The organism is Synechococcus sp. KORDI-49 (assembly GCF_000737575.1).
Taxonomy (GTDB): Bacteria; Cyanobacteriota; Cyanobacteriia; order PCC-6307; family Cyanobiaceae; genus Parasynechococcus.
This window is the reverse complement of record NZ_CP006270.1, coordinates 1381239-1494128: the sequence shown is the minus strand read 5'-3', so window position 1 is coordinate 1494128 and position 112890 is coordinate 1381239. Positions and strand designations below refer to the sequence as shown.

General features: G+C 62.9%; 112 protein-coding genes and 1 tRNA gene (2 of these 113 running past the window's edge). 63 read left to right on the top strand and 50 right to left on the bottom strand.

What is annotated here, in order from left to right; translation table 11 throughout:
* Positions 1-304, bottom strand: the start of a protein-coding gene (aspS, locus tag KR49_RS07675) for an aspartate--tRNA ligase (RefSeq protein WP_043693691.1). 1526 nt of this gene lie to the left of the window's left edge; only the first 304 of its 1830 coding nucleotides appear in the window; its start codon is at positions 302-304; its stop codon lies beyond the left edge, outside the window.
* Positions 305-353: 49 nt separating this feature from the next.
* Complete coding sequence (gcvT, locus tag KR49_RS07670; protein WP_043693688.1) at positions 354-1457, bottom strand: glycine cleavage system aminomethyltransferase GcvT; 1104 nt, start codon at positions 1455-1457, stop codon at positions 354-356.
* Positions 1458-1594: 137 nt separating this feature from the next.
* Between gcvT and KR49_RS13325 the strand changes: the two genes are divergently transcribed.
* Both KR49_RS13325 and KR49_RS07660 read left to right on the top strand, forming a co-directional pair.
* The gene (locus tag KR49_RS13325) at positions 1595-1810 is read left to right on the top strand and encodes a hypothetical protein (RefSeq protein ID WP_253912865.1); all 216 of its coding nucleotides are present in this window, start codon (positions 1595-1597) and stop codon (positions 1808-1810) included.
* A 99-nt stretch (positions 1811-1909) separates the two neighbouring features.
* On the top strand, positions 1910-2308 hold the full coding sequence (locus tag KR49_RS07660) for a cyclic nucleotide-binding domain-containing protein (RefSeq protein ID WP_043693681.1): 399 nt from the start codon (positions 1910-1912) through the stop codon (positions 2306-2308).
* Here KR49_RS07660 and speB read toward each other — a convergent pair.
* Positions 2302-3180 carry an agmatinase gene (gene speB / locus KR49_RS07655; RefSeq protein ID WP_043693678.1) on the bottom strand — a complete coding sequence of 293 codons (879 nt, stop codon included), beginning with the start codon at positions 3178-3180 and terminating at the stop codon, positions 2302-2304. The genes KR49_RS07660 and speB overlap by 7 nt on opposite strands.
* A complete protein-coding gene (speE, locus tag KR49_RS07650; protein WP_043693676.1) occupies positions 3173-4018 on the bottom strand; it encodes a polyamine aminopropyltransferase in 846 nt (281 codons plus the stop codon). Before speE ends, speB begins: the two co-directional genes overlap by 8 nt.
* Before the next feature lie 65 nt (positions 4019-4083).
* On the opposite strand from speE, the gene arfB reads away from it, so the two are divergent.
* Together arfB and KR49_RS07640 are read left to right on the top strand one after the other, a co-directional pair.
* Positions 4084-4518, top strand: a complete 435-nt coding sequence (gene arfB / locus KR49_RS07645; RefSeq protein ID WP_043693672.1) for an alternative ribosome rescue aminoacyl-tRNA hydrolase ArfB — start codon at positions 4084-4086, stop codon at positions 4516-4518.
* A gap of 13 nt (positions 4519-4531) precedes the next feature.
* Entirely contained in the window at positions 4532-5272 is a 741-nt protein-coding gene (locus KR49_RS07640; protein ID WP_043693669.1) for a dienelactone hydrolase family protein, read from the top strand.
* Here the strand turns inward: KR49_RS07640 and mazG are convergent.
* Together mazG and KR49_RS07630 are read right to left on the bottom strand one after the other, a co-directional pair.
* The gene (gene mazG, locus KR49_RS07635) at positions 5232-6044 is read right to left on the bottom strand and encodes a nucleoside triphosphate pyrophosphohydrolase (protein WP_043693666.1); all 813 of its coding nucleotides are present in this window, start codon (positions 6042-6044) and stop codon (positions 5232-5234) included. The two genes, KR49_RS07640 and mazG, sit on opposite strands and share 41 nt — an antisense overlap.
* 30 nt (positions 6045-6074) lie before the next feature.
* Positions 6075-6557: a metal-binding protein gene (locus KR49_RS07630; RefSeq protein ID WP_043693664.1), complete on the bottom strand. Its 483-nt coding sequence runs from the start codon at positions 6555-6557 to the stop codon at positions 6075-6077.
* Between the two features lie 58 nt (positions 6558-6615).
* Between KR49_RS07630 and KR49_RS07625 the strand changes: the two genes are divergently transcribed.
* Together KR49_RS07625 and KR49_RS07620 are read left to right on the top strand one after the other, a co-directional pair.
* Positions 6616-6687 (top strand) — tRNA-Val (locus tag KR49_RS07625).
* A gap of 525 nt (positions 6688-7212) precedes the next feature.
* A complete protein-coding gene (locus KR49_RS07620) occupies positions 7213-7515 on the top strand; it encodes a hypothetical protein (RefSeq protein ID WP_156957158.1) in 303 nt (100 codons plus the stop codon).
* A 413-nt stretch (positions 7516-7928) separates the two neighbouring features.
* On the opposite strand, the gene KR49_RS07615 is transcribed toward KR49_RS07620, so the two are convergent.
* From KR49_RS07615 to KR49_RS07585, 7 genes are all read right to left on the bottom strand, one after another.
* On the bottom strand, positions 7929-8270 hold the full coding sequence (locus KR49_RS07615) for a hypothetical protein (RefSeq protein WP_156957157.1): 342 nt from the start codon (positions 8268-8270) through the stop codon (positions 7929-7931).
* Between the two features lie 214 nt (positions 8271-8484).
* Positions 8485-8721: a chlorophyll a/b-binding protein gene (locus KR49_RS07610; RefSeq protein ID WP_043693656.1), complete on the bottom strand. Its 237-nt coding sequence runs from the start codon at positions 8719-8721 to the stop codon at positions 8485-8487.
* Between the two features lie 67 nt (positions 8722-8788).
* Entirely contained in the window at positions 8789-9523 is a 735-nt protein-coding gene (locus KR49_RS07605; RefSeq protein WP_043693652.1) for an MBL fold metallo-hydrolase, read from the bottom strand.
* Positions 9520-9927: a transcriptional repressor gene (locus tag KR49_RS07600; protein ID WP_043693650.1), complete on the bottom strand. Its 408-nt coding sequence runs from the start codon at positions 9925-9927 to the stop codon at positions 9520-9522. Before KR49_RS07600 ends, KR49_RS07605 begins: the two co-directional genes overlap by 4 nt.
* Before the next feature lie 4 nt (positions 9928-9931).
* Complete coding sequence (locus KR49_RS07595) at positions 9932-11926, bottom strand: 4Fe-4S binding protein (RefSeq protein WP_043693648.1); 1995 nt, start codon at positions 11924-11926, stop codon at positions 9932-9934.
* Positions 11916-12821, bottom strand: a complete 906-nt coding sequence (locus tag KR49_RS07590; RefSeq protein WP_043693645.1) for an oxidoreductase — start codon at positions 12819-12821, stop codon at positions 11916-11918. Before KR49_RS07590 ends, KR49_RS07595 begins: the two co-directional genes overlap by 11 nt.
* A gap of 6 nt (positions 12822-12827) precedes the next feature.
* Positions 12828-13085: a hypothetical protein gene (locus KR49_RS07585; protein WP_043693643.1), complete on the bottom strand. Its 258-nt coding sequence runs from the start codon at positions 13083-13085 to the stop codon at positions 12828-12830.
* 54 nt (positions 13086-13139) lie between these two features.
* Between KR49_RS07585 and KR49_RS07580 the strand changes: the two genes are divergently transcribed.
* Positions 13140-13592 carry a hypothetical protein gene (locus tag KR49_RS07580; RefSeq protein WP_043693641.1) on the top strand — a complete coding sequence of 151 codons (453 nt, stop codon included), beginning with the start codon at positions 13140-13142 and terminating at the stop codon, positions 13590-13592.
* Entirely contained in the window at positions 13589-14215 is a 627-nt protein-coding gene (locus KR49_RS07575; protein WP_043693638.1) for a 2OG-Fe(II) oxygenase, read from the top strand. Before KR49_RS07580 ends, KR49_RS07575 begins: the two co-directional genes overlap by 4 nt.
* A 16-nt stretch (positions 14216-14231) precedes the next feature.
* On the opposite strand, the gene KR49_RS14420 is transcribed toward KR49_RS07575, so the two are convergent.
* Positions 14232-14801, bottom strand: a complete 570-nt coding sequence (locus tag KR49_RS14420; RefSeq protein WP_371257668.1) for a mechanosensitive ion channel family protein — start codon at positions 14799-14801, stop codon at positions 14232-14234.
* Between KR49_RS14420 and KR49_RS14565 the strand changes: the two genes are divergently transcribed.
* The gene (locus KR49_RS14565; protein ID WP_371257672.1) at positions 14682-15512 is read left to right on the top strand and encodes a hypothetical protein; all 831 of its coding nucleotides are present in this window, start codon (positions 14682-14684) and stop codon (positions 15510-15512) included. The genes KR49_RS14420 and KR49_RS14565 overlap by 120 nt on opposite strands.
* Positions 15513-15553: 41 nt before the next feature.
* On the opposite strand, the gene KR49_RS07565 is transcribed toward KR49_RS14565, so the two are convergent.
* Positions 15554-16819, bottom strand: coding sequence for an ABC transporter substrate-binding protein (locus KR49_RS07565; RefSeq protein ID WP_156957156.1), 1266 nt, complete (start codon positions 16817-16819; stop codon positions 15554-15556).
* A gap of 88 nt (positions 16820-16907) precedes the next feature.
* Between KR49_RS07565 and KR49_RS07560 the strand changes: the two genes are divergently transcribed.
* Genes KR49_RS07560 through KR49_RS07540 form a run of 5 tightly spaced genes read left to right on the top strand, consistent with a single transcriptional unit; the run spans position 16908 to position 22875 of the window.
* Positions 16908-19652: a valine--tRNA ligase gene (locus KR49_RS07560; protein ID WP_043693629.1), complete on the top strand. Its 2745-nt coding sequence runs from the start codon at positions 16908-16910 to the stop codon at positions 19650-19652.
* Between the two features lie 4 nt (positions 19653-19656).
* Complete coding sequence (locus KR49_RS07555; RefSeq protein WP_043693626.1) at positions 19657-20631, top strand: ATP-binding cassette domain-containing protein; 975 nt, start codon at positions 19657-19659, stop codon at positions 20629-20631.
* Positions 20631-21428 carry an ABC-2 family transporter protein gene (locus KR49_RS07550; protein ID WP_043693624.1) on the top strand — a complete coding sequence of 266 codons (798 nt, stop codon included), beginning with the start codon at positions 20631-20633 and terminating at the stop codon, positions 21426-21428. Before KR49_RS07555 ends, KR49_RS07550 begins: the two co-directional genes overlap by 1 nt.
* The gene (locus tag KR49_RS07545; RefSeq protein ID WP_043693621.1) at positions 21428-22216 is read left to right on the top strand and encodes an ABC transporter permease; all 789 of its coding nucleotides are present in this window, start codon (positions 21428-21430) and stop codon (positions 22214-22216) included. The genes KR49_RS07550 and KR49_RS07545 overlap by 1 nt, the downstream gene beginning before the upstream one ends.
* A gap of 38 nt (positions 22217-22254) precedes the next feature.
* Complete coding sequence (locus KR49_RS07540; protein WP_253912863.1) at positions 22255-22875, top strand: TVP38/TMEM64 family protein; 621 nt, start codon at positions 22255-22257, stop codon at positions 22873-22875.
* Here KR49_RS07540 and KR49_RS07535 read toward each other — a convergent pair.
* Positions 22851-23042 carry a hypothetical protein gene (locus tag KR49_RS07535; protein ID WP_043693619.1) on the bottom strand — a complete coding sequence of 64 codons (192 nt, stop codon included), beginning with the start codon at positions 23040-23042 and terminating at the stop codon, positions 22851-22853. The genes KR49_RS07540 and KR49_RS07535 overlap by 25 nt on opposite strands.
* A 170-nt stretch (positions 23043-23212) precedes the next feature.
* Between KR49_RS07535 and KR49_RS07530 the strand changes: the two genes are divergently transcribed.
* Positions 23213-24865, top strand: a complete 1653-nt coding sequence (locus KR49_RS07530; RefSeq protein WP_156957155.1) for a hypothetical protein — start codon at positions 23213-23215, stop codon at positions 24863-24865.
* Positions 24866-24885: 20 nt separating this feature from the next.
* On the opposite strand, the gene ligA is transcribed toward KR49_RS07530, so the two are convergent.
* Entirely contained in the window at positions 24886-26952 is a 2067-nt protein-coding gene (gene ligA / locus KR49_RS07525; RefSeq protein ID WP_043693612.1) for an NAD-dependent DNA ligase LigA, read from the bottom strand.
* A complete protein-coding gene (locus KR49_RS07520; RefSeq protein WP_043693608.1) occupies positions 26945-27364 on the bottom strand; it encodes a hypothetical protein in 420 nt (139 codons plus the stop codon). Before KR49_RS07520 ends, ligA begins: the two co-directional genes overlap by 8 nt.
* A gap of 72 nt (positions 27365-27436) precedes the next feature.
* On the opposite strand from KR49_RS07520, the gene KR49_RS07515 reads away from it, so the two are divergent.
* From KR49_RS07515 to KR49_RS07505, 3 genes are all read left to right on the top strand, one after another.
* Complete coding sequence (locus KR49_RS07515; RefSeq protein ID WP_043693605.1) at positions 27437-27982, top strand: SprT family zinc-dependent metalloprotease; 546 nt, start codon at positions 27437-27439, stop codon at positions 27980-27982.
* Between the two features lie 106 nt (positions 27983-28088).
* A complete protein-coding gene (locus KR49_RS07510; protein WP_043693602.1) occupies positions 28089-28508 on the top strand; it encodes a hypothetical protein in 420 nt (139 codons plus the stop codon).
* A 48-nt stretch (positions 28509-28556) separates the two neighbouring features.
* Entirely contained in the window at positions 28557-29078 is a 522-nt protein-coding gene (locus KR49_RS07505; protein WP_043693597.1) for a DUF1269 domain-containing protein, read from the top strand.
* Here the strand turns inward: KR49_RS07505 and KR49_RS07500 are convergent.
* The 8 genes from KR49_RS07500 to KR49_RS07465 form a co-directional block, all read right to left on the bottom strand.
* The gene (locus KR49_RS07500; RefSeq protein WP_043697093.1) at positions 29048-29500 is read right to left on the bottom strand and encodes a hypothetical protein; all 453 of its coding nucleotides are present in this window, start codon (positions 29498-29500) and stop codon (positions 29048-29050) included. The two genes, KR49_RS07505 and KR49_RS07500, sit on opposite strands and share 31 nt — an antisense overlap.
* A 90-nt stretch (positions 29501-29590) precedes the next feature.
* Complete coding sequence (locus tag KR49_RS07495; RefSeq protein ID WP_256381040.1) at positions 29591-30151, bottom strand: chorismate lyase; 561 nt, start codon at positions 30149-30151, stop codon at positions 29591-29593.
* 35 nt (positions 30152-30186) lie between these two features.
* The gene (locus KR49_RS07490) at positions 30187-30870 is read right to left on the bottom strand and encodes a hypothetical protein (RefSeq protein WP_043693589.1); all 684 of its coding nucleotides are present in this window, start codon (positions 30868-30870) and stop codon (positions 30187-30189) included.
* A gap of 24 nt (positions 30871-30894) precedes the next feature.
* On the bottom strand, positions 30895-32826 hold the full coding sequence (gene mnmG / locus KR49_RS07485; protein WP_043693585.1) for a tRNA uridine-5-carboxymethylaminomethyl(34) synthesis enzyme MnmG: 1932 nt from the start codon (positions 32824-32826) through the stop codon (positions 30895-30897).
* Positions 32827-32843: 17 nt separating this feature from the next.
* Positions 32844-33827: a helix-turn-helix transcriptional regulator gene (locus KR49_RS07480; RefSeq protein WP_043693581.1), complete on the bottom strand. Its 984-nt coding sequence runs from the start codon at positions 33825-33827 to the stop codon at positions 32844-32846.
* Positions 33828-33913: 86 nt separating this feature from the next.
* Positions 33914-35329 (bottom strand): replicative DNA helicase, encoded by a 1416-nt coding sequence (gene dnaB / locus KR49_RS07475; protein WP_043693578.1) that lies wholly within the window; start codon positions 35327-35329, stop codon positions 33914-33916.
* Positions 35330-35390: 61 nt separating this feature from the next.
* A complete protein-coding gene (gene rplI / locus KR49_RS07470; RefSeq protein WP_043697090.1) occupies positions 35391-35849 on the bottom strand; it encodes a 50S ribosomal protein L9 in 459 nt (152 codons plus the stop codon).
* A 67-nt stretch (positions 35850-35916) separates the two neighbouring features.
* Positions 35917-36774: an acyl-CoA desaturase gene (locus KR49_RS07465; RefSeq protein WP_371257667.1), complete on the bottom strand. Its 858-nt coding sequence runs from the start codon at positions 36772-36774 to the stop codon at positions 35917-35919.
* A 219-nt stretch (positions 36775-36993) separates the two neighbouring features.
* Here KR49_RS07465 and KR49_RS07460 point away from each other — a divergent pair, with 219 nt between their 5' ends.
* The 4 genes from KR49_RS07460 (at position 36994) to KR49_RS07445 (ending at position 42031) form a co-directional block, all read left to right on the top strand.
* A complete protein-coding gene (locus tag KR49_RS07460) occupies positions 36994-38295 on the top strand; it encodes a methionine gamma-lyase family protein (RefSeq protein WP_043697084.1) in 1302 nt (433 codons plus the stop codon).
* Positions 38296-38306: 11 nt separating this feature from the next.
* Entirely contained in the window at positions 38307-38696 is a 390-nt protein-coding gene (gene gcvH, locus KR49_RS07455) for a glycine cleavage system protein GcvH (RefSeq protein ID WP_043693574.1), read from the top strand.
* Positions 38697-38752: 56 nt separating this feature from the next.
* Positions 38753-41635 (top strand): aminomethyl-transferring glycine dehydrogenase, encoded by a 2883-nt coding sequence (gene gcvP, locus KR49_RS07450; protein ID WP_043693571.1) that lies wholly within the window; start codon positions 38753-38755, stop codon positions 41633-41635.
* 138 nt (positions 41636-41773) lie between these two features.
* Complete coding sequence (locus KR49_RS07445; RefSeq protein WP_043693568.1) at positions 41774-42031, top strand: hypothetical protein; 258 nt, start codon at positions 41774-41776, stop codon at positions 42029-42031.
* 7 nt (positions 42032-42038) lie between these two features.
* On the opposite strand, the gene KR49_RS07440 is transcribed toward KR49_RS07445, so the two are convergent.
* The 6 genes from KR49_RS07440 to KR49_RS07415 form a co-directional block, all read right to left on the bottom strand.
* The gene (locus tag KR49_RS07440) at positions 42039-42245 is read right to left on the bottom strand and encodes a hypothetical protein (protein WP_043693566.1); all 207 of its coding nucleotides are present in this window, start codon (positions 42243-42245) and stop codon (positions 42039-42041) included.
* A gap of 233 nt (positions 42246-42478) precedes the next feature.
* A complete protein-coding gene (locus KR49_RS07435; protein ID WP_043693559.1) occupies positions 42479-43219 on the bottom strand; it encodes a pirin-like bicupin family protein in 741 nt (246 codons plus the stop codon).
* A 39-nt stretch (positions 43220-43258) separates the two neighbouring features.
* The gene (locus KR49_RS07430; RefSeq protein WP_043693556.1) at positions 43259-43786 is read right to left on the bottom strand and encodes an NADPH-dependent FMN reductase; all 528 of its coding nucleotides are present in this window, start codon (positions 43784-43786) and stop codon (positions 43259-43261) included.
* A 65-nt stretch (positions 43787-43851) separates the two neighbouring features.
* The gene (locus tag KR49_RS14530) at positions 43852-44565 is read right to left on the bottom strand and encodes a rubrerythrin family protein (protein ID WP_043693553.1); all 714 of its coding nucleotides are present in this window, start codon (positions 44563-44565) and stop codon (positions 43852-43854) included.
* Positions 44566-44644: 79 nt separating this feature from the next.
* Entirely contained in the window at positions 44645-46438 is a 1794-nt protein-coding gene (locus KR49_RS07420) for a diflavin flavoprotein (protein ID WP_043693550.1), read from the bottom strand.
* The gene (locus KR49_RS07415) at positions 46438-48189 is read right to left on the bottom strand and encodes a diflavin flavoprotein (protein ID WP_043693547.1); all 1752 of its coding nucleotides are present in this window, start codon (positions 48187-48189) and stop codon (positions 46438-46440) included. The genes KR49_RS07420 and KR49_RS07415 overlap by 1 nt, the downstream gene beginning before the upstream one ends.
* An 83-nt stretch (positions 48190-48272) precedes the next feature.
* Here KR49_RS07415 and KR49_RS07410 point away from each other — a divergent pair, with 83 nt between their 5' ends.
* Positions 48273-49586 carry an NRAMP family divalent metal transporter gene (locus KR49_RS07410; protein WP_043693544.1) on the top strand — a complete coding sequence of 438 codons (1314 nt, stop codon included), beginning with the start codon at positions 48273-48275 and terminating at the stop codon, positions 49584-49586.
* A gap of 76 nt (positions 49587-49662) precedes the next feature.
* Here KR49_RS07410 and KR49_RS07405 read toward each other — a convergent pair whose 3' ends face one another.
* The 5 genes from KR49_RS07405 to KR49_RS07385 all read right to left on the bottom strand — a co-directional run bounded on the left by KR49_RS07405 (position 49663) and on the right by KR49_RS07385 (position 55204).
* Positions 49663-50058, bottom strand: a complete 396-nt coding sequence (locus KR49_RS07405) for an Hsp20/alpha crystallin family protein (RefSeq protein WP_043693541.1) — start codon at positions 50056-50058, stop codon at positions 49663-49665.
* 176 nt (positions 50059-50234) lie between these two features.
* Positions 50235-50711: an MEKHLA domain-containing protein gene (locus KR49_RS07400; protein WP_043693538.1), complete on the bottom strand. Its 477-nt coding sequence runs from the start codon at positions 50709-50711 to the stop codon at positions 50235-50237.
* 7 nt (positions 50712-50718) lie between these two features.
* Complete coding sequence (locus KR49_RS07395) at positions 50719-51591, bottom strand: SWIM zinc finger family protein (protein WP_043693535.1); 873 nt, start codon at positions 51589-51591, stop codon at positions 50719-50721.
* Positions 51592-51596: 5 nt separating this feature from the next.
* Positions 51597-54791: a DEAD/DEAH box helicase gene (locus KR49_RS07390; RefSeq protein ID WP_043693532.1), complete on the bottom strand. Its 3195-nt coding sequence runs from the start codon at positions 54789-54791 to the stop codon at positions 51597-51599.
* Complete coding sequence (locus tag KR49_RS07385; protein ID WP_043697081.1) at positions 54788-55204, bottom strand: hypothetical protein; 417 nt, start codon at positions 55202-55204, stop codon at positions 54788-54790. The genes KR49_RS07390 and KR49_RS07385 overlap by 4 nt, the downstream gene beginning before the upstream one ends.
* Before the next feature lie 25 nt (positions 55205-55229).
* Between KR49_RS07385 and alaS the strand changes: the two genes are divergently transcribed.
* Positions 55230-57896 carry an alanine--tRNA ligase gene (alaS, locus tag KR49_RS07380; protein ID WP_043693530.1) on the top strand — a complete coding sequence of 889 codons (2667 nt, stop codon included), beginning with the start codon at positions 55230-55232 and terminating at the stop codon, positions 57894-57896.
* Here alaS and speA read toward each other — a convergent pair.
* Complete coding sequence (speA, locus tag KR49_RS07375; protein ID WP_043693528.1) at positions 57887-59815, bottom strand: biosynthetic arginine decarboxylase; 1929 nt, start codon at positions 59813-59815, stop codon at positions 57887-57889. The two genes, alaS and speA, sit on opposite strands and share 10 nt — an antisense overlap.
* Positions 59816-59937: 122 nt before the next feature.
* Between speA and ndk the strand changes: the two genes are divergently transcribed.
* Positions 59938-60393 (top strand): nucleoside-diphosphate kinase, encoded by a 456-nt coding sequence (ndk, locus tag KR49_RS07370; RefSeq protein ID WP_043693526.1) that lies wholly within the window; start codon positions 59938-59940, stop codon positions 60391-60393.
* Here ndk and KR49_RS07365 read toward each other — a convergent pair.
* A complete protein-coding gene (locus KR49_RS07365) occupies positions 60369-61460 on the bottom strand; it encodes an FAD-binding oxidoreductase (protein ID WP_052378319.1) in 1092 nt (363 codons plus the stop codon). The genes ndk and KR49_RS07365 overlap by 25 nt on opposite strands.
* 144 nt (positions 61461-61604) lie before the next feature.
* On the opposite strand from KR49_RS07365, the gene gatB reads away from it, so the two are divergent.
* Entirely contained in the window at positions 61605-63083 is a 1479-nt protein-coding gene (gene gatB / locus KR49_RS07360; RefSeq protein ID WP_043693520.1) for an Asp-tRNA(Asn)/Glu-tRNA(Gln) amidotransferase subunit GatB, read from the top strand.
* Complete coding sequence (locus tag KR49_RS07355) at positions 63080-63910, top strand: 2OG-Fe(II) oxygenase (protein WP_043693517.1); 831 nt, start codon at positions 63080-63082, stop codon at positions 63908-63910. Before gatB ends, KR49_RS07355 begins: the two co-directional genes overlap by 4 nt.
* Here KR49_RS07355 and coaE read toward each other — a convergent pair.
* A complete protein-coding gene (coaE, locus tag KR49_RS07350; RefSeq protein WP_043693513.1) occupies positions 63882-64469 on the bottom strand; it encodes a dephospho-CoA kinase in 588 nt (195 codons plus the stop codon). The genes KR49_RS07355 and coaE overlap by 29 nt on opposite strands.
* A gap of 39 nt (positions 64470-64508) precedes the next feature.
* On the opposite strand from coaE, the gene argJ reads away from it, so the two are divergent.
* From argJ to KR49_RS07335, 3 genes are all read left to right on the top strand, one after another.
* Complete coding sequence (gene argJ / locus KR49_RS07345) at positions 64509-65738, top strand: bifunctional glutamate N-acetyltransferase/amino-acid acetyltransferase ArgJ (protein ID WP_043693511.1); 1230 nt, start codon at positions 64509-64511, stop codon at positions 65736-65738.
* A 165-nt stretch (positions 65739-65903) separates the two neighbouring features.
* Positions 65904-66917 carry a helix-turn-helix domain-containing protein gene (locus tag KR49_RS07340; protein WP_071839712.1) on the top strand — a complete coding sequence of 338 codons (1014 nt, stop codon included), beginning with the start codon at positions 65904-65906 and terminating at the stop codon, positions 66915-66917.
* A gap of 242 nt (positions 66918-67159) precedes the next feature.
* The gene (locus tag KR49_RS07335) at positions 67160-69400 is read left to right on the top strand and encodes an arylsulfatase (protein WP_253912729.1); all 2241 of its coding nucleotides are present in this window, start codon (positions 67160-67162) and stop codon (positions 69398-69400) included.
* Between the two features lie 89 nt (positions 69401-69489).
* Here KR49_RS07335 and KR49_RS07330 read toward each other — a convergent pair whose 3' ends face one another.
* A complete protein-coding gene (locus tag KR49_RS07330; RefSeq protein ID WP_043693504.1) occupies positions 69490-69849 on the bottom strand; it encodes a DUF1622 domain-containing protein in 360 nt (119 codons plus the stop codon).
* A gap of 164 nt (positions 69850-70013) precedes the next feature.
* On the opposite strand from KR49_RS07330, the gene KR49_RS07325 reads away from it, so the two are divergent.
* The 7 genes from KR49_RS07325 (at position 70014) to KR49_RS07295 (ending at position 75700) form a co-directional block, all read left to right on the top strand.
* Entirely contained in the window at positions 70014-70394 is a 381-nt protein-coding gene (locus KR49_RS07325) for a YidH family protein (protein ID WP_043693501.1), read from the top strand.
* Positions 70395-70439: 45 nt separating this feature from the next.
* The gene (locus tag KR49_RS07320) at positions 70440-71312 is read left to right on the top strand and encodes a bile acid:sodium symporter family protein (RefSeq protein WP_043693498.1); all 873 of its coding nucleotides are present in this window, start codon (positions 70440-70442) and stop codon (positions 71310-71312) included.
* 9 nt (positions 71313-71321) lie between these two features.
* Positions 71322-71930: a hypothetical protein gene (locus KR49_RS07315; RefSeq protein ID WP_156957154.1), complete on the top strand. Its 609-nt coding sequence runs from the start codon at positions 71322-71324 to the stop codon at positions 71928-71930.
* A gap of 278 nt (positions 71931-72208) precedes the next feature.
* Complete coding sequence (locus KR49_RS13010) at positions 72209-72748, top strand: hypothetical protein (RefSeq protein WP_156957153.1); 540 nt, start codon at positions 72209-72211, stop codon at positions 72746-72748.
* Positions 72749-72793: 45 nt separating this feature from the next.
* The gene (locus KR49_RS07305) at positions 72794-73102 is read left to right on the top strand and encodes a hypothetical protein (RefSeq protein ID WP_043693490.1); all 309 of its coding nucleotides are present in this window, start codon (positions 72794-72796) and stop codon (positions 73100-73102) included.
* Positions 73102-74784: an AarF/ABC1/UbiB kinase family protein gene (locus KR49_RS07300; protein ID WP_043693487.1), complete on the top strand. Its 1683-nt coding sequence runs from the start codon at positions 73102-73104 to the stop codon at positions 74782-74784. Before KR49_RS07305 ends, KR49_RS07300 begins: the two co-directional genes overlap by 1 nt.
* Before the next feature lie 130 nt (positions 74785-74914).
* Positions 74915-75700: a hypothetical protein gene (locus KR49_RS07295; protein WP_156957152.1), complete on the top strand. Its 786-nt coding sequence runs from the start codon at positions 74915-74917 to the stop codon at positions 75698-75700.
* 9 nt (positions 75701-75709) lie between these two features.
* On the opposite strand, the gene eno is transcribed toward KR49_RS07295, so the two are convergent.
* A complete protein-coding gene (eno, locus tag KR49_RS07290; RefSeq protein ID WP_043693480.1) occupies positions 75710-77002 on the bottom strand; it encodes a phosphopyruvate hydratase in 1293 nt (430 codons plus the stop codon).
* A 111-nt stretch (positions 77003-77113) separates the two neighbouring features.
* On the opposite strand from eno, the gene gloA reads away from it, so the two are divergent.
* From gloA to rplL, 8 genes are all read left to right on the top strand, one after another.
* Positions 77114-77512, top strand: coding sequence for a lactoylglutathione lyase (gene gloA / locus KR49_RS07285; protein ID WP_043697074.1), 399 nt, complete (start codon positions 77114-77116; stop codon positions 77510-77512).
* Entirely contained in the window at positions 77484-80261 is a 2778-nt protein-coding gene (locus KR49_RS07280) for an ATP-dependent Clp protease ATP-binding subunit (RefSeq protein WP_253912728.1), read from the top strand. The genes gloA and KR49_RS07280 overlap by 29 nt, the downstream gene beginning before the upstream one ends.
* Positions 80262-80310: 49 nt before the next feature.
* A complete protein-coding gene (gene secE, locus KR49_RS07275) occupies positions 80311-80550 on the top strand; it encodes a preprotein translocase subunit SecE (RefSeq protein ID WP_071839710.1) in 240 nt (79 codons plus the stop codon).
* Between the two features lie 20 nt (positions 80551-80570).
* Complete coding sequence (nusG, locus tag KR49_RS07270) at positions 80571-81239, top strand: transcription termination/antitermination protein NusG (protein ID WP_043693474.1); 669 nt, start codon at positions 80571-80573, stop codon at positions 81237-81239.
* A gap of 109 nt (positions 81240-81348) precedes the next feature.
* Positions 81349-81774, top strand: a complete 426-nt coding sequence (rplK, locus tag KR49_RS07265) for a 50S ribosomal protein L11 (protein WP_043693471.1) — start codon at positions 81349-81351, stop codon at positions 81772-81774.
* A 69-nt stretch (positions 81775-81843) separates the two neighbouring features.
* Positions 81844-82551: a 50S ribosomal protein L1 gene (rplA, locus tag KR49_RS07260; RefSeq protein ID WP_043693468.1), complete on the top strand. Its 708-nt coding sequence runs from the start codon at positions 81844-81846 to the stop codon at positions 82549-82551.
* Positions 82552-82792: 241 nt separating this feature from the next.
* Complete coding sequence (gene rplJ / locus KR49_RS07255; RefSeq protein ID WP_043693464.1) at positions 82793-83320, top strand: 50S ribosomal protein L10; 528 nt, start codon at positions 82793-82795, stop codon at positions 83318-83320.
* Between the two features lie 56 nt (positions 83321-83376).
* The gene (gene rplL / locus KR49_RS07250) at positions 83377-83772 is read left to right on the top strand and encodes a 50S ribosomal protein L7/L12 (protein ID WP_043693461.1); all 396 of its coding nucleotides are present in this window, start codon (positions 83377-83379) and stop codon (positions 83770-83772) included.
* Positions 83773-84026: 254 nt separating this feature from the next.
* On the opposite strand, the gene KR49_RS07245 is transcribed toward rplL, so the two are convergent.
* Positions 84027-84731 carry a DUF3747 domain-containing protein gene (locus KR49_RS07245; RefSeq protein WP_043693456.1) on the bottom strand — a complete coding sequence of 235 codons (705 nt, stop codon included), beginning with the start codon at positions 84729-84731 and terminating at the stop codon, positions 84027-84029.
* A 51-nt stretch (positions 84732-84782) separates the two neighbouring features.
* Here KR49_RS07245 and KR49_RS07240 point away from each other — a divergent pair, with 51 nt between their 5' ends.
* The 6 genes from KR49_RS07240 to KR49_RS07215 all read left to right on the top strand — a co-directional run bounded on the left by KR49_RS07240 (position 84783) and on the right by KR49_RS07215 (position 91407).
* Positions 84783-85505: a ribonuclease H gene (locus tag KR49_RS07240; RefSeq protein ID WP_043693453.1), complete on the top strand. Its 723-nt coding sequence runs from the start codon at positions 84783-84785 to the stop codon at positions 85503-85505.
* Positions 85506-85513: 8 nt separating this feature from the next.
* Complete coding sequence (locus KR49_RS07235; protein WP_043693450.1) at positions 85514-86716, top strand: quinone-dependent dihydroorotate dehydrogenase; 1203 nt, start codon at positions 85514-85516, stop codon at positions 86714-86716.
* Positions 86717-86769: 53 nt separating this feature from the next.
* Positions 86770-87702 carry a hypothetical protein gene (locus KR49_RS07230; RefSeq protein WP_043693446.1) on the top strand — a complete coding sequence of 311 codons (933 nt, stop codon included), beginning with the start codon at positions 86770-86772 and terminating at the stop codon, positions 87700-87702.
* Positions 87702-88382: a PilN domain-containing protein gene (locus KR49_RS07225; RefSeq protein ID WP_043693443.1), complete on the top strand. Its 681-nt coding sequence runs from the start codon at positions 87702-87704 to the stop codon at positions 88380-88382. Before KR49_RS07230 ends, KR49_RS07225 begins: the two co-directional genes overlap by 1 nt.
* Positions 88379-89077, top strand: coding sequence for a hypothetical protein (locus KR49_RS07220; protein ID WP_043693439.1), 699 nt, complete (start codon positions 88379-88381; stop codon positions 89075-89077). Before KR49_RS07225 ends, KR49_RS07220 begins: the two co-directional genes overlap by 4 nt.
* A 110-nt stretch (positions 89078-89187) precedes the next feature.
* Entirely contained in the window at positions 89188-91407 is a 2220-nt protein-coding gene (locus tag KR49_RS07215; protein ID WP_071839708.1) for a type II and III secretion system protein, read from the top strand.
* A gap of 6 nt (positions 91408-91413) precedes the next feature.
* Here the strand turns inward: KR49_RS07215 and KR49_RS07210 are convergent, their stop codons facing one another.
* Complete coding sequence (locus tag KR49_RS07210; RefSeq protein ID WP_043693433.1) at positions 91414-92208, bottom strand: pentapeptide repeat-containing protein; 795 nt, start codon at positions 92206-92208, stop codon at positions 91414-91416.
* A 50-nt stretch (positions 92209-92258) separates the two neighbouring features.
* On the opposite strand from KR49_RS07210, the gene KR49_RS07205 reads away from it, so the two are divergent.
* Positions 92259-93350: a threonine-phosphate decarboxylase gene (locus KR49_RS07205; RefSeq protein WP_052378206.1), complete on the top strand. Its 1092-nt coding sequence runs from the start codon at positions 92259-92261 to the stop codon at positions 93348-93350.
* Here KR49_RS07205 and murG read toward each other — a convergent pair.
* Positions 93311-94366, bottom strand: a complete 1056-nt coding sequence (murG, locus tag KR49_RS07200; protein WP_043693429.1) for an undecaprenyldiphospho-muramoylpentapeptide beta-N-acetylglucosaminyltransferase — start codon at positions 94364-94366, stop codon at positions 93311-93313. The genes KR49_RS07205 and murG overlap by 40 nt on opposite strands.
* 58 nt (positions 94367-94424) lie before the next feature.
* On the opposite strand from murG, the gene KR49_RS07195 reads away from it, so the two are divergent.
* Positions 94425-95162, top strand: coding sequence for a hypothetical protein (locus KR49_RS07195; RefSeq protein ID WP_043693426.1), 738 nt, complete (start codon positions 94425-94427; stop codon positions 95160-95162).
* A 24-nt stretch (positions 95163-95186) separates the two neighbouring features.
* Here KR49_RS07195 and KR49_RS07190 read toward each other — a convergent pair whose 3' ends face one another.
* Entirely contained in the window at positions 95187-96068 is an 882-nt protein-coding gene (locus tag KR49_RS07190; protein ID WP_043693423.1) for an NAD(P)-dependent oxidoreductase, read from the bottom strand.
* 74 nt (positions 96069-96142) lie between these two features.
* Here KR49_RS07190 and KR49_RS13005 point away from each other — a divergent pair, with 74 nt between their 5' ends.
* Positions 96143-96523: a hypothetical protein gene (locus KR49_RS13005; protein WP_156957151.1), complete on the top strand. Its 381-nt coding sequence runs from the start codon at positions 96143-96145 to the stop codon at positions 96521-96523.
* 17 nt (positions 96524-96540) lie between these two features.
* Here KR49_RS13005 and KR49_RS07180 read toward each other — a convergent pair whose 3' ends face one another.
* On the bottom strand, positions 96541-98655 hold the full coding sequence (locus KR49_RS07180; protein WP_043693418.1) for a hypothetical protein: 2115 nt from the start codon (positions 98653-98655) through the stop codon (positions 96541-96543).
* A gap of 252 nt (positions 98656-98907) precedes the next feature.
* Here KR49_RS07180 and KR49_RS07175 point away from each other — a divergent pair, with 252 nt between their 5' ends.
* Positions 98908-100821: a DUF3604 domain-containing protein gene (locus KR49_RS07175; RefSeq protein WP_043697064.1), complete on the top strand. Its 1914-nt coding sequence runs from the start codon at positions 98908-98910 to the stop codon at positions 100819-100821.
* A gap of 75 nt (positions 100822-100896) precedes the next feature.
* Here KR49_RS07175 and pgk read toward each other — a convergent pair whose 3' ends face one another.
* Complete coding sequence (gene pgk, locus KR49_RS07170) at positions 100897-102102, bottom strand: phosphoglycerate kinase (RefSeq protein WP_043693415.1); 1206 nt, start codon at positions 102100-102102, stop codon at positions 100897-100899.
* Between the two features lie 67 nt (positions 102103-102169).
* Between pgk and KR49_RS07165 the strand changes: the two genes are divergently transcribed.
* The 4 genes from KR49_RS07165 (at position 102170) to KR49_RS14505 (ending at position 104616) form a co-directional block, all read left to right on the top strand.
* Positions 102170-102553 carry a universal stress protein gene (locus KR49_RS07165; RefSeq protein ID WP_043697061.1) on the top strand — a complete coding sequence of 128 codons (384 nt, stop codon included), beginning with the start codon at positions 102170-102172 and terminating at the stop codon, positions 102551-102553.
* Entirely contained in the window at positions 102550-103416 is an 867-nt protein-coding gene (gene ylqF, locus KR49_RS07160) for a ribosome biogenesis GTPase YlqF (RefSeq protein ID WP_043697059.1), read from the top strand. The genes KR49_RS07165 and ylqF overlap by 4 nt, the downstream gene beginning before the upstream one ends.
* Positions 103413-104408: an RluA family pseudouridine synthase gene (locus KR49_RS07155; RefSeq protein ID WP_043693408.1), complete on the top strand. Its 996-nt coding sequence runs from the start codon at positions 103413-103415 to the stop codon at positions 104406-104408. Before ylqF ends, KR49_RS07155 begins: the two co-directional genes overlap by 4 nt.
* An 82-nt stretch (positions 104409-104490) precedes the next feature.
* Positions 104491-104616, top strand: coding sequence for a hypothetical protein (locus KR49_RS14505; RefSeq protein ID WP_256381013.1), 126 nt, complete (start codon positions 104491-104493; stop codon positions 104614-104616).
* Between the two features lie 8 nt (positions 104617-104624).
* Here KR49_RS14505 and KR49_RS07150 read toward each other — a convergent pair whose 3' ends face one another.
* Complete coding sequence (locus tag KR49_RS07150) at positions 104625-106268, bottom strand: ABC transporter ATP-binding protein (RefSeq protein WP_043693405.1); 1644 nt, start codon at positions 106266-106268, stop codon at positions 104625-104627.
* Positions 106269-106288: 20 nt separating this feature from the next.
* Between KR49_RS07150 and KR49_RS07145 the strand changes: the two genes are divergently transcribed.
* The gene (locus tag KR49_RS07145) at positions 106289-108628 is read left to right on the top strand and encodes a bifunctional (p)ppGpp synthetase/guanosine-3',5'-bis(diphosphate) 3'-pyrophosphohydrolase (protein WP_043693400.1); all 2340 of its coding nucleotides are present in this window, start codon (positions 106289-106291) and stop codon (positions 108626-108628) included.
* A gap of 22 nt (positions 108629-108650) precedes the next feature.
* Here the strand turns inward: KR49_RS07145 and KR49_RS07140 are convergent, their stop codons facing one another.
* Positions 108651-109118, bottom strand: a complete 468-nt coding sequence (locus tag KR49_RS07140; RefSeq protein WP_043693397.1) for a DUF2062 domain-containing protein — start codon at positions 109116-109118, stop codon at positions 108651-108653.
* 68 nt (positions 109119-109186) lie between these two features.
* Here KR49_RS07140 and mnmE point away from each other — a divergent pair, with 68 nt between their 5' ends.
* The 3 genes in view from mnmE to argS are tightly spaced (at most 34 nt apart) and all read left to right on the top strand, a layout consistent with a single transcriptional unit that may run on beyond the window.
* Positions 109187-110542, top strand: coding sequence for a tRNA uridine-5-carboxymethylaminomethyl(34) synthesis GTPase MnmE (mnmE, locus tag KR49_RS07135; protein ID WP_156957251.1), 1356 nt, complete (start codon positions 109187-109189; stop codon positions 110540-110542).
* A gap of 25 nt (positions 110543-110567) precedes the next feature.
* On the top strand, positions 110568-111407 hold the full coding sequence (gene nadC, locus KR49_RS07130) for a carboxylating nicotinate-nucleotide diphosphorylase (protein ID WP_043693389.1): 840 nt from the start codon (positions 110568-110570) through the stop codon (positions 111405-111407).
* 34 nt (positions 111408-111441) lie between these two features.
* Positions 111442-112890 carry the 5' portion of an arginine--tRNA ligase gene (gene argS, locus KR49_RS07125; RefSeq protein WP_043693386.1) on the top strand. 324 nt of this gene lie beyond the right edge of the window, so 1449 of the gene's 1773 nt are visible here — the first part of the coding sequence; it begins with the start codon at positions 111442-111444; its stop codon lies off the right edge, out of view.

Here is a 112890-nt window from a genome sequence, read left to right as displayed (position 1 = left end):
CGGTGATGCCGCTGGCCAGCACCTCCACGGCACCGGTGGCCAGCTTGTCGTTCAGGGATTCCGCTGGTCGGGCCCGCACCTTGCCGTTCACTTGCAGCACGGTTTCGCTGCGCAGGTGTTCCGCAACGGCAAAAGCCTCGGCCCCGAGGTCAGGGTCCACTGTGATCTGGACGGTGCCGCTGCGATCGCGCAGATCGATGAAGATCACCCCGCCGTGGTCTCGACGCCGGTCCACCCAGCCGCAGAGCTGCACAGCGTCGTCGATGTTCTGCTCGCGCAGGTCGCCGCAACCGTTGCTGCGCATGGGGTGTCTCAGATGGTGACAGGCGAGTTTCCCATAGCTCAGGCCCGCCTCAGGCCCGTCGATAGAAGGGCCGTTTGACAACGGTGGCGGGTTGGGCCTTGCCGCGGATCTCAACGCTCAGTTCGGTGCCGACTTTGGCCAGCGCCGGTGGCACCGAGGCCAGGGCGATGGGCTCCTCAAGGGTCGGAGACCAGGTTCCGCTGGTGACGATGCCGATGTGTTCGCCGTTGTGCAGCACTGGGTAGTCATGGCGGGCGATGGCGCGTCCCTGCAGTTTCAGCCCCACCAGTCGTCGGGACGGGCCGACTTCGGCAGCCCGTTCCAGCGCCTGCCGGCCCACGAAGTCCGCAGGCATTTCGAGGTGCACCAGCCATCCCAGCCCTGCTTCGAAGGGGGTGGTGTCAGCGTCCATGTCCTGCCCGTAGAGATGCATGGCTGCTTCGAGGCGCAAGGTGTCCCGTGCTCCCAGTCCGCAGGGAGTGACGCCCTCCTCCAGCAGCTGTTTCCAGAACTTCGGCCCGTCGGCGGCGCTGAGCAGCAGCTCCGCGCCGTCCTCACCGGTGTACCCCGTCCGGGCCGTGAACACCGGTTGACTCAGCCCTTCAAGGGTTAGGTCTCGGTGCCCGAAGCGGGGAAGCCCACTCAGATCGCTGCCACTGAGACGTTCCAGCAGGGGGATGGCCTGCGGACCCTGGAGGGCCAGCAGCACACCGTCAGCCTTGCTGTCGGTGACCGTCAGTCCAGCCGGTTCCATCCGTTCACGGATCCAGGCGGTGTCGTTGTCGGCGCAGGCCGCGTTGATCACCAGAACAAGTGAGCCGCGATCAGCATCCAGGGCACCGCGGTCGTAGACGATCAGATCGTCGCGGATGCCTCCGCGGTCGTTGAGCAGCACCGTGTAGCAGGCTTCACCCGGGCCGATGCGGTGAAGGTCGGTTGGGACGAGCTGTTGCAGAGCATCCTTGGGCTTCGGGCCCTCCAGTCGCAGGACGCCCATGTGGGAGATGTCGAACATCCCCATCCGTTCACGGACAGCTTTGTGTTCCTGAATCAATCCGCTGAACTGCACCGGCATCTCCCATCCGGCAAAGGGGACCATGCGGCCACCGCCCTCGCGGCAGAGGTCGTGGAGCGGGGTACGCAGGAGTGCCATGGCCCATCAGTGGCGACGCGCAATCTTATGGACCGCTTCAGCAGTTGGAAGTGAAACCGGAAATTCGTGTGCTGACTTCGTCCATTTTCTGAACCGTCCTTACCCTGAGCTTTCATTCAGGGGATCTCCCCGTGTCCATGCGGCTCTGTTGCCGAACCTGTCAGCACTGCTCCGGTGGAGGAGCGGCTGCTGCCGGTTGGTGCCGCTTGCGCCGTCTGGAGGTTCACGCTGAGGTGGCTGATCTGGTGGTCTGTCACCACTGGACGCCAAGGTCGCCGGAGCTGCCCAGGATCGGCGCCGCCGTTGTCCAGGAGATGGACCATCAGCTGGAACTTGACCGGGCCTTGGCTTGAGGCCGACTCAAGAAACCGAACCAATTTGCACATGTGTGCTCCTGCTCACCTTGTAAAAGCAGAGATGATCAGAAGATGATTGTTTGGATTTGATTGGACTTGAGTGCTTCCGGCACCAAAGCGACGCCGCTCGAGCTGATGGAGGAGCACCCTGAGGGGGACCGCCTCACCCTTCCGACCGGTGCGTTGGTGTTTCGGAGGGGAGAGCCGGTTCAGGCGATCCACGTCGTTCAGAGAGGCCTCGTGGAGCTCAGCAGTGGCCCTCGCAATCGCATGCGTTACGGGCCTGGTGAACTCTTCTTCTACGAAGATCTCGTTGCGGCCACCGAATATCACAGTCGTGATGCAAGGGCACTGACTCCGCTGGCGCTGATCCGATTGAATCGGACCGGTTTTCTGACCTTGATTCATCGGCATCCCACCCTCGTGCTCGATCTGCTGCTGAAGCAGCACCAGCGGCTGCGGCAGCAGCGCAGCCAGGCGCGGCACTTCTATTGACGGTTTCCGAGCAGCAGCAGCAGGCTGCGGGTGACCTTGGCGGCCAAGACAGCGCTGATCCCACTGGTGTCGAGCTGCGGAGCGAGTTCCACCACATCGGCCGCCACCAGCTGATGGTGTTGCAGGATCTCGATCACGGCGGCGAAGTCCCGCCAGTGGAAGCCTCCGGGTTCCGGTGTGCCTGTGCCGGGTAGGACCGCTGGATCAAACCAGTCCAGATCCACCGTGAGATAGATCGGTTTCCCTTGCAGTGGTGTCAGGGCTTGCCGCAACGCTTCTGCATCCGTGATCCGACGACCGCTGGCCTTCAGTTCCTGGAACTCTTCTCGGGTGCCGCTGCGGATCGCCAGTTGCAACAGCTGTCCGCTGGGCAGCACGTCCAGACAGCGACGCATGGCACAGGCATGGCTGTGCCGTGTCCCCAGCCAGCTGTCGCGCAGGTCAGCGTGGGCGTCGAGCTGCACCAGCACCAGATCGGGGTGCCGTTCCGCCACGGCGGCCACAGCGCCGGAGCTGATCGAGTGTTCTCCACCGAGCATCAAGGGCCGTAGTCCCTGGGTCAGAACCGTGGCTGTGGCCTGACGAACCAGCTCCAGCACCGGCTCGGGGGCTCCGAAGGGGATCTCCACGGCTCCCAGATCGGCGAAGCTCAGATCCTCCAGGTCCCGATCCAGCTGGGGGCAGTAGGTCTCCAGTCCCTGGCTCACCTCACGGATGGCTGCTGGTCCGAAGCGGGTTCCAGGACGGAAGGAGGTGGTGCCGTCATAGGGCACCCCGAAGAGCCCAACCTGGCAGCCGGAGGGATCGCGTTTCGCTGCCATGAAAATGGTGCCGCTCCTGTCGAACAAGGGCGGCTTGTCCGGATCAGCCATGGTTGATCTCCCGATCGATGAATGCGGGGACGGCCTGGAAGGCCCCTTGCTGCCAGCGGGGACTCCAGATCTCGCAGTCGGAGGTCACGACGGCTGCCCGCTGGCTGTCGCTGTGGAGATACCGGGGGCCATCCTTGGCTGCGAAGGTCCAGCTCCACCATCCGCTGGGGTACATCGGCACCCAGCCGTACATCGGATCCGCGTGGCCGAACACCTCCCGGATCAGTTGCACCATGGCGACATGCACCTCTCGGAAGGCTTCCGGTGATTCACTCTGGGTGCCGAACACGCCGCCAGGTCTGAGAATGCGTCGGCACTGCTCGAAGAAGCCCCGGTTGAACAGGCCTTCTGCCGGGCCGGCGGGGTCGGATCCATCCACCAGCACAACGTCATAACTGCTGTCCGGGGCGTCTGCAGCCCACGCAATGCCATCCCCCACGGTGAGATGCAGGCGGGGGTCGCTCCAGGCGGATCCGCCAAGCGATGGCAGATGGGTCCGGCACAGATTCACAACTTCGCCGTCGATCTCCACCATGTCCAGATGCTGCACGCCCTGATGGCGCAGACACTCCCGGGCGGTGCCGCCATCTCCGCCGCCGATCACCAGCACGCGCTCGATCGCCTCGGCGCCGCAGAGGGCCGGATGGACCAGAGCTTCGTGATAGTGACGTTCCTGCCTCTCGGCCGTCATCCAGCAGCCATCCAGCAGCAATGCATTGCCGTAGCGCTCACTGCGGATCAGGGTGATCCGTTGGAACGGACTGGTTTTCTCCACCAGCACCTCACCGGCGAGTCCGTAACGGACCTGCCGATGTTCCTCATCAACCCAAACGGGCATGGTGATCCGACCTCCGACTGTTTCCAGCTAACTCCGCAGCCGGGGGAAGATGCCAGCGTGAATGCATGGTGCAGGATCTCGTCGTCAACAAGCGCCTGGTGATCCCTGCCGGGGAGTTGCAATGGCGTTTCTCAAGGGCTTCAGGGCCCGGCGGACAGGGCGTGAACACCACGGATTCCAGGGTGGAGCTGCTCCTTGATCTGGAGGCCTGCTCGGTGCTCGGTCCCATCCGTCGGGCACGGTTGCTGGAGAGGCTGGGGTCAAGGCTGTCCGATGGTTGTCTGCGTGTCGTGGCCGCTGAGGAGCGGTCCCAGTGGCAGAACCGCCAAGCCGCCATGGCTCGGCTGTCGCATCTCCTGCGGGAGGGCCTCAAGCCCCCTCCTCCGTCGCGGAAGGCCACGCGTCCAGGTCGGGGTGCTGTGAAGCGGCGTCTGGAGGCCAAGAAAAAGCGCGGTGATCTCAAGCGGCAACGTCGCAACAAGCCAACACTTGAGGAGTGATCCACCGCCATCCATGCGGATCGAGCAGCAGACCATCGGGTTGACCGTTGATGACAGCCTGATGAGGATCCACGTGGCCCGGCCCGTGGCGCCTGGACCCTGGCCCGGCATTCTCTTCTATTCGGACATCTATCAGCTCGGGGACCCGATCCTGCGGCTGGCCAACCGGTTGGCGGGGTATGGCTTCGTGGTGGCTGCACCGGAGATTTTTCACCGGGTTGAGCCTGTGGGCACCGTGATTGAACCCGATGCAGTCGGGCGTCTGCGTGGCAATGACGCCGCACGCCGCACGGAGGTCAGCGCTTACGACACCGATGCCCATGCTGTTTTGCAATGGTTGGAGCTGGATGAGGCCGTGGATGCCGCTCGCCTTGGGGCAATCGGTTTCTGCATCGGCGGTCATCTTGCGTTCCGGGCGGCTCTACGCCCGCAGATCAAGGCCACGGCCTGCATCTATCCGACAGGCCTTCAGAACGGTGGGCTCGGCCGTGGCGTCGCCGATTCACTGCAGCGGGTCGGGGAGATTCAGGGAGCGCTTCTGACGGTGTTCGGGTCCGAAGATCCTCACGTTCCCGGAGAAGCTCGTGAGCAGATCCTCAGTGCTCTGGTTGAACTCCGGCACGAGACGGTGCTGTTTGACGCCAATCACACGTTTCTCAGGGATGACGGTTGGCGCTGGGATCCGCCACTGGCGGATCAGGCCTGGGCAACAGTCACGGCGTTTCTGCAGCGGGAGCTGACTGCTCAGCTTTGATCTGGGCCTTGGCCTGTTGCCAGAGAGTTTCCAGCTCAACGATGCTGCGGCCCTGAAGATCGCCGTCCAGGGCGGCTTCAACCCGGGAAAAGCGATCCAGGAAGCGCCGGTTGGTGCCGGCCAGCCCTTCCTCCGGTTCGATGCCACACCATCGGGCCACATTCACCAGGGTGAACAGCAGGTCACCGAGTTCCTCCTGGGCATGGCCCCGATCGCCGCTCGCCACCGCTTCCTTGAGCTCATCGAGCTCCTCGTGCACCTTCTCCCAGACCCCGTCGATGCTGTCCCATTCGAAGCCCGCCTTGGCGGCCTGCTTCGAAATGGTCATGCTCGCGGCGAGAGCGGGCAGTGCGCGCACTTTCCCGGCGAGACGATCGCTCAGGGGGCTGTTGGAGCATCCGTGGATGTCCGCCTGTTCAGCCGCCTTGATCTCCTCCCAGCTGCGGAGGTCGCCACCGAAGACGTGCGGATGACGGCGGATCAGCTTGTCGGTGATGCCCCGAGCCACCGTGTCGAGGTTGAAGCGCTTCTCCTCACTGGCGATGCGGGCGTGAAGCACCACCTGCAGCAGCAGGTCACCGAGCTCTTCATTGATGTGGTCGTCATCGCCGTGGCGGATGGCGTCCGCCACCTCATGGGCCTCTTCCAGCAGGTATGGCACCAGGGATGCATGGGTCTGGGCCAGATCCCATGGACAGCCGCTGACGGGATCCCGCAGCCTGGCCACCACATCGATCAGCTCCTGCAGGGCCTCGGAGCGGGTGGCAGCCATGGTGCTGGGTTCGCTTGCGCGCCCACCCTCTCACCGGCGGTGCTGCCCGCGCCATTCCGATGGCCAGGGGTCACCGTCGAGGAGCAGATGCAGCCAGACGCTCGCCTCCAGGCTCAGCAGCAAGGCCAGAGCTGGTGCGGGATGACGACGGATTCCCTGCAACAGCGCCTGGGGCAGTTCGGCGATGGATCGGCCGGGCAGCAGCGCTATCACCAGTCCTGCCCAGCCAAGCAACACCAGCAGGCGCAGCAGCGTGCCGATCACCGGACCGTGGGACCAGAACGACCGATGAGGCAAGAGGGTGCGGTAGGGCCACCAAAGCCACTGCAGGGCTCCCCAGCGACGAAGCGCCAGTGATCGGGTGTCAAGGTCCGGTGAAAGCCAAAGCCCCCCGATCAGAAAGGAGGCTGCCGCGATCAGTCCCGCCTGCCAGCCCAGAACCAGTGCGACCACGAGGCCCCATGGCAGGCTCCAGAGAGCTGTGGCGCGATCGTGATTCCGGCCTGAGGCCATCACGGGGTTCAGGCAGTGCTGGGATCAGCGTGCCGTGTTCAGGCAGAATCAGCAGCGAGGGCGATTAGCTCAGCGGTAGAGCACCTGCCTTACAAGCAGATTGTCACTGGTTCGATCCCGGTATCGCCCATTGGTCCATTCAGGTACGTCACTCCGGTTGATCTCCGTGTGTTCATGCCACAGGTGGAACGCAAGAGGTTGTGTCGGGAGATCGATCAGCACAATCAAACTGCCCTGCCTTTCCCTTTCGGGTTTTGTATAGCTTTCAGCCTGCCATTGTTCTTGGGGAGGCATCAGGCTTCCCGACAAATACTCAGATGGTGATGGCTGAGGTCATCTCCATCGTTTGAAGCACTGGGTGTTGAAACGGTTCTGGGAAACTGAAGTCATCGGATGAATCGTGATTGTGAGGCTGAGTATTGTTCGAATCCACTTTTGCAGGAACCACAAGCAATTCACTCCCCCAGTCGAGCTAAAGATGCTGAGAATTGTCTGAAAGTTTTTGCCTGAATCGTTACTTATATCGGGCATCACGATCACTTTGGCCAAGGAGTCACCGGCTGTCACTCACTGCCTTTCCCCGTTGTGCTCGCCGCGAGCTTGCTCGGTTTGGGCGGGATGGCTATAAGAAATTGTCCCGCCTGGCTTGCGCTTCGTGAAAATCTCGCAATCCATTGGAATTCAGTTGCAAAAACGGAAGGAACTGCTCTACAACCTCGGCGCGATTTCCTCCTATACGTCGATGCTGATATTTCTTTGGCATGGCATCGTCATCCTGTCGTCCAAACAGCAGCCAAAGCACACACTTGTTTTGTATGCCGCGTCTACATTATTTTCAATTCTTGTGATGGCTCCCTACAAGTGGGATAAAAAGTGGATGCGCATTAAAACGTCGATTGGCATGGCTGTGTTCGGCCTTTCGTTGCTGATCTATTTGTTCTGTTTCTGGGCGTACTGATTTTTTCTGCCACGGGAATCTTCGCGATGATCGATTGGCATCATTTCGGATTCAATAACGGAAGCTCGGCCGTGTCGTTCTGTAAGCATGGCCAAAAGTTGCCTGATTCCACCCTTGATCGGCTCGAACATGTCCGTGTCCTGATGCGGCGGATGGCATGAAGGTTCCGAAGTTCCCGGTGCTGCTGTGCCGATAGTTGTAGCCACCGCCGTAATGAGGCGTCGAAAAATAACTGTGATTCTGAGCGACGGCGGGAGTTGCGCTCAGAAGGGAAGCAACGACACAGGAGGCCAATGCGCGAATCATGGATTTCCATTCAGTCTGGTTCACTTCACTGTGATCAACTCTTTTCACCCATGGGTGAGCATTGCCTGAGAGGTATTTTGGAATTGCCTGGTTAGAAGATGATGGTTTCAGCGAATGCTGATGTTGTATTGCGTCATGTTGCTGATTAAATTCTTGAGTTGATGGCGGGTGATGGAGGTCTGTCTGATCATGTGCTCACGATTTTCGATGGGTGCCATACCCTCAAGTTTTTCAAGAATTTTGCTCATCACCATGCAGCTCTGAATCACGTCTCGCTGGGCTTTGTTGAAATCTATTGTTCCGTTTTGGCTTAACTCTTCACGCAGTGATTGTCTGGCCGACTCGATCAATTCGCTGGTATGGCGTTGTCGATGGAGCGATCTCAGCTGTTGAGGTGAAGCGGATGTAGGAATGGAACTGGTGCCCTGAGATCCTTCAGGAATTTGCATGTTGACTGCTTCTCTTTCCATTCAGCCTTCCATGGCCGCGATCTCTGGAAAGAAGCAGCAGCTCAGTGCTGCATGAGAATTTGATGAAGCCCAACGCTCGTTGACTGTTCAAAGTCACACGGTCAGATCCTCTGAAGTTGAGTCACCGCTGTCGCAGCCTGTGAAAAGGCGCTGCAGCGATGACTTGCCTCTGTTCGCTAGAGGCTCGAAAGGATCAGAAGCAGAAGGGAAGGAACTGGGTACGGCAGGCTGCATAGCCGTCAATCAGAGCGCCGAGGCCGATCTGGTGAGCGATCCCGGCGCCGGTGAGACCTTCGGTGAGGATTCCGATCACGATTCCGAGCATGGCCGCGCGTCCGTTGAAGAGCTCAGCACGCTTGAGCTGTTCAAGATGAATGTCGCGGGCAGCAGTGGACTGAAACCACGTCTCGTTGGCTTGGTTGGACTGCATGACCGTTACGCGATTGATACAAAATGTAACGCGTTTGTTTCGATTTGTCTCCTGCCCGCTTCTCCGCTCAGCGAAGCTGATACCTCTCGCCAGGGCTGGAATTCAGCCAGCGGGTCTCGGCGGGCAGGCATGTCGCTGTTTCTGCAGCCGATCCGGCCATCTGCAGCAGGCCGCTGAGCGCTCCTTCGAAGCGAACATCGCCTCCTGATGTGCTGGCGAGGACGGTTCGAGGCTGGAAGCGTTTCACCAGCTCCGGCACGACGGTGCAGCCTTTGACGAAGGCCCCTGCCAGCGGCAGTCCGAGATCCACCATCGGTGTGATCACGGCATCCAGGGGTTGCGGCGGAAGATTGGGATCCAGGAAGCCGTGTGGCTCCAGATACAGCTGGCCATCGGGATGGTGCAGGAGATAGCCGTTCTCCACCTGCGGGACAGGCGCGCCGGCAGTGGCGCGAATGGTCAGCTGTTGATGTTGGCTGCTTTCGCCAGGCTTGAGCTCCGTCACCGCGTGGAAGCCGAGTGACTTCACCACACGGGCAGCAGCAGCCGAGCCGACCACCGGCAGATCTCTGGGCAGCAGGCGCAGCGTTGCTGGGTGGGCATGATCGGCCAGTCCCTGGGTGAGCAGCAGCAGATCGAGGTCACCAGGAATCGGCTGTTCTGTTCCGAGTTCCCCCCGGAGAAACCAAGGCCCTGGCGGGAAGCTCAGCATGCCCCGCAGCCATGGATCCACCAGGATCCGCAGCGAGCCCACCTCGAGCAGCCAGCCGTTCGCTCCCAGATAGGTGGCAGCGAGGGTCATGACGGCAGCTGCTGCCGATCCCGGCAGCGTTGACAGAGGCCGAAGAATTCAAGCGTGTGAAACAGCAGTTCAAAATCCTTCTGTGTGTCCTGGGGCACGCTCAGGCCATGGATCGGGCAGTGATCAAGCGGTCGTGTTTCTCCGCAGTCCACGCAGGTGAGGTGGTGCCGGTCCTGTTCCACCGGGGCATACAGCGCCTCGCCGGTCGGCAGATGGCGACAGCGCACCATCCCCTTCTGCTGCAGCTGTCTCAGGTTGCGGTACACCGTGGCCAGACCCATGGCTGAGGGGCCACCAGCCAGGCTGCGGTGCAGCTGCTGCCCGCTCATTTCGTCACCGCAGTCCCTGAGGGCGGCGAGCAAGGCTCTCTGACGGGTGCTTGGGGCGGGCAGGGTGTCCGTCATCCGATCAATGCGCCACCAGCCAGCGTCCGCCGACGCTAATCAAGAGAAGCCCAGCCATGCCGATCCGCCAGTTCCGGTCGAAGGATCGCATCAGCCGCTGCGACAGCGCCACTGCTCCGGCCCATCCGATCACCACCACAAGGGTCTGTGCAAATCCGATCACATGCGGGTCCGCCTGCCATTGCGGCCAGCCTTCAGGCAGCAGCGTGCCGCCTTCACCCATGCCGAGGGGCAGATGGCGCGCCAGCAGCAGCGACCAGAGCAATGGCAGGCCGGCGTACAGCCAGCGGCGGTCGAGCCAGAGTCCCGCCATGGCGGGCAGGGCGAGCGCCAGCACAGCGATGCTCAGCCGTGGAAGCAGAGCTCCCTCCTGAAGTGAGTCAGGAGTCAAGGGCAGCCAGCCGAGCAGTCGCTGCCAGTGATGCAGGCAGATGCCGCCGGCCAGCACGAGGATCAGACCTCGCTCCCCATCAGGGGGCTGCATGCGCGGCTGAAGGTCCGCGGCAGGTGGTCGCAGCCGCAGCTGCACGGAACGGTTCGGGCAAGCCTGTGCGCAGGTCAGACACAGCACGCAGTTGCGGTTGTCACTGAGGTGAGCCGGGTGCGTGCCCAGAGGACAGCCCTGGCTGGCCAGCCCTTCGCCGTCCGCAGGCCCCCCCTTGAAACAGGCGTAGCTGCTGCAGCTGCCTCCGCAGGTGCCCGCTTCAGCCCGCAGTTCCAGGATCGAGAGTTTGGCGAACAGGCCGTTCATGCCGCCCACGGGGCAGAGATGCCGGCACCAGAAGCGCTTTTCAAACACCAGGGAACCCAGCACGGCACCGGCGGTGATCAGCAGCAGCAGACAACTACTCAGCCAGGCCGTGTCCTCCAGATTCCACACCTCCTCCCACACCAGGATCGCGGCGAATCCCGCCGCCAGCAGCGGAGCGGCCCAGCGATCACTGTCGCCATGGGGCCAGACCCGCTTGCGCCAGGGAGTCAGGCGCTGAGCGATCTCACCCCAGACCATGAAGGGGCAGACGGCACACCAGAGACGACCCACCAGCGGGTAGGTCAGCAGGATCAGCGGCCACCACCAGGCCCAGAACAGGATCAGAACCGGATTCTCAGCGCGGTTCTGGGGGCCGAGCCAGAGCGCCAGATTGGCCGCCACGAACAACCAGCTCACCAGGCCGAACAACAGACCGTTCCAAAGAGAGGGGGAACGCATCCATTCGCGCAGTTGCGGTTTCCAGCGCCAGAGGTCAAAACGAAGCCTCCGTTCCCGCTGGTTCGTCCAGAACACGGCTTCCGGCAACACCGTCGGCGGTGCTGCGGCGCTGGTCTGCCCCACCTGACTGTCCTGATGGGCCTGGCGCAGGGCCCGATCCACCAGATGTTCCAGTTCGCGGATGTTGTTTGGAAAGTCGTGGTTCTGCAGGCGACGCACGATCGAGTCCGGCAGCTGCGGTGCTCGGCTCCAGCCGCGATTCGTGCTCTGCAGCCGCAGCTGGTACCGCAGCCAGTCCCCCAGGTCGGAGCGGCGCACCCGCAGAGGAGGCACCCTGATGGGGATCACGATGGCATCGAGGCATGGGACGGGGCTCTCACTGGTGAACATCACCCGCCCTTGAAATCCCGGCTCCTGACCGCGGGCCAGGGCCACCAGCCGCTGCTGCAGAGATGGTTCCATCCGATCGATGCCACTCACCAGAAGGCTGTTCTCACCCAGATGGTCGAGAAGCTGGCGACCACTTCCCTGCAGATCCGCCGTGTCCAGGCGCAGCAGCAGCCGACGGCGCTCCCCGGAGCCGAAATGGATGAGAGCTGCGAGATTGTCCTTCTCGAGACCAGGTTCACCACTGATCAGCACGGGCCGGCGATCAGCGTCACGGGCAGCCTCCAGCACGGCGGTGCGCAGACGCTGGGCATAGCGACTGGATCCCACCACCCCTCGGCGCGCCCGCCCCAGTACGTAGGGAGCGAGCCGTTGGAAGTCCGTGCCGGAGTCAGGCACCAATCAGCTGTTCGCTCAGGTTCCAGAGGCGTTCGCGTTCCACTGGATTGTTGGCGGTCGGGGCGACGCGACAGCGGCTGGGGTGGCCTCGAAGGCCACCGAGCTGGTTCGGTCCGTAGTGCTCTCCGCCCTGGGCCGAAGGGGCAGTGGCGGCATGCAGCTGGGGCAGGGCTCCCATGGCAGCGCTCTGGAACAGGGGATCCATCAGTCGGTAGACCAGGGCTTCGGCTCCGTTGCCGCCACTGGCGATGGCGGTGGGTTGCAGCTGGGTCCGAGCCAAACCGGGGTGGGCAGCCAGGGAGCGGATGGTGCTGCTGCGCTGACGCAAGCGGGAGTCCAGCTCCAGAGCGAACATCACGTTGGCCAGTTTGCTCTGGCCATAGGCGCCATAGCGCTCATAGCGTTGTTCCCAGTTCGGATCATCCCAGTGGATCCGTCCGAAGTACTGGGCCCCCGACGTGACGGTCACCACGCGGGCATCCGGACGGTTCTCCATCAGGGGCAGCAGCGCTTGGGTGAGGGCCTGGTGCCCCAGGTGATTCACGCCGAACTGAAGTTCATGACCTTGAACGGTGGTGCGGCGAGGGGGCGCCATCACCCCGGCATTGTTGATGAGCAGATCGAGATGGCCGTAGCGATCGCGAACGCTTTCGGCAGCGCGTTGCACGCTGCTCAGGTCGGCCAGGTCAAGCTCCAGCAGCTCCAGTCGGCTGAGCCCCTGATCCTGCAGCTGTTGCTGTGCTGCTTCGGCTTTCCTGCTTGAGCGACAGGCCAGAATCACGGTTGCCTGACGGGCGGCGAGTGCCTGGATGGTTGCCAACCCGAGGCCACTGTTCGCGCCGGTGACCAGGGCAAGGCGACCCTCCTGCGAGGGGATGTCCTCAGCGGTCCATGCCACGGGAGATCAATCTTCCGGGAAGAGCAGTTCGGCCAGTTCGTCAGCATCCACGTCGTAGACACGGGCGAGACTGGTCTCGATGGCGCTGGTGACCTCGCCGGGCAGGAAACGCATCGAATTGAGTGCGTCCTCGGCGATGTCGTCCGTGAGGAGTTTCTCCTCACCATCGAGCTTCTCGTCGTTGATCACCGCCATCACCCAGCTCTGATAGGCGTAGACCAGGTCGGCGAACTCAAGTTCGGGATCGTTCAGGTCCAGGGCCATCGGGGGTCCAGCCGTTCCTTCCAGTCTGACCTTTCGCCGGAGAGGATGTAGCCCATGGATTCCGCTGATGTCACTGGCCTCCAGGCCACCCTCTTCGATTTCGCGATCACAGAGCTGGTGCGTCAGCACCGTCAGAGCTTCCAGCCGCTCTGGACCCGTGACAGCTGGGTCAAGCTGTTGATCTGGCTGTCTCTCAACTGCGGTTCCCCTGGAGATGAGGAAGGGATGAAACAGTTCGTCGAGGCCCTCGGACCTGTGGTCACATCAAGGATGCGTCGTGTGTTCTTTGAGCGGGAACTGGATGATCTCGATCTGCAGGTGATGGGTGATCCTGCGGAGCAGCATGTGCTGGTGATGCCGATGGCTCCAGGTGTGCCGCTCGATCTGGAACGGGCCACCGCTGCCGTTCAGCGGGTCGGTCTGCAGGAGCTCGTGGTGGCCGATCAAAACCGCTGGCAACAGCTGGATGCGGTGGTGGCGATTCCAAGGCTGGAGGTGGCGACATGACGTTGATCGGCCGTTACCGGAATGGTGGTTTCGAGGCCGTTGCCGATGCCGTGATCGAGTTTTTCGGCCGTCGGGAGGATCTGCAAAGACCGGGGGTGGCTTTCGGGCCTGCCGCAGACCGGGAGCCGGCCAAGCAGAGCACCGATATCAGCCTGGTGGCCATCGACCGCAGCGATGCAGAAGCCTTTGCCTTGTCCCAGTTGATCCTGCGGGGTGTGAATGCTGGCCTTGAGCGATATCTGCAGGAGCGGCCGCTGTTCCGCGAGTGCTGTCCGGATCAGGAGTTGTTCGTAGTACCGATCTTCAATCTTCAGCACTACGCACCCGGAGAAGGCTTCAAGCGTTGGCACTGCGACTGGACCATCGGCGAGGAGGCCACTGAGCCGGTCCATCGGGTGCTGGCCTGGATTCTTTACTGCAACTCGGTTGATGAGGCAGGAACGGAGTTTCACTGGCAGGACCATCACGAACCGGCGGAGCGGGGCAAGCTCGTGATTTTTCCAGCCGGCCCGTCTCACATTCACAGGGGTCGTGTCAACGATCAGAAGAACAAGCTGATTGCCACCGGTTGGATCAATGCAGGATCAAGGGATGCTTATCTCACGCGCTTGGCAGCGGAGTGACGTCCATTGTTCAACGTCATTCCTTCTGCTGATCGTTGATCGGTGGCTCTGCTTCCTGCTGCTCGGGAAGCAGGCTCCGGTCGTCTTGATGTCTGATCTCGAGTGTCTGCTGTTTGGAAGGTGGCCACTCCATTGGATAAACCTGCCGTTGCGGAAAGGGAATTCCGATTTCGTTTTCTTCGAAGCGGCTCCAGATCACCTGGCGAAGATCGCTTTCAACCTGAAATGCTTCCAGGGGATTCCTGACCCAGAAAAGAACTTTGTAATTGATGGAAGAATCCGCAAAACCGGTTGTGAAGGCTGCTGGAGCTGGGTACGGCAGAACCTTTTCATGTTCTTTGGCGAGTTCGACAAGAATGTCGATTACGCGGCCCGGTTCATGGTGATAGGCAGCTCCAACATCCACGGCACCGCGACGTGACGTCTCTTGAGCCGTGAACGATTCCGCTTCCTGGGTGAAGAACGTTTGGTTGGGGATCAGCAATTCTGCGCCATCCCGTCCGCGTTTGAGTTGTGTGGCTCTCAGCCCCAGCTTTCGAACGGTGCAGGGGTCACCATTGATCATCAGGATTTCACCAGGTCTCACGGTTCCTTCAAACAACATCCAGATGCTGCTGATGAAGTTGGAGATGATTTCCTTCAAGCCGAAGCCGATACCGACAGACAGTCCTCCAGCGATCGTCACCATGGCGGCTCCGTTGATGCCGAGATAATTGGCGACAACAACGATTCCCACCCCGATCAGGCTGTATTGGAGGATGACTTCCAAGGCGGTTCTGCTCTGCTTGCTGAGCCCGAAGAACTGGGTGAAGAAACCGGAGAGCAGTCCTGCCGGCTGTCTGGACAACGTGACAATGGCGTAACCCAACATCAAGGCTGTGAGCAATTTGCCGATGGTGAGCACAACGCCGAACACGGTTCCGATCGGGAGCATCGCCAAAGCTTCCCGGCTGCCCAGCATCTGAAAAAACGTCAGGATGATGACCACGAGAACGACGGGTCTCAGGATCGTCTGATCGATCTCGTCAACTGGCCATCTTGGATGTCTTTCCTTGACCAGGTTTTTGATCGGAACCAGCGCACGCCAGAGCAGCCAAAGACCTCCCAGAAAGCTAAGGAAATGTCCGGGCAGCCCCAGGGCTCCCAGGAGGAATCCGCTCAGGAAGGCAAGGCCTGGTGTGACGATTCGGCGCACACCAATCGTCTGAATTCTGTGCAGTTGTTTGACGATCTGGTTTTCCAGAACCAGAAGGCTGACGATCAGAATGATCTGCAGAATAACTTCGCCGCGTTGTAGATAACCCAGCCAGCCAATGGCTTCAACAAAAATACCTTGAATCATGATTTTTCCTCCATCATGGTTTCGATGATGAGATCTGTTGTTTCTTCCGGAGTTTTAATGTCGTAAATCGTTCGTTGCAGTGCTGTGGTGATCACCTTGTATCGAGCGGGATCTCTGAAAACCACCGAGTTGGTGAAGCTTCTCCGAAGTTCGTCGCTGCCGTTTCGAAGTTCAAATTGAGCTAAGGCTTGTTCTCCTCCCACGATTTTTGAAGCGACAATCTTGGCGGCATTCTTATTTACAGGAAAGCTATTTCGGTTTTCCATTACATAGGTTTTCTGGGCCCAGGGCTTCGTGATGAAATCCATCAGCCCGAGAGCTTTCTCTCGTTGAGCTTTGCTGGAATTAAGGCCCAGTGACCAGACTTGGAGCTTTGTGATGGATTGGAATTTGTCCTTGTTGATATTTTTTGGCAAAGGTGAAACGCCAAGCTTGTCTTTCAGCTTTCTGCGAAGTTCTGGAAGGCTTGAGCTCCAGCATGTGATCCAGTCGAGATTGCCTTCCAGAAAAGAGGAGCGCAGAGATTGTTGACTATTCATAAATCGTACATTCTGTTGATAGCTCATGTGTTCAAGCCAGTGAAGCCAATCAGTTATCTTCTTCTTGGACTTTGCGTCGGGTGCTGTTCCGCGCATCGCTGAAGCCATAGGTTGTTCGGCTCCGTACAATTCAGTCGTCCAGAAAATGTCTTTCAGGTTAAGTGACATCCCGAACGTTGTGTCTTTATGAATATCGTTGCCGAACTCCTGCTTGGTTTTTGGCGGGTTTTTTATTTTCTCCTTGTTGTAACAGGCGACTTGGATGTACTGGGCCACGGGCCTGCCTAACAGTTTTCCCTGGCGATTGGTGACCAGTTGGAAAAGGTGATCTGGAGTGCCCTCTCGCTGTGGTGTTGTGAGTTCAACGGTATCAATTAATCCTTTTTCGTGAAGAGCGTGAGTTGTGTTGCTGTCCGTAATGATGATGTCTGGTCCGAATCCGGCCCAGGTTTGGTTGCTGATCTGATGGACGAAATTTTCGTTGTCGTAGAGGGCTAGTTTGATTCTGATGCTTGAGTCGTAATCACGAAATTCCCGGATCACGCTTTGAATTTTTGATTGGAGCTCGTCGTAGTCCTCGGCGTTGACAATTTCTTCAATGCCGACTGTTTTTGCCACTCTCAGAACCACCGGAATGCCGGCGTTGCTGGTGCCGCATCCGTTCATGCTGAGACCGATGCCTGCAAAGGCGGCCAACATTGCCCAATGGCTGCGTCTGAGCACGGATCCACCAATCGTCCGACCCAATTTATGTGGATTTCCCGGTTGAGGCCCCCTTTTGCGACCATGACCCACGCACTGCTCCGCATCCGTGCCTGATCTGGCCAAGACCTACGACCCGGTTGGTACGGAAGCTCGTTGGCAACAGGCCTGGGAGGACCAGGGGGCGTTTCATCCCGATCCCAAAGCGCCTGGTGAACCGTTTTCGGTGGTGATCCCGCCGCCGAACGTGACCGGCAGCCTGCACATGGGCCATGCCTTCAACACAGCCCTGATCGACACGATCGTGCGCTACCAGCGCCTGGCCGGAAAGAACGTGCTCTGCCTGCCCGGCACCGATCACGCCTCGATCGCGGTGCAGACGATCCTCGAGAAGCAGCTCAAGGAGGAGGGCAAAACCCGCCACGATCTGGGCCGGGATGCCTTTCTGGAGCGGGCCTGGCAGTGGAAGGCCGAAAGCGGTGGCCGCATCGTGGGCCAGCTGCGGCGGTTGGGTTACTCGGTGGATTGGAAGCGCCAGCGCTTCACCCTTGATGAGGGCCTGAGTGAGGCGGTGAAGGAGGCCTTCGTGCGGCTGCACGAGCAGGGGCTGATCTACCGCGGTGAGTACCTCGTGAATTGGTGCCCCGCCTCGGGCTCGGCGGTGAGCGATCTGGAGGTTGAGATGAAGGAGGTGGACGGCCACCTCTGGCATTTCCGCTATCCGCTCAGCAGCGGCGATGGCCATCTGGAGGTGGCCACCACCCGGCCCGAAACGATGCTGGGCGACACAGCGGTGGCGGTGAATCCCACCGACGAGCGCTACGCCCACCTGGTGGGCCAGACCCTCACGCTGCCGTTTGTGGGTCGCGAGATCCCGATCGTGGCCGACGACCACGTGGAGAAGGACTTCGGCACCGGTTGCGTCAAGGTGACGCCGGCCCACGACCCCAACGATTTCGCCATCGGCCAGCGCCACGGTCTGCCCCAGATCACGGTGATGCGCAAGAACGGCACGATGAATAAAGAGGCGGGCCAGTTCGAGGGGCTGGATCGCTTCGAGGCCCGCAAGGCCGTGGTGGCCGGCCTCGACGACCTGGGGCTGCTGGTGAAGGTGGAGGACTACCGCCACAGCGTCCCCTATTCCGACCGCGGCAAGGTGCCGGTGGAGCCGCTGCTCTCCACCCAGTGGTTTGTCAAAACCGAGCCTCTGGCCGCTCGCTGCCGCGAAGCTCTTGAGAAGCAGGATCCCCGCTTCATCCCAGAGCGTTGGGAGAAGGTCTATCGCGATTGGCTCACCGACATCCGCGACTGGTGCATCAGCCGCCAGCTCTGGTGGGGCCATCGCATCCCCGCCTGGTTCGTGATCAGCGAAACCGGCGGCAAGTACACCGACACCACCCCTTATGTGGTGGCCCGCAACGAAGCCGAAGCCCTGGAGAAGGCCAAGGCGGAGTACGGCGCCGCGGCGGAGATCGAGCAGGACGAAGACGTGCTCGACACCTGGTTCTCCAGTGGTTTGTGGCCCTTCTCCACCCTGGGTTGGCCCGATGCCGATAGCGCTGATCTGCAGCGCTGGTACCCCACCAGCACCCTGGTGACGGGCTTCGACATCATCTTTTTCTGGGTGGCCCGGATGACGATGATGGCCGGCGCTTTCACCGGCGAGATGCCGTTCCAGGACGTGTACATCCACGGCCTGGTGCGGGATGAGCAGAACCGCAAGATGAGCAAGAGCGCCGGCAACGGCATCGATCCGCTGCTGCTGATCGAGCGTTACGGCACCGATGCCTTGCGCTTCGCCCTGGTGCGGGAGGTGGCCGGGGCGGGGCAGGACATCCGCCTGGACTACGACCGCAAGACAGACACTTCCGCCACGGTGGAGGCCTCGCGCAACTTCGCCAACAAGCTCTGGAACGCCACTCGCTTCGCCCTGATGAACCTGGGCGGCGAAACGCCGGCCCAACTCGGTGACCCGGACCCCGCGGCCCTGCAGCTGGCAGACCGTTGGATCCTCTCGCGCCTGGCCCGGGTGAACCGGGAAACGGCCGAGCGCTACAGCAGCTATGGCCTGGGTGAAGCGGCCAAGGGCCTCTACGAGTTCGCCTGGAACGACGTCTGCGACTGGTATCTGGAGCTGAGTAAGCGCCGGCTCAACCCCGGTGAGAACCCCTCAGCCGAGGCCCTGGCTGATCAGCGGGTGGCCAAGCAGGTGCTGGCCAAGGTGATCAGTCAGATGCACCTGATGCTGCACCCGCTGATGCCCCACCTCACCGAGGAGCTCTGGCACAGCGTCACCGGTGAGCTGGAGACCACCTTCCTGGCCCTGCAGCCCTGGCCAGCGCTGGATGCAAGCGCTCTGGATGATGGGTTGGAAGCGTCCTTCGCTGAGCTGATCGGCGCCATCCGTGTGGTGCGCAACCTGCGTGCTGTTGCTGGCCTGAAGCCCTCCCAGTCGGTGCCGGTGCGTTTCGTCACCGGCCGCGGCGAGCTGGCGGCTGTGCTGAGCAAGGGCACGGCCGACATCACGGCCCTAACCCGGGCGGAGTCGGTGGCGGTGATGGCGCCGGCGGAGGCTGATGCGGCTCCGGTAGCCAAGGCTCTGGCGGGGGTGAGCGGTGAGCTGCAGGTGCTGCTGCCGATCGAAGGCCTCGTCGATCTCGATGCGCTCAAGGGCCGCCTCGAAAAAGACATCGCCAAGGCCGAGAAGGAGATCAAAGGCCTGGCAGGGCGGCTCGGGAACCCGAACTTCGCCGACAAGGCACCGCCGGAGGTGGTGGCCGAATGCCAGGCCAACCTGGATGAGAAGCAGGCTCAGGCGGATCTGGCCCGCAAGCGGCTGGCGGATCTGAGCTGATTCGGTGATTCAGGTTGAGGGGCTGAGCAAGATCTACCGGGTTGCCGAGAAGCAGCCCGGGTTGGCCGGCACCCTGCGCCATTTCATCCGCCGCCGCACCCGGGACGTGTCGGCGGTGCAGGACGTGTCGTTCGCGATCGAGCCCGGCGAGATGGTGGGCTTTCTCGGTGCCAACGGCGCCGGCAAAACCACCACCTTGAAGATGCTCTGCGGCTTGATCCACCCCAGCGCCGGGGAGGTGCAGGTGGCGGGGTACCGGCCCCAGCGTCGCCAGGCGGAGTTCCTGCGCCGGATCACCCTGGTGATGGGGCAGAAGCAGCAGCTGCTCTGGGACCTGCCGCCGATGGATTCCCTGCGGGTGAATGCGGCGGTCTACGGCATCCCCGATGGGGTGGCCCGGCGGCGGATCAGCGAGCTGGCCGATCTGCTGGAGCTGGGGGAGGAGCTCACCCGGCCGGTGCGCAAGCTTTCTCTGGGCCAGCGAATGAAAGCTGAACTCTTGGCGGCGTTGCTGCACGAGCCGGAGGTGCTGTTCCTCGATGAACCGACTCTGGGGCTGGATGTGAATGCCCAGGCCCGGGTGCGGCAGTTTCTGGCGGACTACAACCGCCGCACGGGCGCGACGGTGCTGCTTACCAGCCACTACATGGCCGACATCACGGCGCTGTGTCCCCGGGTGCTGCTGATCCACCAGGGGCGGTTGTTCCACGATGGTCCCCTGGAGGCGTTGGCCGATCAATTGGCGCCGGAGCGGGAGGTGCGGCTGGAGCTGGAATCCCCCACGACCCCAGAGGCCCTGGCCGGTTTGGGGCGTCTCGAGCAGTTGGAGGGTTGTGATGTGCGGCTGCTGGTGCCCCGCGATCAGCTCACCGCCGTGGTGGCGCAGCTGCTGGACCGCTTTCCCGTGCGCGATCTGGATGTGACCGATCCACCGATCGAAGAACTGATCGGTGGGCTGTTCCGGCAGGGGCGCGTCTGATGCGGATCTTCGGGTTGAACCGACGGATCATCCGGGTGCTGCTGGGCTCCCAGTACGCCCACATGCTCGAGTACCGCGCTGAGATCGCCCTCTGGGCTCTCTCCGGGGTGCTTCCGTTCATCATGCTCAGCGTCTGGAGCGGCAGCGACGCGCGCTCGGGGCTGGGGCTGGATGGTGTGGCCCTGGATCGCTATTTCCTCAGCGCTTTTCTGGTGCGCCAGTTCTCGGTGGTGTGGGTGGTCTATGCCTTCGAGGAAGACGCCCTGCTGGGCCGCTTGTCGCCCTACCTGCTGCAGCCCCTGCATCCGCTCTGGCGTTATGTGGCGGCCCACCTCGGTGAGCAGCTCACGCGTCTGCCCTTCGCGGCCCTGATCGCAGCCGTGTTCTTCACGGTGCAGCCCCAGGCCTTCTGGTTGCCGTCGTTGGGGGGCTTTCTGCTGGCCTGGCTGGCCATCTGGATGGCCTTTGCCATCGCCTTCCTGTTCCAGAGCCTGATTGCGGCCCTGTGCTTCTGGAGTGAGAAGGCCAGTGCCCTGGAGCGGCTCCAATTCATTCCCTTCCTGTTCCTTTCCGGCCTGCTGGCGCCGCTCACGGCTTTTCCGCCGGCGGTGCGGGCCTTGGCCCAGTGGACGCCCTTCCCGTATCTGATCGACTTTCCCGCCCGGGTGCTGGCAGGCCAGCCGGTGGACCTGCTGGCGGGCTTCGGGGCGCAACTGGCCTGGATTGCCCTGCTGTTGCCGCTGGTGCTGCTGCTGTGGCGGGCCGGCGTGCGGCGCTACAGCGCCATGGGGGCCTGATGGGGCGGTACTGGCGAACCCTGCGTCGCTTCTGGGGCACGGCCGTGGCGGTGCAGCTGGAGTATCAGGCCAATGTGCTGATCGAGCTGCTGGCGGTGGCGATGAGCCTCAGCGGCAGCCTGTTTCTGCTCTCGCTGTTCTATGGCCCCGATCAGACGTTGGGGGGCTGGAGCTGGGCTCAGGCCCTGATGGTGCAGGGGCTCTACACGGTGTTCGACGGCATGGCCACCACCTGGCTGCGCCCCAACCTCGGGGCGATCGTCACCCATGTGCGCGAGGGCACCCTGGATTTCGTGCTGCTCAAACCGATCGACAGCCAGTTCTGGCTGTCGCTGCGCACGCTGTCGCCGGCGGGCCTGCCGGAAATTGGCCTGGGGCTGGGGCTCCTGGCCTGGGGCAGCCATCAGGCCGGTGTGGTGCTCACGCTGCCCTCCTTTTTCACCGTGGTGGTGATGCTGCTGGCCGGTGGCTTGATCCTTTATTCGCTCTGGTTTCTGATCGCCGCCACCAGCATCTGGTTCGTCAAAACCTGGAATGCCACCGAGGTGTTGCGAGCTCTGCTGGCTTCGGGGCGTTATCCACTCACTGCCTATCCACCGGCCTTGCGCCTGCTGTTCACCCTGGTGCTGCCGGTGGCCTTTCTCACCACAGTTCCCGCCCAAGTGCTGCTGGGTGAAGCCGCCGCTCCGATGTTGCTGGCGGGTCTTGCGCTGGCTGTCCTGTTTTTCGCTGCTGCCCGCGCGTTCTGGCTGTATGCCCTGCGGTTTTACACCTCGGCGTCCAGTTGAGTGCAATGCTCCGCACCGTCGGTGCGACGGTCTGTCTGATGTCAACGCTTCAGCAATGGCTCCCTGATCTGTTGGAGGTTCTGCGCTCACCGCTGGGGGCGGTGGCGTTCATTCCCCTCTATGCGCTCTGGGTCACGCTGCTGCTGCCTGGCGTGTGGGCATCGATGGTGGCGGGGGCGCTCTACGGCACCTGGATCGGCAGTGGACTCGTGTTCCTGGGAGCCTGCCTTGGAGCGGAAGTTGTGTTTCTGCTGGGTCGCAGCTGGCTGCGGGAGTGGGCGAGAAGGCGGTTGCAGCAGGTGCCGAAGCTGCAGGCGGTGGAACAGGCCGTGAGTCGGGAGGGCTTGAAACTGGTGCTGCTCACCCGGCTGTCGCCGGCGTTTCCGTTCTCCCTGCTCAACCTGGCCTACGGCCTCAGCGAGGTGTCACTCCGGGACTACAGCATTGGTTTGATCGGCATCATCCCCGGCACGGTGCTGTTCTGCGGCCTCGGAGCTCTGGCGGGCGATGTGGCTCGCTTCCGGGAGGTGCTGGCCGGGGAGGCAGATCCACTGACCTGGGCACTGCGGGTGGCCGGTGTGCTGGCGACGGTTGGGGTGGTGGTGCTTGTCAGCAGGACTGCGCGGCGCGCACTTCATGACGTGGAGTCGTCGCTCTGATCCGGGTCGGGCAGGGGCCAGTCGCGGATGGCGGCAAGGGCCACAAACCAGGTCAGACGCAACCGTGCCATTGGTCCTCGCCGTTGCTCCAACTCGGCCAGCTTGGCTCGGCCGCAGTCGGTCTTGATCCAGCGGTGAAGGGGAGGGTCTGCAGAGGCGGGCACCATCTGATCAAGCCATGGGATTTGATTGTCCACCTTTGATCTGAGCAGGTGCTCTGATCCGTCAGGAGTTGGCCGAAGTCCTCTTAACCACTTTTTAGTCAAGTCTTAAATCGTTGGCACCTTTTTCGCGTGAATTCGCGCCATAGGTTGAGATTTCAAAAGTTAAGTTCGAGATGGCTTCTTTTGCTGATCTGAGTCCGGTGATTTCCAGCACTCCCACAAGCAGCATTGCAATTGATGGTGCTGAAATTATCGATTGGTCGCGCCGTGGGCGCTTTGCGGCTGTGACAGGCGGTGATGAATTTCTGCGCATTCTGGGTTTTTCCTCCGATCTTGATTCTCCTGAAGTTCTGTTGAATCACGATCTTGGTGGTGATGCACAGTCTGTCGCCGTGAAAGGTCGTTGGATGGCTGTCGCTGTGTCCGACGACAAGACTGAGCGTGGAGAGGTGCAGTTGTATCGCTATAATAAAAAAGGAAGGCTCAAGCTTAAGGACACTCAGGAAGTCGGCTTCCTCCCTGACTCCATCGCCTGGAGTGGTAATTCCATCGTGATTGCCAATGAGGGTGAACCAAATGACTTTTATGGCACGGAGGATGGTGTTGACCCGATCGGTACTGTCTCAATACTTGGCTTTGAGGATGGCGAGGTCATCAGCAACGATGAGCTTAAATTCAATAAAAGTGGTTTTACGCGATCTGTACTTCTGGCTAACGACGTGCGGCTTCATGGTCTGAGTGGCTCTGCCAAGCGAGAACTTGAGCCTGAGTTTGTCGCCATCGATCCTGCGGGTGAGTTTGCTTATGTGACACTCCAGGAGAATAACGCGATCGCTCGTATTGATCTTGGTGCCAAGTCCATTGAATCTGTGACAGGCTTGGGTGAGAAATACTGGAACCAGTCCGGGTGGATTGTCGATACCTCTAATGAGGACGGCCCTGATGGGGATGAGCTCTACAACCCTGGTGTCAGAGATTTCTATGGGTTTTATATGCCTGATGGCATGGATGTTTTCACTGACGGCAATGGAGACACATATGTGGTGATGGCGAATGAAGGTGATGCCAGAATCAGGCCTGATGATGTTAATTTTGAGGCTGGTTCTGATGGAACATTCAGTTTTTCGAAGAACAACAAGGGCAACGCTATCGCTGAGGTAGAGGATGGCTTGACTGGCGCAATGCTCTATGTTTATGAGGGCAAGGCTGGTAAGAAGCGCACCATCTTCGAGGCAGAAGAGGGTGATGAGTTCTTCCTAACCATGAAATATGGCGCTGTCGCCGATGACGATTTCTACGCCGATGAGGATCGTGCGGATGATGCCGCTGATCACGGCTTTGCTGGGTCCAATGACATCGTCAGCGGTGCTGGTGAGGGTCGCCTCAAGCTTGTGGTTGATCAGATCACCAGCGATACCATCACTGGCTTCGGCGCACGTTCCTTCAGCATCCGCAACACTGCGGGTGATCTGGTCTGGGATTCAGGTGATCAACTGGATCGCATCGCAGCGATGGCAGGAACGTATGACGATGGACGCAGCGACGACAAAGGGATTGAGCCAGAGCATGTCGAGATTGCTGAACTGGCTGGTCGTCACTTCGCCTTCATCACCTTTGAACGATCCACAGGTGGTTCACTGATCCCTGTTTATGAGATCACGGATGTCACGAATCCGCAGCACGTTCACACCCTGTTGGCCCCTGATTCTGATGAGCCGGAGAGCAGTGTGTTTGTGAAGACCTCAGCGACCGGTGGGGTTCTGATGGTGGCGAGTGAGGACAGCGGAACGGTTGATACCTTTGCTTTCGGTCTGGACATGCTTTGAGTTCGAATGACTCTTCTGGATCATTTCAACCCCTCGGAATTTCCGGGGGTTTTTTGTTGGAAAAGAATGCGTTGCAGCTCGGCTTCATCAAGCACCTTCACGCCAAGGCTTTCGGCTTTGGCGAGTTTGCTGCCAGCTTCTTCACCTGCCACCAGATAGTCGGTCTTCTTGCTGACGCTGCCGGTCACCTTGCCGCCGGCGGCCTCGATCAAGGCTTTGGCGTCACTTCGGCTGAGGGTCGGCAGGGTTCCTGTGAGCACCAGGATCCTTCCGGCGAGGGCTTGATCAGCATCTGAGCCGGAGCTTGACCGGTCGTCCGGTTCCGCCTTCAGGTTCAGTCCCACACCCCTGAGCTCCTCCAGCAGCTGATGGTTGGCCGGGTTGGCAAACCACTGGCTGAGGCTGCGGCTGATCTCCGGTCCGATGCCATGCAGGGCCGCGATGCTGTCCGGCTGTTGACGGGCTGCTTCCGCCAGGTCATCCACGTTTGGGAAGGCGGCGGCCAGGGCCTTGGCATTCACCTCACCGATGTGGCGGATGCCAAGCCCATAGAGCTGTCGTGGCCAGGGTTTCCCGGTGGATGCCTCCAACGCACGCACCAGGTTGGCGGCGGACTTCTCCCCCATCCGCTCCAGACTTGCCAGCAGGGCGGCATCCAACCGGTAGAGATCGGCGATGGAACGCACCAGCCCGCGTTCCACCAGCTGCTCGATCAGCTTGCCCCCAAGACCATCCACATCCAGGGCACCCTTGCTGACCCAATGGCGCAGGGCCCCGCGCAGGATCGCCGGGCAGCTGCTGTTGATGCAGCGGGTGGCCGCCTCCTGCTCCTCCCTCACCAGGGTGGAACCACATTCCGGACAGACTGTGGGGAGGCTGACGGGTTTGGCATCAGCAGGCCGCAGCTCCGCCAGAACCCGCACCACCTCCGGGATGATCTCGCCGGCCTTGCGCACCACCACGGTGTCGCCTTCATGCAGGGCCAGTTCTGTGATGCGGTCGGCATTGTGCAGCGTCGCCCGGCTGACGCTGGTGCCGGCCAGAGCCACCGGTTCGAACTCGGCCACGGGGGTGACGGCTCCGGTCCGTCCCACCTGAACCACCACGCGAAGCAGCCGGCTGGGGGCTTCTTCAGCCGGGAACTTCAAGGCGATGGCCCAGCGGGGCGCCTTCTGCGTGAACCCGGCTTCATCCTGGAGACGCAGATCATTCAGCTTCACCACCACGCCATCGGTGGCGTATGGCAGTGCCTTCCGTTGCTGTTCCCAGCGATCGCAGAAGCCACGGATGGCCGCCAGATCCGGGCACAGCTCGCGGTTGGGATTGACGCGGAATCCGGCCTCGATCAGCCACTGCAGCGCTTCCCATTGGGACGTGCCCTCCGCTTCAGGTGGCCGATGCAGGGTGTAAGCGAAGAAATCGAGGCGGCGCGCCGCCACCACCTTGGGGTCCAGTTGCCGCAGGGTGCCCGCGCAGGCGTTGCGCGGATTGGCGAACAGGGTCTCCCCCCGCCCCTCTCGCTCGGTGTTGATCGCAGCGAAGGTGTCGTCGGGGATGAAGGCTTCACCACGCACTTCCACCCATTCGGGCGGGTCTTCGACCTGAAGCCGCAAGGGGATCGAACTGATCGTCCGCACATTGGCGGTGATCTCTTCACCGCTGGCACCGTCGCCTCGGGTGGCTGCCCGTTCCAGCACCCCATGGCGGTAGCTGAGGGCAAGGGCGTTGCCATCGATCTTCAGTTCACCCACCAGTGGCAGTTGCGTGTCAGCTGGACGATCCAGCACCTTCAGCAACCGTTCATGCCAGGCGGTCAGTTCGTCCTGATTGAAGGCATTGTCGAGGCTGAGCAGAGGGATGCGGTGGGCAACGCTGACGAAGCCCTCCGCCGGAGAACCGCCGACGCGTTGGCTGGGGCTGTCGGTGCTGACCAGGCGTGGGTCGGCCTGCTCGAGATCAACCAGTTCCCGGTAGAGGCGGTCATAGACCGCGTCCTCCAGCAGGGGGGCATCCAGCACGTAGTAGGCATGGGCTGCCCGGTTGAGCAGAGCCCGCAGTTCCGCTGCCCTGGCCTGCCCCTCAGGCATTGACCCGGTTGATGCGCGCGATGCGCCAGTTGTCCTCCACCTTGGTGAAGGTGAAGTCAAGAGGCAGCTCGTCGTCGTTGTCTGCCTTCAGTTTCACGGTGAGGATCACGTCGCTCTCCTGCATCCGGGGCCGCCCGGACTTGAGATTGCGATAGCGGTTGAGTTTGAGGCCGGCGAGGAAACGCATGAACTGCTGACGGTTCACATGCTGCCGGTAGCCCTTGGTGGTGAGCAGGTAGGCCGCATCGATACGACCGGCAGCCACCTGGGTGAAGAACTGCTTGATCAGTGGATTGATGCCGCGGGCGCTGAGCACCAGGCGAACCGCGGTGTATGTCCAGAACAGGAGCAGAGCCCCACCACCGGCCAGCAGGGCCTTGATCCCCACCTCGCGTACAAGACCCAGTTCCATCGCCTGCCTTCAAAGCAGCGACGAGTCTGACTGACCAAGGCAGGATGACGCTCAACCGCAGCCTGTTCTCCGTTGCCGTTGCTGCCGTTGTTGCCGCTGTTCCACCGGCTCAACCGTGAACATTTCGAAGGTTCCCTGGTGAGTAGGAGCGCCGATCTCCCTCTGGTGGCCCTGCGCTGGAGCGATGGCCGCATGAGCCGCACGGCTGGCTGCTACCGGCGTGGCCCAGGCGTCGCAGGGGATCGCGGCTGTGAAATCGTTCTGTCCCGACCGGTGCTGGAGCCACTGCCCCGGGCTGCCACGGAAAGCACGCTCTGTCACGAGATGATCCACGCCTGGGTGGATCTGGTGCAGAAGGTGCGTGAAAGCCATGGGCCGCGATTCCGGGAGCGGATGGCGGCCATCAATGCCTCTCAGGACAGCTTCCAGGTGCAGGTGCGTCATTGCTATCCCGTTCCGGCTCGTGCACCGCGTTGGTGGGCGGTCTGTCCGATCTGTGGGCAGCGCTCTCCCTACAGGCGGCGACTGCGCAATGCAGCCTGCCGCCGCTGTTGCGATCGGTTGCATGGGGGGCGATGGGATGCCAGTTGCCTGCTGCGGTTCGAGCCTGCCGACTGAGATGGAGACCTTTCTGATGACCCTGCAGCTCGGCGGGATGACGATCGCGTTGATCGGCCTGCGACGGGAACGCTGGCTTCGGCGCCGGCGTCGGTAACGTCGAAGCATGGAGCAACGCATGGAACGCCGGTTGGACACCTGGCTGGAAACCGGTCGCCAGCTGGTGGATGGGGTGTCAGGTCGGCGTCCCGGTCAGCGTCGGACGTCTCTGGATCTGGATTCGATGGGGCGCTGGGTCGGCGAGAAGGTCGATTGGCTGTTGGACGACGATGACGACTGGCGTGAGCCATGGCAGGAACAGACGTCACCGGAGGCATCCAGTCGAGGCGGCAAGCGGCCGCTCCAGGCGGTGTCCCGCCGCCGGCCACCGGCTGCCGACGACAGCTGGCCGGAGGATGACAGTTTCCGTGTGCAGCGCTGGCAGAGAACCGCCGGGCTTGATGGGCAGCTCGATGAGCAGCCTGTCCGGCAACCGATGCGTTCTCCACGTCGCGTGCTGCCACGCTCAAGTCGTCGCCGAGACTGACAGCAACGGGTCCTCTGGATACGTTTCAACCAGAGTTATGGCTCCCAAATGAGTGACCTGATCGTGGTTGGCTTTCCGAAAGCCGAGGAAGCTGAGCAGGTGCGTCTCGAGTTGGCCAGCATTCAGCAGGAGCATCTGATCTCCCTTGAAGATGCTGTGGTGCTGGAGCATGGCGAGGACGGTCACGTCCATCTGCGCCAGGCCATCAACATGGCGGCGGCCGGCGCTGTCAGTGGCAGCTTCTGGGGCATGCTCGTCGGACTGCTGTTCCTCAGCCCACTGCTGGGTGCGGCTGTCGGCGCCGGTGCTGGTGCTGCCTCAGGAGCACTCACCGACATCGGCATCAATGATCAGTTCCTGCGGGAGCTGGCCGAAACCCTGCCCAAGGGCAGCGCTGCTCTGGCTCTGCTGGTGCGGGACGGCACGCCTGATCGCGTGATCGAGCGCCTGCGCAGCCATGCCCCCAACGCCCGCCTGGTGAAAACCAACCTCAGTCATACCGATGAGGACAAGCTGCGTGATCTGCTGAAAGCAGCTGCTCAGCAGGCCGAAGCACTGCGTCTTTCCTGACGCGCACGCCCTGACACCCGGTAGGTGCAGCCCCTGGCAGCGAGCTGGTCGTTGACTTCCTCGACCAGCTCCCGGGGCATGTCCTCGGCCATCTGATCGGCCGTGGCGTTGATGGAAGGGGATCCCAGCTCAAGAGCTTCCAGCAGTCGGGTCCACTGATCCACAAGCAGACTGCGGCTCATGGGTTCGTAGCCCTGGGATTCCAGATGCGTCCCGCAGACCGTCCGGTTCCAGAGCACGGAGCGTCCCTGGCCGTGAGGACCGGCATTCATTGCGGCACCGGCTTCCAGGGCGGCAGGGGTCGGACGGCCGCGGCGATCACGCCAGCCCTGCTGTTCCAGGCTGCGCCCGCAGTGAATGGCCGAAATGCCGTAGATCCGACCGAGGTCGGTGAGGCTGAGCCAGAGAGGTGTAACAGCCATGACACGGAGAACCTGTGTGCTCACATGTTCCTCGGAGCACATGTATTGGCAAGTTGTCAAGAGCAAATCCCAACAAATTCGGGCATTTGTTCATGAATTCCTTTGAAGCTCCTGGCGCAATGTTGGGCCCAGCCAGGTTTCCAGCTGTGGGCTAAACACTTCCCGGATCACAGTCAGGGCCTTGCCTCCGCGGAAGAAGCGGTAGTGGCGACTCCAGAACGGTCCGCGCAGTCCGAAGGTCAGCTCAAGCCAGTCGGCATTGACCAGGGCGAGGCCATCCACTTCTCGGAACAGTTCGGAACGGCCTTCCGTGAGACTCCGCCAGATGGGCTGGTTGCGATCGCGCAGGTGCAGATCCGCTTCCGTCTGGTTCCACCAGCTCTCTGCCCAGGCCAGAGGGAGACCGTCGCAATGAAGCCAGACCTGACGCCGCAGCAGCGGGGGGGTCAGCTCCTTCACTTCTGGGGGTGCATCAGGATGATCGAGCGGCTCCGGCGTCATGCCGATCAGATCAACGGCGACAGGCTGTCCGGTGAGCAGCCTGAGATGACGGGTCGGGCTGCCGTCACCCAGCAGCATCAAGCGCCACGGGCCCGGCAGCTGACGCGGGCCCTCCCCGGTCAGCACGGCCGCGGTGGGGGCCTGCCACAGATGCTGCGGAGAGGGCAGAAGTGAGCCAGCAGATGTCAGTGGATCCCTCCCACCGCCAGGCTGCGGCGCTGGCCGTCGCGGCTGATCACGGCCCCGCTTTCGCTGACGGACTCCAGCACCCAGCCGCTCGACCCGATGGCGGTTCCAATCCCGCTGGAGAGGGAGTTGCTGCCCAGCTGAAAAATCGCCGAGCTGCTGTTGCCGGGTCCCTGCACCACACCGGTGAGCTGAGGCAGCTCGTCCTGAATCACTGGCGCGGTGACGGGGGGTTGGGGTTGGGGTGTCCGGAGAGGCAGAGTCAGCGGTTCCAGCGCGACTGTGGGTGCTGGTGAGAGCTTGGGTGCCGGCGTTGTCACGGCTGGAGGTTCCGGTTTCGGCTCTGCAGTGCTGATGGGTGGTTGCGGACGCAATCGCTCGATGAGCAGCAGCTGGCGTTCCTGCTCGAGGCGTGCACTGGTGGTCTGCCAGTTGCCGGTCAGCCAGGCCATGGAGACAACTGATGCTGCCGTGACGGCGGTCAGTAGTGGAATCTGCCAGCTGTCAGCCCCGCGTGGCGGGTTGTCCGCAGGGGGCAGCGGCTGTGGTTCGTGTACAGCAACATCAACCGGCACCAGATGGTTGGCATCCCTCCGAAGTGCCGGGTCGGCGAACACCCTGTCCATCACCTGCTCGGCGCGCAGGTTCCAGTAAGCACGCGACGTGGGAAGGCGTGATGCCAAGGCTGATGGCCGATGGTCCCAACGCTATCGAGCCTGACCGGCAGCGGCGAGGTCCTTCTGCTGCCGTTGACGCAGCTCCAGCCACATCAGCAGGGCTGTGATGTCCGCCTGGCTGACACCGGGAATGCGGCTGGCCTGCCCCAGGGTGGCAGGACGGATCTCACTCAGTTTTTCGCGAGCCTCGCGCGACAGGGTGCCGATGCCGGCGTACTCCACATCGGAGGGCAGCTTGCGCTGGCTCTGACGTTTCACCTGATCGATCTGCTGCTGCTGCCGTTGCAGATAGCCGCTGTACTTGATGTCGATTTCGGCGCCTTCCCGCACCGGCAGAGGCAGGTCGGCATCGGCGAGGCCGTGCTCCACCAGATCGGCGGCGTGCATGCCAGGTCGGCGCAGCAGGTCCGCCAGGGTGATCGAGCCCTTGATTGCCGCACCGGTCTGCTGCTCAACCGCCGCTGCAGAGGGATCGCTCGCTTTCAGCCGCACCGTTTCCAGCCGACGCTTCTCGGCCTCCATCGCCTGAAGTTTGTCTTCGAAGATCCGCCAGCGCCGGTCGTCGATCAGGCCGAGTTCGCGGCCGAGAGGAGTGAGGCGCCGGTCGGCGTTGTCGCCCCGCAGGATCAGCCGGTATTCGCTGCGGCTGGTGAGCACTCTGTAGGGCTCGCGAAGGTCCTTGCTCACCAGGTCGTCGATCATCGTGCCGATGTAGCTGCCCTCACGGGGGAAGTGCACCGGCTCCTGGCCTCCGATGAGCCGAGCGGCATTGATGCCGGCCACCAGGCCCTGAGCTGCGGCCTCCTCGTAGCCGGTGGTGCCGTTGAGCTGACCGGCGCTGAACAGGCCCTGGACCCGTTTGGTTTCCAGGGAGGGTTTGAGCTGCGTGGCGGGCAGGTAGTCGTAATCCACCGCATAGGCGGGTCGCAGCATCAGGCATTGCTCCAGGCCGGGCAGGGTGCGCAGCAGCTGCAGTTGGATCGATTCCGGCAGCCCTGTGGAGAAGCCCTGCACGTAGATCTCCGGGGTGTCCCGTCCTTCCGGCTCCAGGAAGATCTGGTGGCTGTCCTTATCGGCGAAACGAACGATCTTGTCTTCGATCGAAGGGCAGTAGCGGGGACCTTTGCTGTCGATCACACCTCCGTAGATGGCGGTCTGCTCGAGGTTGTCGCGGATGAGTTGATGGGTGGCGGCGGTGGTGCGGGTGATGTGGCAGCTCATCTGCTCACCGCTCGTCCAGGCTGCCGGATCAAAGGAGAAGAAGCGATCGGCTGCATCGCTGGGCTGTTCCTCCAGCTGATCGAGGGCGATGCTGCGCCGGTCCACCCGCGCGGGGGTGCCCGTCTTGAGTCGGTCAGTGTGGAAGCCGAGTTGCTGGAGGGCTTCCGTGAGGCCTTCGGCGGCCTGCTCGCCGGCGCGGCCTGCTGCCATCGATTGATGCCCCACCCAGATGCGGCCTCCCAGAAAGGTGCCGGCGGTGAGGATCACGGCTGCGGCGCTGTAGGTGCTGCCGAAATAGGTGCGGATACCGGTGATGCGTTGCTGAGCGCCGTCGCCACTCACCTCAAGGCCAGTGACCATCGCTTCGCGCAGGGCCAGGTTGGGGGTGTGCTGCAGCAGCTGCAGCATCTGGCGGGAGTAGAGGCGTTTGTCGGTCTGGGCGCGTAGGGCCCAGACAGCGGGTCCGCGGCTGGCGTTGAGGATGCGTTTCTGGATCGCTGTGGCATCGGCCAGGCGACCGATCACGCCACCGAGGGCATCGACTTCGTGGACCAGTTGGCTCTTGGCCGGTCCGCCCACGGCGGGATTGCACGGTTGCCAGGCGATTCGGTCGAGATTGAGGGTGAACAGGGCCGTGTTCAGCCCCAGCCGTGCAGCGGTGATCGCGGCCTCACAGCCGGCGTGACCACCTCCCACGACGATCACGTCGAAGACTTCGCTCGGGGTCGTGGTGAAGCTCATGGATTCATTATCCGCAGCTACGGAAGCGGATCTGATCCGCCGGGGGTCTTGCTTCGCTGCAGCGTCTCCTGAGGCAGCTCCCCGTACTGCTTTCTGTAGCGGCGAGCGAAGTGGCTGCGACTGGTGAAGCCCAGATGAGCCGCGATCGCTCCAACTCCTTGCAGGTGGATGCCATCACAGCGGTTGGGATCCAGCAGCAGCTGCCGCACCAGATCGAGGCGGATCGATCGCTGAAGCTTCTGCGGGGTTTGACCGAAATGCTCCTGACAGCCCTTGAACAGGGAGGTGCGCGACTGATACAAGACCGCACTCAGCTCATCCATGGTGAGGTTCTGGTCGGAATGACACGAAAACCAGTGCAGCAGCTCGATGGCCGCTTCATGGCGAGCTTCTCTTTGACCGAACGTCATGGAATCCACCTCGACATCCTCGAAAGCGCGTAGCAGGCATCCGATCAGCTCGTCCACCTCTCTCGGATCGGTGGCCTGATCGTGTTGCTCAATCAGGTGTCTCAACCGGGCTCGCAGTTCCGAGCGCAGAGGTTCCCGCAGTTCCAGCTGATTGGTGTCTTTCCAGCGATCCAAGGTCAGCTGTCCTGCCCTGTGCTGGCTGTGTCGCTCCAGCAGGTGATCTCTGGAGATGGTCACCGTGGCCAGGGTGGTGCCTGCCGGCAAACGCAGATCGCAATCGTTCAGATGGTCGTTGTAACCCATCATTCCGGGCCAGGGCATGCAGACCCCCTGGGCCCGGATGGGATCAGTCGCTGGTGGGTCACTCAGCGGAATGGCGATCGTGCAGGGCCTCGGGCGTCGGGTGCCGCTGAGGAACAGCGTCTGGTTGATCTCCAACTGGTTGAGACGGAAGAAACCGCAACTGATGATCCGCAGACGTCCCACCAGAGGGCCTTCGCTGAGTTGGAGTGCGCTCAGGTTTGGAGAGACAGGCTGGGACAGGCTCTGGAGATCGGCGCAGCTCTGAAAGCGGGCGTCCAAAACCTTCACCGTTAGGGGCCCACCAGAACGCTCCGCAATTCTCAGCTGGTGGCTTCCCTTCCGGAGAACTCAACAACCGGAAGGTCACCGGATTCTCACGCCGCTAGGTTGCGGAAGCGGGTGAACTGGGGCTCGAACAGCAGCTTCACCGTGCCCACCGGTCCGTTGCGGTGCTTGGTCACGATCACTTCGGTGATGCCTCGATCCGGAGTTTCCGGGTTGTAGTACTCGTCGCGGTAGATCATCAGCACCAGATCGGCATCCTGTTCGATTGAGCCTGATTCCCGCAGGTCGCTCAGCATCGGCCGTTTGTTGGTGCGCGATTCCACGCCACGGCTCAGCTGGGAGAGGGCGATCACCGGCACGTTCAGTTCCCGGGCCATGCCTTTCAGGGCACGGGTGATCCGGGAGATTTCCTGCACCCTGTTGTCCGGGCTGGAGCCTTCCATCAGCTGCAGGTAGTCGATCACCACCAGTCCCAGCTCTTTGCCTTGTTCCGCCATCAGCCTCCGGCAGAGGGAACGCATTTCCAGCACGCCGGAGTTGGGTTTGTCGTCGATGTAGATCGGCAGCTGGCCGAGGCTGTTGATGCCCTGCCCCAACAGTGGCCATTCCTCCTGCTGCAACCGGCCTGTACGCAGCCGGCCAGCTTCAATGCCCACCTCCATCGACAGCAGCCTGTAGGTGAGCTGCTCCTTGCTCATCTCCAGAGAGAACACGCAGACCGGCAGGTCGTGCAGCTGGGCCACGTTCTTGGCCAGGTTGAGCACGATCGAGGTTTTACCCATGGCTGGACGACCGGCCACGATGATCAGATCACTCCTCTGGAGACCCTGGGTCATGGCATCCAGGTCGTAGAAGTTCACCGGGATCCCGGCTACCGAGGTGCCCAGAGAGCGACTTTCAATTTCTTCAAAGGTCTGGGTGAGGATCTCGGCGGTGGGAGTGAGTCCCTTCGAGGGCTTTTCCTGGCTGATGGCAAAGATCGTCTGCTCCGCCTGATCCAGCACCTGATCCATGGGCAGGCTCTGATCGAAGCCCAGCTTGATGACCTCGTTGCCGGAGCGGATCAGCTGACGGCGGAGAAATTTGTCCATCACCAGTCGCGCCACCTGCTCGATCGAGGCCGTGGAGCTCACCCGCTCCACCAGTTCGATCAGACGGCCGTTGCCACCCACCTTCTCCAGGGAACCGGTGTCCGCCAGCCAGGCGGTCATCGCCGTCAGGTCTGTGGGTTTGCCCTGACCGTGCAGCATCAGGGCGGTTCGAAAGATTTCGCGGTGGGCATTCAGATAGAACGCCTCCGGTTGCAGAACATCGGCGACACGACCGATGGCGTCAGGGTCCAGCAGGATGCCTCCCAGAACCGCTTCCTCCGCCTCGAGGTTCTGGGGCGGAACGGAATCGGGCAGGGCCTCGAAGCTGGGCTCTTGATCACGACGCCCACGGGCGAAGCCGCGGCGTCCCCCTTCGGCTGACTCGCCTTGATCACCAAGGGGAACACTCACCATGGCGGCCGGTCGACGCAATCAGGTTTCACACTCTGGCCCGGCTGCGCCGTTTGGCCAGGGGTCAATAGCTGACCACCTCGAGATTGATCTCAGCTGTGACCTCGGTGTGCAGCTTCACGGTCACGGTGTACTTGCCCGTGCGATGAATCTCCGGAACCACGATGTCGCGGCGGTCGATCTCCTTCTTGGTGGCGTCTTCGATGGCTTCGGCCACGTCACCGTTGGTCACGGTTCCGAACAGGACGTTGTCTTCACCGGTCTGCTTCTTGACCGTGAAGCGGCCGATGGTGTCAAGGGCGGTTCGGAAGTCGAGAGCCTGCTGCTTGAGGGCGGCCTGGCGCTCTGCTTCCTTGGCACGTCGATGCTCCACCTGCTTCATCACCGCGGGGGTGAGAGGAACGGCCTTGCCGAAAGGCAACAGGAAGTTTCGTGCGTAACCGGGAGCGACTTCCACCAGATCCCCGTCCTTTCCGAGACTGAGGACGTCCTCGTTCAGGACGACTTGAACACGCTTGGGCATGGGACCGGGACGGACGACGGTTTCGGTGCGATCGACCACGTTACGACGTGGCCGATCGGGATTGGATTCAGGAGGCGCCGCCTACGTAGCGGGCGGTGCGAACCCGACTGGCGAGGCCGAAGCGTTTCAGCAACCGGATGTGCTGCCAGGTGAGGTCGAATTCGAACCAGCGCAGACCATGCCGGGCGCTGGCGGGATGGGCATGGTGGTTGTTGTGCCAGCCCTCGCCGAACGAGAGCAGTGCCACCCACCAGCAGTTCCTGGAAAGATCCGGACAGTCGAAATTCCTGTAACCGAAGGCATGGGTGGCGGAATTCACCAGCCAGGTGACGTGATACACCACCACGAGGCGCAGTGGAATCGCCCAGAGAACCAGTCCAAGTCCACCACCGTGGATCTGAGCCGCTTCGCCGATCCAGTAAAGGCTGAGTCCGAGAGGAATCTGCAGCAGCAGGAACCAGCGATCCAACCAGCGATAGAAGGGATCGCATTGGAGATCGCCTGCGTATCGGTCCAGCTCTTTCAGAGCGGGAATCTCGTGCAGCATCCACTCGCTGTGGCTCCACCAGAGTCCGCGACCGGCATCGTGATGATCGGTGACCTGATCGGAGAAACGGTGGTGGTGGCGATGCAGTCCCACCCATTCAATCGGACCGCTCTGGCAGGCCAGGGTTCCCATGAGCACCAGCATGCGCTCAACCCACACCGGGACGACGAGGCTGCGGTGGGCGACCAGGCGATGCAGTCCGAGCGTGACCCCCAGCACGGTCATCCAGTACAGAACCCCGAAGGCCACAAAGCCCTGCCAGCTCCAGAACCGTGGCAGCAGGGCGACCGTTGCAAGGACATGCATCACCAGCATGAAGCTGGTGGTTCCCCACTTGATGCGTCGCTGCCGCGCCGACAATGGACCGCGGGGGGCCATCACCGCCGCCCGCTGCCGAAGCTCGCGGGTGTCAGCTGTTTGGGTGGATACCAACAGGAAACTCCAGGGTTTGGCAGAACCGCTCGTGCGCAAACACGGTGAGTGGTTTTTGCCTGTATTGACGGAAATCTAAAGGAATTGACGCTGCAACCAGTGGTGAAACCCCTACGGGAGAGACGCAGCATGGAGGCACGCAGCAGGCCTGGAGCCGGGAGTGACATGGTGAAGACTGGTGAAGTAACAGCCTCAATGCGGGCGCGGGCCCGTTCTCTTGTCGCGGATGTGGCCCTGTCGCAGGCATCGTCAGCGGCACAACGCACGGCAGCGGTTGAACCGCGACTTCAGCGGGTGTTGGCCGCGATGGCCGAGGAGCGTGTCGGCACGCAGCATTTCGCCTCTCTGACCGGATACGGACACGGGGACCAGGGACGCGATGTGGTGGATCGGGTGTTTGCGCGCGTGCTCGGCGCTGAGGCTGCGGCCGTGCGGCTTCAGTTCGTCAGCGGTACCCATGCGATCGCTTCGGCACTGTTCGGTGTGCTTCGCCCCGGGGATCGTCTGCTGTCGATCACAGGCCGGCCCTACGACACCCTGGAGGAGGTGATCGGTCTGCGGGAGCAGGGGCAGGGATCCCTGGCTGAATTCGGTGTCCGCTACGACGAACTGGAGCTGACACCGGACGGTGGGATCAACACAGCTGCACTGGATCAGGCTCTGGAGGTCCCGACCCGGATGGTGCTGATTCAGCGCAGCTGCGGCTACAGCTGGCGCCCGTCGATTTCCGTTGCGGAGATCGGACGCTGCTGCGAACGCATCCACGCGTCTCAGCCCGATTGCGTCTGCTTCGTTGACAACTGCTATGGCGAATTGGTGGAAGAACAGGAACCACCGCATGTCGGAGCGGATCTGATCGCCGGTTCCCTGATCAAGAATCTCGGTGGCACCATCGCTCCGGCCGGGGGCTACGTAGCGGGTCGGTCTGATCTGGTGGAGCAGGCCTGCTGCCGTCTCACGGCTCCGGGAATCGGCCGGGAGGGTGGAACCGGTTTTGATCTCCAGCGTCTTGTGCTTCAGGGTTTGTTCCTGGCGCCGCAGATGGTCGCGGAGGCCCTGATCGGAGCGGATCTGGTGGCGGGGGTGTTTCAACGGCTCGGGTGTGCCGTTCAGCCTGCGCCGGGAGCGTTCCGCAGTGATCTGATCCAGGCGGTTCGCCTCGGTTCACCGGAGGCACTCAAGGTGGTGTGCCGTGCATTCCAGAGCATGTCCCCGGTCGGTTCCTACCTGGATCCTGTGCCCGCTTCGATGCCTGGTTACGCCAGCGATCTGGTGATGGCGGGCGGAACCTTCATCGATGGTTCGACCAGCGAGTTCTCCGCGGATGCTCCGTTGCGGGAACCGTTCAATCTTTTCGTGCAGGGCGGAACCCACCGGGCCCATCTCAGCCTCGCGCTCCAGGAGGCACTGGCGGCTCTTGATGCTGCGGAGCTGCGCGATCTCCCGCAGACTGGTGCGAGCTGCTGATCCGCCAGACGATGGCGTTTGCGTTTCCCGAATCCTTCCGCTTCGCCGACAGCCACGAATACGCGAATGCCGACGGCGAGCTGGTGCGAGTCGGCATCAGCGCTTTTGCAGTGGATCAGCTGGGGGACATCGTCTTCGTTGATCTTCCTGATGTCGGCGCCAGTCTCAGCAAAGGCGACAGCTTCGGTTCGGTGGAATCCGTCAAGGCCGTGGAGGACATGTACGCCCCGATCGACGGCGAGGTGGTGCAACGCAACGAGGCTGTGCTCGCGAGCCCAGAGGAACTTCAGAACGATCCACACGGGGAAGGCTGGCTGCTGGTGATACGGCCCGGCAACGCATCCCAAATGGAGTCCCTGCTTGATGCGGCGGCCTACAGCGCCAAGGTGAACGCCAGCTGACATCGGCCGCCGGTCTCCCTTCTTTACGATCGGCGGGATTTTCGCTGCCGCTCCCCTTGGTCTCCCCCTTCCTCGAGCGGCATCTCGGCCCGGGCAACGCCGAGCAGCGGTCCATGCTGAAGACCCTCGGCTACAGCGACATGGCGGCCTTCATCGCCGATGTCGTGCCATCGGACATCCTCGATGAGCACCCTCCTTCGGAGGCCATGCCGGAGGGCTGCAGCGAATCGGAGGCCCTGGAAGATCTGCGCCGCATCGTTGCCGACAACACGGTTCGCCGCTCCCTGATCGGCCTGGGTTACCACGGCACAGCAACGCCGGCACTGATCCAGCGTCACGTCTTTGAAAATCCCGCCTGGTACACCGCTTACACGCCCTATCAGGCTGAGATCGCCCAGGGTCGCCTGGAAGCGCTTCTCAACTTCCAGACCCTGATCAGCGAGCTGACCGGTCTTCCGATCGCCAATGCATCTCTTCTGGACGAGGCCACGGCAGCTGCTGAGGCGATGGGGCTGAGTCATGCCGTCTGTCGTCGTGCTGAGGCCCGTCGCTTCCTGGTGGATGCCGCCGTCCTGCCACAGACCTGGGCTGTGCTGCAGACCCGCGCCGAGCCTTTGAACATCGAGCTGGAGCGGTTGGATCCCGGCGATTTCGTGCTCGATGCCACGGTGTTCGGCGTACTGCTGCAGCTGCCCGGCAAGGAGGGCCAGGTCTGGGACCCCACTGCTCTGATCGAGCGGGCTCATGAAGCCGGGGCTCTGGTGACCGTGGCCATCGATCCCCTGGCTCAGACCCTGATCGCGCCGGTGGCCTCCTTCGGTGCTGACATTGCCGTCGGCAGCGCCCAGCGCTTCGGCGTGCCGATGGGTTTCGGCGGACCTCACGCCGCTTTCTTCGCCACCAGGGATGCCTACAAGCGCCAGATTCCCGGCCGACTGGTGGGCCAGTCCAGGGATGCCCAGGGCCAGCCAGCTCTGCGCCTGGCTCTTCAGACCCGTGAGCAGCACATCCGACGCGACAAGGCCACCAGCAACATCTGCACGGCGCAGGTGCTGCTGGCAGTGATGGCTTCCTTCTATGCGGTTCACCATGGGCCGGACGGATTGACCGCCATCGCACAGCGGATCGTGCGCCTGCGACGTCGACTGGAGGCTGCTCTGGTGGCCCTGGGTTACCCGGTTGCTCCTGGAGAGCGGTTCGACACCGTGGTGATCCGTTGCAGCGATGCCGCTGCCGTGCATCGAGCGGCAGCCGAGGCGGAGATCAACCTGCGGGTGGTGCCTGAGGGGGCTGCGCCTGATCAGGCGGAAGGCTTCGGCATCACCTTGGATGAACTCAGCAACGAGTCGGAACTGAAGCGGCTGGTGCTGCTCCTGGCTGCTGCTGCTCAGCGACAGACGCCTCCGATCACCGAAGTTGTCTCCGGTTCCCTCGACGGCGTGCCCGGTCGCGAGGAGCCCTGGCTGACGCAAGCGGTGTTCCATTGCCATCGCAGTGAAACCGAGTTGCTGCGGTACATCCAGCGCCTGGTGAGCCGCGATCTCTCCCTGGTGCACGGCATGATCCCGTTGGGCAGCTGCACGATGAAGCTCAATGCCGCCGCCGAGCTGCTGCCGGTGAGCTGGCCTGCCTTCGCGTCGCTGCATCCCTTCGCCCCTGAGGATCAGGCCCGTGGCTACCGCCACATGGCGGATGATCTGGAGCGCTGGCTTGCTGCTCTCACAGGTTTCTCAGCGGTCTCCCTTCAGCCCAATGCCGGCTCGCAGGGGGAGTACGCCGGCTTGCTGGTGATCCGGGCCTGGCATCACTCGCGGGGGGACAGCCATCGGGACATCTGTCTGATCCCCACCAGTGCCCATGGCACCAACCCAGCCAGCGCCGTGATGGCGGGCCTGAAGGTGGTGCCTGTGGCCTGCGATGACGAGGGGAACGTCGATCTGGATGATCTGGCGGCCCGGGCTGAGGAGTTCAGCGACCGTCTCGCCGCTCTCATGGTGACCTACCCCTCCACGCACGGTGTCTTCGAGCCAGGGATCCGTCAGATCTGTTCGGTGGTGCATCGCCACGGCGGGCAGGTCTACCTCGATGGAGCCAATCTCAATGCCCAGGTCGGTCTCTGTCGGCCGGGAGCTTTCGGGGCTGACGTCTGCCACCTCAATCTGCACAAGACCTTCTGCATACCCCATGGCGGTGGTGGTCCGGGTGTCGGCCCCATCGGAGTGGCGGAGCATCTGGCCCCGTTCCTGCCCGGTCATCCTCTCCAGTCAGACCAGCCCACCGCGATCGGGCCGGTGTCAGCTGCCCCTCTCGGTAGCGCCAGCATCCTGCCGATCAGTTGGATGTACCTGCGCATGATGGGGGCGGAGGCTCTGCGCCAGGCCAGTGCGGTCGCGCTGCTGTCAGCGAACTATCTCGCTCATCGGCTGGACCCCCACTACCCGGTGTTGTTCCGGGGGACCACCGGCTGCGTCGCTCACGAATGCATTCTCGACCTGCGACCGCTCAAGCGGGATGCGGGTGTTGATGTCGATGACATCGCCAAGCGCTTGATGGACTACGGCTTTCATGCGCCGACGGTGAGCTGGCCTGTGGCGGGCACCGTGATGGTGGAACCCACCGAGAGCGAGAGTCTTGAAGAACTGGACCGCTTCGCTGACGCGTTGATCGCGATCCGTGAGGAGGTTCGGGACATCGAATCCGGTCGGATGGATCCGGTGAACAATCCCCTGAAGCGGGCTCCCCACACCATGGCCGTGGTCACAGCTGATGTCTGGGATCGTCCCTACAGCCGCGCCACCGCCGCTTTCCCTTTGGCTGATCAGCCGATGAACAAGCTGTGGCCTGCGGTCGGACGCATCGACAACGCCTTCGGTGATCGGAATCTCATCTGCACCTGCCCGTCGGTGGAGGACCTGGCTGAGCAACCCGTTGCCGCCTGAAACGCCGGATCATCTGGTGTTGCCTTGCTCAGGCGTGTAAATTTTCACTGAAAACCGAAAACTTGATTTGGTTCGATTAGGACCACCATCGACCAGCTGCAAACTATTCGACAACTGATTCGTCTGTCGGGGGACACCATGGATCGGAAGACCATCTTCAAAAGCGATCAATCATCGGACCGAGTTGAACCGGTCCTGCCCGCATTGCCTGAGGGTCTGGAATCCGCTCTGCAGCGGGGCCACACCCTTCCGATCGAAGGAACGAATGTCGTGAGGGTTCCCTTCGGCGTGCGTCGCTCCCGCCGTGTGCGGGCGGAACGGCCTGATCATTGGGCCACTCTGGTGATCCCGTTGCAGCCCATCGGTGATCCCACGCCTCCGCCAGCCGCTGCCTGAACAGGGTCTAGGCAGCGTGAATCTCCGACGTCTGTTCTGACAGTCGCCAGTCCAACAGTGCTTTCACATCGGCCAGAGAGCAGGACGGTGTCCGAAACGGGAGCAGACGCATCGGACTGCGTTCCGGTCTCACCAGCCAGCTCTGGTTGGTCTGAGGCAGCAAGAGAAAGCCGCGATAACGCACCACGGCCTGTTGGCTCATCAGGAATCCCATCGCTCAGGGGATCATCGGTTTGTGTCTCCGTCATTTGAGGCCACAACATCTGGTGTGCTCGTCATCAACGGAATCTTTTTGGGATCACGGTGCCTGGTCTGAAGAATCTCCATGCATCCCGGAAAAAACCTGTCACTCAAAGGCCTTGCAGCGCAATCGATGTGATTCAAGCGACAGTTTTCAGTTATTTTGGATACAACGTGATCAAGCCAACACCGTCCAGATCTGGTGTGTCATGGCAGAGCGAACAGCAGGATGTCAGCTTCCGCATCGGCGGCGCTCAGATCATCGATGACAGCATCCATTCGGTGGAAGCCCAGCCCATCGCCTTGCTGCAAGCGCTCCGGAACAGCGTCGCTGCCGTTGAGATTCACCGTGCCACTGATGACCTGAAGCCAGAGCAGCGGCCCGCCGGTCGAGGGGAGCGTCAGTTGGCTCGTCTGTGCCGGTCTGGCACGCCAGAGATGCACGCTTCGGGCAATCCGCATGGCACCGTTGTTGCTCTGAGGAGAGATCAGCGGTGTCCATTGGGTATCGATCGGGAAGGATTTCTGCTCGTAGTCGGTGGGAATGCCACGCTCCTCAGGTTCGATCCAGATCTGAAGAAGCCGGCAGGATTCCGTGCTGTTGTTCATCTCGCTGTGGGTGATGCCGGTGCCGGCCGACATCCTCTGCACCTCTCCGGCATGGATCACGGCGCTGTGCCCCATGGAGTCCTTGTGGCTGAGTTCACCGTCCACCATCACCGTGATGATCTCCATGTCCCGATGCGGGTGCATGCCGAAGCCTCTGCCTGCCGCGATGGTGTCGTCATTGATCACCCGGAGGGGGCCGAAACCCATCCAGTCGGGGTCGACATGGCCGGCGAATGAAAAACTGTGCCGGGAGTCGAGCCAATCCAATCGGCTGTGAAAACGCTGAGCTGCCGGGCGGAAGATGACGGTTGGAGCTTGCGTTGTCTCAGCCGGTTGCATGGTGGTTCCGGGGTGGGATGGACAAAAGGATGTTCTGATTCAGAGCACTAGTGGGCTCATCTGCAGTAGCCGCTGCAGCAGGTCGTTGATGGTGTCGTCCTTGGCGGGTCTGGCGTTATTGCTCAGCAGTTGACGTCCAACCACCTGAGCGCCGAGGTGGGTGAGCTGGATGCGTAAGGACAGGAGCAGTTCCATGCCGCCACCTCCGGAGAAGGTGGCCATGGCGATGGGCCGGCCATTGAAAAGCGCTCGGAAGTCCTCCCCGGTCACCGACAGCCAGGCGATGGCATTGGAGAGTGATGGTGGGATCGAGCCGTTGTATTCCGGAGCGCAGATCACCCAGCGAGTGGCTGTCATCAGCTGCTGCTGAACCGGTTCCACCGCTCGCGGCATTCCCTGGGCCTGGGAGCGGGGGGTGAACAGCGGCAGATCGATCTCCGTTAAGTCGAGCACCTCAGCGGTCTGACCAAGGGCTCGGGCCTGCTGGGCAAATCGCTCAGCCAGTTTCAGGTTTTCCCCATTGCTGGCGGAGATCACCAGCAGATCCGTGCGTGCTGTGTTTTTCATACCCAGAGCATTGACCAAGGTGTTTCAGGAACCTGCTGGAGATGGCCGCCAAGCGGGGGAGAGCGTCAGGCTGCTTTCAGTTCGGCTTCGCGGTAAGGCACGAAGCTGGCTTTGCGTGCTCCACAGATCGGGCACTGCCAGTCGTCGGGAATCGCTTCGAAGGGCGTTCCCGGGGCAAGACCGGAATCGGGATCGCCTTCCGCCGGGTCGTAGATCATCGAGCAGACCTTGCAGATCCACTTGCCGGCGACAGGGTTCTCGCTTTCTCCGGCGGCACCGTTGCCCTGAAGTGCTTGCAGGGCCACGCCGTAGCGTTCGGCATGGTGCTGCTCGATCGGGGCCAGCAGACCGAAGTTCTTGGCGGCGGTGCGGAAGATGCCGGCGTGCTCTTTGGATTCATCGATCTGCTCGTTGAATTCCGCTTCGGCACCCCCATCCCTGTCGCTGCGAGCCTGGGCCGCGAACTCCGGATACATGGTGGTGAATTCGTAGGTTTCCCCTTCGATGGCCAGCTCGAGGCAGCGGCTGAGGATCGCCTGTTTCTCGCTTTCGTTGAGGCCTGCCGGGTCCTTCACCGCCAGCTCCGGGTGCAGAAGGCGGAAATGGGCGAAGGCATGCTCGGTTTCCTGCGCAGCGGTCTCCCGGAACAATTTCGCCAGCTCGTTGTGGCCGAGTTGTTTGGCGACGTCCGCAAAGAAAAGGTATTTGCGGTTGGCCATGCTTTCTCCGCCGAAGGCGGCATCGAGATTGGCCTGGGTGGAGGGTTTGGTGAGATCCATAAGCCGGGAGGAGCGATCCTCAGTGTAGGGCTAACTCATAGCCAGTATGAGTTAGCGGGGGCACATCCGGCTCTCGAGCTCAGTAATTCGCTCCGCTGCGCCGTTGATGCACCGCCGTGGATCCCTGGGTATCAAACAGGCCTCCATGATTCACCTGGGCATAAACAAGCCAGTGATCACCGCATTCCATGCGTTGTTTCACCTCCCCCTCGAGCCAGGCGAGTGCGTCCGGGAGCAGGGGCTGTTCGCTTGGGCTGTGGTTCAGCTCCAGTCCGGCGAAGCGGTCGGCGCCCGGTGCAAAGGGCTGGAGAAACTGCTTCATCAGTCCGTTTTCACGGCCTTCAGCCAGCACGTTCAGCGCGAAGCGATCACCCTTGTGCAGCAGTGCTTCCACGGCACGGTCCTTGGCGACCGCCACAGTGATTCCCGGTGGCGTGAAGCTGGCCTGACTCACCCAGCTGGCCACCATCGCTCCGCTCAGGTCTCCCTTGCGCGTGGTGAGCACGCACAACGAGCCGAGCACCCGTCCGAGGGCCACCACAGCAGGATCGCTGCGACTCTCGCTCAGCCCGCCGGCGCTGCGGCGCTGTGCACGCTTCTGCGTCTGCAGCAGTTGGCGGCCGAAACGGGTGCCTGTTTCCTCCAACTGCTTCACGCGAGCCGCGTCGGGGCTGAATTTCACCCGGATCGGCTCGAAACCGAAGCTGAAGCCGCCATCGCGCAGTTTGTTCTCCAGCAGATCAACGGCTTCTCCGCTCCAGCCGAAGCTGCCGAACACACCCACCGGTTTGCTGCGATCCCCTTCTGCCAGCAATGTGCCGAGAGCCGACACAATCGGTGTTGGCGCATGGCCCCCCAGTGTGGGCGAGCCGATCAGGATCGCGTCAGCCTGCTGAATCGCCTTCACCAGTTCATCCGCGGGGGTGAACTCACAGTTGAGGCTGTTCACACGGATGCCGGTGCGGCTCACACCCTGCGCCAGGGCATCGGCGATCGCGGCCGTGTTGCCGTAAGCGCTCGCAAACAGGAGCAGCACGGTCAGGCTGGCGTGTTGATGACGCTCCCCCCAGCGGCGGTAGTCACTGAGCAGGCTTCGCCAGCTGACTTCGATCGCCGGACCGTGGCCGGGCGCAATGGTGCGGATCTCCAGGTCTTCCAGCCGTTCCACCAGGGCATCCACCTGACGGGCCATGGGCGCCATGAGGCAGTCATAGAAATGGCGGCGTTCCTCTTCGGTGCTGCTGCGGTTGCTTTCCGCCCATACCGCCGTGCAGAGGTGGGCGCTGAAGAACTTGTCGCTCATCAGCAGACCCCGGCTCGTTTCAAACGCCAGCAGACCTCCCGGCCAGCGTGGCGTGGGGGCTGGGAGCAGTTGCAGGCTGCGGCCGAAGCCCAATGGCAGATCCTGCTCATGACGGATCACGCGAATCGCCGGCAGATCGGGTAGTGGCGGTTGTGCGTTCTCCTGGCCCGCAGGCGCGGGCTTGCGCAGGCTCCACAGCTCCTGCAACAGCTTGGCGCCGGCGTTGGAGGCGATCAGTTCAAGCCTGGAATAAGCCTCCGCCAGCATGCGCAGCAGAGCCACCCGGTTCGGGTTCACGTGACCGACCACCACCAGGAGTGGTTGATCACCGCCAGGAACCAGAGCGGCCAAGGCGGGCAGAAACACGTCGCCGTAAGCCGCCCCCGGGGGATGAACCAGAACGGCGGGCTGGTCGTCAGCGGCTTCGAACAGCACGCTGTTGGCCGTGCTCCCCCGCTCCAGGGCGTATTCCAGCTCGAACCGGCTGCGTTCAGGACTCAGGCCACGCAGTCCGACCACACCGTGATCAATCGGCAGCTGGATGGTCTGCCGTGTTGCGGTCGCGCTCATCAGTAGTGATTACCCACTTTGCGGTGATGCACAGCAGTGCTGGCATCGGCATCCGCCACATTGCCCTGTTCCACCACCGCATAGATCACCCAATGGTCGGGGCCTTCCATGCGCTGCTCCACCCGGCAGCCGAGATAGGCCAGGGCGTCTCCAAGAACCGGGCCCCCATCCGCGACACCGTCGAGCACGTTCACACCGGCGAATCGATCGGCACCGGGCGGGAAACGCTTCAGGAAATGTCTGAGCAGTTGCTGGTGGTTGTCCTGTCGCAGCACGTTGAGCACGAAGCGATCGCCAACCTGCATCAAGGCCTCGATCGCCCGGTCCTTGGCCACAGCCACGGTGAGCCCGGGAGGCGTGAAGCTGGCCTGACTCACCCAGCTCGCCACCATGGCACTGCGACGCCGCTCATCCCCTTCACCCTGGCTGGCGGTCACCACGTACAGCCCACCACTGATCCGACCCAGGGCTCTGTCCAGCTCGCCATCCAGGCTCTTCATCGCGGCAATGGCCTTGTCCTTGGTCAGAAGCTGGCCAAGGTCGGTCCCGGCTTCTTCGCAGCGCTGGTAATCGCTTCCCTGTGGAAGCTGGCGGATGCGCAGCGGCGCAAAGGCTTGCTTCTGTCCCTGACTGCGCAGCTGATCGGCCACGGCATCGATGGGTTCATCGTTGCCACCGAACGCGTCGAAGACTGCGACGAGCTGCTTGGGATGAAGCGCTGCCAGTAGTGTGCCGATCGATGTCTGCAGGTCGGCGTCAGGTTCTGCCGGCCAGGTGGGAACCACCACTGCCTTGGCATCCCCGATCAGGGCGGTCAGTTCCTGAGGGTCCGTGGCGCGAAGGTCGACCAGCTGCACCTGGGCGTCGGCCTTGCCGACCCCATGGGCGATTGCCTGGCTGATCCGATCTGAGAATCCGTACTGGCTCAGGTAGCAAACCGCGGCGTAACTCTCGCCCTTGCTGCGCTGGCTGCTCCAATCGCGGTAGTCGCCCACCCAGTGACTGAGATGGTGGTGCAGGAGAGGTCCATGACCGACGGCGATGGTCTTGATCTCCGGCAGGCTGTCCATGCGTTTGAGGGCCTGCAGCACGCTGCGGGCATTGGGCCCCATCAGGCAGTCGTAATAGAAGCGGAAATCCGGTGCAATCGCGCCGGGATCCTGATCGAAGACATCGTCCGAGCAGTAGTGCAGCCCGAAGGCGTCACAGGTGTAGAGGATGCCAGTGCCGTGGTCGAAGGAAAAAATCGTGTCCGGCCAGTGCAGGTTGGGTGCACTGAGGAATTCGAAGCGGTGCTGAACACCGCTGTCGGGATTGGTGCCGAGATCCAGTTCTTCCCCGGATTTCACGGCACGGGACTGGAAGGGCCGGTGCACCTGGTCCTGCAGGAACTGGAGCGCCACCTTCGATCCCACGATCTCGATCTCTGGGTTGAGGTCGATCAGGTCGCCGATCAGGCCGGAGTGGTCGGGTTCCGTGTGGCTGACGATCAGCACGTCGATCGTCGTGGGATCGATCTGCTGCTTCAGGAGTGGTATCCAGGTGTCGCGGAATTTGGCGTGGCTGGTGTCGATCAGGGCCGTTCGCTCGCCCCTGACCAGAAAGGCGTTGTAGGTGGTGCCGTTGCGCAGGCCGAACTCGATGTCGAAGCGGCTGCGGTCCCAGTCGAGGGAGCGGATTGTGGTGGTGTCCGCCGCGATGGCTTCGCACTGGAGGCCCAGACGGGGTGCAACGGGAGGGGCGACGACCATGGATCCAGCCTCGTGAAGGTTGATCGTACGAAGGCTTTCCCCTGCACCGCCCCCTGCAGAGTGGGCGGATGCAAGGAGATGGCATGGCACCGACGACTGCGGGTGTGAGTTCGCTGCGCAAGAGCATCGGCCCTGGGGTTCTGTTCGCCGCGGCCTGCATCGGTGGATCGCATCTGATGTCCTCCACCACTGCGGGTGCCCGTTTCGGGTTTGCCCTGGTGGGCCTGATCGTGATCACCAACCTCGTGAAGTACCCCTTCCTGAGGGTCGGCAGCCGTTTCACCGCAGCGACGGGTCTCTCGCTGCTGGAGGGTTTCCAACGGCGCCATCCGGCCTATCTGCCGCTCTACCTGCTGGTGACCCTGGCCACGGGCACGATGACGATCGCGGCGGTGAGTTTCGTGGCCGGTCTGCTGCTCACCAACGTGCCACCGCTCGCTGGGCAGGACCCCTATGGGCTCTCCATTGTGGTGCTGGTGGTGAGCGCTCTTGTGCTCGTTCTCGGTCACTACCGCGCCCTTGATCGTCTCTCGAAGCTGCTGGTGGTGCTGCTCACCCTGCTCACCGGCGTGGCAGCGATTTCGCTGCTGTTCCGGGGTTCCGTCGGAGACGTGGCCGGCAGCTGGGTGTCCACGGATCCCAGTCCCTGGACGCTGGCCAACCTCGGTTTTCTGATCCCCCTGATGGGCTGGATGCCGGGACCGGTGGAGATGTGCGTCTGGCCTTCGCTCTGGATGTTTTCCCGCGCTCGCGACACAGAGCACACGGCTTCGCCCCAGGAGGCGGATCTCGATTTCAATCTGGGCTACGGCGTTTCCCTGATCACGGCGTTCTTCTTCGTGACACTCGGGGCTTACACGATGTACGGCAGTGGCGACGGGATGCTCAGCGGTTCAACGCTGTCCTTCGCGCAGAAACTGATCCGGCTGTACACCGAAGCCATGGGAGGCTGGGCGGCCTGGGTGATCATTCCGGCGGCCTTCGCGGCCATGTTCAGCACCACGATCACCTGTCTCGACGCCTATCCCCGCAGCATCGCCGCCATCCAGGGACTCTGGAGTGGGCATGACAGCGGTGATGCCAGCCCGGGTCCCCAGCGGCGGCGTTTCAGTCTCTGGGTGGTCCTTCATCTGCTGGTGGCCGTGGCGGCGCTGGTCTGGGCCCGCAGCGGCGGGCTCAGCGTGAAGGATTTCGTGTTCGGCGCGATGACGGGCAGTTTCCTCACGGCGCCGTTGTTCGCCTGGATGGCGATGGACACCATCAACAGCTCTCTGGTGCCGCCGGCTTACCGCTACAGCCCTCTGATGCGCGGACTCAGCTGGTTCGGCCTGGCGTTTCTCACAGGCTTCAGCCTGCTGTTCATCGCCCGCTATTTCGTTGGCCTCGGAGCCTCCTAAACGACGAGGGAGGGGCCAGCAAAAAACCCCCGCCGAAGCGGGGGTGAGTCCGTTCTGTCCACCGCCGTGCGGTGCGTCAGCTTTCGACCTTCACCGTGACACTGGTGTGGCTGACGGCTTTGCCGGCGCTGATTTCCAGAATGCCGTCGCGGTAGGTGGCCTGCAGCTGATCGCGGTCGAGTCCTGTGGGGAATCGGAAGCTGCGGCTCCAGGTACCGTTGCGGAATTCGCTCAGCAGAGCGGGCTTCTCGGCTTCGCCGTCGCGTGCGCCACGGCGCTCGGCGCTCACCACCAGGGTGCGGTCGGTGGCTTTGACGTCGATGGACGCACGCTCCACACCCGGCAGCTCGAGGCGAACGGTGTAGGAGTCATCGGCTTCGATCACCTCGGCGTTGGGAACACGTTCGGCGGAGGCCATCTGCTGTTCGAGACGCTCGAACAGATCGAAAGGGGATTGATGCAGGGTCAGCATGATTGTTGATCCGAAGAGTGAACATCTGCGGACTGGGTTGAACGCCCGCAATGACAATCTGCGCGGCCTTGATGACATCCAGAAGGGCGAGAACCGTCTATTGAGGTTCGGTGCATACGACTGGGTTCGGTTGGCACCACTGGAATGTCGTTGAAACCGAAACGATGGATCCGAGCTCAGCTCCACCACCAGTCGCTGAAACAGGCCGCCTGGCCGCAGCGGCGGTTCTCTTCGTCCCAGAGGGTCCAGATGCGGGCATCGCGGATCTGGAACCGGCGCCCGCTGTGGCTGACGCGGGTGCCGCTGTAGCCACGAATCGCTTCCTTGGTCTGTGCCTCGATGAGGGCCGTCTGCCGCTCGCTGCGCTCCTCCTCCGGTGCTGTCAGGCGTGAGGGCATGCCCACGAGCTGCTCCCATCGCAGGCCCCAGAGCTGCAGAGCTGCGGCATTGCCGTAGATGATCAGCGGGTCGCTGCCCGTGCCATGGGCCAGCACGGGAAAGCCGCAGGCGAACAGTTCCTGGCAGGCCAGTCGCATGGACTGGCGCGAGCGTTCACAAGCCATGAGCGGGCGACCGAAGGCCCGCTGATGGGAACTCAGCAGCAGCGTCACCAGTCCACGCTTCTCCCCGGTCAACCAGGGGGCTTCATTCATGCCCTGATCAATGGCCCGCTGCCATGGCCTGGAGCATGGCCCGCTGGGCACTGGCCTGACCGTGGCCGCGAAGGTTGCTCAGAAACGTGCTGCGCGCATCTGGGAAGCGGGGGTCCTCGGCCAGCGGCAGATCGCCGGCGGCATCGAGGCCCGTGTCGCCCTCCATCGCTGCGGTGATCACCACAAGATCACCATCGAGGCTGCGGTTGTAGCGCCACCAGAGAGCGGGATCGAGAACGGCCGGATGCGGCAGGAGGGGAGGAGGCGTCTCCTCGGGGGGGGCGGCGTCCCCGGCTCTCTGCTCGGCGAGGCTGGCCAGGGCCTTGCGCCGCTGTTCCGCCAGGTCCTCCAGAAGCTTGGTGCGGGTGCGGCCCCGCAGCTGGAACAGCACGAAGGGGTCTTCGCTGAAGCGATCCCCCATCAGGAAATAAACGGCGCTGATGTGCTTGCAGGGGTTGGCCTTGTCAGGGCAGTTGCATTCGCTGCGCACCTCCTGAAGCTTGAACGGGAACAGGCGCTTGCCGCTGGCGGCGAAGGCACGTTCGATGTCCGCCGGCATGATCCCCGCCAGCAGCTGAGCGGACCAGCGCGCTTTCTGCGCCAGTGCTTCGAGCACGTAGGCCCAGTCTTCATCGCTCAGCACGTCCAGCCAGAGCTTCACCTTGTAGGGGTCCTCTCCCGTGCCCTGCACCCGGGCATGCACGCGCCGGCCTTCGAAGCGGATCGAGGTCACATTGCCTTCGCGGGCGTAGCTCCAGGCCCGCTCCAGCCGTTTCTTGAAGCGGTAGCCGTTGATCAGCTCCATCCACTGTTCCACCCACCAGGGCTGCTGGCCGAGCCCTTGATCGCCGATGGATGTGATGCCGTTGGTCGTGGTCATCGTGCTCAGGTGTCGTCGAGGGCAACGAGATCGCGGAGTTGATCGCCGGCGAGGCTTCCGAGCCAATCCTCGCCGGATCCGATCACATCCTCCGCCAGGCGTGATTTCTCTCGGATCATCCGATCGATCTTCTCCTCCACCGAGCCGCTGGTGATGAATTTATGCACCATCACGCGGTTGGTCTGGCCGATCCGATACGCCCGGTCCGTGGCCTGATTCTCCACCGCTGGATTCCACCAGCGGTCCACATGAAACACATGGCTGGCTCGGGTGAGGTTCAGACCGACTCCGCCAGCCTTGAGAGACAGCAGGAACAGCTGCGGGCCGCGGGGATCCTCCTGGAAACGATCCACCATCGCCTGGCGTTCGCTTTTGCGAGTGCCTCCATGCAGGAAGGGAACTTCCGCTTTCCAACGTTGCTGCATCCAGGCCCTCAGCAGATGTCCCCATTCCGCGAACTGGGTGAAGAGAAGGGCGCGATCGCCGGCTTCGATCACCTCGTCCAGGATTTCCTCCATGCGTTGCAGCTTGGCGGAGCGCCCCAGAAAGCCATCGTCCACCGCGTCTTCCCTCAGGGCCAGGGCCGGATGGTTGCAGATCTGCTTGAGCCTGGTCAGCAGCCCCAGCACCTGCCCGTGACGCTGGCCGCGGGGTGCTCGGGCGATGGCATCCAGGGTGTCCTCCACCGTTTTGCTGTAGAGGGATTTCTGCTCCCTGCTCAGGCCCACCCACTCGCTCAGCTCCACCTTCTCCGGCAGATCCGAGATGATCGATTTGTCGGTTTTGAGCCGGCGCAGGATGAACGGACCCACCCGCGCCTTGAGGTCCCGCAGTGAGGCCATGTCGCCGTACCGCTCGATCGGCATGCGGTAGCGCTGGCGGAAGAAGTCCTCTTCCCCAAGCACCCGGGGATTGAGGAAATCCATCAGCGCCCAGAGCTCGCTGACCCGGTTCTCCACCGGCGTGCCGGTGAGGGCGATCCGGAAGCGGTTGCTCTTGCTGGGGCGCGCCAGATCCCTGGCGGCCTGGCTCTGCTTGGCGCTGGGATTCTTGATCGCCTGGGCTTCATCGATCACCACTCCCTGCCAGTCCTGACTGTCCAGCAGCTCACTGTCCCGCTGCAGCAGGCCATAGCTGGTGAGGACCAGATCCACGTCCTTCAGGGCCTTGTGCAGCGTGGCCGGGGTGGAGGGCCGGCGTGGACCGTAGTGCTCCTGCACCGTGAGCTCCGGAGTGAACGCTTCCGCCTCCCGCTTCCAGTTGGTGAGCACGGAGGTCGGTGCCACCAGCAGCACCGGACGCTTCAGCTCCTGTTCAGCCTTGAGGTGCTGCAGGAAGGCGAGCAGCTGGATCGTTTTGCCCAGCCCCATGTCATCAGCCAGGCAGGCGCCCTGATCGAAGCGGTGCAGAAACGCCAGCCAGCCCAGCCCCCGTTCCTGATATGGACGGAGCTGACCGCAGAATCCTTCTGGAGCCGGCAGCGGGTCGGGCGCTTTCTGCTGGTGGTACTGCTCAAGAACCGCCTGCAGGCGGGGCCCGGCATCGAACTGATGCACCGGCAGACGCATCATCAGTTCGCCTTCCGCCGCCGTGAGCCGCAGCGCATCGTCCAGGCTCAGGTCGGTGGAGGCCCCGCAGAAGCGTTCGGCGTTCCTGAGATCGTTGGGCCGAAGTTCGATCCAGGCCCCCTTGTGCCGCACGAGCGGACTTCGCTTGTTGGAGAGCCGTTCCAGCTCCCGCAGGGTCAGGGTGACCCCCCCGATCATCAGATCCCAGCTCCAGTCGAGGGATTCACCCAGGGTGAAACCGCTGGAGCGTTCGGGCAGTTCCGCCTTGATGGCCAGACCCAGGCGACTGGCCAGGCCGCCCGACAGGCTTGGGGGGAGATCCACGCCGACTCCGGCATCCCGCAGCTGGCGCGCTGCCGTTCGCACCAGGACGAAGGCTTCCGCTGGCGTGAGCTGCATCGTCTCCGGAGTCGCGGTGTCCAGTCCCCGTTCGATCGGAGGGAAGACACTGAGCGCCCGTCCCAGTCCTTCCAGCAACACCTCACCGGGCTGATCCACCTTCACCTCCCCCAGCTGCAGGGTGTCGGCTCCTGATGCCCAGGCCGCGGCGGCTGGCAGTTTCAGGCTGGGGTCGGCTTCCGCCTGCAGGCCGAAGCGCAGTTCCCAGAGGTCTTCACCGTCCGAGGGCGTGTTCAGCTCCAGGCAGGTGCGGGCCGCGGCGACATCACCGGCGATCCCTTCCCTCCAGTGCAGGCTGGCGCTGGAAAGCCGTTCTGCCTCTTCATCGCTCACCTCCACCACGCCGGTGGACGACGCGAGGGCGTCCTGCCAGAGGGTCAGCAGCGGGTCCAGCCCATCGCCGGAGGGCCGGAAGTCCTTGCGCAACTGCGCATCCACGAGATCCTCCAGCAGCGTTGCGACCCGCAGACGACCGCTGCGTGGCCTGCAGCAGGCCACGGGATTGGCGGCTCGCATCGCTTCCGGCCGCAGCCGCGTCATGCGATTGCTGCGCCGCCCCATCGGTTCCCTCCAGGGAAGAGCGCAGGTGGCCACCAGGGGCAGGCTGGCGGCGAGATCCTCCAGTCGTCGCCGATCCTCCTCCCGGTTGAGCAGGGGCACCCAGCGGGCTCGGTGGGGGTACCCCTCGCCCTTGCTCAGCTCCATCTGCGGAATCCAGCGGCCACGGGCCACCAGGCTCAGGGCCCACCGCTGCAGATGGCTCCACCAGCGCAGTTCATCGGCCAGGTCGGGATGATGACCGGACAGGGGCAGTCGAGAGAGCCAGTCCGTGGCAGCGGACGGCTCCACCGCCAGACCCTCCACCTGCCAAGGCCACCATTCCGTCTGTTTCGGGATCGGTTCTCCCGCCTGCATCGGGAGGCCGGTCCAGCCCGTCGTCTCTTCATCGATCGGCTCGTCTGTCTTGCTGCGGCTTTTGCGGGGTTTCACCGTGCGGCTGGGCAAGGTGAGGCAAGCCGTGGCGTCGATGCTGCCGTCGGGCAGCAGATCCCGCTCCTGCAACCAGGCCTTGAGGTCTTCGCTGGCGAGGGTGAACGGATGCAGGGCAGGAGTCAGGCCCGGTCCCGCCGGAGTCGCCACGCGCCACGTGTCAGCCCACACCAGCAGGGCCGGCTGCCCTGAACTGGTGGATGAGCGGATGGCGGGAAGCCAGGTGGCGTGCAGCAGGCTCATGGCCGCGACGCGGGAAGGAAGCGGTGGAGTCCGTTGAGCAGGAGAGCACTGCCGATCAGCGGCAGCCAAGCCTGAAGGAGCTCCACGATTAATAATGCCAGAGCGTCTGTCCGCAGGTTTTCGAGGCTCAGCGGCAGGCCGAGGCTGCGCACGCCGCAGATCGCTCCCACCAGTCCCGCCTGCAGGTGGCTGTCGTCTGGGTCCACACGCTGCAGATGAAAGGCCAGCAGCCCGTAGAAGAGACCACAACCTCCCGAGCGGATCGCCATCTCAAGCCCCCAGGGCAGGCTCATCAACCCTGCGCTGACGCCGGCCAGCAGGGCCCAGCCGATCGACTGCCACCGCAGTCGGGCGCGGGCCTCGGATTCGCTGGGCAGTTCAGCCACGATGGTCGGCGGCTCAGGAGCGATCATGACGGCTGGAATCGCCTTCCCTCCCATGGCTGCCGCCGCTTCGTCGTCCTCAGCAGCGTCTGTGCCCCGCAGTGGTGAGGAGATCAGGGCAGCGTTTCTCAACTTCTACGCCGAGCGTGGTCACGCCGTGATCGCGAGCGCATCGCTGATTCCCGAGGACCCCACGGTCCTGCTCACCATCGCCGGGATGCTTCCGTTCAAGCCGGTGTTCCTCGGGCAGCGGGAGCGGCCGGCGCCGCGGGCCACCAGCAGTCAGAAGTGCATCCGTACGAACGACATCGAAAACGTTGGCCGTACAGCCCGGCATCACACGTTCTTCGAAATGCTGGGCAACTTCTCCTTCGGCGATTACTTCAAGCAGCAGGCGATTGAGTGGGCCTGGGAGCTGAGCACCAAGGTCTACGGCATCGACCCCAAGAACCTGGTGGTGAGCGTCTTCCGGGAGGACGACGAGGCCGAGCAGATCTGGCGCGATGTGGTGGGGGTGAACCCCAAGCGGATCATCCGCATGGACGAGGCCGACAACTTCTGGGCGTCTGGCCCGACGGGCCCCTGCGGCCCCTGTTCGGAGATCTATTACGACTTCAAGCCCGAGCTGGGCGATGCCGGCATCGATCTTGAGGACGACGACCGCTTCATCGAGTTCTACAACCTGGTGTTCATGCAGTACAACCGCGACGCTGAGGGCACCCTCACGCCGCTGGCCAACCGCAACATCGACACCGGCATGGGTCTGGAGCGGATGGCTCAGATCCTGCAGAAGGTTCCCAACAACTACGAAACCGATCTGATCTTTCCGCTGATCCAGGCGGCCGCTGATCTGGCGGGGGTCGACTACCACCAGCTCGACGACAAGGGCAAGACGTCGTTGAAAGTGATCGGCGATCACAGCCGTGCTGTGACGCAGCTGATTTGTGATGGCGTCACCGCCAGCAACCTCGGCCGCGGCTACATCCTGCGGCGGCTGTTGCGCCGGGTGGTGCGTCATGGCCGCCTCCTGGGCATCGACAAGCCCTTCTTGGTCACCATGGGGGAAGCGGCGATTGCCTTGCTGAAGGGGGCCCACCCCAGCGTGATTGAGCGGCAGGAGGTGATTCTGGCCGAACTCCAACGGGAGGAGGCTCGTTTCCTCGAGACCTTGGAGCGCGGTGAGAAGCTGCTGTCTGAGGTGCTGGCTGGCAAGCCTGTGCAGATCAGCGGCGCTCAGGCCTTCGAGCTTTACGACACCTATGGCTTCCCGCTGGAGCTCACCCAGGAGATCGCCGAGGAGCATGGGCTCTCGGTGGACCTTGCTGGATTCGAGGCCGCCATGCAGGAACAGCGGCAGAGAGCCAAGGCCGCAGCCGTGAGCCTTGATCTCACCCTCCAGGATGCGATCGAGCAGGTGGCAGCGGACCAGGAGCCCACGGCATTTCGGGGCTATGCGGTGCTGGAGCACCCCAGCTGCGTGCAGGCCCTGGTGGTGAACGGCGAGCCGGCCACGACGGCCTCTGCCGGAGATGCGGTGCAGATCGTGTTGGACACCACGCCCTTCTACGGGGAGGGTGGCGGTCAGGTGGGGGATCGCGGCGTCCTCAGCGGTGCTGATCTGATCGTGGCGATCGAGTCGGTGAGTCGCACGCGGGACGTGTTTGTTCATGCCGGCCGACTCGAACGCGGTCAGCTGTCGCTGGGGGACACCGTCCATGCTCAGGTGGACCGCGCCTGTCGTCGTCGTGCCCAGGCGAATCACACGGCGACCCATCTGCTGCAGGCCGCCCTCAAGCAGGTGGTGGATCCAGGCATCGGTCAGGCCGGTTCTCTGGTGGACTTCGATCGACTCCGCTTCGACTTCCATTGCCCGAGTGCGGTCTCCCCTGAGCAGCTGGCTCAGATCGAGACCCTGATCAACGGTTGGATCGCGGAGGCTCACGGCCTCGAGGTGCAGGAGATGGCGATCGATCAGGCCAAGGCGGCTGGTGCTGTGGCGATGTTCGGCGAGAAATATGCCGATGTGGTGCGTGTCGTCGATGTGCCCGGGGTGTCGATGGAGCTCTGCGGCGGCACCCATGTGGCCAACACCGCTGAGATCGGGCTGTTCAAGATCGTGGCGGAGAGCGGTGTGGCCGCCGGTATTCGCCGGATCGAAGCCGTTGCTGGCCCAGCCGTGCTCGCTTATCTGAATGAGCGTGATGCGGTGGTGAAGCAGCTGGGGGATCGCTTCAAGGCCCAGCCCAGTGAGATCGTCGAACGGGTGAGTGCTCTGCAGGAGGAGCTCAAAGCCACTGGCAAGGCGCTGGCCGCGGCTCAGGCCGAGCTGGCGGTGGCCAAGGCCGGTGCTCTGGCTGCCAAGGCTGAGCCCGTGGGCGAGTTCCAGCTGCTGGTGGAACGCCTCGACGGCGTGGATGGTGCCGGACTGCAGGGGGCGGCCCAGAGCCTGGCTGATCAGCTCGGGGATGGTGCTGCCGTGGTGCTTGGCGGACTGCCCGACCCCTCCGATCTGGGCAAGGTGATTCTGGTGGCGGCCTTCGGCAAGCAGGTGATCGCTGCCCAGCTGCAGGCGGGCAAATTCATCGGCGGCATCGCCAAACTCTGCGGCGGCGGCGGCGGCGGTCGCCCGAACCTGGCCCAGGCGGGAGGCCGCGATGGATCAGCCCTGACCGATGCTCTCGCCAAGGCTCGATCGGAGCTCGAAGCAGGCCTTCAGTCCTGAAGGTAGGTGGTCTGGCGCAGGCTGCTCTCCAGGTGATCCAGCAGGCGACGTGATTCATCGATGCGGAGCTGACCGGCGCTGATCGCGGCTTCGGCGGCCACCCGCAGTCGTTCCAGCAGAGCGCGTGGATCGTGTTCCATCGCTTCCAGGACATCGGCGTTGGTGTCCCCACGCACGACGTGATCCACCCGATAGCTCCCCCCGGGACTTAGCCGGATGTGAACGGCGTTCGTGGTCCCGAACAGGTTGTGCAGATTGCCCATCACCTCCTGGTAGGCGCCGCTGAGGAAGAGTGCGATCAGATAAGGCTCACCAGGCGCCAGGTCGTGGAGTTCCAGCAGCGGCTTGGGTTGGCCGTCACCGATGAAACGATCCAGGCGTCCATCGGAATCACAGGTCAGATCAGCCAGATTGGCCAGCCGGGTCGGGCGCTGGTCGAGCCTCTGAATCGGCAAGACCGGGAAGAGCTGATCGATGGCCCAGGTGTCCGGCGCTGAACGGAAGATGGAGAGGTTGGCGTAGTACGTGCCGGCGAGCGCACTGCGGAGGGCTGAGAGTTCCTCGGGGACGGCTCCCTGCTCCGGTAACTGCCTGGCGATGGCATCGGCGCAGGCCCAGGTGAGTTGTTCGGCGGTGGCACGGTCGGGAAGCCCCATGTAACCGAGCCGGAAGGCGGCGAGGGCGTCCTGCTTGAACTTCAGGGCGTCATTCCAGGCTTCCTGCAGACGGACGAGCCGTGAATCCGTGGTGTCCGGCAGCCCCTGAATCGTGGCCAGGGTCTCCCTCAGGTTGCGGACGGTGAGCGGTTCTTCAGCAGCAGGATCGGGAATGGAGGCCGGCAGGGCGCTGCTGCCCAGCACGTCGAACACCAGCAGCGAGAAGTGACTGGCGATGGCCCGCCCGCTTTCACTCACCAACGTGGGCACCTCCACGCCGTTGGGTTCGCAGCATTCCCGCACCGTGGCCACCACGTCGTTGGCGTAGTTCTGCAGCGAATAGTTCGTCGACGCCGCCGTGGCGGTTCGGCTGCCGTCGTAGTCGATGCCCAGCCCACCGCCGACGTCCAGGAAGCCCATGGGGGCTCCGAGCCGTCGCAGCTCCACGTAGATCTGAGCGGCCTCCTGGAGGGCGTCCTTGAGAACGGCAATGTCGTTGATCTGACTGCCGATGTGGAAATGCAGCAGACGCAGATCCTTGAGCAGATCGTGATCCCGCAGACGTTCCACGGTTGTCAGCAGGTCGGGAATCGAGAGTCCGAATTTCGCCTTGTCGCCCACTGAGCTTCCCCAGCGACCGGTGCTGCGGCTGGACAGTTTTGCGCGCACGCCGATGTAGGGAGCCGCTCCGAGACTGCCGCTCGCCTCGATGATGCGATCCACCTCGTCGGGTTGTTCGATCACAACCACCGGTTGTCGGCCGAGGCGGCGCGCCAGGATCGCTGTCTCGATGTAGAGGCGATCCTTGTAGCCGTTGCAGATCAGCAACGCATCCGGGTCATCGAGCAGGGACAGGGCAATCAGCAGTTCGGCCTTGCTTCCGGCCTCAAGCCCGAAGTTCCAGCGGCGCCCGCAGCTCACCAGCTCCTCCACCACGTGGCGCTGCTGATTGCATTTCACCGGGAAGACACCCTGGTAACGGCCCTGGTAGCCGTACTGGGAGATCGCGCGCTCAAACGCGGCGTGAAGCCGCTCCAGCCGGTCTTCCAGGATGTCGTCGAAGCGAATCAGAAGGGGCAGGCCGAGGTTGCGACCGCGCAGCTCGGACACCAGATCCACAAGGTCAAGACTGCCGCCGCGTTCTCCCTGCGGTTGAACGCTGATGTGTCCGCGGCCGTTGATCGCGAAGTAGGGCTCACCCCATCGGTCGAGCCCGTAGAGCGCTGAACTGTTCTGGATCGACCAGCCTTCGCCGTCAGCCACCTGCGCTCGTCAACGTGCACGGCCGGAATCTAGGAACATTCCTGTCGGAGCTCATCCTCTGTACTTGCCAAGCGGGCAGGCCAGCGCTGACGATGACGGCGCTTTCTGATTGATACCAACCCATGGCCGAACGCACGTTCATCGCCATCAAGCCCGACGGCGTCCAGCGCGGCCTGGTGGGAGAGATCCTCGGCCGCTTCGAGCGCAAGGGGTTCAAGCTTGTGGGGCTGAAGCAGACCACTCCTAGCCGTGAGCTTGCTGAGCAGCACTACGGGGTTCACAAGGAGCGCCCCTTCTTCGCTGGGCTGGTGGAGTTCATCACCTCCGGCCCGGTGGTGGCCATGGTCTGGGAAGGCGACGGCGTGATCGCCAGCGCCCGCAAGCTGATCGGTGCCACCAAGCCCCTTGAGGCTGAGCCCGGCACCATCCGGGGTGATCTGGCGGTGAACATCGGTCGCAATGTCATCCACGGTTCCGACGCCCCTGAAACAGCTGCGTTCGAGATCGGTCTTTGGTTCGACGCCTCGGAACTGAACGACTGGACGCCGTCGGATCAGGGTTGGCGCGTCGAGGGTTGATCCCTCTCCGCAAACCGTGACCAGTTGAAAGCCCTCAGCAGCGCTTCATCGCTGCTGCTGAGGGGTTCCTCCGAGATCGCCGCTGTCAGCAGCTGGGCGGTCACGGCGGCAAGCAGCACGCCGTTGCGGTGATGGCCGCAGGCCAGCCACAGACCGGAACTCGGGCCAGGTCCGAGCAGCGGGCCTTCATCCGGGGTGCAGGGGCGGAAGCCCCACCAGCGCTCCATCGGTGGCCAGCCCGCAGCAACCGGCAACAGGCTGGCGATTCCCGTCTGCAGCTGTTTCTGACCATCCGGGGTGAGCCCCTCGGAAAAGCCTGCCTCCCGTTCGCTCGTGGCTCCGACGACGACCAGACCGTCCTCCCGCGGAACGAGATAGATGCCGGGGCCGAAGATCACCCGCTTCAAGGCCTCGCGAGGGCCCTGGAGAGACAGCATCTGCCCCTTCACGGGGAAGACCGGCAGTTCAGGGACCAGCATTCGGCTCCAAGCTCCACTGCAGAGAACAGCTGCCCTTGTCTCGAAGACCTGTTCGTCTCCCTCCGCGGTACGCACCTGCACGCCCCTGAGAGCTCCATCGGAGTCCTGGGCAAGCTTGCTCACTTCGGCGCCCTCGAGAAAATGCACGCCGAGTGAGACGCAGGCTCGTTCCAGGGCTCGCATCAGCCTGCGGCGGTTGTCGATCTGTCCGTCCTGCTCAAACAGCAGACCAGTGGTCCAGTCCTCCCCCAGATCCGGGATCTCCTGCTCAAGTTGAGATCGGTTCAGAGATTGCCCAAGGGCAGCGGTGGGATAGGCATCCCGTTCTCCCGCATCCGTGAACGGCACCACGATTCCACTGGTGCGGAGACCGCAGGGGAGGCTGCTGTCGGCTTCGATCTGGGCCACCCAGCTCGGGATGCGCTCCAAGCTCGTTTCACCGAGCTGCAGCAGCTCGTCTTGCAGTCCTTCTGCGTGGGGGGCGAGCATGCCGGCGGCGACGAAGCCCGCTGCTTCGCTTCGCCGCCGGCTGATCACCAGAACCTGTCGCCCGCGTCTGGCCAGCTGATGCGCCATCGCCAGTCCCATCAGACCGCCCCCCAGGACAAGGATCCGCTCTTGGGCCGCGGTGTCGCTCACGTCGTCGATCGCTTCCGTTTGTTCTAGGTCAACAGCTCGACAGGCACCGACGCTGCCTTTCCATAGGATTCAGGCGTCTGAACCGATGCCGAGATGGCCGCAGCAGAGCCCGCCTGGGAAGCCGTGATCGGCCTGGAGACCCACGTGCAGCTGGGCACCGACAGCAAGATCTTCACGGCGGCGTCCACCGCCTTCGGAGACGATCCCAACACCCACATCGACCCTGTGGTGTGCGGGCTGCCAGGCACGTTGCCTGTGCTGAACCAGAAGGTGCTCGAGTACGCGGTGAAGGCGGCGATGGCGTTGAACCTCAACATCGCCGAACACAGCAAGTTCGACCGCAAGCAATATTTCTACCCCGACCTTCCGAAGAACTATCAGATCTCCCAGTACGACGAGCCGATCGCCGAGGAGGGCTGGATCGAAGTTGAGGTGGCCGAGAAGGGCAAGGACTCCTATCTGAAGACCATCGGCATCGAACGCCTTCACATGGAGGAGGACGCCGGCAAGCTCGTGCATGCCGGCAGCGATCGCCTGGCCGGATCCACCCATTCGCTGGTGGACTACAACCGGGCCGGTGTGGCTCTGGCGGAGATCGTCAGCAAGCCGGACCTGCGCACGGGTCGCGAAGCGGCCGAATACGCCTCGGAGATCCGCCGGATCATGCGTTATCTCGGCGTCAGCGACGGAAACATGCAGGAGGGCTCCCTGCGTTGCGACGTCAACATCTCCGTGCGTCGGGGGCCGGATGCGCCCTTCGGCACGAAGGTGGAGATCAAGAACATGAACTCCTTCTCAGCCATTCAGAAGGCCTGTGAGTACGAGATCAAGCGTCAGATCAAGGCCTACGAGACCGGTGAGCCGATCGTTCAGGAGACCCGGCTCTGGGATGAGGGCAAGCAGCTCACCAAGAGCATGCGCAGCAAGGAAGGCGCCAGTGATTACCGCTACTTCCCGGATCCCGACCTCGGCCCGATCGAGGTGAGCGCGGATCAGCGGGAGTCCTGGCGCGCTGAATTGCCCGAGCTGCCGGCGGCCAAGCGGCATCGGTATGCCGATGAGCTGGGGCTGTCCCAGTACGACGCCCGGGTGCTCACCGACGAACGACCGATGGCGGACTACTTCGAGGCTGTTGTCGCCGCCGGTGCCGACGCCAAGCTCTCCGCCAACTGGATCACCGGCGACATCGCGGCCCATGTGAACAGCAATCGCCTTGGTTACGACGATCTGCCGTTCCGCCCGGAGCAGCTGGCCGAGATGGTGAAGCTGATCGACGGCGGCAAGATCAGCGGCAAGATCGCCAAGGAGATCCTTCCCGATCTGCTTGAGAAGGGAGGCTCACCCAAAGCGCTCGTGGACGAGCGGGGACTGGGGATGATCAGCGACCCCGCGGCGATCGAAGCGATCGTGAATGACCTCCTGGCGGCCCATCCGGGTGAGGTGGAGGCCTTCCGGGGCGGGAAGACCAAATTGCAGGGTTTCTTCGTCGGGCAGTTGATGAAGAAAACGGGAGGCAAGGCTGATCCCAAGCTCGCCAATCAGATCCTCAGCCGCAGGCTCAAAGGGGAATGACGACCGGACCCTCCATCCCTGATGCCTGGAGGGAATGGTTGCTGCACAATCGTGACCGCGGCTGCGATCCGGTTGGCTTGATCGATCGCGCCTTGGTTCAGGGGTTCGAGCGTGCAGCCATCGAAGCGGTGCTCGACTCGCCTGAAACAGTCCTGACGTCGGTCCCGCGATCATCGGCCCCCACACCGGACTGGCGTCGTTGGTTCGAGGCCCCGCTCACCCGACCGGACCATCTGCCGCGGGCCTGGCGGCTCGACACCCCCCTGGCCCAGCTCTATGAATTGCCCGGCCTGTTGTCCCGTCAGGAATGCCGGGAGCTGATCGAGGCCATCAACGGATCGCTCCAGCCTTCCACCGTCACCCGTGGAAGCAGCGACTACCGCACCAGCCGCACCTGCCATCTGCGGCAGGACCACCCAGGGTTTGCCGCACGCCTGGATCAACGCTTCGCGGCCCTGCTGGGCGTTGACCCACGGCTGTCGGAGCCGATTCAGGGGCAGCGTTACGACCCCGGGGAGTACTTCAAGGAGCACACCGACTGGTTCGCTCCCGGCACCAAGGAGTTCACCCAGCACACCAGCAACGGCGGCCAGCGCACCTGGACGGTGATGGTTTATCTCAACGCCGTGGAGGAAGGGGGTGAAACCCTGTTCCGTCGCCTCGGACGGCATTTCAGCCCCGTTCCCGGGATGGCGCTGGCCTGGAACAACCTGCAGGCCGATGGCACGCCGAACCCCTTCACCCTGCATGAGGCTCTGCCGGTCGAGTCCGGCAGCAAGTGGGTGATCACGAAATGGTTCAGGGCGGAGCCAGGACGCAACGGCTGAGCTGATCCTCCAGCTCCTCCTTGGTGCCGCGGTTGTCGATCAAGCGATCTGCCAGCGGGCGTTTGCGGGCCAGAGGCCACTGGGCACCGAGCCTGGCTCGGGCCTGCACCGCATCGAGACCGTCCCTCTGCATCATCCGCGCCAGCTGCTGCTGCTCGTCGCAGTCGACCAGCCAGATCTCGCTGCACAGGCCCGTGAGTCCAGCCTCGAACAGCAGGGGAATCATGAGCACCACCACCGGTTCATCCTCCAGGGCATCGAGGGCCTGATCGAACCGCTCTCGGACCACCGGATGAATCAGCTGCTCCAGCCAGGCCCGCTCAGAGGCGTCCCTGAACACGATGCGGCCCAGAGCGGCTCGGTTGATGGCGCATCCATCGATGGCCACAACCTCTCCGTAGCGCTCCAGCACGGCCAGGGTCTGAGGCTGTCCCGGTCCGATGGCGTCCCTGGCGAAATGATCCGCATCCAGCACAGGCCAGCCAAGAGCTTCCAGCCACCGTCCAACCGTGCTTTTGCCGCTGGCGATTCCCCCTGTCAGTCCAATGCGTCGTTGCATGCCGCAAAGGCAGGATGAGAACAGTCTCCCTTGACGGCGATGGCGTCCTCCTGGAAGCCGGTGCCCGGCGGTGTCACAGCACCCCAGGGCTTTCTGGCCTCAGGCATCGTGGCCGGATTGAAACCCTCCGGCAAGCCCGATCTGGCCCTGCTGCTCGCACCGCAGGGGGCAGTCTGCGCCGGCAGTTTCACCCGATCCTGTGTGCGGGCCGCCTGCGTTGACCTGTGTGCAGATCGCCTGCAACAGCAGGGTGGAGCAGCGCGGGCGGTGTTGATCAATTCCGGCCAGGCCAATGCCTGCACGGGTGACCGTGGTCTGATCGACAGTCAGCGTGCCACTCAGGCGCTGGCGGATCGTCTTGGCCTGGATGCGGAGGAGGTGCTGATCTGTTCCACGGGTGTGATCGGTGTACCGATCCCGATGGATGTGCTGCTGGCTGGCTTTGATCCTCTGGTGGAGGCTCTGAGGCCGGAGGGGGGTTCAGCCGCTGCCGAGGCGATCCTGACGACAGACCTGGTGGACAAACAGATCGCCATTGAGGCGGAACTCAACGGCCGCAGTGTGCGGATCGGTGGCATGGCAAAGGGGTCGGGCATGATCCACCCCGATATGGCCACGATGCTCGGCACTATCAGCTGTGATGCCGCGGTGCCTTCCCAGGTGTGGAAAGGCATGGTGCAGCGAGCGGTGGAGCGCTCCTTCAATGCCATCACCGTGGATGGAGACACCAGCACCAATGACACCGTGCTGGCCTTCTCTGCCGGTGAGCCCTTGCCGGAGTCCTGTCACGCCACGCTTGAGCAGGGAGTCACCCTGGTGGCGCAACACCTCGCCCGGGCGATCGCCCGGGATGGGGAAGGGGCCACATGTCTGATTGAGGTTCAGGTGGAAGGAACGTCCACCGAGGCCGGTGCACGACAGATCGCCAGGACGATCTGCGGTTCCTCGCTGGTGAAGACCGCTGTCCATGGTCGTGACCCCAACTGGGGCCGGATCGTGGCAGCGGCCGGTCGTTCCGGGGTGGCATTTGATCCAGAGGAAGTTGCCCTCTGGATCGGGGCTCATCAGTTGATGGACGCAGGCCATCCCCTGGCATTTGATCGTTCTGCGGCATCGGCTTATCTCAGTGAGCGGGCCGATGGCCGCTACCTGGTGGATGATTCCGTTCGGATCCGTCTTGCCGTTGGCTCCGGGGGCGGACAGGGTACGGCCTGGGGATGTGATTTGTCAGATCAATATGTACGCATCAACGCCGATTACACGACATGACCGCAAGGCCTTGGCGTGACCAGATCATGCCCGTCAGGTATCCTGAGGATCCATAAACTGAAGCTAAACACAACGCGCCACAGTTGTGTTTAGGTGCGATGACTTTCGGTCTGGGATGCCAATGCTGGCTACTTTGACGATGTTGGGTATGAACGCCAATCCTGCATGGAGGCGACGCCAGGGATGATGAACGTGGATCAAAGATGGTCTCAACAAGGAGTGTCTGGCTCTTCTTACTCATTTCATTCAGCATCTGAACTGAGTCAACTGTTTCACTTGGTGGGTAAGCGTTTTGATGCTTTGCAGCTCACCCCCGGCAGGCTGAAAGGTGAGATGTCGATTGCTCAGCTTGGGGCTGTCACGCTTCTCAAAATCACCACGACGCATCGGATTCTTCTCAATGGTGATCGGGGTCCGGACTGCATCAGTTTCTGTATAGAAGCTTCCGGTCAAGCCAAAGATCACAAGGTCTTCTGCGTTCCCATGTCGGCTTATTCCGTTCATGGTTTCAAGCAGGGATTGCTGGAATCGCACTTCGAACTTTCCGCTGACTCCACCACTTATCTGACGATCACCTCGGGCCGACGCTTCAATGACTATCTGGAGCATTTCGGTTTGGAGTCAATGATTGGAGAGATGGAGATGAGCAATTCGTTGCAAAGCTTCCCGCTGATGCACCAGCATATGGCTAAAGAGTTTGAGTTTCTGATCCAGAACTCATTTGTAAACACCATCCGTCCCCAGCAGGCAGGTAATCGCCTTTACGGCCTTTTCGTGAAGTGCCTAACTTGTCACGACGAAGAAGGTTGTTTTATTCCGATGGTTTCCACGCCTCGTCAGGAGCTGGTGCGAAGACTGATCGGCTGGGGCTTTCTTCATGGCACGGCAGATACCAACCTCGACCAGATCTGCCAAATGCTTTTTGCCTCAAAGGGCACGTTGATCCAAAGCACCAAGGAAGCCTTGGACATCGGACCGATGGAACTGCTGAAGCGTATCCGTCTTGAGAAGGTGAACGGCATGCTGCGTTCCCAAGAGCGACGCAAAACAGCTCAACTCACCACCGTTTCAGAGGTGGCTCAGTATTTCGGCTTCCGCAGCCGCGGTCATTTCGCGAGGGCCTATCAAGAGCTGTTCTCCGAAAGTCCAAGCGTCACGCTGAGCAAGGCCCCTGCCTGAACCACACAGGTCATTCATGGGCTCAATTCCAGACACCCTGTCTCGACGACGGGGGATCCGCGGCCGTGATCCCAAAAGTTCAGACCTTGGAGAAACCGACCTGTCTCACCCAATCGTCTGACTAAAAGTGAAGGGGTGAACTCCCCATAGGGCTGTCTTCATTCATGGCCAACCATTCACAAATCGACGGATCGATTCTGCCGTTTCCTGCAAAACCGTCGGGCAGCAAGGCCGGGACGACGATGCAGGAGTCGACGTATAGCCCGCTCCCCGATCCCAAGAGGCTTCCAGACGACGCACCCAACATCCTTGTGGTGCTGATTGACGATGCCGGTCCGGCAATGCCGGAATGCCTGGGCGGAGAAATTCATACGCCCACGCTTCAGGCGATCAAAGATGGTGGTGTTGGTTTCAATCGCTTTCACACCACAGCGATGTGTTCACCAACACGCTCCTCGCTGCTGTGCGGTCGCAACCACACCTTCGTGGGCAACGGCCAGATCTGTGAATTCGCTAACGACTGGGACGGTTATTCAGGACGGATTCCGGAAAGCTGTGCACTGCAGGCCGACGTTCTGCGCAATTACGGTTACGCCACCGGAGCATGGGGTAAGTGGCACAACACGCCCTCCAATGAGACCACGGCTGCAGGGCCCTTCGAAAATTGGCCAACGGGTCTTGGATTCGAATACTTCTATGGATTCCTCGCAGGTGAGTGCTCTCAATATGAGCCACACCTGGTGCGCAACACCACGGTGGTGTTGCCACCGAAAACAGCAGCAGAGGGCTACCACGTCAGTGAAGACCTGGCCGACGATGCCATCAACTGGCTGCAAACCCACAAGGCGCTCCGCCCCGATCAGCCCTTCTACATGTACTGGGCATCCGGAGCCCTGCATGGTCCTCACCATGTGAATAAGGAGTGGGCTGACAAGTACAAGGGCAAGTTCGACGAGGGCTGGGACGCGTATCGCGAAAAGGCATTTAAAAATGCCAAGGCCAAAGGCTGGATCCCCGAGAACGCCCAGCTCACGCCACGCCACCCCCGTTTGGCAGCCTGGGATTCCATCCCTGACGATCAGAAGCCCTTCCAGTCACGTTTGATGGAAGTGCTGGCAGGCTTTGCTGAACACACCGATCACCAAGTCGGTCGCATCGTCTCAGAAATTGAACGGCTGGGCTACGAGGAAAACACACTCGTTGTTTACATCTGGGGTGACAATGGCTCTTCCGGAGAAGGCCAGGACGGCACCATCTCCGAGCTGCTGGCTCAGAACTCCGTCGCCTCGGAAATTGAGCAGCACATCGAGGTTCTCAATGAACTTGGCGGACTGGATGTGCTCGGCTCCCCGCTGGTCGACAACATGTATCACGCAGGCTGGGCCTGGGCCGGCAGCACGCCTTACCAAGGTATGAAGCTGCAGGCTTCCTATCTCGGCGGCACCCGTAATCCCATGATGATCAAGTGGCCCAAGGGCATCAAGCCGGATCCCAAGCCGCGGTCGCAGTTCCACCACTGCAACGATCTCGTGCCAACGATCTATGAGCTGGTGGGGATCACTCCACCCAAGATCGTCAATGGCGTTGAGCAGGATCCCATCCACGGCACCAGCTTCGCCTATGCCTTCAATGCCCCGGATGCACCAGGTCAGCTCAAGACCCAGTTCTTCGACATCATGGGTTCTCGATCGATTTATCACAACGGTTGGATGGCTGGGGCCGTAGGGCCTCGGCTGCCCTGGGTGAAGGGCGTCGACCCCGACATCCTCACCTGGTCACCCGACACCGATGACTGGGAGCTCTACAACCTCGATGAGGATTGGAGTCAGAGCAGGAACCTCGCAGATCAGCATCCAGAGAAGTTGCAGATGCTTAAAAATCTGTTCCTGGTGGAATCGGCCAAATACAAAAACCTGCCGATTGGCGGTGGCCTCTGGACCATCATCTTCCACCCGGAGCTGAAGGTTGCCCCGCCAGCAACATCCTGGGAGTTGCCAGGCACCATCACACGCATTCCGGAACCCTGTGCTCCACGACTTGGTTGCCTCAACAACAAAGTCACGATCGACATGGAGATTCCAGAGAATGCCAGTGGTGTGCTCTACAAGCTCGGCGCCAATTCAGGTGGTCTCACCTTGTACATGGATCAGGGGGTTCTCATTTATGAATACAACCTGTTCATCATTGAACGCACCAAGCTGCGCTCTGCTGAGCCACTGCCGGCCGGTCGTCACAAACTGGAGATCGTCACCCAGCACACCGACGACGATCCAAGAGGTCCGCTGTCGATCAAGGTGTCCCTCAATGGCACACAAGTGATCGACGGCACTGTGCCAAGGGTTGCAGCTGTGCTGTTCACGGCGAATGATTGTCTGGATGTCGGCCAGGCGCTTGGTTCTCCTGTTTCGCTCGACTACCACGAACGTGCGCCATTCAAGTTCAATGGATCCATTCACACCATGCACGTGGAGTATCTCGAATAGAGCAGCCAAGCCAAAGTCAGCAACAACGTCTCTCGTGCAAATCAACGGGAGACGTCCAGTTGTTTCCGTATTTCTTTGAGCAGATCTCGTTAGGAGATCTGCTCTTTTTCTTGGAGTTCCAGGCTCAAAAAGTAATTCAGAAATGTGCGCACCAATGCCACGGCTCCCAGTTGGATCAACGCTGATGCTTCACGACTGATGGTGGTCTGGACGACATCCGCTCCAAGTTGAAACTCAAGGGCCAGGGCTACCCAGCCTCCAAATGTCAGTCGCGCTGCCGTCAGCGGTCCACGCTGCATCAGGCGCGGCGGGATCGCCCGCAGACGAAGTGGTCCGCCCGGACTGAACACAGCAATCAACCCAATCCCTACGGAAAGAATCGAAAGGCCCTCAAGAATCAAGCGCAATCCTTCCGCCGTATGCGTCAGCAGATGCTCGGCCCAGTCCATGAATCATTGGCTGCAGGTATGAGACGATTGTGGAGGAGGGAGAAGAGAATGACGAGTTGTCAAAACCCAGAGTGCAGCAATTCAGCACAATCGGGATCATGATGAGATGCCTTTGTCTTCAGCGATATTTATCCTGTGGATAGAGGTCTGTCCCTTCCGCTCGGATGAGCAATGCCAATACGGAATTAGCCAAAACACGGAATCGAGCAGCTGCGGAGCGCACAACCCTGGCCTGGATCCGAACCGCCCTGACTCTGATCAGTTTCGGATTCGGTCTCGATCAAATCATCAGTGCCATCCGTGATGCAGGAGGTGAAACAAGCTCCCGCGACGATATTGGTGTGCAACTGATGTCGATGGTGTTTATTGGGGTTGGCATTTTCACGCTGCTCATTGCCATGAGACAGCATAAACGTGAGCTCGTTCGTTTACGAAACGATCCTTATCTCTACCGGGATGAGCCTTCGCTCTCGATTGCCACGGCAACAGCTGTTCTGTCGATCGGGGTGATTGCATTTCTCTGGATGCTTTCCGCATTTTTCTGAGCTCAAGGGGGCTCCCGCGTCACTGTCAAAACTCCCATTCTTTTCATGTCACTGCTGATTTCACTGGCCCTGTTTTTCATCATGATGTCTCTGGGTCTCAATCTGCCCAGCCTGCAGTTCGGACTGCTGAAACGTCGGCCATGGCTGCTTGTGCGTGTCCTGTTGGCCACCTGCATGGTCCTGCCGATTGTGGCCTTGCTGTTGCTGCACAGTCCACTTGGGCAAGGGCTGTCTGCCGCCGTTTCAACAGCCGTGATGCTGATGGCGATCTGTCCCAGTGCTCCGATGATTGCCCTGAAGAGCACAAAGCTGGCAGCCAATCCTGAGTTGGCTACGCGGTTGCAATTCTGGTCGGCCTGCGCTGCCATCTTGAGTGTTCCGCTCTGGGTTGGTCAGCTGCCCACCGAAGCATCAGAGACGATCTGGAGCATTCCGGCTCAGGAGGTCGCCTATCAGGTGTTCACCGTGCAGTTGATTCCACTGTTGGTTGGCGTGTCACTGCGTCGGTGGTGCGCTGAGTGGTCTGAACGGTGGAATCCAGTCATTCAGAAGTCCTCCAAGATTCTGCTGTTGGTGTTGCTGGCCTTGATCTTGATCGTGGCGTTGCCGCAGGTGGCGCCGATGTTAATTGGCAACCTCAGAGGTGCTTTGCTGATGTTCATCTTGACCTGGATTGCTCTCGGTCTGGGGTTCGCCGTCGCCGGCGACGATGGGGTGGAACGCAGCACGTTGCCGCTGGTGCTGTCCATGCGAAATCCAGGTCTTGCTTTGCTGATCGTGCAACGCATGGCACCCAACGCTGTAGACCTCAAAGCAGCCGTGGTTGGTTATGTGCTTGTCACGGCAGTTGGCACTGCACCCTTCATGCAATGGCGCAAGGCGAACGCTTCCCAGGCTCAAATCACAGGGGACGTTTAAGTCAAAGCCATGCAACGTGAATCAGGCCATCAAGAGCTGCTTTACATGAAGCCACGCCAAACGTCAGATTTGGCTTGCTTGCTGCTGACATCTGCCGTTGGCTACATCTGTAATCTCAAATTACCGTTGCTCCTGGCAGCAGCGATCAGCTGCATTCTGTTGATTCTGATCAGCCGGTTGCGTCATCGACTGAAATCACCAACCCTTTGGTGGACAGGGATCGGCCTCTGCTCAGGGGGTTTTCTTGGTACAGCTGCCTCGATGATGGATGAGATGCAGCAAGGTAGTGCCGCCGCGTTGGTCCACTCACCTCAGGAACGACTGGCGCTTGTTGTTTTGCTTGGCATTACCGGTGTCCTTGCCGGTCGTCGCGTTGGTATCGATCCCAATGCTGTGAGAGGACGCTCGATCGGAGACCTGCTGAAGTCGCTCAGTGGAACATTCACAGGGTTGTTCGGTGTGCTTGTTTCGATTGCCTTTGTCTTGAACGGGCTTGAAGAAGCGAGAACACTGTCCAGCCGACTGACCACGTCACTGACCATCATGATTCTTGCCCTGATCGGCCCAGGTTGGATCAGTCACATGCTTATCGTTTATCAGCGCAATCATCGGCACTGATTCAATTGAATTTCAAAAAGATGTTGGCTTTCAAATGTGAGAAGTGTTGCCTTTTTGCATCGGCTTGATTGAGCCAATATTCCAGATGATGTTGTTGTCAACGGCTTTTCATTCAGGGCGACATCGGAGATCATTCTTTGATGAAGCGAGTGGTGGTTCCCGATCCGCCGGCCGGCAACGACCCCACAACGTGACCACATGTCGATCGGATCGAGCCCATCACTGTCAGAGTGGCTTTTTTATGAACCGTGGAGACCGGAAGCACCCCTGACGTGCCGGTGGCTCGCAAGCCACGCTTCTGGGTCGGGCCACTCCTGGCCGGTTGCTGCTTCACCCTCGGCTATGGCATCACCCATCGATTGGTGACCCTGCAAAGCAATCCCGAAACACCGGAGCCTGAGCTGTTCGCTCCTGCGGAATTTCCCGGTGATTCGCTGAGGTCACTGCGCGACCGCCATGGTCAGACGTCCGGCGGCTTGCAGGTGGATGTGGCTGCCATCGAGGCGCGTCTGGAGGCCGAACGCAAAGCGGAGGAGGAAGCGCGTCTGGAGGCTGAGCGACGGGTGGAGGAATCCCTGCAGCTCAATCAGGCGGTTCAGCCGCTCTTGGAGGAGGCCAGATGGGAAGAGAAGCCCCTGGTCGAGACGGTTCCGGAGGAGCGGATCCAGTCGGATTCCGACCCGTTGCTCGGATCGCCTGTTCAATCGGTGGCCTCGGAAGAGTTGCCTCTGCAGCCCTCCGCAATCCTGCTGCCTCCGCCGGAGCCTGTGCTCCCTGTGGTGCCGACTCCATCGGATCCCCCAGTCATGGCTCCCTGATCGGGGTCTGGATCTGCCACAGTCTGGTTTGTCGTTCTGAGCGTCATGGGATCGCCGGATGCCCTGATCCGCGCCACCGTCAATCGACTCGGTGCCCGCCTCGGCCACGGCCTGGCTGATGCGGCAGCGGAACTGGCAGTGCTGGCGCAGGATGCTCCGGAACGGCTTCGCCAGGAGTGGGATCTGTTTCAGGAGGAGGTTCAGGCCGAGGCCGAACGGCTGGAACACGGTGAGACCATCACCGCCGACGGTGCTGTCGCAGCACCGTCGCAGGAGCAGTCATCCCAGGATCGGATTGATCTTCTGAGGGCAACGGTGGCGGAGATCAGTCGAGCCCTCGAGGTCAAACCCTGATGGCGCCAACCGTTCGCATGGCACCCCTGCGGCGGACCCGGAGAGCCCTGCGCATCTGGCGCACAGTTCTCACCCTGATCGCCCTGCTCTGGTGGGATGGTCAGACGTGGACCTACCGCGGCGGTGTCAGCCCGGAGAGACGGCAGGAGCGTCAGAGGCAACGAGCCCAATGGTTGACAGCTGAACTCCTCACGCTCGGCTCCGCCTTCATCAAGCTCGGGCAGCTGCTCTCCGCGCGACCGGATGTGCTCCCGGCGGGATGGGTTGCGGAGCTGGCGGAATTGCAGGATCGCGTTCCAGCCTTCAGTTTCGATCGGGTCCAGTCGGTTCTTGAGGAAGAACTGGGACAGCGATGTGCCGAAGTGGTGGATCTGGATCCTGATCCCCTCGGTGCGGCATCCCTGGCTCAGGTCCACCGGGCGAGTCTGCGCAGCGGACGCCAGGTGGTGCTCAAAGTGCAGCGTCCCGGCCTGGATTCACTGTTCCGTCTCGATCTTGATGTCATGCATCAGGTGGCGGTGGTGTTGCAGCGTCATCCCAGCTGGGGGAGGGGTCGGGACTGGCCTGCGATGGCAAGGGAATGTCGTCGCGTCCTGCTGCGCGAACTGGATTTCCGTGTGGAGGCCCAGTACGCCGCACGGTTCCGCCAGCAATTCCTGGATGACGAACAGATCCGTATTCCTGCTGTGATCTGGGAACTGAGCACCCGAAAGGTGCTGTGCCTCGACTATCTCCCCGGCATCAAGGTCAATGACAGAGAGGCCCTGGTGGAGGCCGGGATCGACCCATCCGCCGTCGCTGAGATCGGCGCTGCCAGTTATCTGAAGCAGCTGGTGCGCTTCGGCTTCTTTCATGCCGATCCCCATCCCGGAAATCTGGCGGTCGCCGCTGATGGCGCACTCATCTACTACGACTTCGGAATGATGGGGCTTCTGTCAGACGGTCTGCGTCGTCGACTGGGGGCCATGGTCCGGGCCGCCGCTTCCCGCGATTCAGCTGCTCTGGTGGAACAGATGCAGGCAGCCGGAGTGATCGCCGCTGACATCGACGTGGGCCCTGTCAGACGTCTCGTCCGGTTGATGCTTCAGGACGCGCTCACGCCCCCCTTCAGCTCCAATGTGATCGACAAGCTGTCCGGCGATCTGTACGAGCTGGTGTACGGCCAGCCCTTCCGACTGCCGGTTGAGCTGATTTTCGTGATGCGGGCTCTGTCCACCTTCGAGGGGGTCGGCCGCAGCCTGGATCCTGCTTTTAGTCTTGTCGCCATCGCCAAGCCCTACCTTCTGCCTCTGATGACCTCGAGTGGAGCCGGCTCCAGTGATCTGTTCAATGAGATCAGCCGCCAGGTGGGAGCTCTGAGCAGTCGGGCTGTGGCCCTTCCCAAACGGCTGGATGACAGCCTGGAACGTCTGGAACAGGGGGATCTGCAGCTGCAGGTTCGCCTTGGTGAGTCCGACCGTCAGTTCCGGCGGATGATCACAGTCCAGCAGTCGATCGGTCAGTCCGTGCTGCTGGGCTGTCTTGCCCTGAGCACGGCGCTGCTTGCAGCCAGCAGTCGTCCCTTCTGGAGTCTGCTGCCGGCTGCAGCGACCGTTCCCGTCGCGTTCGGCTGGATGTCCATCCAGCTGCGGCTTCGTCGTGATCAGCGCCTGGAGCAGATGCCTGGTTCCAGTCGCTCCTGAGTTGAAGATCACATCCCATTCGAGTTGATGATAAATTCATTTAAAGTGAAGTTGTTTGTTTGTCTGGATGTCGACTCCAAGGCTTTCTTCTCCACTTGAGCTGAAGCTTGCAATCGGCCGTTGGTTGCACTTGGCATGGCTGCTCCGCAGTCGCCACTTCCGTCGCAATCTGAAGGCCTGTGGTTTGTCTCCCCGCGAATTAATGCGGTCGATGTCTCACTCCGTTCGTTATCTGCGTCAATGTGAGCGTCGGCGTGATCCCTATCCGGTTGTGGTTGTGGATGGCTTTCTGGATGGGCGCATGATGACGTTGGTGTCCCAAAGTTTTCCTGGCTCCGATGACATGGAAGACATGCCTGTGGAGCGCACGCGTAATGCCATGGCCCGCAGGAACAGAAAGCTGTTTCGCCTCAATCCAGAGTCACTGGAAGGGTTGTCTGTGGATCGTGCCGCCTTCTGGGATGTGTTCAGTGCATTCATCGATCTCCTGTCTCCCGAGATGATGCATGCCTTGCCCGATCCTGCTCCTGATATGCGAGTTGAATCCTTTCAGTCAGGATTCAAGGTCCGCAAGGATCTCTGGATGGATCGAGGGGGATTTCAGATTTCCCCCCATACCGATGGTGTTCAGAAATATGCAACATTCCTGCTGTATTGCTCTGGTCACCCTTCTCTGGAGCAGGAGGGAACATCTGTTTTTGTGCCCAAAGACAATGGGTTTCGAAGTTGGAACGGTAAACAGTTCAAGTTTGATGATTTTGATGAAGTCTTCCGGGCGCCGTACCGCAAAAACCTCGTGTTCGGGTTTCGCAAGACCGACAATTCCTTTCACGGGAAATATCCAGGCGAAGCCACTGTGGAGGCCCGGAAGACCATTTCGATCACCGTGCAATCGAAGCGTCTCTTCAAGGTCTGAGGCAGGGCCTCAGCTGCGGCCCCGTGGTCCCTGGCCGACGGCGCCGGCATACACGGCCTGACTGCCAAGTTCGTCCTCGATGCGAAGCAGCTGGTTGTACTTGGCCACCCGCTCACTGCGACTGAGGGAGCCGGTCTTGATCTGGCCAGCTCGGGTGGCCACCGAGAGGTCGGCGATGGTGGTGTCTTCGGTTTCGCCGCTCCGGTGACTGATCACGCTGGTGTAGCCGTTGCGGCCGCCGAGATCGATCGCCTGCAGCGTTTCGGTGAGAGAGCCGATCTGATTCACCTTGATCAGGATTGAGTTGGCGGTCGCGTTGTCGATGCCTTGCTGCAGGCGCTTGGTGTTGGTCACGAACAGGTCATCACCCACCAGCTGCACCTTGGCTCCGAGACGCTCGGTCAAGAGCTTCCAGCCGTCCCAGTCGTCCTCAGCCAGGCCGTCCTCGATCGAGATGATCGGGAACTTCTCCACCAGCTGCTCCAGCTGCCCCACCATCTCGGCACTGTCGTAGCTGCCGCCATCGAAGGCATAGCGACCGTTCTCGAAGAATTCGGTGCTGGCCACGTCGAGTGCCAGGGAGATCTGCTCACCGGGCTTGTAGCCGGCTTTCTCGATCGCCTGCACCAAAATCTCACCGGCTTCCACGTTGCCAAGATCCGGAGCGAAGCCACCCTCATCACCCACGGATGTGCTCATCCCCCTGGCCTTGAGCAGCCCTTTGAGGGTGTGGAACACTTCGGTACCCATACGCAGAGCTTCGCGGAAGCTCTCAGCTCCGTGGGGCACCAGCATGAATTCCTGAAAATCAAGGCTGTTAGCAGCGTGGGCCCCACCGTTGATCACGTTCATGAGGGGAACCGGAAGCAGGTTGGCCATCGGACCCCCCAGATAGCGATACAGGGGGATTCCCAAGCCGTTCGCAGCAGCTCGAGCAGTGGCCATGCTCACCGCGAGGATGGCATTCGCGCCGAGATTGGATTTGTTATCGCTTCCGTCGAGATCGAGCATGGCGGCATCGACGGCGGCCTGATCCAGTGATGAAAGCCCGCAGAGCGCCGGAGCGATGCGCTCTTCGATGTGGTTCACCGCCTGGGTGACCCCTTTGCCCATGTAGCGCTCGCCGCCGTCGCGCAGTTCGTGGGCTTCATGGGCGCCGGTGCTGGCGCCGCTGGGGACGATCGCTCTCCCCATGGCTCCGTTCTCGAGCATCACCTCGGCTTCCACCGTGGGATTCCCGCGGGAATCCAGTACCTCTCTGGCCACGATGGTGTCGATGACGAGGTCGAGGGAGTCGATCACGTTGGACGGGGCATCAAACCCGGGGATCTTATGGGTCGACCCCCGCTACCGGGTTGTGATTGAACGCACGCAGCCAGAATGCCGGTAGATGTCGAGGAAGGATCCGAACCCATGCGGATGCTCCACACCATGCTCCGGGTCGGGGATCTCGAGCGTTCCATCGCCTTCTACACGGAGCTGCTAGGCATGCAGCTGCTGCGCCGCAAGGACTACCCCGGTGGACGGTTCACGCTGGCGTTCGTCGGATACGGATCGGAGCGGGAGAACACGGTGCTGGAACTCACCCACAACTGGGACACCGATGCCTATGACCTCGGTGATGGGTACGGACACATCGCTCTCGGTGTGGAGGACATCCGAGGCACCTGTGCCGGCATCGCCGACAAGGGAGGACGCGTGGTGCGCGAGCCGGGACCGATGAAACATGGCTCCACGGTGATCGCCTTTGTGGAAGATCCCGACGGTTACAAGGTGGAATTGATTGAACTTTCCTCCCGCGCGGACACCTGAGCTGAATGACGACTTCCCCCCCGCTCGGGGCAGCCTCACGCACGAGCCCGATCGCTTCAGCGATGAGGCCTGGGATCTGCTGCTCGCCGGGCAGGATGTGGCCCGCCGCTGGCGCCATGAGCAGCTGGATGTGGAGCATCTGCTGCAGGTGCTCTTCAGTGATCCCGCTTTTCGCCGCTGGATCGCGCCGCTGTCGGTGCGTCCCGAGGATCTGCTCGATCGCCTGGAGGACGTCCTCGCCGAACAGCCTGCCGGCCGCGGCGATGAGTTGTTCATCGGGGAGGACCTTGAGGAACTGCTGGAGGCGGCGGAGCGAGCCCGGCAGCGCTGGGGGTCGCGATTGATCGATGTTCCGCATGTGTTGCTCGCTCTCGGTCGGGATCCCCGCATCGGTGCTGAGCTCTTCGCAGGCCTCGGACTGCCGGCGGATCGGCTGGAGGCCCAACTGCGTCAGCCGGTGATGCAGCCCTCTCCGAGCCCGAGACCTGTGGACCCACCGGTCAGTGAAGGCCCCGTGCGGTCCGCCCCCATTCCGGTTCCGGCACCTGTGCCCATGGCGCCGACACCATCCCCTGAGCCAGTCCCTGAGCAGGAGCTCGCTCCCCTGGCACCAACAGCGCTCGAGAGCTATGGCCGGGATCTCACCGCCGAAGCGGAAGCCGGTGAGCTCGATCCCGTCATCGGCCGCGATGGTGAGATCCGCAATCTGATCAAGGTGCTCTCACGGCGCAGCAAGAACAACCCTGTGCTGATCGGCGCTCCCGGAGTCGGCAAGACCGCCATTGCCGAACTTCTGGCTCAGCGCATCGTTGCCGGTGAGGTGCCGGAGTCTCTGCAGGGGCTCCGGCTGGTGGCGCTGGACCTCGGTGCCTTGATCGCAGGAGCCAAGTTCCGAGGTCAGTTCGAGGAGCGCCTGCGGTCGGTGCTGGAGGAGGTGAGTGGCTCCGATTCAGGAGTGGTGCTGTTCATCGATGAACTCCACACCGTGGTGGGTAGTGACCGCAGCAGCACCGATGCCGGCAGCCTGCTCAAACCGGCTCTGGCTCGGGGTGATCTGCGCTGCATCGGTGCCACGACGCCGGAGGATTACCGGCTCACCGTTGAGAAGGATCCCGCCCTCAACCGACGCTTTCAGCAGGTGTTGATCCGAGAGCCCGATCTGGCTCTCAGCCTCGAGATCCTGCGAGGCCTCAAGGAGCGCTACGAGCTCCATCACGGGGTGACGATCACCGATGAAGCGATCCAGACCGCCAATCGTCTGGCGGACCGTTACATCAGCGATCGCTGCCTGCCGGACAAGGCGATCGATCTGATCGATGAGGCCGCTGCCCAGCTGAAGATCGAGGTGACCTCCAAACCCCAGGTGGTGGAGGAGGCGGAAGCGGATCTGCGACGGGTGGAACTGGCGTTGCTGGCGGCGGAGCAGGCTCCGGAGGAGCAGCGGATCCAGCTTCAGCGCGAACGGTTGGAGGTTTCGCAGCGCCTGGAGGGTCTGCGTCGCCGCTGGCAGCAGGAACGCAGCCAGCTCGAGGAGCTTGCACAGTTGCTGCAGCAGGACGAGGACCTGCGTCATGCCATCGCTGAGGCGGAGCGTCAGGGGGATCTTGAGGAAGCCGCCCGGCTTCAGTACGACCAGCTGCACACGGTGCAGCAGCGGAAGGAAGAGCTAGAGGTTTCTCTGGCGGAGGCTCAGGCGGCTGGCACGGCCCTGCTCCGGGAGCAGGTGGAAGCCGGTGACATCGCTGATCTTGTGGCCCGCTGGACCGGGATTCCCGTGCAGCGACTGCTGGCCGGCGAACGTCGCAAACTGCTGGCGTTGGAGGCCCACCTCGGCGAGCGCGTCATCGGTCAGGTGGAAGCCGTTGCTGCCGTGGCCGCCGCGATCCGGAGGGCCCGGGCCGGCATGAAGGATCCGCGTCGCCCCGTCGGCTCCTTTCTGTTCCTGGGTCCCACGGGCGTAGGCAAGACCGAGCTCGCCAAGGCCCTTGCCTCGGCGCTCTTCGATGAGGAAGAGGCCCTGGTGCGCCTGGATATGAGCGAATTCATGGAGCGCAATGCGGTGGCCCGTCTGATCGGAGCGCCTCCCGGGTATGTCGGTTACGAGGAAGGGGGGCAGCTCACCGAAGCGGTCCGGCGTCGCCCTTACGCCGTGCTGCTGCTCGATGAGGTCGAGAAGGCCCATCCCGATGTGTTCAACCTGCTGCTGCAGGTCCTCGATGACGGACGTCTCACCGATTCCCAGGGGCGGACCGTGGATTTCCGCCACACCGTCGTGGTGATGACCAGCAATCTGGCCAGTCGCGCCATTCTTGAGGACGCCCGTCGCGAGACCTCGGATGTCTCCGGGCTGGACCAGCAGGTGGAGGCGGCGCTGGCGGCTCAGTTCCGGCCCGAATTTCTCAACCGCATCGATGAGCTGATCCGTTTCCATCCCCTGCAGATCGAGGATCTCGTCCGCATCGTGCGTCTGCAGCTGGCCGACCTTGCATCTCTGCTGGCCGAGCAGGGGCTCGCTCTGCAGGTCGATGACGCGGTGGCGGAGTTCATCGCCCGCCAGGGCTTCGAGCCGGAGTACGGCGCCCGCCCGCTGCGCAGGGTGCTGCGACGCCAGCTGGAGAACCCTCTCGCCACGGAACTGCTGGAGGACCGCTTCCGCGGTGTTCAGGGCGTTCGGGTCGCTCTGGCGGATGGTGAGGCGGGCACTCTCGCCTTCAGCCCATGGGGAGAAGAGGTGCATCCGGTAGGGTGACTGTTTGGCGAGGTGCTGAGGCCCCTTGTCAACACCCGGTTCCAGCCCCGTGAGCAGCCCCACTTCCGAGGACACCACCGCTGCAAGCTCAGAGATGGATGCCGAATCCCCCCGTCAGGGCGGGTTTCTGGCCGCCACGGTCGATGAGCTGAAACTGGTGGTCTGGCCCAGTCGTCAGCAGCTGTTCAGCGAATCCATCGCCGTGATCCTCATGGTCAGCCTGTCGGCGGCCACGATCGCTGCGGTGAGTCGCTTCTTCGGCTGGGCTTCATCCCAGGTGTTCCGCTGATCCGCACCCACTCTTCCCCTGTGTCTGACGATCTGATCACAACGGACGCCGCCGAGGTGCTCGACCTTCCCGCTCCCAACGAGGGGGAGGAGGGAACGCTGTCGGAGGAGACCGGAGCCAAGACGGCCATCGCCCGCTGGTATGCCGTTCAGGTGGCATCGAGTTGCGAGAAGAAAGTCAAAGCCACGCTCGAACAGCGTGCCGTGACCCTCGGCGTCAGCAACCGCATCCTGGAGATCGAGATTCCCCAGACGCCCGCTGTGAAGCTGAAAAAGGACGGCAGCCGGCAGTCCACGGAGGAGAAGGTCTTCCCCGGCTATGTGCTGGTTCGCATGGTGCTGGATGAGGACACGATGATGGCAGTGCGAAGCACCCCGAACGTGATCAACTTTGTGGGTGCCGAGGATCGTCGTGCCACGGGCAAGGCTCGCGGCCACATCAAACCGCGTCCCCTCAGCCGCACGGAGGTGGACCGCATCTTCAAGCGGGCTGCGGAGAAGAAGACCGTGGTGAAGGTCGATCTCACCGAGGGGGATCAGATCCTGGTCACCGGCGGTCCGTTCAAGGACTTCCAGGGCGAGGTGATCGAGGTCTCCGGCGAGCGCAACAAGCTCAAGGCGCTGCTGTCGATCTTCGGACGGGAGACCCCTGTGGAACTGGAGTTTTCCCAGATCAGCAAACAGAACTGACCAGGCGGCGGCCGTCTCCCTGCGGAGGGCGGCCCTGGAGGTGGTTCCCCACCTCGCCGCATCGGGCCTGAGGGTCCGGTGATCCGCAGCTGTCCAAACCCCCCAGCCGATGGCCAAGAAAGTCACAGCAGTCATCAAGCTGGCCCTGCAGGCCGGCAAAGCCAACCCTGCGCCACCGGTGGGCCCTGCCCTCGGTCAGCACGGGGTGAACATCATGATGTTCTGCAAGGAATACAACGCCCGCACGCAGGACAAGGCCGGGTTCGTGATCCCGGTGGAGATCTCGGTCTACGAAGACCGCAGCTTCACCTTCATCACCAAAACGCCTCCGGCGTCGGTGCTGATCACCAAGGCCGCCAAGATCGACAAGGGCTCCGGTGAGTCCGCCAAGGGCAACGTCGGATCGATCAATCGGGCTCAGCTCGAGGAAATCGCCAAGACCAAGCTTCCAGATCTCAACTGCAACAGTGTTGAGTCTGCGATGCGGATCATCGAAGGCACCGCCCGCAACATGGGCGTCTCCATCAGCGACTGACGTCGCGATTCCTTCATTCACTCTTACCGGGGGAGACATCACTGATGTCGTTCGCACCCCACATCTGTCATGCCAAAAATCTCCAAACGCGTGGCCAGCCTGGCCAGCAAGATCGAAGATCGTGCCTACGAGCCTCTCGAGGCGATCTCGCTTGTGCGTGAAAACGCCACAGCAAAATTCGACGAAACGATGGAGGCTCACGTCCGCCTCGGCATCGATCCCAAATACACCGATCAGCAGCTGCGCACCACCGTGGCGCTTCCCAACGGCACCGGTCAGACCGTGCGCATCGCCGTGGTGACCCGAGGAGAGAAGGTCGCCGAAGCCAAGGCGGCTGGCGCTGAACTCGCCGGCGATGAAGACCTGGTGGAGACCATCGCCAAGGGCGAAATGAATTTCGATCTGCTGATCGCCACCCCGGACATGATGCCCAAAGTGGCCAAGCTCGGTCGTGTGCTCGGCCCCCGCGGTCTGATGCCCAACCCGAAGGCCGGCACTGTGACGGCGGATCTGGCCGGGGCGATCAGGGAATTCAAGGCTGGCAAACTTGAATTCCGCGCCGACCGCACCGGAATCGTGCATGTGCGATTCGGCAAAGCCAGCTTCACGGCGGAGGCGCTTCTGGAAAATCTCAAGACACTCCAGGAGACGATCGATCGCAACAAGCCCAGTGGTGCCAAGGGCCGTTACTGGAAGAGCCTGTATGTGACCTCCACGATGGGACCTTCTGTGGAGGTGGATTTCTCGGCTCTGCAGGACATCCAGCAGGACGGCTGAACCCCTTGGTTCTATAGTTGACGTTTGGCGAAAGCCAAATCTCGGGCACGCGCCCGGCCAGAGACAGCAGGATTTCCAGAGCCCGATTCCATTCGGGCTCAACGAAGTAATCCCTGCCGAGGCAGACGCGACACGGTTTTTTCCCCTTTTGGGTTTGGATCGGCACGCGGCCTCGTCTTCGTTTTGAAGACTCGATCGGCCGCGTGTCCAGCTTGTTCCCCCTCGATCCGATCCAATCCCTATGGGCCGCACGCTGGAGAGCAAGCAGCAGATCGTCGGAGAGCTCAAGGAGCTCCTCGCCGAGGCCGAGCTGGCACTGGTTCTTGATTACAAGGGCCTGTCCATCAAGGAAATGTCCGACCTGCGGGATCGACTGCGGGCCGGCGACGGCATCTGCAAGGTGACCAAGAACACCTTGATGCGCCGCGCCATTGATGGTGACAGCTCCTGGGCCAACCTCGATTCCCTGCTGACCGGCACCAACGCCTTTGTCTTGATCAAAGGCGATGTTGGTGCTGGTGTGAAGGCTGTTCAGGCCTTCCAGAAGGACACCAAGAAGTCCGAGACCAAGGGCGGCCTCTTCGAAGGCAAGCTCCTGTCTCAGGACGAGATCAAAGCCATCGCGGATCTCCCTTCGAAGGAGCAGCTCATGGCTCAGATCGCCGGTGCGATCAATGCCGTGGCCACCAAGGTCGCGGTTGGTATCAACGAGGTTCCCTCCGGCATCGCGCGAGCGCTCAAGCAGCACGCCGAAGGCGGCGAAAGCTGAGCACTCTCTGCCGACATCACTGGTTTCACTGATCTGTTGCTTCTTCATTCACAACCATGTCCGCAAAAACCGACGAAATTCTCGAATCGCTGAAGTCCCTTTCCCTGCTTGAAGCTTCCGAGCTGGTCAAGCAGATCGAGGAGGCCTTCGGTGTGTCCGCCGCCGCTTCTGCCGGCGTCGTGATGGCTGCCCCCGGCGCTGCTGCCGGTGGTGATGGCGGTGAGGCCGCTGAGGAGAAGACGGAATTCGACGTCATCCTCGAAAGCTTCGATGCTTCCGCCAAGATCAAAGTCCTCAAGGCCGTGCGCAATGCCACTGGTCTTGGTCTCGGCGATGCCAAAGCGCTTGTGGAGGCTGCTCCCAAGCCCATCAAAGAAGGCATCTCCAAGGACGAAGCCGAAGCTCTCAAGAAGGAAATCGAAGAAGTTGGCGGAAAGGTCACGCTCAAGTGATGCTTTCAGCCGGCTCGATGCCCGGTATCGGTCCCTGCTTTCAGGGACCGTTTTTTTTCCGATTTTTGTTCAGCAATAAAAAAACCCCGCCAAAGGCAGGGTTTTTCGGGTGGTAGGCATTCAGGAGTCTGTCCTTGTTTCGACCCTGAAGAGGCGTACAGCACTCCTCACACACTCAGAAACTAGAAGCGCGATACGGCAGTGACGCGCCGTTCAGGTCGCTCTCTCAAGTGTCACTGTGACACTTGGCGGCTTCACCGCCCGTAAGGAATCACCTCAAGCCTGATCGGTTGGCCAGGGCTGAGCGTCCCCCGCGATGCCAGGCGGGGAGGAGCCGAGGGAGCCGTCGGGGCACCGAGCCGAGCGAAGCTGTCACCGCTGTCACCACCCGCGGCCCGCGCAAGCAGGCGGTTCATCGGGTCAGGGTGGGCGAAATACACATGACTCAGGGTCCGCCCTCTGTACACACGACGCTCCAGGCGCCAGCCATCGTCCAGACGAAGCCTGACGAAGCCGTTGCGATCGCGAGCAGGGATGACGGCACGACCGATGGTGACCGGTGTCGTGCTGCCGCCATGGCCTGCCTGCAGTTCCAGTGTGCTGCCTTTCTGTCTCAGGCTCAGCCTGTAGCGGGTGCCCAGATCCTCTCCTCCACTGCGCAGCGAGTAGCCATTGCTGTCGAGATAACGGCTGCAGATGCCGGCGAAGTTGAAGGTGTTCAGCGTGGGATCCATCAGTCCGTCGGCTCGTGCTGTCCAGCACAGCGGCCGTTGTTTGATCTGCTCCAGCACCAGCAGTTTCCAGTCGCTTCGACCGACCGGTTGCGCCAGAACCGCGAATCTCTCCTGACGCAGCGGTTTGCTGTCAAAGACTCCCCTGGCCGCCAGCCCGGCCGGCAGCAGCAGCGAGAGTGCACCGACTGCGCTCACGCCCACAGCTCGGCGGTAGGTTCGCCACATGTGCGCCATCACGGGAGCACGTGTTGTACCGGAAGACGCAGGCGGGAACCAATGGCTGATGGACGGGGGCGCGTGGTGGCTGCAGCCACGGATGGCGCCTGCAGCGGCAATCCCGGTCCTGGGGGCTGGGGTGCGCTGCTGCGGTTCGAGGACGGAAGTGTGGAGGAGTTCGGCGGGCATGACCCGGCGACCACCAACAACCGCATGGAACTCCAGGCAGCCCTCGAGCTTCTGAAACGGTTGAAGGAGCTTCCCCGACATCCCGATCTGACCCTGCGCACGGACAGCAAATACCTGATCGATGGCCTGGGCAGCTGGATGCAGGGCTGGAAACGCAGGGGCTGGAAGACCGCCGCCGGTAAGCCGGTGCTCAATCAGGATCTCTGGGTGGCCCTGGATCAGGCGAGGCTCCTGGATGTGCCGCTCACCTATGTGAAGGGTCACAGCGGTGATCCTGACAACGATCGCGTCGATCGCATCGCGGTTTCGTTCTCCCGTGGCCTGGGTCCTGACCTTCAGACGACCTCCGAAGCAGCGGACGAGCCCGCGCCAGCACCGCTGCAACAGTTGCTCAGCCGTCTCGAACTGGCCGATCGGCTTGCCGCAGGAGGCTTCACGCTTCAGGTCACGGAGCTGGCGCAGTTGGTGGAGCAACCCATGCGTCAGCTGGAGGAGCGCAAGGAACCATGGATCTGGAGGGACTGGCTGGTGGAGCCTCTCCAGGGGCAGCGATGGCGGCTGCAACGCCGCGAGGCAGGATCAGGAGAACCTTGATCAGCTGAATGGCTCCATCACCGTCAGCAGGATCGATCACCAGCGGCGCCTTCTATCGGCGCTGGCTGGCTCCGATGCTGTCCCGGGATGAGGGGATGGATGCCGAGCAGCTGTCCAGGATGGCCCTGGCTGCTCTCGCTCAGGCGAGTCTGCGGCGCCGCTGGCCGGGAGTCTCCACGGTTCTGGCAGGTCTGGCCATGGATCTGCAGCGCCGGGATCTGCGCCTCGAACAGGTGTTGTTCGGCTGCCGCTTCGTCAATCCGGTCGGCCTTGCGGCCGGTTTCGACAAGAACGGAGTGGCTGCCGGCATCTGGGACCAGTTCGGGTTCGGCTTTGCTGAAGTGGGCACGGTGACCTGGCACGGACAGCCTGGAAATCCCCGGCCGCGTCTGTTCCGCCTGGCGGAGGAGCAGGCTGCGCTCAATCGCATGGGCTTCAACAACGACGGTGCTGAGGCTCTGCTCCGGACCCTGAACCGGCAGGTTCTGCCGGCCCGGGGACAGCGTCCTGCCGTTCTCGGCATCAATTTCGGCAAATCGAAGATCACACCCCTTGACCTAGCGCCCGACGACTACGCCTCATCCCTCGAGCTGCTGGCTCCCCTGGCTGATTACGCGGTGATCAATGTCAGCTCTCCCAACACCCCCGGGCTGCGTGATCTTCAGGACACCACGCAGTTGCGCCGGCTGGTGGAGCGGTTGCGTCGTCTGGCAGGTTGCCCGCCCCTGCTGGTGAAGATCGCGCCTGACCTCGAGGATGAGTCGATCGACGGAATCGCCCGACTCGCTTTCGAGGAGGGGTTGGCAGGGGTGATCGCGGTCAACACGAGCCTCGACCGTCTTGGCCTCGAGCGCCGACGCCTCGTGCAGACCGGGCGGACCCTGGCGGAGGAGCCGGGCGGTCTCAGTGGCGTCCCTCTGCGGCAGCGCGCCATCGAGGTGATCCGCCGTCTGCGGGCCGGAGCCGGTCCCGCTCTCCCGCTGATCGGCGTGGGTGGCATCGACTCTCCTGAGTCCGCCTGGGAGCGGATCACGGCTGGAGCCTCCCTGATCCAGCTGTACACCGGATGGATTTTTCAGGGTCCAGATCTGGTGCCGCGCATCCTGGAAGGGTTTCAGCAACAGCTCGATCGTCATGGCCTGCGCACGGTGAGCGAAGCGGTGGGCAGCGGTCTGGCCTGGCGGGGTGAGGACTGGCCGGAGAGTGGCTGACACCTGTTCAGCCGCTGAACAGCCGATACTCTGCCCGCAGTGGTGCGCCACCTTTGGCCCTGCTCTCCTTCGCTGAGATTCCGCAGCTGCAGGCCTTCACGATGTCCGTGCAGCGCCTGCTGAAGGCTCAGCCCGTGCTGGCGGTGGTGAGCGATCAGCATCTGGTGGTCTGCTGGCAGCGCAGGCAGACCTGGTTCTGGCGACTGGGCCACTGGGCCCCGGACAGCTGCCGTGATGGTGTTCCCCTGCTGCGGGAAGCCATGGGGGAGCTGCTGGCCGATCTGCTGTTTGAGTCAGACGTCCTCGGCGCGGAGATCCTGCTGGTGTTGCCGGAGGCGTCCTGCGACTGGCGCGTGCTCGAAGGGGCCAGTCTGAGTCGACTGGAGCAGGCCGAGGACCGGTCCCAGTTGTTGTCCGAACTGACGTGGTCGATCGATCCCGATGCCACGGTGCTGGCGCTCTCCCCCTGTGCTGATGCTGTTCTGGCGTTGGGAGCGGCGCGTCCGACCGTGCAGGCCTGGATCGAGGTGGTTGAGATGGCGGATCTGCCTCTGCGGCGGATGGACTGGTGTCTCAGTGCGGGCTTGCGCGCCCTGAACCGGTTCTGTCCTGATTGGACCGGTGATCTTGCCTGGCTGCTGCACAGCTGCCGCGGTCTGCGGCTTGTGCTGATCCGCGCCGGCGTGCCCGAACTGGATCGCTGCGTGTCCTTGGACGTCGACGACCCCCTTGCAGCCTGGGAGCAGCTGGTGCAGGTGGTCGATGCCTGGCAGCAGATCAACCCTGCTGCGCCGCTGGGCTGGTGGCTCTCGCTTCCGGCGAAGGAGCGGGATGGATGGGCTGGTCGCTGCGTTCAGGCCAGGGGTGACACCCGGCTGGATCACGAGATCCCAGGAGCTCCGGTGGCCTGGGATCCCCTGGACTCCTCCGAGCTCGATCCTGTGGTGGAGTTGCTCCTTTCAGCACTGCCTGGGGAACGGGCCTGATGAACGAACCCCTCCGCCCCGATCTGCTGCGTGAGCATCGTCTCGCTCTCGGCCTGCCGGCATTGCCTCCTCCGCTGCGTCCCGCCCGCGGGCTGCTGCTGCTCGGGGGTGGTCTGGGGATGGTGGTAGTGCTGGCCAGCCTTGCTGTGCATCAGCTGCTCTCGGCCCGGGAACAGGCGCTCCAGCAGCAGGTCGACACTCTCGCGTCCGTGGAGCAGCGCGTTCAGCGCGCTCAGGCGCGCCTGGCGCAGCTGACGCAGCAACGAACAACCCTTGAGGCGGACACACGTCGCATCGTCGATCAGCTGGTGTCGGTGCGCTCCGGTTCAGCCTTCCTGGCGCAGTTGCAACGGGTCACCCCTGCTGATGTTCAGTTGAAGACGGTGCGTGTCCAGCCGTCTGAGATCAGCATCAGCGGCGTGGCCCGCAGCGCAGGGGGGACCGGCGCCTACGAACGCATCAATGCGCTGGCCCTGAATCTGGAGGCTCTGCCCGCGGTGCTGAGCGATGGTGCTGTTGTTCAGAAGGCGACCGCAGAAGAGGACGGGCTCACCTCGTTCAATCTGAAGGTGGCCATCGATCCCGCGGTACGCACCTCTCCGGAGGATCTTCGTGCTCTCGGTGCCGACGGACTGGCACGCCGCTATGCCCTTCTGCGCGATCGCGGGCTGGCGCTGTGACCAATCTCAACCCCGCAGCCCGCCGTCCGTTCCTCCGTCGCGATCACCTGCTGGTCGGCGTCCCTGCTGTCGCCGGTGTCCTCATCTCCATCGCGGTGCTGGTGCTGCTGGTGCAACCCGCCCGTCAGCGGGTGGGAGAACTGGAGACGCGGGTCGGGGATCTTCAGGCCCTCCAGCGTCGGCTGCCCAATCTGGAGGGGGAGCTTGATGGGGCATCCCTGGCCCTGCGTCGTGCCCAGCTTCAGCAGGGTCTGCTGGTGGATCTGATCGCAGGACGTGATCGCATTCGTACCTTCCTGGCCCTGCTCAATCGCGAGGCGGCGGGCTCGGGTGTGGCCATCCAGCTCTATGAGCCCATGGCCTCGCAGGCAGCGGCAGCATCTCCTCCCCCACAGGCCGGCCAGGGGGAGAAGGCAGCCAAGCCGTCCGGTGATCCGCTGCTGGCCCTGGGCTACACCAAAACATCGATCGCCCTGAGGGTGCTCGGGCCCTACGACGGGCTGCAGAGGTTCCTGCAACGCATGGAAACGCTGCAGGTGCTGGTGGAGAGCAGTGATCTTGCCCTGGAGAGTCGTGACGACGGGGAGATCAGCCTCGGCCTGCGGCTGAGTTTCTATGACCGCCAACCATCGTCGGAGTCTGAGAAGCCCGCTGCTGAAGCCGATCAGCAGACTTCGACACCACCTCCGGCCTGAGGCTGGTGGCCTGCCGGTGCCATCGATACCATCCGCGCAGACACCACCCTCCGGAGTTCCGTTCAGGCGTGCTTTTCAACGGATCCCGGAGATGGCTGCCCCTGGCGGTCATGCTCGGCGTGACGCTGACAGGCGTCAGCGCTCTGCCCAATGCCAGTCCTGCCTCCCAGGCCCGTGGGACGGTTCAGCCTGAGCTGAAGCTGCTGCAGCGCGACGGACGTCTTGATGTGATCATCTCCGGGGCCGGTCCCGGCGCACGGGTGCGTCAGCAGCGTCAACAGGCGAGCAGCTGGCAGGGTGTGCTGACCCTCGGGGAGGGAGCTGGCGCTGTCGGGTCGGCTCAGAAGCTGTCGATGCAGTCCCTGGGGCTGGCCATGGTTCAGCTGCGTTCGGAAGGTTCCGCGACGACGCTTCAGGTGGAGGCAAGTCCCGGTCAGGTTCTCTCCACTCCGGAGATCAGAGCCTCCGGAGATGATCTGATCATCAGTTTCACGGGCCTGTCCCCCCAGCGTCCGGGGCAGTCGAGCGGTCGTCTGGATCTGACCCGGCCCGGTCGTGTGGCCCAGCCTGGCTTCGTGCCTCCGATGCGCCCCCGGGCCGTGGCGCCTCCTCTGGGCGATATGGCCGTCGGCACGATGCTGATCAACAACCGCAGCTTCGTGCAGGTGAGTGGGCCTTCGGTGTCGCTCACCCTCAACAATGCACCTGCCAAGGACGCGCTGATGTCGTTGGCGAGGCTGGGGGGGTACGGCTTCGTCTTCGTCGGAGACGGTGCCGGTGGCAATGGTGAGAACGCCAGTGGCACACCGGTGAGCATGGCCTTCCGGAACGAGCGATTCGACCGGGCTCTCAACAGTGTTCTGCTGGCGTCCGGACTGCAGGGAAAGATGGATGGCCGCACGCTTTTGGTGGGGACATCAGTGGCCGCCAAGACCTTTGGGCCTCAGATGTCCAAGGTGTTCCGGCTCAATCAGGTCGACGTGGAAGGAGCCGCCCAGTACCTGGCCAGCATGGGCGCCTCGATGACCCATGTGAAGACCATTCAGATCACCACTGGGGAAGCGGCAACGGCGGGGGCCACTCAGATCAGCAACGCCGCCTCTCAAACCACCAACCAGGTCACTGAGACCGAGACCTACGGGAGCGCCACCGGGCCTCTGGTGGGTCTCAGCGGCGTGACCAATTCGCGATTGAACACCGTGACGCTGGTGGGAGATCCCGGCCTGATCAACATCGCCGAGTCCTATCTGCGGCAGCTTGATCTGCGGAACCGCCAGGTGGCCGTGAATGTGCAGATTCTCAGCGTCTCGCTCACCAACGACAAAACCATCGACGCTTCCTTTTCAGCGCGCATGGGTGACAAGTACGTGGTCAGTGAGAGCGGTAAGGCCCATATGAATTTCGGCCGATACCGGCCGGGAAGCCGTTCCGGCACCGGCCTGATTCAGGAGGGCGGGCCCGTGGAGCCGGGGACCTACGCCGCCGGGACGGCCGGAGTGGCGGAGCAGCAGGTCTTTGATCCGCCGTTCGTTGAGGCGCAGCAGGTGGTGGTCAATGCCGAGGGAGAAACGGAGCTGGTTCCCCGTCTCGATCAATTCGGTCGCCCGATCTACGTCCCCTCGACCGATCCGGCGGCGGCTCCGGCACTCAAACCTGTGCTGGACAGCAAGGGCCGGCCCATCTACGTCGAGGGTCAGGATCCGTCCCGTTTCCAGCAGCCACAGGATTCGTTCTATGCCTACGTCGAATCACTGATCACGTCCTCCAGCGCCAAAACACTGGCCGAGCCGACTCTGATCGTGCAGGAAGGCGAGCAGGCGCAGGTGGAGACCGGTCAGAGCGTGATCACGGGTGTGGATGCCACGGAAACCGCCAATGGTTCGACGCAGTTTCAGAACACGCGTGAGAACGCAGGACTGACCGTTGACGTGTCGGTTCAGAAAATCGATGACAACGGCTTCGTGACGCTGACGCTTGATCCGGAGATCTCCGTTCCGATTCCCGCAGGCACGCAGCAGGGCGTCGCGATTTTCAACATCCAGGCCCGAAAGCTCAGATCCGGCCGGGTGCGCCTGCGGGATGGGCAATCCCTGATCCTCACCGGTGTGATCAACGAACAGGACCGTCAGCAGGTGCAGAAGTGGCCAATCCTCGGCGACATCCCGCTGATCGGACAGCTGTTCCGACAGTCGGCCTCCTCGCGCGTCAAGGATGAACTGGTGATCATCGTCACGCCCAGGATCCTCGATGACGATCAGGGCGGCAGCTTCGGTTACGGCTACCGAGCAGGCACCTCCGCAAGCCGTCAACTGGTGCAGTCACGCCCCTGAGTCCGATCAGGGAAGGATCGGCATCAGAGCCTTCAGGGCGATCGGGGCCAGGGTCTGAACGGTCGACAGCATGCTCCCCAGCAGTGCCGATCCCAGTCCGTTGCCAGCCGGAGTGGCTGCAGCGACGGGCTCCTGAACGCGGCTGCTGGCCCGCTTCAGCTGATCGGCTTTGATCGGATCACCCTGCTGCTCAAAAAGCACTCCGGCGTGAGCAAGGTCCCGCCCGGCCAGATCTGGCTTGCCCTGCTCTCCGCGGCTGAGCCCACGCGCCACCCAGCTCAACGCCTCCTGCGGATCCTGCAGGATGGCGGCGCTGAACAACTGCTCCGCCTCGATCCAGCGACCTGAGAGGGCAGCGTCAACGCCCGCATTGTGCAGGGAAGCGTGGCTGCGGATGCCGCGATCGATGCCCTGTGCTCCCTGCCAGTGGCTTTGATCCAGGGCGCCGACATCCAGGCGGGCGCCGCTGAGGTCTGCATGTCTCAGATCGGTTCCGTACAAACGGCTGCCACGCAGATCCGCACCACGCAGTGAGGCCCCCCTCAGGCTTGTGAAGCTCAGATCGCTGCTGCTGAGATCGGCGCCATCCAGGCGTGCCTCACCGAGGTTGGCCCGCTGCAGCCTGGCACCGGCCAGCTGCGCATCACGCAGATCCGCATGCACCAGATCCGCATCAGCCAGCCGGCAGTCCGGGCAATGACGCTGCTGCAGCACCCGGATCAGATCCCCGGGATCGGTGGGTTGCGCTGCCACAGGAGCCCCCAGCAGCAGGATCGAGAGCAGGCAGCCTCGAAGCGGCATGGTGGGATGGAGTGAGGGGGTCACGTCCCTGCGTTCTATCGAGGGTCGGGATGGGCGTCGACCTGCGCCATGGCGGAAACCGGGTGGCTCTGGCGGCGCAGCTGGGCTGTCGTCCCTCGGAGCTGCTCGATGCCAGTGCCTCCCTTGTGCCCTGGACGCCGTGGCTGGGCCGGTTGCCGCTCGGTGCGATCCGCGACTACCCCGATCGCAGCCATGCCGCACTACGACAGGCGATCGCGACCTGTCACGGGCTTGATCCGGATCTGGTGCTGCCGGGCAACGGTGCTGCTGAGCTGTTCACCTGGGTGGCACGGGATGCCGCCGCCGCCGGTGTCAATCTTCTCCCGGCGCCGGGGTTCGCTGATTACGGGCGCGCCCTGCGTTGCTGGAATGCCGACTGCCGCGAGCAGAGCCTGCCGCTGCACTGGTCAGCGACCTTCCCACAACGTTTTCCATCACCGGCGGAGGCGGCCGTGCTCTGGATTTGCAATCCGCACAACCCAACGGGTCAGCTGTGGAGTCGCGCTTCGCTCGAACCGCTGCTGCAGCGGTTCTCTCTGGTGATCTGCGACGAGGCCTTCCTGCCGCTGGTGCCGGCGGGTGAGCGCCAGTCGCTGATTCCGCTTCTGGCTGATCACGACAACCTTGTGGTGGTCAGAAGTCTCACCAAGCTGTTCGGGATCGCTGGGCTGCGTCTTGGGTATGTCCTCACGCGCCCTGAACGGCTGCAGCGCTGGGCGGGCTGGCGTGATCCCTGGCCCCTCAACGGTGTGGCGGCTGTCGTCGGGGAGAGGTTGCTCTCGGATCCGGCGCGATACCGCCGCTGGTGCGCCAAGGTCCAGCGCTGGACGGCCAGCGAGGGGGCCTGGATGCAGGAGCAGCTCAGCCGTCTGGATGGAGTCTCCGCCCTTCCCTCCGCAGCCAACTACCTGCTGATTCACGGCGATCACTCCCTGGCGTGGATGCGGCAGGAGCTGGAACAGCGTCATCGCATCCTGCTGCGGGATTGCGGTTCATTCCGTGGCCTGGGCGAACGTTGGCTGCGCATCGGTCTGCAGACGCGGAGACGCAACCGTCGGATCGTCGAGGCTTTGCGTCGGGTTCAGTCCACAAGGCTGCTGAGCAGGTCCACCAATCGCTGATCGGCGTCCTGTACGGCCAGTTTCTCCATGCCCGTTCGCATCTCCTGCAGCAGCTCCGCATCCGTGCCGAGCAACCTGAGGATGGTGTCCCGCAGTGCCGTTGCCTCGGGGGCGTGCTGGTGCACGATCACGGCACCGCCGGTGCGAGCGGCGCAGGCCGCATTCGCTTCCTGATGGCCATCGGCAGCCTGGGGAAATGGAACCAGGATCGAGGGGGTTCTGCAGATGGCCAGCTCACTGAGGCTGCCTGCACCCGCTCGGCTGACCGCCAGATCGGCATGCTGCAACAGGCCGGGGATCTCATCACTGAAGGGGAGTTCCACCAGGTTCGGATGCTGAAGCTGTCCGACTTCAGGGTCGTTGCGACCAGTGAGATGCACGATCCGGCATCCCTGCTCCAGCAGCTCGGGGACCACAGCGCGGACCATGCGGTTGAGCCCGACCGCGCCCTGGCTGCCACCGATCACCACCAGCAGAGGGCCGTCGCTGATCGGCACCCAGTCCGGTAGCGGCTGGCTCTCCAGAAACGCAGCTCTCACAGGCATGCCTGTGAGCAGCGGGCGATGGCCGGGAATGCGATCCGACGCCACGGGGAGCCCCACGGCCACCGCACGGCAGAACCGGCCCATCAGTCGTGTCACGCGTCCCGGGATCGCGTTGGCTTCATGCAGAACAGCTGGAACACCGCACCAGCGGGCGGCCACGATCGCCGGAGCTGCGATGTACCCGCCGGTGGTGAACACAACCTCGATTCGCTCCCGTCGGATCAGTCGCCGGACCGTACCGATGGCGCCGATCAGACGGATCAGTTGAATGAGCTTGTTGAGCCCGCGACCCTGAAGCCCGCCTGCGCGAACCGTTGTCAGGGGAATGCTCTCCGGGACCAGCTGCGTTTCGAGCCGGTCGGGCACTCCCAGCCACCGCACCTGCCAGCCTTCCGGCAGGGCTTCCGCCACGGCAATCGCAGGGAAGAGATGCCCCCCCGTGCCGCTGGCGGCGATCAGAAGCCGGGTCATGACGGCAGACGTCCCCCCATGCGCGACTTAACTTAGGCCCACTGAATGGTTCCGACTGGTGCGTTCACTGATTCGGGCAGCGGTCTTCTCCATCCTCAGCGGAACGATGGTCGCGTTGTCCGTTGAGGGGGCTCGGGCTGCAGATGGTTTCGGTCCGCGTCTGGAGCAGGTGTTGAACGGCGGCAATTCAGCCGATCTGGCCGCCCTGGTCGCCGGTGATCAGTCGTCGGATCTCGAGCGTCGTTACGCGAGATTCAGCAAGGAGTTTCCTGAAGCCCGCTGGAGTGTTCGCCCTGCGGACTCCCTCAAGGACGGACGCCCGACCTTCGAGGTCACGGTCAATGGGGTGGGAGAAGCCGATGGGCTTCGCTACCGGCTGGAAGCCAGCCAGCGACTTGCTCTGAGCATCGAAGGCGGGCGGATCCTCGACCAGCAGCTGCTGGAGGAACAGTCGCTGCTGCGCAGTGGCGATCAGCCACTGCCGGTGTCGCTTGAGATCCCCGATGCTGTGCTCACCGGCAGCCGCTACGACGTTGATGTGATTTTTGAACAACCCCTGGGTCAGGCCATCGTGGCCGGTGGGCTGATTCCGCTGACTCCCCAGGAGGTGGCGGAGCAGGCACGTCCCAATCTGCGTCTTGAGCCGATGGGTGGTGGCGGTCTGTTCAAGACCGTTCAGGCGCCGCAGACACCGGGATCCCAGTTCTGGGCAGCGATGCTGGTGCATCCGGACGGAGTCGTGACCATGACCAAACGGGTTCGCGTGGTCAGCTCCAAACAAGAGCTGGATCAGTGACGTAACGATATCGTTTCTCAGGAGTCACGATATCGAGTCAAAAAGGCGATGCAGGGCGGAGACGTCCTCGTCTCCATGTCCGCGGCCGATCAGTTCGGCCTCCTGCTGTTGGACCAGATTGCTGATGGGCAGCGTCAACTGAACGCTGTCTGCTTCCTTCAGGGCGATGCCGAGGTCCTTGTGATGCAGGGACAGGCGGAATCCCAGGGGATAACGCCCTGCGAGCATCCCGTCGGCGCGATTGCGCAGAGCCCAGGATCCCGCAGCTCCACTGCTCAGGGCCGCCACCACCTCCTGCATCGGCAGACCGAGCCGTGTCCCCAGGGCCATCGCTTCGGCGACGGCTGCATAGCTGCCTGCCACCAGCACCTGGTTCACGGCCTTCACCTGCTGTCCGCGCCCGACCGTTCCGAAGTGATGAACCGTTCCGCCAATGATCTCCAGCAGAGGCCGCACCCGTTCCAGGGCCTCAGCGTCTCCGCCGGCCAGCACGGTCAGGGTGCCGGCCCGAGCTCCCTCGGTGCCGCCTGTCACAGGGGCATCGATGTAACTCACGCCCTGTCGCCTCAGACGCTCTGCGGCGGCCACGGCCGTGGAGGGAGCGATGGTGGAACAGTCGAGCACCACGCTCCCGTTCGGGAGTGATGCGGCGGCTCCCTGGCGACCGAAGAGAACGGAGTCCACGGCAGCATCGTCACTGACGCAGAGGATCAGCACGTCCACATCCCTGCCCGCCTCTGCCGCGGAGCTGCAGGCCTGACTGCCCTCCAGGTCCGGATGCTGTTCCGTAGTTCTGCTGCGGGTGTGCACCTTCAAGGCCAATCCGGCCCGTCGCAGGTTCACCGCCATGGGCAGGCCGATCGCCCCGAGGCCCACCATCCCAACGCGCAGGTCAGATCTGGTCATGCCTTGCTCTGAGTTCATTCAGATCTTCGCTGGGTGATCCAGCCACATTGACAATCATTGATCTGCGGTTCCCCATGCGCCTGACGTCCCTAGCTCCCCTTGGCCTGATCGTTCTCACCATCGCTGCGCCGATGCCTCCGGCATCAGCCCAGTACATCTACGACGATGGAACGGACGTGGCGATGCGCCGCGACAACGGTCTTCCTGCTGCGCAGCGCGACGAGCTGTTCAGAGCCAGGCGATCCTGGAAGCAGAGCAGCTTCGACCGCCGGGTCGGAATCCTGCGGAGTGAGCAGCGCTGCATCAACCGGGCCAACGATGCAGATGCTTTCCGGATCTGCCGGCAGAACAAGAATCGTGCCCGTCAGCAGCTTCGCGCCGACTACTTAGCTGTGATCAATCCGGTTCGGCGTCGGGTCGGCCTGCCTCCTCTGGAGATGCGTCGGACGCGTTGACACGGATTGGGTCCATCTCAGGCCAGCGTTGGCGACTGGAGACGCTGATCATCCGAGAGTCCGACGATCTTGCGGAGAATCTCGATCGCATCCGACACACCGATGGAGCCGTCTTCATTGACATCCATCACGAGTCGTGGCTCGACACCCGGGAAGGCAGCGAGATCGTGCTCCAGCCCAACGATGTGCCGAAGCGTTGAGATGGCGTCGGACACGGAGTGTTTCCCATCTCCATCGCTGTCCCCCAGCAGTCCCACGAGCTGGGTGCTGGACGAGCCGTTGAGGGTGTTGTCCGCATCCACCTGGCCGCTGACTGACAGCATCGATGTGCTGCCGGTGGAGGCGTCGCTGTTCACCGATGCCTTGAGCTGAAGCAGGGTCGCCTGATTAGTGACTGGATCCACCGGGAGGTCGCTGGTTCCGCTGAGGTTCACCGTGAGCTGATGGGTGCTGGTGTCAGCGTGGCTGGCGGTGATGTTCCAGCCAGCCTCCTCCAGCGTGGGGTCCAGGCTGACGGGATGGGAGGTGTCGAGCAGAAGAGCCGCGGGGTCATGGCGCACCGTCACACTCAGATTGCGAATGCTGCCAGGGTTGGCGAGTTGGACCGGAAGACCGGAGTGGCTGCCCACCAGGATGTCCTGCCCACCAGTTCGCGTGAAACGTGAGCTGATCAGGGTCGGGACCGCTTCGGATGCCGTGATCTGCAGAGCAGTGGCGGAGCCGAGCTGGGTTGTCCGCGCAGCATCACGGAAGAACGCCACGTTCATCGTCTCCTGGTTTTCGGCGACCCCGTCCCTGGAGATCAACTGGGACCAAACGAAGACTCCGTCGTCGTCAATGGTTCCCGAGCCCTGGAGCTGACCGCTGACGAGGTCACGGCTGGTCAGGCCGTCTCCACTGGCGCTCCAGTAGAGGGTTTTGCCTGCATCCGCCTTGTCGCTGACCGTGATCAGAAAGGCTTCATCGCCTTCACTGAGCGTGGTCCTGGGTGCATCGATCACCAGAGAGGATCGGCTGACGGCTGTTTCCGTGACGGTGAGGCGCAGCGGCTCGCTCGGGGCCTGCTGGAAGTAATCCGGATCGCGGCTGGCCCGGGCTGTGATGTCCAGCCATTCGTCCGCTTCCGCGTCGGCGTTGGCGACGATGTCGATCTCGATGGAGACCGTTCGCTGTCCGGCGGCGAATTCTGCGCGCAGGCCGGTTTCGAAAACAGCGTTGTCCAGCAGGACGTCATGGAAGAAATCCTGGTGATCTCCATCCTTGCCATACCAGTTGAGATCCTCATGGCGGTCGAAGTCGATCAGCACCGAGGCAGCTTCCGAGAGATCGCCGTCGTAGCGGGTGAACACCAGGCGGGCTGTTGACGTTCCGGACGTGGGTTCCTGGATGGTGCTGCCGCCTTCGAACTGAACGCTCAGGGAGGGGGTTTTCCAGGTGCGGTTCAAGTCATGGTTTCCGGAATCGCTCAGCAGACTGACGCCCTCGACGGGGGTGGAGCGGGCTCCTGTTTCGTGACCGTGCAGCTGCTGGAGAGCCTGAATATCGAGGGGTGTGAACGCGGGATTGCCGTCGGAGTCGATGGCATCGACGTACGACATCACCGTTCCGTTGGTATCGATCGCCGCATCGACATCCCCATCACCGGATTCATGGGGGTGCTCGAGTCCGAGAGCATGGCCCAGTTCGTGAAAGGCGACGCCGGTCCAACCCGCCTCGCTCGATCCAGCGAAGGATGAGGATTCGTGGTGCGCATCGGCGGCAATCTCGATCGTGTAATCCTGCGGATCACCGCGCTCGAGCGTGCCGTCGTCGTAGGTCAGCCATGAGGAACGGTAGATACCCGAACTCTCGCCATCCAAGGTTGTCCTTGGCGTGTTGGGGTCAGTTCTCGGCGCCTCCTGGATGATCACCTGGGTTTTCGCGTGACCCAGCGGAACAACCGCGAACTCCGGTTCGATCAGAGTATCCGTGTAGGCCAGCACGTAATCCCACCAGCTGCGTTTGCTGGAGGTGGCGCTGATCGTCTCATCGAACGAGACGTAGATGACCCCGTCGTCACTGAAGAGATATTGCGCCGCCAGTTGCTCAGCGCTCAGCGACGAGCCGCCTTCGATGATGATCGCAGTGCTCATGGGGGGAGTCGCGCAAGCGCTTCGGCCGATATCGGCAACCTAGGCAGACCACCGGCAGCCAGAAACCGTGTGATCGAAGTGGATTTGAGCTGACTCGATCACCTGGGCTGCTGCTTGGAGCCGGCACAGCTCATCGAGGAGACCCTGAGTTCGTCCAAATCGGTTGAGATTTTGCCTGCTGGATCCCGTTTCGGTTGTCACTGTGCTGTTTCGACTCCGAAGCTGAATTCATCTCTGGTTCCGGTGCTGCTGATGCAACGTCTTCCTGGTGTTCTGCTGTCAGGCGTCATCGCCCTGCTCCCCGGACTGACCGCCTGCGGCAATGATCCTGGGGCGGGGCTCGGCAGCAAGGCCTCGGCAGCGGCACGCACCGGTCCGGAGGCCCAGTGCATGAGCGGCAACCGTGCCTATTTCGGTGACACCCACCTGCACACGGCCCTGTCGCCGGATGCCGGTCTGGCCGGCACCAAGCTGGGCTTGGACGAGGCCTATCGCTTTGCCCGCGGTGAGACCGTCACCAGCAACACCGGCCAGAAGGCGGCTCTGAAGCGCCCACTTGATTTCCTGGTGGTGGCCGACCATTCCGAGAACCTTGGCCTCGCCCAGGGCCTCGAGACCTCCAACCCGGAACTGCTCAAGTCGTCGCTGGGTCAGGAACTCCACGACCTGCTCAAGGCGGGCAAGGGCCGGGAAGCCTTCTATCTGCTTGTCCAGTGGATGGCCAAGGGATCTGAGGCCCTGATCTCCAACGACGCCTACATGACCAATGTCTGGCAGATGAACAACACGGTGGCCGAGCGCTACAACGACCCCGGCACCTTCACCAGCCTGATCGGCTACGAGTGGACCAGCCAACCCGGCGGCGGCAACCTCCACCGTGTCGTGATCTTCCGGGATGACAAAACCCTGACGGACAAGATCCTTCCGTTCTCCGCCTTCGATTCGGAAGACGCTGAGGATCTCTGGGCCTTCATGGCGGCTTATGAGAAACAGACCGGTGGGCGTGTGTTGGCCATCCCCCACAACGGCAACCTCTCCAGCGGCACGATGTTCCTGCCGCAGCACCAGAAAACCGGTGTTGCGATCGATGCCGACTATGCGCGGATGCGCCAGCGCTTCGAGCCGCTGATCGAGGTGACGCAGGCCAAGGGCACCGGGGAGACCCACCCCCTGCTGTCTCCAGAGGATGAGTTCGCCGGGTTCAACATCGTCGATAACTCCAACCTCGGCGGAATCAAGCCGACAACGCCGGAGATGATCCCCTACGAATACGCCCGTGCTGCCCTGCGCCGCGGCCTGAAGCTTGAGCAGGAGCTTGGGGTGAACCCGTTCAAGTTCGGCATGGTCGGCTCAACGGATTCCCACTCCTCGCTGCCCTCCACCGCAGAGGACAACTGGTGGGGCAAGTCACCGGCCCTTGAACCCATTCCGGAGCGCTGGAAAGACGTCCTGATCAAGTCTGCGAAGGATGCCTCCCTCGACCTCACCGCCCTGCAGCTGGGGGCCTCCGGCTTGGCAGGGGTCTGGGCGTCCGGGAACACCCGGACCGCCCTCTGGGATGCCATGGCCCGCAAAGAGGTGTTCGGCACCAGCGGCACCCGCCTGACCGTGCGGGTCTACGGCGGCTACGACTACACCGGTGATGAGATCAAAGGTGCTGACTGGGCGTCGGCCGCCTGCGCCAAAGGGGTTCCCATGGGTGGTGATCTGATGGCGGCCGCCGACGGCCAGGTTCCGTCGTTGCTGGTGCAGGCCCGCAAGGATCCTGATGGCGCCAATCTCGATCGCATTCAGATCGTCAAAGGTTGGCTGGATGACGCCGGCAAGACCCACGAGCAGGTGTTTGACGTTTCCTGGAGTGATGCCGACCAGCGCACCCGCGGCGCTGACGGCAAGGTTTCGTCCGTTGGCACCAGCGTGAATGTTCGAGAGGCGACCTACACCAACAGCATCGGCGCCACCAACCTCACGGCCCACTGGACCGACCCCTCCTTTGATCCCAGCCAGAAGGCCTTCTATTACGTGCGTGTCTTGGAAATCCCGACGCCCACCTGGCTGGCCTACGACCGCAAGAACTTCAATCTCTACGACGAGATGCCGGACAACGCGCCTTACACCAGTCAGGAGCGGGCCTACTCCAGTCCCATCTGGTACAACCCCTCCTGAGGTTCAGGCCAGCAAAAAGCCCGCCCCCGGTGAGGGGCGGGCCGATGGTCGTTCTGAGAGCAATCGGATCAGAGATCAGGCCTCGTTCAGGGCAGCAACGCCAGGCAGCACCTTGCCTTCCAGCAGTTCGAGGCTGGCGCCGCCACCGGTGGAGATGTGGGACATCTTCTCGGCGAGCCCGGCCTTCTCCACAGCAGCCACGGAGTCACCTCCCCCGATGATCGTGCAGCAGCCCTTGCCGCTCAGCTCAGCCAGGGTGGTGGCGATGGCGTTGGTGCCGGTGGCGAATTTCTCGAATTCGAACACGCCCATGGGGCCGTTCCAGATCACGGTCTGACAATCCCCCAGGGCGGCCTGGAACACCTTCACCGCATCCGGACCGATGTCCAGACCCATCCAGCCGTCGGGGATGGCGGTCACATCGGCCACCTGGCTGTTGGCATCGGGGGCGAAGTTGTCGGCCAGCACCACATCCGTGGGCAGCAGCAGTTCGACGCCCTTGGCCTTGGCCTTGGCTTCCAGCTCCTTGGCCAGCTCCAGCTTGTCTTCTTCCACCAGGCTCTTGCCCACCGAGAGGCCGCGGGCCTTGTAGAAGGTGAAGATCATGCCGCCGCCGATCAGCACCTTGTCGCACTTGTCGATCAGGGCCTCGAGCACGCCGATCTTGGAGCTCACCTTGGAACCGCCGACGATGGCAGCGAGGGGACGTTTGGGTTCATCGACAGCGCCCTGGAGGTACTGAAGCTCCTTCTCCATCAGGAAGCCGGCCACGGCGGGCTTGAGGAACTTGGTCACACCCTCGGTGGAGGCGTGGGCGCGGTGGGCCGCACCGAAGGCATCGTTCACGTACACCTCGGCCAGACCGGCGAGCTTCTCGGCGAAGCCGGCTTCGTTCTTCTCTTCCTCGGCGAAGAAGCGCACGTTCTCAAGCAGCACCACGTCTCCGTCCGCCATGGCCGCCACCTTGGCCTCGGCGTCGGGGCCGATGCAGCTGTCGGTCTTGATCACGGGCTTGCCCAGCAGCTCGCTCAGGCGGGCGGCCACAGGGGTGAGACGCATGGCGTCGTTCACCTGACCCTTGGGGCGTCCGAAGTGGGCGGAGAGGATCACCTTGGCGCCCTTACCGGTCAGGTCATTGATCGTGGGCAGCGCTGCGCGGATGCGGGTGTCGTCGGTGATGGCACCGGCATCATTCAGGGGCACATTGAAATCAACCCGCACGAGGACGCGTTTGCCGCTCAGGTCTCCGGCATTGAGGCTGGCCAGGGAACGCTTCGCCATGGGGTTGTGTCGTGCGGTAAGAAATCGGGAGGAGATTAACCCCGTGTTCCTGGATCAGGGAGGAGCCATGTTCGAGACTGTCCTGTTTCCCATCGATCGGAGCCGTCAGGCTCTGGAGACCGCCGCCAAGGCTCTGGAGCTGGCTCGCAGTCACAGCAGTCGACTGGTGCTGCTGTCTGTGGTGGAGGCGGAGCGGCCCGGGATGCAGGACCATGGGGTGGTGGCACAGCTTCTTCAGCAGACCCGTGAGCAGGTGGAGCAGGCGGGAGTCCCCTGTGAGGTGGTGGAGCGGCAGGGCAAACCGGCCTTTGTCATCTGTGATGTGGCGGACGAGATGAATGTGGATGTGATCGTGATGGGCACCCGAGGTGTGAATCTCAGCAGTGACGGTGAGAGCACGGCGGCCCGGGTGATCCAGTTCGCTCCATGCCCCGTGTTGGTGGTGCCGTGAGCACACCTGCCATCCAGTGGTATCCGGGCCACATCGCCAAGGCGGAGCAGCAGCTCAAACGCCATCTCGACAAGGTGGATCTGGTGATCGAGGTGCGCGATGCCCGCATTCCTCTTGCCACGGGCCACCCCCACCTCAACCGTTGGTTGAAGGGCAAGCAGCACCTTCTGGTGATCAACCGGCGCGACATGGTCACCGCCGCCGCCAAGCAGGCCTGGGAGGCCTGGTTCAAGGCCCAGGGTCAGAAGACGGTTTGGTGTGATGCCAAGGCCGGGACCGGCGTGAAGCAGGTGCAGCAGGCGGCGATCCGTGCCGGCGACCAGCTCAACGAACGCCGCCGCGGCCGGGGTATGCGGCCGCGGCCCGTGCGCGCCCTCACGCTGGGGTTCCCCAACGTGGGCAAGTCCGCCCTGATCAATCGTCTGGTGCGGCAGAAGGTGGTGGCCAGTGCCCGGCGAGCCGGGGTGACGCGAACGTTGCGCTGGGTCCGCCTGGGGCAGGACCTGGATCTGCTCGATGCACCAGGGGTTTTGCCTCCCCGACTCGATGACCAGCAGGCGGCCCTGCGGCTCGCCTTGTGCGACGACATCGGCCAGGCCGCCTACGACGGTGAACTGGTGGCTCAGGCCTTTCTACAAATGCTGCTCGATGTGGAATCGATGGCTGCGGCTGGGGTGAGGATTCCATTGCTGCAGGATCGTTATGGCATTCCCCTGAGCGGTGAAACGGCGGACCCAGCCCTTTGGCTGGATGCCGCAGCGGCCCGTCACACATCCGGGGAAACCGCGCGCATGGCCCAGCGGCTGTTGGATGATTTCCGCCGGTCGGCCCTCGGCAGCATCGCCCTGGAGCTGCCGGCATGAGTCCGCAGTGGAAACGTCCGCCGTTGCCGGAGGAGACGTTCACGGACCGCTTTGGCGAAGGGGAGGGAGAGCTGCTGTCGCTCCTGTATCCCAAACCACTGCCGATGCGGCTGGACCGTTGGCTGGTCAGCCAGCGCACGGAGCAGAGCCGGGCTCGGATTCAGAAGTTCATCGACGCGGGGTATGTGCGCGTCAACGGCAAGACCGGCAAGGCCAAAACACCCCTGCGTCAGGGGGATGAGGTGCAGTTGTGGATGCCGCCACCGGAGCCGCTGCCTTATCTCAAGCCGGAGCCGATGGATCTGGATGTGCTGTTTGAGGACGACCATCTGATCGTGCTCAACAAGCCGGCAGGGCTGACGGTGCATCCGGCGCCGGGCAACAAAGACGGCACCTTGGTGAACGGCCTGCTGCACCACTGCCCTGATCTGCCTGGGATCAGCGGCAAGCTGCGCCCGGGAATCGTGCACCGACTGGACAAGGACACCACCGGCTGCATCGTCATCGCCAAATCCCAGGAGGCGCTGGTGCGGTTGCAGGTTCAGATCCAGAAGCGGATCGCGTCCAGGGAGTATCTGGCCGTGGTTCACGGTGTCCCTGACGGGGACAGCGGCACGATCGTTGGTGCGATCGGCCGGCATCCGGCGGACCGCAAGAAATATGCGGTGGTGAGCAGTGAGTCCGGCCGGTATGCCTGCACCCACTGGAGCTTGCTGGAACGGCTCGGCGACTACTCCCTGTTGCGTTTCAAGCTCGATACCGGTCGGACGCATCAGATCCGGGTGCACTGCGCCCACATGAACCATCCGGTGGTGGGAGATCCCAGCTACAGCCGCTGCCGCAAGCTGCCGATCGACCTGCCAGGTCAGGCTCTGCATGCTTTGCAGCTGGGACTGGACCACCCCATCTCAGGCGACCGGATGGTGTTCGAGGCCCCTTTGCCCCCGGTGATGGAGAAACTGCTCGCGGTGCTGCGCCGACGAACCGGTTGAGAATCCGACCCTCAGCTGTCACAGAGGCTGGACATTTCCTTGGCCGCGCCTTGGATGGTGGCGTTACGCACTCTGCTGATCGATGGTCATCCGTGTCCGCTGCCGCAGGGTCTGGCTGGCCTCGTTGATGCGTTCGATCCGCAACGAGATCGTTCCCCTGCCGATCCGCCGCCGTCTGATCGTTGTGGATCTTCCCCGCGTTGCCTGACGATCCCTTCAGCGCGGAAGCCGGGGGCAGGCCTCGACGAGCAGGCGACTGATCGGGGCCTGAGGGGCTTCGAACAGCCGATCACCGGGGCCCTCCTCAACGATCCGCCCCTTGTCGAGAACGATCACGCGATGACAGAAGCCGCTGGCGACGGAGAGGTCGTGGGTCACGAAGATCATCGCCAGGCCCAGCTGGTGCTGCAGGTCCCGCAACAGGCTGAGCACCTCGGCCTGCACTTCCGCATCCAGCATGCTGACGCTCTCATCGCAGATGACCACCTTGGGCTCAAGGGCCAGGGCGCGGGCAATCGCCACCCGCTGCTGCTGGCCGCCCGATAGCTGTCGGGGCAGGCGGTGCTGAAACTGTTCCACCGGACTGAGCCCGACCCGCTCCAGCAGGCTGCGGGCCCGTTCCCGCGCTGAAGCCTTCGTTGCAATCCCATGGATCAGCAGGGGGTCTGCAATCGCATCGACCACCGGCAGGGCCGGATTCAGACAGGCCAGTGGATCCTGGAAGACCATCTGAAGCGCCCGCCGGGCGCTGCGCAGCTTCTCACCGCGCAGTTTCAGCAGGTCTTGTCCGAGCAGATCGACCCGCCCGCCGCGGATGCTGTTCAGGCCCATCAGGGCGCGGCAAAGGGTGCTCTTGCCGCAGCCGGAGGCACCGACCACTCCCAGCGTCTCGCCGGCCCGCAGGTTGAAGCTCACCCCTTCCACCGCCTTCAGCCACACCGGTGCCCAGGGCATGCCTCCGATGGCATGCCAGCAGCGCATCTCCTCGACCTGCAGAACCGTTTCCCGATCCGGTCGCTTCGGGGAGCGTCCCCCCTCTCTGGCCCGCGCCGAGGCGACGAGGCGCTGACCGACATCCGATCGCGGCTCGCGGAGCAGCTGCCGGCTCGGGCCATCGTCCACCTTGCGGCCCCCATCGAGCATCGCCATCCGTTCACACCAGCGGGCCGCCATCGCCAGATCGTGACTGATCAGAAGCAGGGCGCTGCCGAGCTCCTTGCAGAGACCGCTCAGTTCCGCCATCACCTGACCGGCAACGGCCACATCGAGGCTGGTGGTGGGTTCGTCGGCAATCAGCAGTGGCGGTTCCAGGGCGATCGCCAGGGCAATGGCCAGACGTTGCCGCATGCCGCCGCTGAGTTCGTGGGGATAGGCCCGGATCCGACCGGTGCCGATTCCCACCCGCTCCAGCAGTTCCTCGGCGCGCTGACGGCGCCAGCGGGCGGAACTTTCCGGTCGGTGCGCCTGCAGGGTGTCGATCAGATGGCTTCCGATCGGCATCAGGGGATTGAGGCGGGTCATCGGGTCCTGAAACACCAGTCCGGCGGCCTGACCACGCAGATGACGGAGAGCCGCCCGATCCAGTTCTCTCGGGTCGCTGCCTGTGAGCTGAAGCCGCCCTTCGCAGCGACTCCCCGGCGGCAGCAGCTGCAGCACCGCACGCGCCACCGTGCTCTTGCCGCAGCCTGAGGATCCAACCAGGGCCAGGGTTTCACCGGCCTCGAGGGTCAGATCGAGTCCGTTCAACGTCCAGTGATCGTTGCCTGGGTAGCGCAGTCGCAGCTGCTCGAGCTCCAGAACCGGCCGGGACATGGACAGGGCAGGGGGAGCAGAGACGAAGACCCCAGCACTGAATACCATGGATTGACCCGCCGGGTCGGATGCTCGACGCCGCTTCAACACCGGATGTGCCCCGGACCGATGCCGGTCCCGTTCCGGTCTCCTGCGGCCTTCCTGAACTGCGGCGACATGCGATCCGCAATCCGGACGACTACGCCATCCCGCTGCCGGAGTGGCTGCGTCAGTGCATCAGCAACGTTCCCCCCGGAATCGGCCAGAGCTGCCCCACGGATCCAGAGGCCCTGCTGGTCTCGGCCTTTGATTTCGGATTCCAGCTCCACGAGGGCCAGTTCCGCGCCAGTGGCGATCCCTACATCGTTCACCCGGTGGCGGTGGCGGATCTGCTCAGGGACATCGGAGCCAGCGCCAGTGTCATCGCTGCCGGCTTCCTGCACGACGTGGTGGAGGACACCGACGTCACGCCGGATCAGATCCAGCAGCACTTCGGCGCTGAGGTGCGAGAGCTCGTGGAGGGGGTGACCAAGCTCGGCGGCATTCACTTCAACAATCGAACCGAAGCCCAGGCGGAGAACCTGCGGAAGATGTTCCTGGCGATGGCCAGCGACATCCGAGTGGTGCTCGTGAAGCTGGCCGATCGCCTCCACAACATGCGCACCCTCGGTGCGCTCAAGTCCGAGAAGCAGCAGCGCATCGCCCGCGAGACCCGGGAGATCTACGCGCCTCTGGCGAACAGGCTCGGCATCGGCCGCTTCAAATGGGAACTGGAGGACCTCGCCTTCAAGCTGCTGGAGCCCGAGGCCTTCCGGGAGATTCAGCATGAGGTGGCCAGCAAGCGCAGCGAGCGCGAGGAGCGTCTGGCGGTCACGGTGTCGCTGCTGAATGACCGCCTCGGTCAGGCGGGCCTTTCAGGATGTGAGGTCAGCGGACGTCCGAAGCACCTCTACGGCATCTGGAGCAAGATGCAGCGCCACCAGAAGGCCTTCCACGAGATCTATGACGTGGCGGCTCTTCGGATCATCACGCCCAGTGTCGAGGCCTGCTACCGCGCTCTGGCGGTGGTGCATGACAGCTTCCGACCGATTCCCGGTCGTTTCAAGGACTACATCGGTCTCCCCAAGCCGAACGGCTACCAGTCCCTGCACACGGCCGTGATCGGCCGCCACCGGCCGATCGAGGTGCAGATCCGCACCATCGAGATGCATCGCGTGGCGGAATTCGGCATCGCCGCTCACTGGAAATACAAGGAGGGGGGGTCACCGGCGAGCAGCAGCAGTGATGCCGAGCGCTTCAACTGGCTGCGGCAGCTGGTGGACTGGCAGCAGGAGGGCGGCAGTGACGACCACAACGACTACCTCGCATCGATCAAGGAGGACCTTTTTGATGAGGAGGTCTTCGTGTTCACACCCAAGGGTGATGTGGTGGGCCTGCGCAAGGGATCCACGGCCGTGGACTTCGCTTACCGCATTCACTCCGAAGTGGGGAACCACTGCCACGGGGCGCGCATCAACGATCGGTTGTGTCCGTTGGCGACATCGCTGCACAACGGTGATTTCGTCCAGATCCTCACCAGCAAGACCGCTCACCCAAGCCTGGACTGGCTGAATTTCGTCGCCACACCCACAGCGCGCAATCGCATCAGACAGTGGTACAAGCGCAGCCACCGTGACGAGACGATCGAGCGCGGCAAGCAGCTGCTGGAACGGGAGCTGGGTCGTGACGGCTTCGAGGTGCTGCTGAGTGGTGAAGCGATGGCCCGCGTGGCCCAGCGCTGCAATGTGCCCTCCACCGATGACCTGCTGGCCTCACTGGGATTTGGAGCCGTCACCCTGCATCAGGTGCTCAACCGTCTGCGGGAAGAGATCCGGCTGCTGGCCGAACGTGAGGTGCCTCCCGCCGCTGATGAGGAACTGGCGCGGGCTCTCGTGCCTCAGCGGGATGCCAGCGCGGACAGGGAGCGCCGCGGGGTCGGTGAGGGGGCCATCCTCGGGATCGAGGGGCTGGATTACCGGCTGGGTGGCTGCTGCAGCCCGCTGCCGGGAGAAGCCATCGTCGGCACGGTCGCTCTCGGCAACCACGGCATCACGGTTCACCGGCAGAGTTGCGCCAACGTGGAGACGATCCCCACGGAACGGCGTCTGCCCGTCCGTTGGAACTCCGAGGCCAGCACGGGGCAGCATCGCTTCCCGGCGCAGCTGAGGATCGAGGTGATCGACCGCGTCGGCATTCTCAAGGACATCCTGATGCGTCTTTCCGACGGGGCCATCAATGTCAGCGACGCCAGGGTCAAGACCGCCCAGGGTCGTCCGGCCCCTATCGATCTGCGGGTGGAACTCAGCGGTTCCGACCAGCTCACCCACACGATGAATCAGATCCGATCGATGGCGGATGTCATCGACATCGCTCGCACCGGAGTCGGATAGCTGCCCTGCCGCGTCAGACCAGTCAGTCCAGGGAGCGACCGGCCTCTGTGAGCGCCTGACGGCGTCGGAACAATCCGTAGGCCAGCAGTCCCAGAAGCAGGGCCAGAACGGCTCCCACCACAACCGATCCCAGCAGGATGCGGTTGGTGAAATCCCAGCCCTGGGCCCAGAGGGTGCTGCGGGTGATGTCGTCCCATTCGGTGTCCGCCGAGCCGGGTCCAAGCACCCGGCGGCCCACCAGATAGTTGAACCAGTAGAGCGGAACGTAGGTGAGGGGGTTGCTCACCAGCGTGCCGGCCGCGGCCAGCAGTGGATTGCCGCGAATCATGGCGGCCACCCCAACGCTGAGGATCATCTGCAGCCCGAAGAAGGGGAAGCAACCGCAGAACACCCCCGCGGCCAGCCCCCGGGCACGGCAGGCAGGACTGCCCTCCTGTGCCCAGATCCACTGGAGGCCCCGCTGCAGTCGCTCGCCGGTGCCCTGGAGCATGGAATCGGGGGTGTCGCCGCGGATGGGGTGGATCCTAGGAATGGGATTCCCCGTTGCAGCCGATCTCTCTGAACCCGACCGACACCATCGCTGCCGTGGCCACAGCGGTGGCTCCGGGGCAGGGGGGAATCGCCGTGATCCGCCTCTCCGGGCCTGACGCTGAGGCGATCGGACGGGCCGTGGTGGTCTGTCCCGGCCGGCAGGACTGGAACAGCCACCGGATCCTGTACGGCCACGTGCTGGATGCAGGCCGATCCAGGCGCCTCGACGAGGTGCTGCTGCTGCTGATGCGTGGCCCCCGCAGCTTCACCGGCGAAGACGTGGTGGAGATTCACTGCCACGGCGGCGTCATCGCCGTGCAGCAGGTGCTGGAGCGTGTGCTGGCCCAGCCCGGAGTGCGTCGGGCGTTGCCGGGTGAATTCAGCCAGCGGGCGGTTCTGAATGGCCGCCTCGATCTCACCCAGGCTGAAGCGATCAGTGAACTGGTGGCGGCCCGCAGCCGTCGGGCTGCGGATCTGGCCATGGCCGGGCTGGATGGAGGCATTCAGCAGCGGATCACGGCACTCCGGGAGCGGTTGCTGGACCAGCTCACGGAGCTGGAGGCACGGGTGGATTTCGAGGAGGACCTGCCGCCGCTGGATGGTGAGGCCCTGCTGCTGGAGCTGCAGACGGTGCGCCAGGAGCTCCTCGCCCTGGTGGCGGACGGGGAGCGGAGCGACTCCGTGCGGAGCGGCCTGCGGGTGGCCCTGGTGGGTCGCCCCAATGTCGGCAAGAGCTCCCTGCTGAACCGGCTCAGCCGGCGGGAGCGCGCCATTGTGACGGAACTGCCCGGCACCACACGCGACCTGCTGGAGAGCGAGATCGTTCTGGACGGTGTGCCGATCACCCTGCTCGACACCGCCGGCATTCGTGCCACGCAGGATGTGGTCGAACAGATGGGCATCGCCCGCAGTGAACAGGCCCTCGCCACGGCGGACCTGGTGCTGCTGATCATCGACGGTTCGATCGGCTGGACCCCCGCTGATGCCGCTCTGCTGGCCAGGATTCCCGTTGGAGTGCCGCGCCTGATCGTGGCCAACAAGGCCGATCTGCAGCAAGGGCCCTGTCAGGAGCCTGCGGAGGTGAGCGTCTCGGCGCTGCATGGCGATGGGGAGGAGCAGCTGATCCAGGCCTTGCTGGGGGCCTGCGGTGCTGCCGACACCGGTGGCATGTTGCTGGCTCTCAATGAGCGTCAGCGGGATCTGGCCGCTGCGGCTGCCGCGGCTCTGGCCCGCAGCCGTGAGGTGGCGGAGCAGCAGCTGCCCTGGGATTTCTGGACGATCGATCTTCGGGACGCCATCCGGGCCCTGGGGGAGATCACCGGTGAGGAGCTCACGGAGGCGGTGCTGGACCGCGTGTTCTCGCGGTTCTGCATCGGCAAATAGGCTCGCCGGAGCTCCTGATCGCGGTGTGGACTGGCAGGCTCCGGCACTCATCCGTGCCCTCGATCAGTGGCTGGAGGAGGACATCGGTCGCGGTGATCTCACGGCGACCGCTCTCCGTGGCCGGACGGGAGCGGCGCACTGGATCGCCAAGCAGCCCGGCCGTTTCTGTGGAGGCCCTCTGGTGGAGCGGCTGTTCCAGCGTCTGGACCCCGGGGTGCGTGTCCGACTGCTGGTGGAGGAGGGAGCTGCCGTCGCATCGGATGCCCGCCTGCTGGAGCTGGAGGGAGCCGCCGAAGCTCTGGTGGCTGGCGAGCGCACGGCCTTGAACCTGGCCATGCGTCTGTCCGGGATCGCCACGGCCACCGCCGAGCTGGTGGCCCAGCTCCAGGGCTCGGGTGTGCGGCTGGCCGATACCCGCAAGACGACACCAGGGCTGCGGTTGCTGGAGAAATACGCCGTCCGCTGCGGCGGCGGCATCAACCACCGCATGGGGCTGGATGACGCGGCCATGCTCAAGGAGAACCACATCGCCTGGGCGGGGGGCATCACGGCGGCGATCGCGGCGGTGCGGCGTCAGGCCCCCTGGCCGACACGGGTGATCGTGGAGGCGGAAACCGACCACCAGGCCTGCGAAGCGGTGCAGGCCGGAGCCGATGGGGTGCTGCTGGACGAGTTCACCCCAGAGCAGCTCATCGTTCTGGTGCCTCGTCTGCGAGAGCTCAGGACGAATGGCGTGGTGCTGGAGGCCTCTGGCGTTCAACCCGAAGATCTGAAGGCCTATGCGGCCAGTGGCATCGATCTGATTTCCACCAGTGCACCGGTCACCCGCAGCCGCTGGCTCGATCTGAGCATGCGCTTCACCTGAAGAGGGATGATCGGAGCCGGATGTTCCGGCGCGGATGCTCAGCCTGTCCCACACCCTGGACGCCCAGCTGCGGGCGGCGATGGCACGGGCCTTCCCCGAAGCCGATGGGCCATTAGATCCGCAGCTGGCGCCTGCCAGCAAGCCGGAATTCGGTGATTTCCAGGCCAACGGTGCCCTGCCGCTGGCCAAGCCGCTGAAACAGGCGCCGCGGCAGATCGCCTCAGCGATCCTGGAGCAGCTACAGGCCGACCCCGACTTCACCGATCTCTGCCTGGAGCCTCAGATCGCCGGACCTGGTTTCATCAACCTCACCCTTCGCCCGGAGCGGCTGGCGGCTGAGGTGGCTGCCCGGCTCGGGGACGCACGCCTCGGGGTGCCGGCGGCGGAGAACACCTCACCGGTGGTGGTGGACTTCTCCAGCCCCAACATCGCCAAGGAGATGCATGTGGGGCACCTGCGCTCCACGATCATCGGCGACTCGTTGGCGCGGGTGCTGGAGTTCCGCGGCCATCCGGTGCTGCGCCTCAATCATGTGGGCGACTGGGGCACCCAGTTCGGGATGCTGATCACCCACCTCAAGCAGGTGGCTCCCGAAGCGCTGGAGACAGCGGACGCCGTGGATCTCGGCGATCTGGTGGCGTTCTACCGCGAGGCCAAGAAGCGGTTCGATGAGGACGAAGCCTTCCAGACCACATCCCGGGACGAGGTGGTGAAGCTGCAGGGGGGCGACCCCGTTTCGCTGAAGGCCTGGGGACTGCTCTGCGATCAGTCGCGCCGTGAATTCCAAAAGATCTACGACCGCCTCGATATCCGCCTGAGCGAGCGCGGTGAGTCGTTCTACAACCCGTTCCTGCCGGCGGTGGTGGATGGCTTGAAGGACGCTGAGTTGCTGGTCACCGATGACGGTGCCCAGTGCGTGTTCCTCGAAGGAGTGCAGGGCAAGGACGGCCAACCCCTGCCGGTGATCGTGCGCAAGAGCGATGGCGGCTTCAATTACGCCACCACCGATCTGGCGGCGATCCGCTATCGATTCGGTGATGGCCCTGAGGGGGATGGCGCCCGCCGCGTCATCTACGTGACCGATGCCGGCCAGGCGAACCATTTCGCGGGGGTGTTCCAGGTGGCCGAGCGGGCCGGTTGGATCCCCGATGGAGCTCGCCTTGAGCACGTTCCCTTCGGTTTGGTTCAGGGGGAGGACGGCAAGAAGCTCAAGACCCGATCCGGCGACACGGTGCGCCTGCGAGATCTTCTCGATGAAGCGGTGGAGAGGGCTGAGGCCGACCTGCGCTCGCGTCTGAAGCAGGAGGAGCGCAGCGAGTCGGAGGAGTTCATCCAGCATGTGGCGGGAACTGTTGGTTTGGCGGCTGTGAAGTACGCCGACCTCAGCCAGAACCGGATCACCAATTACCAGTTCTCCTTCGACCGGATGCTGGCGCTGCAGGGCAACACGGCGCCGTATCTGCTGTATGCCGTGGTGCGCATC

Excerpts from the sequence above, each read along its gene's own strand:
- gcvT (WP_043693688.1), bottom strand. The coding sequence starts at position 1,457 with ATGGCACTCCTGCGTACCCCGCTCCACGACCTCTGCCGCGAGGGCGGT.
- KR49_RS13325 (WP_253912865.1), top strand. The coding sequence starts at position 1,595 with ATGCGGCTCTGTTGCCGAACCTGTCAGCACTGCTCCGGTGGAGGAGCG.
- speB (WP_043693678.1), bottom strand. The coding sequence starts at position 3,180 with ATGGCTGATCCGGACAAGCCGCCCTTGTTCGACAGGAGCGGCACCATT.
- speE (WP_043693676.1), bottom strand. The coding sequence starts at position 4,018 with ATGCCCGTTTGGGTTGATGAGGAACATCGGCAGGTCCGTTACGGACTC.
- arfB (WP_043693672.1), top strand. The coding sequence starts at position 4,084 with ATGGTGCAGGATCTCGTCGTCAACAAGCGCCTGGTGATCCCTGCCGGG.
- KR49_RS07640 (WP_043693669.1), top strand. The coding sequence starts at position 4,532 with ATGCGGATCGAGCAGCAGACCATCGGGTTGACCGTTGATGACAGCCTG.
- mazG (WP_043693666.1), bottom strand. The coding sequence starts at position 6,044 with ATGGCTGCCACCCGCTCCGAGGCCCTGCAGGAGCTGATCGATGTGGTG.
- KR49_RS07630 (WP_043693664.1), bottom strand. The coding sequence starts at position 6,557 with ATGGCCTCAGGCCGGAATCACGATCGCGCCACAGCTCTCTGGAGCCTG.
- KR49_RS07615 (WP_156957157.1), bottom strand. The coding sequence starts at position 8,270 with ATGCAAATTCCTGAAGGATCTCAGGGCACCAGTTCCATTCCTACATCC.
- KR49_RS07610 (WP_043693656.1), bottom strand. The coding sequence starts at position 8,721 with ATGCAGTCCAACCAAGCCAACGAGACGTGGTTTCAGTCCACTGCTGCC.
- KR49_RS07605 (WP_043693652.1), bottom strand. The coding sequence starts at position 9,523 with ATGACCCTCGCTGCCACCTATCTGGGAGCGAACGGCTGGCTGCTCGAG.
- KR49_RS07600 (WP_043693650.1), bottom strand. The coding sequence starts at position 9,927 with ATGACGGACACCCTGCCCGCCCCAAGCACCCGTCAGAGAGCCTTGCTC.
- KR49_RS07585 (WP_043693643.1), bottom strand. The coding sequence starts at position 13,085 with ATGGCCCTGGACCTGAACGATCCCGAACTTGAGTTCGCCGACCTGGTC.
- KR49_RS07580 (WP_043693641.1), top strand. The coding sequence starts at position 13,140 with ATGGATTCCGCTGATGTCACTGGCCTCCAGGCCACCCTCTTCGATTTC.
- KR49_RS07575 (WP_043693638.1), top strand. The coding sequence starts at position 13,589 with ATGACGTTGATCGGCCGTTACCGGAATGGTGGTTTCGAGGCCGTTGCC.
- KR49_RS07550 (WP_043693624.1), top strand. The coding sequence starts at position 20,631 with ATGCGGATCTTCGGGTTGAACCGACGGATCATCCGGGTGCTGCTGGGC.
- KR49_RS07545 (WP_043693621.1), top strand. The coding sequence starts at position 21,428 with ATGGGGCGGTACTGGCGAACCCTGCGTCGCTTCTGGGGCACGGCCGTG.
- KR49_RS07540 (WP_253912863.1), top strand. The coding sequence starts at position 22,255 with ATGTCAACGCTTCAGCAATGGCTCCCTGATCTGTTGGAGGTTCTGCGC.
- KR49_RS07535 (WP_043693619.1), bottom strand. The coding sequence starts at position 23,042 with ATGGTGCCCGCCTCTGCAGACCCTCCCCTTCACCGCTGGATCAAGACC.
- KR49_RS07530 (WP_156957155.1), top strand. The coding sequence starts at position 23,213 with ATGGCTTCTTTTGCTGATCTGAGTCCGGTGATTTCCAGCACTCCCACA.
- ligA (WP_043693612.1), bottom strand. The coding sequence starts at position 26,952 with ATGCCTGAGGGGCAGGCCAGGGCAGCGGAACTGCGGGCTCTGCTCAAC.
- KR49_RS07520 (WP_043693608.1), bottom strand. The coding sequence starts at position 27,364 with ATGGAACTGGGTCTTGTACGCGAGGTGGGGATCAAGGCCCTGCTGGCC.
- KR49_RS07510 (WP_043693602.1), top strand. The coding sequence starts at position 28,089 with ATGGAGCAACGCATGGAACGCCGGTTGGACACCTGGCTGGAAACCGGT.
- KR49_RS07505 (WP_043693597.1), top strand. The coding sequence starts at position 28,557 with ATGAGTGACCTGATCGTGGTTGGCTTTCCGAAAGCCGAGGAAGCTGAG.
- KR49_RS07500 (WP_043697093.1), bottom strand. The coding sequence starts at position 29,500 with ATGGCTGTTACACCTCTCTGGCTCAGCCTCACCGACCTCGGTCGGATC.
- mnmG (WP_043693585.1), bottom strand. The coding sequence starts at position 32,826 with ATGAGCTTCACCACGACCCCGAGCGAAGTCTTCGACGTGATCGTCGTG.
- dnaB (WP_043693578.1), bottom strand. The coding sequence starts at position 35,329 with ATGGTGAGTGTTCCCCTTGGTGATCAAGGCGAGTCAGCCGAAGGGGGA.
- rplI (WP_043697090.1), bottom strand. The coding sequence starts at position 35,849 with ATGCCCAAGCGTGTTCAAGTCGTCCTGAACGAGGACGTCCTCAGTCTC.
- KR49_RS07465 (WP_371257667.1), bottom strand. The coding sequence starts at position 36,774 with ATGGCCCCCCGCGGTCCATTGTCGGCGCGGCAGCGACGCATCAAGTGG.
- KR49_RS07460 (WP_043697084.1), top strand. The coding sequence starts at position 36,994 with ATGGTGAAGACTGGTGAAGTAACAGCCTCAATGCGGGCGCGGGCCCGT.
- gcvH (WP_043693574.1), top strand. The coding sequence starts at position 38,307 with ATGGCGTTTGCGTTTCCCGAATCCTTCCGCTTCGCCGACAGCCACGAA.
- KR49_RS07445 (WP_043693568.1), top strand. The coding sequence starts at position 41,774 with ATGGATCGGAAGACCATCTTCAAAAGCGATCAATCATCGGACCGAGTT.
- KR49_RS07440 (WP_043693566.1), bottom strand. The coding sequence starts at position 42,245 with ATGGGATTCCTGATGAGCCAACAGGCCGTGGTGCGTTATCGCGGCTTT.
- KR49_RS07435 (WP_043693559.1), bottom strand. The coding sequence starts at position 43,219 with ATGCAACCGGCTGAGACAACGCAAGCTCCAACCGTCATCTTCCGCCCG.
- KR49_RS07430 (WP_043693556.1), bottom strand. The coding sequence starts at position 43,786 with ATGAAAAACACAGCACGCACGGATCTGCTGGTGATCTCCGCCAGCAAT.
- KR49_RS14530 (WP_043693553.1), bottom strand. The coding sequence starts at position 44,565 with ATGGATCTCACCAAACCCTCCACCCAGGCCAATCTCGATGCCGCCTTC.
- KR49_RS07420 (WP_043693550.1), bottom strand. The coding sequence starts at position 46,438 with ATGAGCGCGACCGCAACACGGCAGACCATCCAGCTGCCGATTGATCAC.
- KR49_RS07415 (WP_043693547.1), bottom strand. The coding sequence starts at position 48,189 with ATGGTCGTCGCCCCTCCCGTTGCACCCCGTCTGGGCCTCCAGTGCGAA.
- KR49_RS07410 (WP_043693544.1), top strand. The coding sequence starts at position 48,273 with ATGGCACCGACGACTGCGGGTGTGAGTTCGCTGCGCAAGAGCATCGGC.
- KR49_RS07405 (WP_043693541.1), bottom strand. The coding sequence starts at position 50,058 with ATGCTGACCCTGCATCAATCCCCTTTCGATCTGTTCGAGCGTCTCGAA.
- KR49_RS07400 (WP_043693538.1), bottom strand. The coding sequence starts at position 50,711 with ATGAATGAAGCCCCCTGGTTGACCGGGGAGAAGCGTGGACTGGTGACG.
- KR49_RS07395 (WP_043693535.1), bottom strand. The coding sequence starts at position 51,591 with ATGACCACGACCAACGGCATCACATCCATCGGCGATCAAGGGCTCGGC.
- KR49_RS07390 (WP_043693532.1), bottom strand. The coding sequence starts at position 54,791 with ATGAGCCTGCTGCACGCCACCTGGCTTCCCGCCATCCGCTCATCCACC.
- KR49_RS07385 (WP_043697081.1), bottom strand. The coding sequence starts at position 55,204 with ATGATCGCTCCTGAGCCGCCGACCATCGTGGCTGAACTGCCCAGCGAA.
- alaS (WP_043693530.1), top strand. The coding sequence starts at position 55,230 with ATGGCTGCCGCCGCTTCGTCGTCCTCAGCAGCGTCTGTGCCCCGCAGT.
- ndk (WP_043693526.1), top strand. The coding sequence starts at position 59,938 with ATGGCCGAACGCACGTTCATCGCCATCAAGCCCGACGGCGTCCAGCGC.
- KR49_RS07365 (WP_052378319.1), bottom strand. The coding sequence starts at position 61,460 with ATGGGACTGGCGATGGCGCATCAGCTGGCCAGACGCGGGCGACAGGTT.
- gatB (WP_043693520.1), top strand. The coding sequence starts at position 61,605 with ATGGCCGCAGCAGAGCCCGCCTGGGAAGCCGTGATCGGCCTGGAGACC.
- KR49_RS07355 (WP_043693517.1), top strand. The coding sequence starts at position 63,080 with ATGACGACCGGACCCTCCATCCCTGATGCCTGGAGGGAATGGTTGCTG.
- coaE (WP_043693513.1), bottom strand. The coding sequence starts at position 64,469 with ATGCAACGACGCATTGGACTGACAGGGGGAATCGCCAGCGGCAAAAGC.
- argJ (WP_043693511.1), top strand. The coding sequence starts at position 64,509 with ATGGCGTCCTCCTGGAAGCCGGTGCCCGGCGGTGTCACAGCACCCCAG.
- KR49_RS07340 (WP_071839712.1), top strand. The coding sequence starts at position 65,904 with ATGGAGGCGACGCCAGGGATGATGAACGTGGATCAAAGATGGTCTCAA.
- KR49_RS07335 (WP_253912729.1), top strand. The coding sequence starts at position 67,160 with ATGCAGGAGTCGACGTATAGCCCGCTCCCCGATCCCAAGAGGCTTCCA.
- KR49_RS07330 (WP_043693504.1), bottom strand. The coding sequence starts at position 69,849 with ATGGACTGGGCCGAGCATCTGCTGACGCATACGGCGGAAGGATTGCGC.
- KR49_RS07325 (WP_043693501.1), top strand. The coding sequence starts at position 70,014 with ATGAGCAATGCCAATACGGAATTAGCCAAAACACGGAATCGAGCAGCT.
- KR49_RS07320 (WP_043693498.1), top strand. The coding sequence starts at position 70,440 with ATGTCACTGCTGATTTCACTGGCCCTGTTTTTCATCATGATGTCTCTG.
- KR49_RS07315 (WP_156957154.1), top strand. The coding sequence starts at position 71,322 with ATGCAACGTGAATCAGGCCATCAAGAGCTGCTTTACATGAAGCCACGC.
- KR49_RS07305 (WP_043693490.1), top strand. The coding sequence starts at position 72,794 with ATGGGATCGCCGGATGCCCTGATCCGCGCCACCGTCAATCGACTCGGT.
- KR49_RS07300 (WP_043693487.1), top strand. The coding sequence starts at position 73,102 with ATGGCGCCAACCGTTCGCATGGCACCCCTGCGGCGGACCCGGAGAGCC.
- gloA (WP_043697074.1), top strand. The coding sequence starts at position 77,114 with ATGCGGATGCTCCACACCATGCTCCGGGTCGGGGATCTCGAGCGTTCC.
- rplK (WP_043693471.1), top strand. The coding sequence starts at position 81,349 with ATGGCCAAGAAAGTCACAGCAGTCATCAAGCTGGCCCTGCAGGCCGGC.
- rplA (WP_043693468.1), top strand. The coding sequence starts at position 81,844 with ATGCCAAAAATCTCCAAACGCGTGGCCAGCCTGGCCAGCAAGATCGAA.
- rplJ (WP_043693464.1), top strand. The coding sequence starts at position 82,793 with ATGGGCCGCACGCTGGAGAGCAAGCAGCAGATCGTCGGAGAGCTCAAG.
- rplL (WP_043693461.1), top strand. The coding sequence starts at position 83,377 with ATGTCCGCAAAAACCGACGAAATTCTCGAATCGCTGAAGTCCCTTTCC.
- KR49_RS07245 (WP_043693456.1), bottom strand. The coding sequence starts at position 84,731 with ATGTGGCGAACCTACCGCCGAGCTGTGGGCGTGAGCGCAGTCGGTGCA.
- KR49_RS07240 (WP_043693453.1), top strand. The coding sequence starts at position 84,783 with ATGGCTGATGGACGGGGGCGCGTGGTGGCTGCAGCCACGGATGGCGCC.
- KR49_RS07235 (WP_043693450.1), top strand. The coding sequence starts at position 85,514 with ATGGCTCCATCACCGTCAGCAGGATCGATCACCAGCGGCGCCTTCTAT.
- KR49_RS07225 (WP_043693443.1), top strand. The coding sequence starts at position 87,702 with ATGAACGAACCCCTCCGCCCCGATCTGCTGCGTGAGCATCGTCTCGCT.
- KR49_RS07215 (WP_071839708.1), top strand. The coding sequence starts at position 89,188 with ATGCTCGGCGTGACGCTGACAGGCGTCAGCGCTCTGCCCAATGCCAGT.
- KR49_RS07210 (WP_043693433.1), bottom strand. The coding sequence starts at position 92,208 with ATGCCGCTTCGAGGCTGCCTGCTCTCGATCCTGCTGCTGGGGGCTCCT.
- KR49_RS07205 (WP_052378206.1), top strand. The coding sequence starts at position 92,259 with ATGGGCGTCGACCTGCGCCATGGCGGAAACCGGGTGGCTCTGGCGGCG.
- murG (WP_043693429.1), bottom strand. The coding sequence starts at position 94,366 with ATGACCCGGCTTCTGATCGCCGCCAGCGGCACGGGGGGGCATCTCTTC.
- KR49_RS07190 (WP_043693423.1), bottom strand. The coding sequence starts at position 96,068 with ATGACCAGATCTGACCTGCGCGTTGGGATGGTGGGCCTCGGGGCGATC.
- KR49_RS13005 (WP_156957151.1), top strand. The coding sequence starts at position 96,143 with ATGCGCCTGACGTCCCTAGCTCCCCTTGGCCTGATCGTTCTCACCATC.
- KR49_RS07180 (WP_043693418.1), bottom strand. The coding sequence starts at position 98,655 with ATGAGCACTGCGATCATCATCGAAGGCGGCTCGTCGCTGAGCGCTGAG.
- KR49_RS07175 (WP_043697064.1), top strand. The coding sequence starts at position 98,908 with ATGCAACGTCTTCCTGGTGTTCTGCTGTCAGGCGTCATCGCCCTGCTC.
- pgk (WP_043693415.1), bottom strand. The coding sequence starts at position 102,102 with ATGGCGAAGCGTTCCCTGGCCAGCCTCAATGCCGGAGACCTGAGCGGC.
- KR49_RS07165 (WP_043697061.1), top strand. The coding sequence starts at position 102,170 with ATGTTCGAGACTGTCCTGTTTCCCATCGATCGGAGCCGTCAGGCTCTG.
- KR49_RS07155 (WP_043693408.1), top strand. The coding sequence starts at position 103,413 with ATGAGTCCGCAGTGGAAACGTCCGCCGTTGCCGGAGGAGACGTTCACG.
- KR49_RS14505 (WP_256381013.1), top strand. The coding sequence starts at position 104,491 with ATGGTCATCCGTGTCCGCTGCCGCAGGGTCTGGCTGGCCTCGTTGATG.
- KR49_RS07150 (WP_043693405.1), bottom strand. The coding sequence starts at position 106,268 with ATGGTATTCAGTGCTGGGGTCTTCGTCTCTGCTCCCCCTGCCCTGTCC.
- KR49_RS07145 (WP_043693400.1), top strand. The coding sequence starts at position 106,289 with ATGCTCGACGCCGCTTCAACACCGGATGTGCCCCGGACCGATGCCGGT.
- KR49_RS07140 (WP_043693397.1), bottom strand. The coding sequence starts at position 109,118 with ATGCTCCAGGGCACCGGCGAGCGACTGCAGCGGGGCCTCCAGTGGATC.